Raw genomic sequence first — 89547 nt, forward strand, 5'->3', positions numbered from 1 at the left:
CTATCAGCGCAAGGGCTTGTTGCTGGAGCCTGACAAGCCCTATGGCAGCATCCGCCGCTATGGCGAGGCGGATGTAACGCGGGTGCGCTTCGTGAAATCAGCCCAGCGGCTGGGCTTCAGCCTGGATGAGATCGCCGAGCTGCTGCGGCTGGAGGATGGCACCCATTGCGAGGAAGCCAGCAGTCTGGCCGAGCACAAGCTCAAGGACGTGCGCGAGAAAATGGCTGACCTGGCGCGCATGGAGGCCGTGCTGTCTGAGTTGGTGTGCGCCTGCCATGCGCGAAGGGGGAACGTTTCCTGCCCGCTGATCGCGTCACTACAGGGTGGAGCAAGCTTGGCAGGTTCGGCTATGCCTTAGCGTGCTTTATTTTCCGTTTTCTGAGACGACCCCTGCCTCGCCGGAAGTGGCGATGCTCGAGAAAAAAAGCCGCCTCGATCTCGGGCGGCTCCAGGGGAGGGCAGGGGGGCGATCACCGCTTGCAATGCACCAGGTCGTCGTTCACCCACGCACTTTCGACCAGGCCGTTTTCGCGCAGCTCGTCGCACGCTTCGCCTACCTGCTCGCGCCACTTCTTCGGCCGGGTGGAATCCGAGCCGCACATCAGCCGGAACGTCTCCAGCTTGAGCGGGTACGGCTCCTTGTGGGTGGCGAAGTAGTCGAACATGCGCCGCGCGGTGGGCGACAGCTTGCGGTACTTCTCCCACACGAATTTCGTGTAGTGGTCGCCGGCGAACAGCACCACGATTTCGGCGTCGATCTCGACCTGGCAGCGCGACGTGCGCTTGCCGCGATCCAGGACGCGGAAGCGCCGGATCAGCGACACCGATTCGAGCCGGCCGATGCGTTGGGATGAGAACTGCATGGCCGACGCCTGGAGCCGCGTCAGGCATTCCTCGGCCCTTGTGTAGTACCGACCGTTGATTGACCAGTCCAAGTCCTGGCAAAGCTCGTAGAACGTGAAGGAAACCGGCTCTCCGAGCGCGGTGCGCTTCGCGTACTCCAGCACCTGGGCGAATACCAGCTCGTCGTCGTCGGCGCGCAGCTCGATCCCGGTGTAGGTGATCTCCACGTCTTTGTTGACGTGGTAGATCGACTGGCCTTGCAGCGCGGCGCGCGGCACCTTCTTGTTGCGGACGGTGAAGATCGCCGACCGCCCGAAGTCGTTGGGCAGTGCCCGCATGTGATCCGGCCAGGGAGCCAGGTCGAACAGCGAGAGCTGCATGTCCTTGATCTGCTGCTTCGTGTGCTTGAGCAAGGCCGTCTGCTTGGCCTCGCTGACCTTCTCGGCCAGCTCACCGCCGGCCGTTCGCTTCTTGGTCGCCATCGCACTACTCCGTTTGTCCTGGGCCAGCGCGCCGATCTGCTCGGCCATCTTGTTCACGGCGGTGCGCGGTTCGGGCGGCAGGCCCATCGTGCGCGCAAGCTCGGCCGATTCCTGCGCCATGCGCTCGGATCGCTCGACGGCGGCACTTGCCGGCGTCGGTAGCTTCGGCGGCAAAGCCGCCTCGTTGTCGCCGGCCGTGGCCGGCAGCTCGAAGAGGGAACCGGCGGGGCGGAAGGCCCCGCCGGCGCTGCCCGAGTCCCTGCGAGCGGCGGCGGTACGGGCGGCAAGGTCGGTGGCGTCGGCTTCGCTAAGCCCGCCCTCGATGAGCTTGCGCCTGTATTCCTGCTCGTTGAACTCGTTCTGCATCTAATCTCCCTCCTAGCATACTGCCCGGCCGTGGCCGGGCCTGGCCTTACTGGCCGCCGCCTGGCGCTTTGGTGTCCAGGTATTCGATTTCCTCGGCGATGAAATCGAAGCCGTATTCGGTCTTGCCGTCCTTCTCGTACTTCGTCGGCTCGATGCGGCCCTGGACGAACACCTTGGAGCCTTTGCCCAGGTACTTGCCCGCGTTCTCGGCCAGGCCGCCGAACGACTTGATGCGGAAGAAGTCCGTCTGCTCCTGCTTCGCACCGGCTGCGTTGCGCCACACGCGATTGACAGCCAGGTCGAAAACGGCGCGGGCGCTGTTTTCGCTATGGCGAACGTCGGTATCGCGGGTAAGATTACCGATAAACTGGAACAGGTTGTGGCTCATTCGTCATGCTCCTTTCGCTAATGGAGTCGTCAGTTTAGCTAAACCTGCGTCCGTGGTCAAGAACTTTAGCGGCTAAAATTTTCTGCCGCCCGCACCGAGAAGGCATACGGGCCTTGTACAACTACATCTTCTTCACGAACGTGCTCCGGCTGCTCGATGAGCGGCACATGACGAAAAAGGAGCTATCGGACAGGTCGGGGGTTTCGATCTCCTTCCTGTCCGATCTCACTACTGGCAAAGCCAACCCCTCCCTAAAGGTGATGGAGGACATTGCGCAGGCCCTTGAAACTCCCCTGCCGCTCCTGCTTGAATCGACCGACCTGGACAAAGAAGCCCTTGACACCCTGGCCGGCGGCAAGGCACCCCGAAGCCTGCCGCCAGGCTTCGAGCGCGTGGCGGCCGTGCTGCCAGAACACCAGGCGTTCATCGTCAAGAAGTGGGGCGAAGCGACAAGGAAGAAACTTAGAGGGAGTTGACGCCAGGATGTGAGAAGGGAAGGGAAGCGGCGCGGAACTGAGCCACAAGAGCCAGCCAAGTTTTAGCCGCTAAAGCCCGCCGGGGTGGCTCAACCCCCGGACAACCCATAACGCAAACGCCACGGGTTCGGCGCGAGGGCGCACGGAGCATGCGCCGCGTTGTCGCCTCTTTCGCCCCTGCAATCCGCGATGCAACGTCGCGGCCGAAGTCACCCTTGTGCGCTTCGGTGTTGCGGTCGAAATTAGTTCGGTATATCGTATGAACCTGTGTAGAATGCGCGAAACGCAACGGCATACAGGGCATACGGAATGACCGACCAGAAACCAGAACACAACAGCATCAAGGAACGGGCGAAGAAGAAGCTCGAACGCGACATGGGGCCGGAGCTGCTGGCCGCCCTCAACGATCCCAAGACCGTTGAAATCATGCTCAACGCGGACGGCAAGCTCTGGCTCGAACGCCTGGGCGAGCCGATGAAGTGCATCGGCACGCTGCGCGTCGCGCAGGCGCAAGCCATCATCGAAACCATCGCGGGCTACCACGGCAAGGAAGTCACGCGCTCCAAGCCGATCCTGGAAGGCGAGCTGCCCCTTGATGGCAGTCGCTTCGCCGGCCAGCTCCCGCCGGTTGTGCCCGCACCCACCTTCGCCATTCGGAAGAAGGCCGTCGCCATCTTCACGCTCGATCAGTACGTCGAACGCGGAATCATGACCGCGCCGCAGCGCGAGGCATTGATTGCAGCGGTGCGCGCGCACCGGAACATCCTTGTGATCGGCGGCACCGGCTCGGGCAAGACCACGCTGGTGAACGCGATCATCAACGAGATGGTGATTCAAGACCCGACCGAGCGGGTTTTCATCATCGAGGACACCGGCGAAATCCAGTGCGCCGCCGAGAACTACGTCCAGTACCACACCAGCATCGACGTGAACATGACGGCGCTGCTGAAAACCACCCTCCGCATGCGCCCCGACCGAATCCTGGTCGGCGAGGTGCGCGGCCCCGAAGCCCTTGATCTGTTGATGGCCTGGAACACCGGGCACGAAGGAGGTGCTGCAACCCTGCACGCAAACAACGCCAAAGCTGGATTGGATCGGCTCGCCATGCTCATCAGCATGCACCCCGATTCCCCGAAACCCATTGAACCGCTTATCGGCGAGGCGGTTCACGTGGTTGTTCATATCGCCCGCGTCGAAGGCTCGCGGCGCATCCAGGAAATCTTGGAGGTTTCCGGGTTCGCCAACGGCCAGTACATCACCAAAACCCTCTGACTAGGAGTTACGACCAATGCAAGCAACCTTCCCGGCATTCCGCCTCAACCGCAACGCCCTGTTCTACATGGGCCTCTTCGCCCTCCTGGCGTTCTTCCTGCTGGCCCCCCAGCACGCATTCGCCTCCGAGGGCACCGGCGGCTCTCTGCCGTATGAGAGCTGGCTGACCAACCTCCGCAACTCCGTCACCGGCCCGGTGGCCTTCGCGCTGTCGATCATCGGCATCGTGGTCGCCGGCGGCATCCTGATCTTCGGCGGCGAACTCAACGGCTTCTTCCGCACGTTGATCTTCATCGTCCTGGTCATGGCCCTGCTGGTCGGCGCGCAGAACATGATGAGCACGTTCTTCGGCCGTGGCGCGGAAATCGCCGCCCTGACCGATGGCGCGCTGCACCAGGTCAAGGTCGCCGCGCTGGACGTGGCCGGCTTCCCCGGCGAAGCCGTCATGCGCTGGGCCGAGCGCGGCCACATCGCGGGGTAAGTCATGGCTCTGCGCGCGATCCCCATCCGTAGGGCCGGCAACCGAGAAAACCTGTTCATGGGCGGGGATCGTGAGCTGGTGATGTTCTCGGGCCTGCTGGCCGGCGCGCTGATTTTCAGCGCCCAAGAAGTGAGGGCAACGGTGTTCGGCATCGCCTTGTGGTTCGGCGCGCTCTTCGCGCTGCGCCTCATGGCGAAGGCCGATCCGAAGCTGCGACACGTGTACCTGCGGCACCGCCGGTACAAGCCGTACTACCCGGCTCGCAGCACGCCCTTCCGTGACAACACGCCGAGTCAAGGGAAGCAATACAAATGATCGAAGCAATCGCAATTGCCATTGCTGTGCTCGGTGCGGTTCTGTTGCTCATCCTCTTTGCCCGCATCCGGGCTGTCGATGCCGAGCTGAAGCTCAAGAAGCATCGCGCCAAGGATGCCGGCCTGGCCGATCTGCTCAATTACGCCGCCGTGGTCGATGACGGCGTGATCGTGGGCAAGAACGGCTCCTTTATGGCCGCCTGGCTGTACAAGGGTGATGACAACGCCAGCAGCACCGAGGAACAGCGGGAAATGGTGTCGTTCCGCATCAACCAGGCCCTGGCGGGCCTGGGGAACGGCTGGATGGTGCATGTCGATGCTGTGCGTCGGCCTGCGCCGAACTACTCGGAGCGGGGCGTGTCATCGTTCCCCGACTCCGTTTCCTTCGCCATTGACGAGGAACGCCGGCGCTTGTTCGAGGGCCTGGGCGCGATGTTCGAGGGCTACTTTGTCCTGACCGTCACGTGGTTCCCGCCAGTGCTGGCCCAGCGCAAGTTTGTCGAACTCATGTTCGATGACGATGCGGTGGCTCCCGACCATACGGCGCGCACTACGGGCCTGATTGCGCAGTTCAAGCGCGAGATCACCAGCCTGGAATCGCGCCTGTCCTCGGCGGTCAAGATGACGCGCCTGCGCGGCCAAAAAGTCGTGTCGGAAGAGGGCAGGGAAGTCACGCACGATGACTTCCTGAGCTGGTTGCAGTTCTGCGTGACGGGCCTCCATCACCCGGTCATGCTGCCCAGCAATCCGATGTACCTCGATGCGGTAATCGGCGGGCAAGAGCTGTGGGGCGGCGTCGTGCCCAAGATCGGGCGCAAGTTCATCCAGGTGGTCGCCATCGAAGGCTTCCCCTTGGAGTCAACGCCTGGGGTGCTCTCGGCCCTGGCCGAGCTGCCCAGCGAATACCGCTGGTCGAGCCGCTTCATCTTCATGGATCAGCACGAGTCCTTGAAGCACCTGGACAAGTTCCGCAAGAAGTGGAAGCAGAAGATTCGCGGCTTCTTCGATCAGGTGTTCAACACGAATACCGGCTCGATCAACCAGGACGCGGCCGCGATGGTCGGCGACGCCGAGGCGGCCATCGCCGAGGTCAACAGCGGCTTGGTGGCGGCCGGCTACTACACCAGCGTAGTCGTGCTGATGGACGAGGATCGGGAGCGCCTGGCGGCCTCCGCGCTCCTGGTCGAGAAGGCCGTCAACCGCCTGGCCTTCGCGGCCCGTATCGAGACGATCAACACGCTCGATGCGTACCTGGGCAGCTTGCCCGGCCACGGCGTCGAGAACGTGCGCCGGCCGCTCATCAACACGATGAACCTGGCCGACCTGCTGCCGACAAGCTCGATCTGGACGGGCAGCGCCACGGCTCCGTGCCCGATGTACCCGCCGCTGTCGCCGGCGCTCATGCACTGCGTGACGGTGGGCGCTACGCCGTTCCGCCTGAACCTGCACGTGCGCGACCTGGGCCACACCTTCATGTTCGGCCCGACCGGCGCAGGCAAATCGACGCACCTGGGCATCATCGCCGCGCAGCTCCGTCGCTACGCCGGCATGTCGATCTACGCCTTCGACAAGGGCATGTCGATGTACCCACTCGCGGCCGGCATCCGCGCGGCCACGAAGGGCAAGAGCGGCCTGCATTTCACGGTGGCCGCCGACGATGACCGCCTGGCGTTCTGCCCGCTCCAGTTCCTCGAAACGAAGGGGGATAGGGCCTGGGCGATGGAGTGGATCGACACCATCCTGGCGTTGAACGGCGTCAACACCACGCCGGCGCAGCGCAACGAGATCGGCAACGCGATCATGAGCATGCACGCCAGCGGCGCGCGCACGCTCTCCGAGTTCTCGGTGACGATTCAGGACGAGGCGATCCGCGAGGCCATCAAGCAGTACACGGTGGACGGCTCGATGGGCCACCTGCTCGACGCCGAAGAGGACGGCCTGTCGCTGTCCGACTTCACGGTGTTCGAGATCGAAGAGCTGATGAACCTGGGCGAGAAGTTCGCGCTGCCGGTGCTGCTCTACCTGTTCCGCCGCATCGAGCGCGCACTGAAAGGCCAGCCCTCCGTCATCATCCTGGACGAAGCCTGGTTGATGCTGGGCCACCCCGCGTTCCGCGCCAAGATCAGGGAATGGCTCAAGGTGCTGCGCAAGGCCAACTGCCTTGTGCTGATGGCGACGCAAAGCCTCTCCGACGCGGCCAACTCGGGCATCTTGGACGTGATCGTGGAATCGACCGCGACCAAGATTTTCCTGCCTAACGTCTACGCCAGGGATGAGGACACATCGGCGCTCTATCGCCGTATGGGCCTCAACGCGCGTCAGATCGAAATCCTGGCGACTGCCATTCCGAAGCGTCAGTACTACTACGTCTCGGAGAACGGCCGCCGTCTCTATGACCTTGCCCTGGGGCCGATGGCCCTGGCCTTCGTCGGTGCGTCCGACAAGGAATCGGTCGCCACCATCAAGAGCCTCGAAGCCAAGTTCGGCCACGAATGGGTGCATGAGTGGCTGGCCGGCCGTGGGCTGAATCTCAACGACTACCTGGAGGCCGCATGAGCATCGCCGACACCCTCAAGGGCTTGATCTTCAAGAAGCCCGCCAACTCCGCCGAGCCGCGCGATCCGCGCCGCTCGAAGGAACCGCTCGCCGGCGGCCGCCGTGCGGGCGAGGCCGAGAACCCCTACCTGGCCGCGCGCCGCACCTGGAACGATCACGTGGGCAGCGTCGTCTCGCAGCGCCAAACCTGGCAGGTGATAGGCATCCTGTCGCTGTTGATCGCGCTGGCCGGCGTGGGTGGCGTGATCCACATCGGCAGCCAGTCGAAGTTCATCCCCTACGTGGTCGAGGTGGACAAGCTGGGCCAGACGGTGGCCGCCGGCCCGGTGCAGGCCGCAGGGAAGGCCGATCCGCGTGTCATCCACGCCGCCGTTGCGGACTGGATGAGCTGCGCGCGCATGGTGTCGCCTGACGTGGCCTTGCAGCGCAAGTGCGTGTTCAAGGCGTACTCGATGCTCGCCCCCAACGATCCGGCGACGCCAAAGATGAACGAGTGGTTGAACGGCACGCCCGATTCCAGCCCGTTCAAGCGCGCCGAGAAGGAAATGGTCAGCGTCGAGATCAAGACCGTCATCCCGCAAACGCCCGACACCTGGCAAGTCGAGTGGGTGGAAACCACGCGCGACCGCCAAGGCACGCTGAAAGGTCAGCCCGTCACCTGGCGCGCGCTCGTGACTACCTACATCGCCGAGGTCACGCCCAACACCACCGATGAGCAACTGCGGAACAACCCGTTGAGCATCTACGTGCGTGATTACTCCTGGTCCCGCATCCAATGAATTCGAGGTCATCCACCATGAAGAAAACCCTCTCCGCTTTGATCGTGGGCGCTGCTGTGGCGGTGCCCTCCCTGGCTCTGGCCGCCCCTGGCGACGACATTGCCGACAAGTATTTCAACAAGACCAACCCGACGCTGACCGCTCAAGAGCGCGCGGCGCTCGCCATCGCCAAACGGTGGGAAGCGGGGTCGGCGACCGGCATCAAGCCGGTGGCCGGCTCGGGCGGTGCCATCAAGTTCGTGTACGGCGCGCAGCAGCCGAGCATCGTTTGCGCGGTGCTCCAGGTGTGCGACGTGGCCTTGCAGCCCGGCGAACAAGTGAACTCGATCAACCTGGGCGACACGGCCAGGTGGACGGTGGAACCGGCCATCACCGGCAGCGGCGCGACCGAGGTTCAGCACCTCATCATCAAGCCGATGGACGTGGGCCTCGAAACCAGCCTGGTTGTGACCACGAACCGCCGCAGCTACCACTTCCGCCTGCGCTCGCATCGCACCGAGTACATGCCGCAAGTCTCGTTCACGTACCCCGAGGAAGCGCAAGCCAAGTGGGACGCGATCCAGCGCCGCGAGAAGCAGGAACGCACCGACAACACCCTGCCGGCGACGGGCGAGTACCTGGGCGATCTCTCGTTCGACTATGAGCTGTCCGGGTCGGCGAGCTGGAAGCCTGTGCGCGTCTACAACGATGGCCGCAAGACCATCATCGAAATGCCCGGCACGATGCAGCAGACCGAAGCGCCGACGCTCCTGGTCGTGCGCAAAGAGGGCGGCTTGTTCACCGACGACGAAACGGTGCTGGTCAATTACCGCGTGCAGGGCAATCGCTACATCGTGGACACGGTGTTTGACCGCGCGATCCTGATTGCCGGTGTTGGCAGTAGCCAAGACCGCGTGACCATCAGCCGGAGGAAGTGACCATGCGCAAGATCGTCTCTCTCGCGCTGCTCGCCCTCGCCCTGGGCCTCGGCGGCTGCGCAACCACCAGCCAGTACGGCAACTTCGTCCAGTCGGCCGCGCTCGATCAGCAGAAGCTCGCCACCGACGCGGTGCAGCAGCTCGCCACGCTGTACGCGCCGGCGCGCACGCGCCTGGAGCTGCAACAGCCGACGCCCGATCCGTTCGGCCAGGCGCTCGTCAAGTCGCTGCGCGACAAGGGCTATGCCCTCCTGGAGTACGCCCCGGCCGGCGCTTCCACGCAGGCCCCGGCCTCGGCGGCATCGCAGGCGAGCGCACCGGCCACCACGGCCGCGTCGGGCGGCCTGCCGTTGCGCTACGTGCTCGACCAGGCTGGCGACTCGAACCTGTACCGCCTGACCTTGATGGTCGGCAATCAATCCATCACCCGCCCTTACCTGGCGCAAAACGGCACGTTCGCGCCGGCCGGGTACTGGGTGCGCAAGGAGTGACGCCATGACAGAAAACGCCGATCAGATGGCACCTGACGCTTCGCCTGGCGAAGTGTCCAAGAAGGCGGGCGTCCGTCGCGTCAACAACATGCCCATGTACATCCTCGGCGGCGTCCTGCTGTCGTTCGTGCTGGTCATGGCCCTGGTCGCGGCGGATCGCGCGGCCAAGCAGAACGCGCCGGCGGACGGCCCCAAGGAGAAGGCCGGCAACACGTCGATGTTCGCCAAGGAGATCGCAGGCGACAAGACCGGCGGCTTGATCGAGCCGGCAAGCCCGCTCAAGGTGCCCGACATGCCGACCGGCCCGGCGTCGGCTCCGCTGGAGATCGCGCGGCCGTCCAACCCGGACGCGCCGCCGGCCCCGCCGGCCAACCCCGGCAACCCGGGCCAGCCGGTGAACGACGACGAGGCCCAGCGCATCCGCATGGCGAAGATGCAGATGTTCGGCGAAGCCGTGAAGGCCAAGACCACCGTGCGCGTGGATGCCCCGCGTAGCAACGGCTCCGCGCCGGGTGGCCCGAGCACCTACACCGGCACGCCGCAGACGCGCGATGAAATGCTGAACCGCATCGCAGCGGTGCAGCAGCAAATCGACGCGCAGCGCAGCAACGATCCGACCGCCGCCTATCAAGCACGCCTGGCGCAGATTCGCGGCATGGGCGTCGGTGGTGGCGGCGCGGCTCCGGCCGCCGGCGGCATGGGCGCGGGCGGTGCGCCGCAGCTCCTGCAAACCTCGACCAGCGGCGGCGGGCGCAACAGCATGGCGCAGTTCGGCCAAGGTGGGCAGGGCGACCGCTGGAAGCTGGATTCGCAGCCGGAAGCGCCGCGCACACCGTTCGAGCTGCGCGCGGGCTTCGTCGTGCCGGCCACGCTCATTTCGGGCATCAACTCCGATCTGCCGGGCCAAATCATGGCCCAGGTCGCGCAGGACGTGTACGACACACCGACCGGCAAGCACCTGTTGATCCCGCAGGGATCGCGCCTCGTCGGCTCGTATTCGAGCGACGTGGCCTACGGCCAAGCGCGCGTGCTGGTTGCGTGGCAACGCATCGTGTTCCCCGATGGCAAGGCGATGGACATTGGCGCGATGCCAGGCGCGGACAGCGCGGGATACGCGGGCTTCCACGACCAGGTGAACAACCACTATGTGCGCCTGTTCGGCTCGGCCTTCCTCATGTCCGGCGTGACAGCAGGCATCACCTACAGCCAACGCCAGAACCAGGCCACAAACACCTATGGCGCACCGAGCGCCAGCAGTGCCCTAAGCGAAGCCCTCGGCCAGCAGCTCGGCCAGGTTACGGCGCAACTCATCGCCAAGAACCTGAGCATTTCGCCGACGCTGGAAATTCGGCCGGGGTATCGCTTCAACGTCGTGGTCACGAAGGACATGACGTTTTCCAAGCCGTACCGTTCCTTCGATTACTAACGCCATAGGAGAAAAGCACCATGAAGCCGAAGTTTTTAGCCGCTAAATTGGCCCTCGTCATTGCTGTTTCGAGCACGCTGGCGGTCACACCTGTGCAGGCTGGCATCCCCGTCATCGACGGCACCAACCTGTCGCAGAACATCATGACGGCCATCGAATCGGTGGCCCAGACGCTCAAGCAAATTGAGCAGTACAGCACCCAGCTCCAGCAGTATCAAAACCAACTCCAGAACACGATGGCCCCGGCCGCGTATATCTGGGATCAGGCGCAATCGACCATCAACGGGTTGATGAACGCGGTCAACACGCTGGATTACTACAAGACCCAACTCGGCAGCCTGGACAGCTACATCGGCAAGTTCCAGGACGTGAACTACTACAAGAACTCGCCGTGCTTTACGGCGGCAGGGTGCTCCGACGCGGAACGCGCAGCACTTCGGAATGTGGCCCAGCTCGCGAGCGAGTCGCAGAAGAAGGCCAACGATGCCTTGTTCAAGGGCCTCGATAGGCAGCAAACGAATCTCACGGCCGATGCAGCGACGTTGCAGCGTCTTCAATCGGCAGCGCAGGGCGCGCAGGGCCAAATGCAGGCCATCGGCTACGCCAACCAGCTCGCCAGCCAGCAGGCCAACCAGCTCTTGCAGATTCGTGGCCTGCTGATCGCGCAGCAGAACGCGATGGCAACCAAGATGCAGGCCGACGCCGACAAGGAAGCCCAGCAGGCGGCAGCGGCCGCACAACTGCGCCAGGGCAGCTACCGGGCCAGCCCGGCGCGCACCTGGTAAGGGGGATTCATGAAAGCAATCAAGGCTCTGTCCTTGGCCTCGGCCGCCCTCGTGGCGGCCTTGGTCGCCGGCTGCGACAACAAGCCGGCCACGGCCCCCATGCCGGAAGTGAACGACGAGAACTGCAAGCCCGAGAACATCGCCAAGATCGAGGACAAGGGCGTCCAGCAGGCTTTTTCGTCGCTGTGCTTGCGTCGTGGTGGGGATTTCAAGCCCAGCCCGAAACGCGAATGGTGAGGTGCTGACGATGAGAATGCCAGCCAATCTAAAAACCCTCGCCCTGCCGCTGTTCGTCTGGCTGGCGTTCTTCGCGGTCGATGCCCACGCGGCCATCGACAACGCCGGCGTGTTCGATAGCGTGCTGGATCGCTACCAGGCCGCCGCGAGCGGCTGGGCCGGTGTCATCACCACGGCCGCAACCTGGCTCTTCTGGACGCTGGTTGTGATCTCGATGGTCTGGACGTTCGGCATGATGGCCTTGCGCAAGGCCGACATTGGCGAGTTCTTCGCGGAGTTCGTCCGCTTCACGATCTTTACCGGCTTCTTCTGGTGGGCGCTAACCAACGGCCCTAACTTCGCCTCGTCCATCTATGCGTCGTTGCGGCAGCTCGCCGGCAACGCGACGGGCCTGGGCAATGCTCTGTCGCCCTCGGGCATCGTGGACGTGGGCTTTGCGATCTTCGACAAGGTGATGGATCAGTCCTCGGTGTGGTCGCCGGTGGACAGCATGGCCGGCATCCTCATGGCCGTGGCGATCCTGGTCATCCTGGCCCTGGTCGGTGTGAATATGCTTCTGCTGCTCGCGTCGGGCTGGGTGCTCGCCTACGGCGGCGTGTTCTTCCTCGGCTTCGGTGGTTCGCGCTGGACTTCCGACATGGCGATCAACTACTACAAGGTCGTCCTGGGCGTGGCCGCGCAGCTCTTCGCAATGGTGCTCCTGGTGGGCATCGGCAAGACCTTCCTCGATGACTACTACTCGCGCATGAGCGCCGGCATCAGCCTCAAGGAAATGGGCGTGATGCTGATCGTCGTCATCATCCTCTTGGCGTTGGTCAACAAGATTCCGCCGCTCATCGCCGGGATCATCACCGGCGCGAGCGTGGGCGGTGCCGGCATCGGCCAGTTCGGTGCAGGTGCTGCGTTGGGTGCCGCAGGCATGGCAGCAGCAGCGGCCGCGACCGGCGGCGCCGCTCTGGCCGCCGGCGCAGCCTCGGCCGCCGGTGGTGCCTCTGCCGTCATGGCCGCCTTCTCGAAGGCCAATGAGAACGTGTCGGCAGGCACGGACGTTATGTCGGCCTTCTCGGGCGGCGGCAGCTCGGGCGGCGGTGCGGGCGGCGGCGGCGACGCCGGCACCGGCAGCACGCCCTTCGCTCAGGCTGCGGGCTTTAGCGGCAGCTCCGGCGGTGGCTCTTCGTCGGGTGGCGGCAGCCCCTCGACCGGCAGCAGCTCGGGCAGCTCGAAGGGCGGCGATAAGGGCGGCGGCAAAGCCGACGCCGGCGGCCAGGGCAGCAGCTCGACGGCCAGCACCGGCAGCAGTGCCGACAAGGCCGCCAAGAACGAACCCAAGCCCGCCGGCGGGGCAGGGCAAGGGCAGCAGGCCGCACCGGGCAGCACCGGCCCCGGCTTGCTCGCATCGGCCGCATCGGCCCTCGGCACGGCCGGCCGCATCGCCGCCGACGCCGGCGCGAACTTGGCGAAGGGAACCGCCGATGTTGCCAAGGCCAAAGCCGCGAGCCTGCGCGAAGCCGCAGCCGAGCGGATCGCCGACACCACTGGCGGAAAGATCGCCGCCGCGATCAAGGCGCAAGGAAGCGGCACGGCCGAGAACATCGACGTGCCCGACCAGCAGCCCGCGCCGAGCTTCGGCGACAACAGCCTGGCAGGCGGCCCTGCCGATGCCGATCCCGAGTCCGAAGTAGCTGCGTTCGCCAACCGCGAGCAAGGCCGCGACGGCACAACTGCGTAACCAAGGAGAGTCCAACCATGAAGAAGAAACTGTTTGCCCTGGCCGCCCTCGTGGCAGCCCTCGGATCGACCGCCGGCACGGCCAGCGCGCAAGACGTGCTGACCGGCGACACGCGCCTGGCCTGCGAGGCGATCCTGTGCCTGTCGTCGGGCACGCGCCCGAGCGAATGCACGCCGTCGCTGTCGCGGTACTTCAACATCACGAAGCGCAAGCTGTCGGACACGATCCGCGCCCGCCTGAACTTCCTCCAGCTTTGCCCGGTGGCGAGCCAGACGCCGGAAATGCAGTCGCTCGTGTCGGCGATCTCGCGCGGCGCTGGCCGGTGCGACGCGCAGTCGCTGAACTCGACGTTGGTGATGTGGACGGGCGGCTACGACGATGGGCGCACGTACATCAGCAACCAGTTGCCTGACTACTGCGGGGCCTACACCGGCCACGCCTACACCGACTTCGCCAGCAGCGGCACGCTGCCGCGCTATGTCGGGACGCCAGAGCGGGGCGGGTATTGGGTCGAAGCGCGCGACTATGACCGCGCCTTGGCCGAGTACAACGAACGCATCCGGCGCGAGGACGAAGAGCGCCGCCGTCAGTCCTGGCTGAACTGAGGGAGGGGAGGGCATGCCGTTCTTCGCCGATCTGCCGCCGCAGCTCCAGGAGCGCGTCGTCTGCTCGATCTCGGCCGCCGTCAAGTACGAGGTGCCGGTCAACATCGTGTTGGCCGTCGCCGAGAAAGAGGGCGGCAAGCCGGGCCAGTGGGTGCGCAACTCGAATGGCACGCATGACGTTGGCCCGATGCAGTTCAACACCGCGTACCTGGGCGACCTGGCCCGATACGGCATCACGGCGAACGATGTGGCGGCTGCCGGCTGCTACTCGTTCGACCTGGCCGCCTGGCGGCTGCGGATGCACATCCGCAACGACAAGGGCGACCTCTGGACGAAGGCGGCGAACTACCACTCGCGCACGCCGCAGTACAACGCGGTGTACCGGGCCGACTTGATGCGCAAGGCGTCGAAGTGGGCCGATTGGCTCGAAGCTCGGTTCGTCACGCTTGACGTGACGAAGGCCGGGGCCACGCCCTCGACGCCCAGCCAGCCCGCGACGGTGGCCCAGCGGGCGACGCCGGCGGCCAGGCCGGCACCAGCACCCCAGCAGGCCGCCCCAGCGGCCGCAGCAGCTCGCAGCGTGTCGGTGGCCGGCTACGTGCCCCGCACGGTGTCTTTCAACACTTCACGCGAGGGGTCGGCCGAGTAGGCCGGCTCTTCCGATTTAGCGGCTAAACATGGACAAATTCCACGCCTTCATGATGCGGTACACGCTGGGCGTCGGCCGGTTGCTTCAAGCCTATTGCAAGTGGGCGGAAGGGCAGGCCAAGAACCAGCTCGATTTGCTTCTGCTGGGCCTCGGCCCGATCTTCGCCTTGGGCCTTCTGCTGTGGGCGCTGCCGGCGTGGATCGGCAAGCCCATCGCCTTCGTGCTCTCACTGCCAGCGCTCTACATCATCTTCCTGGTGCTGCGCGCCTACGCGATTCGCGGGGGCCGGCGCTGATGAAGGCCCTGCGGATTCCTGATGGAACCGTCGAAGCGTTGAAGTGGCTCGCACTGGTTCTCATGACCGGCGATCACGTCAACAAGTACCTGTTCAACGCGACGCTGCCGGTGCTGTTCGAGGCCGGCCGCGTGGCGCTCCCCCTTTTCGTGTTCGTCCTGGCCTACAACCTGGCCCGGCCGGGCACGCTCGAACGCGGCGTGTACGGCCGCACCATGTCGCGCCTGGCGATGTTCGGCGCGCTGGCCTCCGTGCCCTTCGTGGCCCTCGGCGGCCTGTACGCCGGTTGGTGGCCGCTCAACGTGATGTTCACGCTGCTGGTCGTCACGGCCACGGCTTACCTGGTCGAACGTGGCGGCAAGCTGCACCTGGCGGCCGCCGGCGTGGTGTTCCTGGTCGGCGGCAGCTCGGTCGAATATTGGTGGCCGGCCGTGGCTTTCGGCCTGGCGGTGTGGTCGTACACGCGCCGGCCGAGCTGGGCCGCCGCGGCGGTCGCGGTGCTGGCCTGCGCGGCCCTGTGGTTCGTCAATCGCAACCTGTGGGCCTTGGCAGCCCTGCCGGTGCTCTTCCTGGCCTCGCGGGTGGATGTGCGCGTGCCGCGCCTGCGCTGGGCCTTCTACGCCTATTACCCGCTGCACCTGGCCTCGCTCTGGTTGATCCGCATCCCCATGAGCAAGGCCGGCTACCTGTTCTTCTGATTGGAGTCCTGCCCCATGCGAAAACCCGTTCTTCTGGCCCTCTCTCTGGCGTTCCTGGTCAGCGCGCAAAGCGCACTGGCCGCCGGCGACGCCGGCAACTTCGGCACGCCGATCAAGTCCGGCGTATCGGTGTCCTTCCCCGACAGCAGCGCGACATTCCAGCCGACGCCAGAGGCCCTGGAGCTGCTGGCCGACGCTAGGAATGCGGCGATCATCTACATCAGCGGGCGCACCAGCACACTACGGCCCAGCGCGGCCGATGAGGCCCTTGCACTACGCCGTGCGCTCTCGGCCAGGTCGTACTTGGTGGCGCGCGGCGTCTCGCCGCTCAAGATCATGGTGAACTTCGCATCGGCCGCCGATTTCGTGGCAGACAACTCGACGGCCGAGGGCCGGCGCGAGAACCAGCGCGTGGACATTGAGGTGGTCTACATCCCCACCTACTGAGCGATCCGGCATCGCCATTCCTGGCGGTGCTGCAGGTCGCTCCAGCAGCTTCGCATCGTCGGCTCTGACGATGCAGGCCCGGCCGGCTTCCCTTGACAGCATCGCCATTTCTGACGATGCTGGCCAAGTCCCGATTTACTCCAGGAAGAAGGCCATGAGATACCCCGGCGGCAAGGGCGGTGCCGGCGTCTACCAGACGATCATCAACAACATCCCGCCTCACGACACGTACATCGAAACGCACCTGGGCGGCGGCAACATCCTGGAGCGCAAGCGGCCCGCTGCCCGCAGCGTCGGCATCGACGTTGATCCCGAGGTGATCGAGGTCTGGCAGCAGCTCGACGTGCCCGGCCTGGAGCTGCACCACGGCGACGCCGTGGCCTGGCTGGAGTCCCACCAGTTCACCGGCTCCGAGTTCGTCTACGCCGATCCGCCCTACGTGATGGACAGCCGGCGCGGCGGCAAGCTATACCGCCACGAATACGACGACGCCGACCACGTGCGGCTGCTCGACGTGCTGGCCGGCTTGCCGTGCGCGGTGATGGTGTCGGGCTACAGCTCAACGATCTATGACAGCTCTCCCTTGGCGTCATGGAGAACCATCGACTTCAACGCGATGACGCGCGGCGGCATCGCTATCGAACGGCTGTGGATGAACTACCCCGAGCCGGCCGAGCTGCACGATCTGCGCTACCTCGGCAGCAACTTCCGCGAGCGCGAGCGCATCAAGCGGAAGAAAGCCCGCTGGCAAGCGAAGCTCGCCAAGCTCGATCCGCTGGAGCGGGCGGCGATCATGGAATGCCTGCGCGAGCTGGAGGCGGCCGAGTAGGTCACGCCTGCGCCTGGTTGTGCAGCGCCCATACGCGCTTGACCTGGCTTTCACTGCACCCGGCCAGCCTGGCCGTCTCTGGAATGCTGTGGCCTGCGCTGCGCAGCGCCACGATGCGTTCATGCACCTTTGTGTTGGCCTTGCGGCCGGTGTAGCGGCCGGCGTCCTTCGCCAGCTCGACGCCCTGCCGCTGCCGCTCGCGGCGATCCTCGTAGTCGTCGCGGGCCATCTGCAACGCCAGCTTCAAAAGCATGTCCTGGATCGACTCCAGCACCACCTTTGCCACGCCCTTCGCCTCGGCGGCCAGGTCGGATAGATCGACCACGCCAGGGACAGCCAGGCGCGCGCCCTGTGTCATTTTCAGAAGACGACTGCACCAATTGTCAGGAGTCGATAACACTACATCGGCGAGAGCGAAAACTTCCCGGCTCAGTGCGAGCTAAGTCTGCCTGCGTACCTTCTCCACTGTGCAAATCCCTGCACTCTTCTGGAGAAGCATCATGTACCGCTATACCAAACTTTCCCTTCTGGCCGTCGCCATCGCTGCAACCGGCGCGGTCGCCTACGCCGCCAATGGCGGTATGGAAAACGACGCACTGGCAATCAGCAAGGCCAAGATTCCCCTCACTCAGGCGGTCACCGTCGCCGAGCAGCACGCCAATGGCAAGGCGTCACGCGCCGAGTACGAGAACTCGAAGCAAGGCTGGGTCTACGACGTGGAAGTCGTCAGCGGGGCCAAGGTCTTCGATGTCCGGGTCGATGCCGACAAGGGCACGGTCATCTCGTCTGCCGAGGACAAGGCGGATCACGATGATGACCACGACAAGCGGGACTGACTCCCGACAGTATGGCCGGATCGTTTCCCTCGGAGGCGATCCGGCCCGGAGACCTCATGGAATCACTCAACCATACATTTTTTCTCTGGCTCAACGCACCGGAGCATCCCAGTGCTTTGGCTCTGACGTTGGCCACCTTCTTTGCCGAACAGCTCATCTGGGCGGTTCCACTCCTGATCGGCATCGGCTGGCTTCGCGGCGGCGAGCCTACCCGCAAGACGATGCTCGTTGCTAGCGCATCGGGATTGCTGGGCCTGCTCATCAACCAGATCATCGGCCTGGCTTGGTTGCATCCTCGACCTTTCATGATCGGCCTGGGTCACACCCTCATCCCTCATGTTGCCGATTCGTCTTTCCCAAGCGATCACCTGACGCTGTGGTGGGCGGTTGCCTTCAGCCTCGCGCTGCAACGAGGCCCACGAATTGCAGGCGTGACTTTGGCTTTGCTGGGCGTTCCCATTGCCTGGGCGCGCATCTACCTTGGAGTGCACTTCCCATTCGACATGCTCGGGGCCATCGCCGTTGCTGCAATCTGTGCCTGGCTGACGTTACGTGAAGCACACTGGTATCTATTGCCAAGTTATCAACTTTCCACCGGAATCCATCGGCGGCTTTTCAGCGGGTTGATCGCGCTTGGATGGGTGCGCGAGTGAGCCTATGGGCGGGCTAAGTCAGCATGTTCAAACTGCTGGCAAACCATTTCACCCCCGGCAGGAGAACACCATGAACAAATTGCCCACGAGCAGCACCACTGGCTGGCTCAATAAAGTCCCGGAAGTCGCGCTGTCGTTCTGGATCATCAAGATCATGTCCACCACGGTGGGCGAGACGGGAGCCGATTTCCTGGCGGTCAACGCAGGGTGGGGGCAAGGCGTGACTCGAACCGTCATGGCTGCCCTGTTGGCGGCCGCCTTGTTCATGCAGTTGCGCACCCGACGCTATACCCCTTGGATTTACTGGCTGACGGTGGTACTGGTCAGCGTGGTCGGCACCCAGATCACCGATCTGCTGACCGATGGCCTTGGCGTCAGCCTGTACATCAGCACCTCGGCGTTCGCCGTTGCGCTCGCCGCGATCTTCTTCGTCTGGTATCGGATCGAGCGCACCCTGTCCATTCACGACATTGTGACGCGCAGCCGGGAGCTGTTCTATTGGGCTGCCATCCTCTGCACGTTCGCGCTGGGCACGGCTGCTGGCGATTTGGCGACCGAGGCATTGGGCTTGGGCTTTACCTGGGGCGCGGTGGCGTTCGGTGTGCTGATTGGCATCACCTATACCGCCTGGCGCATGGGCGGCAACGCCGTTCTGACCTTCTGGATCGCCTACATATTGACCCGCCCCTTCGGGGCCGCACTCGGCGACTTGCTGACTCAGGCCAAGACCTATGGCGGCCTTGGCATGGGTGCCATGTGGACAAGCGCCTTGTTCCTCACGGTGATCGTCATGCTGGTGGCCGTCGCGCAGATCGGCATGAATGGACGCCGCTCGGCCCAGCTCGTCGAATAACCATCTTCGCTCTACACAAGGAGAAAAACATGCTCATAAAGCACTCAATCGCTCGCCCTGTTGCCGCCATTTCGGCCGCCGTGCTCTTGGCCCTCGCGGCTGGTTGTTCCAAATCTGCCGATCAGAACAACGCAAGCACAGCATCAACTACACCGGCCCAGACTGTCTCGGCCTCGCAAGGCAAAACTGCCTCCAAGCTGGGCGACCTGTCGGCCTTCCGCAGCATCGCCACCGATGTCGCCGCCACTGTTGACAAGGGCGATCCGTTCCACGATACCGCCGTAGTGCGGCTGCCCAAGCGGGCGATAGTCCAACCGGATGCCATGCTGCTCGCAGCCACGGCGCAGCGCCTCGCTCTTGAACTCAGCCGCGTTGTCCAAGTAGAGCAGTCTGGGCTTGCCGCTCATCGGCCAATCCATCTCTACGTTCAACCCTTCCAACCAAGGGCGCTTGTCGCAGGCGGCATGCACCAAGCACAAGCCGACCGAGACGGCGGACGGGGCTTCCAGCGTAACGACCATGCCAACCACGCAGCGGGTGAATACGTCGATGGCGAGGGTCAGGTATGGACGGCCAATCGGTTGCCGGTCGCGCTCGTCCACCACGATCAGGTCGATGACTGTGTGGTCGATCTGCACCTGCTCCAGCGGCGCGGAGACGGGTGGCGGAACACCACCAACACCTTGCAGGTCGCGGGCGGCATCTTGTCCTTCCCGGCGGTGAGTGACCTCGCGCGGATCGAGGCCGGCGATCCGCAGAGCCACCGTGTTGCGCGCCGGCACCCGCAGCTTTTGCAGCTTGCACGCCCGCACAACTTCGCGGTGGAACGCCGCCAAGCTACGCTTCTGCTTGGTCAGGAAGCGCTTTTGCAGTAACTCGCGGATGATTCGTTCGACCGACTCCGGCAAGCGGCCTTTACCTTTGCCACCGCTCGACTGCCCAAGAGCCAAGTCAGTGACCAGCCCCGATCCTAGCCGGGCACGGCGGATCAGGACGTAGACCTGCCGCCGGGACAGCCCCAATGCCTGGGCTGCCGCGTCGGCCGCTTCATGCCCAACCGTCTCCGACTGCGCCAACGGCCCAATGATCTCCGCGCGACGACGCGCACGCTCCCATGCCTGTTCTGGCAGGGTGGCCACGCCGTGCTCGGTAATCGGTGCGGTATCGGTCGCCATGCTCATCTCGCTTTGGTGCACACGAGTATTGAGCATAGACGAGTTTCGTGCAGAGGAGTCCTGATATCTGGCTGTCAGGAGCCGTATGCACAAGAGGCTTCAAACCGCGCTGAATGGTGCAGTCGTCTTCTGAAAATGACATTATCTTGGCCGGGTCGTTATTGGCGGGTCTAAATGGCCGCTCCGTGGATCTCATCGCCAGAAATGGCGATGCGAGATCCAGGGCAGGGCGGCCGCCATCGTCAGACCTGGCGATGGTCGACGCCGGCGCGCATCGTCGGATGTGGCGATGCGAGCTCGAGGTCGGTGGCCACCGCCGGCGACCTGGTGCCATCGTCGGCAATGGCGATGCTGCAGCTCGACGTGCGCGGCCTGGTCGTCTCGGCATCGTCGGATGCGGCGATGCTCGAGCGAGGCGAAAAAAAACCGCCTCGGGGTGTCCGAGGCGGCAAGTCTGCATGCGGTTCAGGGAGGAAGAAACCGCGCCGGCGATCAGGGAGGAAAACCGCGCGGCCTGATGTGCAGCTCGGCCACTTTAGCCGGATTTTTCGACTTATCCGATGCGAGCGGCCCGCCGTGGGCGCTGCTCGATCTGCTGTTGCTTTTTCTCGACGTGCTTCTGCTCCTGGTGCTGCTGCTCGTCGCGCTGCACCTGGCTGATGGCCGCGCCGATCTGCCGCTTCACGCCCTCGATGCCCAGCTCGCTCTTGTGCGCCAAGTCGTTGAAGTCGGTGTGCTGCTTCATCGTGGACAGCGCCGCGATCTGCGCGCCGCTCAACATCGACGCCTTGAGCTTGGCCGCCTCGTCGCCGGCCAGCTCGACCTTGCCGGCGGCGGCGTCGGCAAGGCGCTGCTCGGCGCGCAGGTGGGTCTTGAAGCTGTCGGGCGTGATGGCGGGCAAGTCGCGCGGGTAGGTGTTCTCGGCCGGCGCGAAGATCGGGAAGATCGCCTTGCCGCCCACGGCCTGGGCGGCCGCCTCGGCCTTCTCCCGGCCGGGGTTGTTGCCGTGGGTCATGACCAGGTGCCGGTCGTCGTCGCCGGCGATGATGATCGGCTTGTCCGGGAACTTGGCGTGCAGCGCCTTCGCCACGGCCTCAAGGTTGCCGCTGTCGAAGGCGGCGACCGTGGCGTGGCCCACGGCCTCGGCCACCTGGGCCGCCGTGGCGTAGCCCTCCGAGATCACCAGCGCCGGCGCGGCCGCCAGGGCGTCCATGCCGCCGACCGGGTGGAAGCATCCTTCCTTCTTCGAGTCCTTGGCGAACCGCTTAGTGCCGTCCTCCTGGATGTATTGCATCGTCCATTGCTTGCCCTCTGCGTCGAAGGCCGGGATGTAGGTCTTCTGGCCTTCGCGGTCGGTCATCACGCCGGCCTGCGCCTGGATGCCTTTGGCTTGCAGGTAGGGCGTCGGCTGCTCGATGGGCACGAGGTCGGCCATCTGCCGACCGACGCGCTGCGCGGTGGCCTCCTGGGCCTTGTCCTGCTCGACGGCTCGCTGTGCCAGCTTCTCGGCCGCCTCGGCCTGGAGCTTGGCCTTCTCCTGGTCGCTCAAGGCGTAGCCCTTGCTCTTCCAGGTAATGTCCGTGCCGGTCTTGTTGTTGATGATCCGCCCGGCCGGGTGCCCGTCCAGGTGGCCCACGTAGAAGCCATCGAGCGCGCCCTTCTTGCCGCCCTCGACCGGCACGCGGTGCCGCTTGCCATCCATGATCGGGTGATCGCCCTGGGCGTTGCTGCCGGTGAACAGGCCGGCGCTGCGCATGGCCTCGGCGAACTCTTCCCTTGGCGTCATCGCTGGCCCTTGCTGGGCCTGCACGTTCTCGGGCTTCCAGCGTTCGAGCTTCGCCGCGTCGGCGCGCGGGCCGACATACCAGGACTTCGCGGCCTTGTCCCAAAGCGCGCCGGCGGCCTTGGCCGCGTTGCGCTGCTCGTAGGGCACGGCCAGGTACTGGCGGGCCTGCTGGGCCTGCTGCGCGGGCTTCTGCGCCTCGCCCTGGGCTTCGGGTGCCGGCTGGGCCGAACGCGGCTCTACGGCCGCTGTAGCGGCTCCCTGCGCCCATTTGGCGAAGGGAGCGGCATCGGTGCCCGGCGGCACGTACCAGGACTGTTGCTGCCGATCCCAACGCGCCCCGAGGCTCTTGGCCTCGTCCTTCTCCTTGTACGGCACGTTGATGTACTGCCGTTCGGGCTTCTCGGCCTGCGGCTGCGCCTGCTGCCGCTCGCGTTCCTGGCGCTCCAGCTCGGCCGCGCGGCGCTGCGCGTCGCTGTCGTTGAGCATGGCCGACGCCTCGGCGGTCTTGCGTGCCTCTTTAGCGGCTGAAATGTCCTCTTCGGTCGCGTTGGGGTCGCGCCGTACACGCTCTTCCTGCACGCGGGCCAGCTTGGCGGCGCGCTCGTGCTGGTTGTCGGTGCCCAGCGCATCGACCAGGTGCAGGCGCTCGGTCAGAGCCTCGGCCTGGCCCTCGGTGCGGGTGCCGGCGACGAAGGCAAAGGCGTCCTCGCCGAACTGCGCATCGGCCTTGCGCGCGTAGACCTGGAACGCCTGCGGCTCGATGCCGGCCTGGGCGGCATCGACGGTCTGGCCGTCCTGCTCGGCCACGCCGACGATGCGCAGCTCTCCGCTCCAGTCGGGCGGCAGCTCAACGCCAAGGTGTTGACGGGTCGCGTCGGCGAACGCCTGGCCGTCGATCTCGCCGGCGGCGAGCTGCCGGCGCGCGGCGGCGGCCTGCTCGATGCCCTGCACCGCGTCGGCAGGATGGGCGGCCAGCAGGGCGGCCGCCTGGTCGTTGGTCGGTGGGGTCATGTTCGCCTCCTGGTCTGCGACGGCCGCTTGCTGCTGGGTCAGCGCCGGCAGGGCCATCAACTGGTCGGGCGCGTAGTTGTTCAGCTCGTCCAGGCTGCGAACCTGGTGGGGTTCACCGTCCTGGTCGTGGAACGCAAAGATGCGCTGGCCGTCGCTCCACCTGGCTTCGGCGTCGATGCTCGACACGATCTGTTCGCCGTGCTGCTGGAGCTGCTGCGCGAGGTGGAGCTGTTCGGCCATGTTGGCGAACTCTTGCGCCAAGCCCTTGCGCTCCAGGTAGGCGTTGTCGGTGTCGGTGTGGCTCGGGTCGATGCCGAACACCGGCGACAGCCGGTCATGCGCGACCGCGTAGAACTGCTCGGGATCGGTGCCGGTGATGCTGCCCACGGTTTCGAGGCCACGGCTGCGCAAGGCGTCTTCCAGGGTGTCGCCCTGGAATGCCTGGTAGTGGCTGAAAGACACGTCCGGGTTGTCCAGGACTTCGGCAATGTCCACGGCCAGGGCCTGGGCCACGGCTTCGTCCTGGGCCTGGCTCTGCTGCTGGTCTTGCTCCTGAACCTGCTTCTGCTCGAAGGCCAGCACGTAGTCGTGAATCTTCTCGGCATCGGCGGCCGCGCGGAACACCTCCAGCGGCTCGTCTTGCAGCGCCTTGATCCACGAACCCACATAGGCGGCGTGCTGGCCCGGATCGTGGCCGATGCCCAGCTCGTCGCCGACGATCATGGAAGCGATTTCGGCGCGCAGCTCTTCCTTGGCGTACCCCTCGCTCCCGAACGGGTGCGCCAGGTCGCGGTCAAGGCGCGAAGCGTGGCCCGTCCAGTGGCCCAGCTCGTGCAGCGCGGTCGCGTAGTAGCGGTCGGAGCTGGGGAACTGGCCGCGCTCCGGCAGGGTGATGCTGTCGGTCGAAGGGCGGTAGAACGCCCGATCACCGGCGGCGTGGGTGATCGTCGCGCCCGAGGCTTTCAGGATGTGCTCGGCGCGCTCGACGGCGTTCCAAGTCTGTTCCTTCTTCGGCTGGAGCGGCGGCAGGCCGTCGATCTGCTCGCCGTTGAACACGGTCGCAAAGAACACGCGCGGCCGCTCCAGCATGACGGTTTCCTTGACCGGCTGGCCCTTCGCATCGAGGACGGGCCGGCCGCTGTCGTCCAGCTTGTCTTGCTCTTCGCTGAACTTCCAGTATTGAACCGGCGTGCCTTTCTCGCCCTTGCGAACCTGCGCGCCCACGGCGGCGGCCTGCTTGTAGGTCATCCAGCGCGCATCGCTGCGGCCCTGGGCCATCAGGTGGATGGCGTTGATCCCTTTGTACCGCTTGCCGGTGGTCGGGTTCATCGGCAGGTAGGCGTTGGGTTCGCCCGGCTCCCACGGCTTTTGCCACGGTGCGGTGCCGGCCTTGAGCTGCTCGATCAGCTTTTCGGCCACGACTTCGTGAAACGGCTTCTTCGGCTCCATGTTCTCGTCCCTTCGGAATAGCTCGTTGAACTGAGGGAAGTTCTGCTGTGTCCGGGAACGGTCGCGCAGGCCCTGGGCGACCATGCACACGATGTTGTGCAGGTCGTCGGCCTGCATGGGCCGCACGCGGGCGATGCAGGTTTCCGTGAATGACTGTTGGCCGCGCTGCTGCACCTGGTCGGCGACCTGGTGCTGGCTCGGCTCGATGCCCTCGCAGTGCAGGGCAAACACTTCCTCGGCGCGCACGTCCAGGGACTGGCCGGCATAGCGCCGGTTCACGTCATCCCATAGCGGCTTGAGGGTGGGTTCGTTGCGGGCGGCCGCCAGGCCGTCCAGCAAGGCGCGCTTCTCGCCCGGCGCGAAGGTGTTGGCCCCGTAGTGGCCTAGCACCTCGTGCCGCAGCGTCATCAGTAGGTCGCCGGCGCTCTCGACGTTCTGCAAGGGCACGTCCACGCGGCCACGGTAGGCGCGGCCGGCGTGCAGCGTCTCCTTGGGCACGTAGCCGCCCTTCATGTCGGCCGGCACCTCGGCCGCTCGCGGCCCGTACAGCTCGGCCGCGTCCTCGCGGAACTTGTAGGCCAGCTCCAGCGCGCCGGGGTAGTCGCGGACGAAAGCCCGCGTCACCCCTTGCGCCTCGGCTTTCGTGATCGGCATGGGTCAGCCCTCCGACGCCTTGCGCGCGGCGGCCTGGGCAACCGTCTCGCCGGGCCGCAGGTCGTACAGCTCGCGGGCGTTCGTGGTGGTGATGAACGGCGGGATGTCGGCGCTCGGGCCTTCGTCGTCCAGGAATGCCGGCTCCAGCGCGCCATCGACTTCCACCAGGTCGTCGCCGCTCGCGGCGGCGTCCTGCTCGGACAGCGCGTCCTCCACGAACGCGCCCACGCGCTCGGCTTCGTCGGGGTCGAACTCGACCTGGAAGCCGGGCGTCAGCGCGTCGGCCATCTTCTCGCGCACGGCCTCGCGGCCGGCGGCGTCGTCGTCAACCGGCGGCAGGACGGCCAGCGGCTCGTCGTGGGCGGCGGTGTTGGTGGTGGTTTGCTCGTTCATGGTCGATCTCCTTCGCTGTGGTCATTCGGATGCCGGGCCGTTGCGGCCCTTGCTGTAGTCGGGCCGACCCTTGAGGTCGGGGTAGGTCTGCTTGCATGTGGGGAAGTTGCTGCAACCCCACCAGAATTGCCCCTTCTTCTTGCTCGGCCGGCGCGACAAGCCGCTGCCGCAGGCCATGCACTTGTGAAGGGATGACACCGGCGCGGCTTCCTTGCCGCCGGCGATGGTCACGGCTCCGCTGTTGGCCTTCGCCACCTGGTCGCGGATGAACGTCTCTTGCTTCGTGATGAAGGCGTCCAGGGCGGCCGTGCCCTGCTCGACGCCTTTCAGCATCCGCTCGTAGAGCGCGGTCAGCACCGGGCTTTTCACAACCTCGGGCAGCGCGTCGATGACGCTGCGGCCGAGGGTCGTGCTGATGATCTGCTTGCCTTTGACGGCCAGGAACTCGCGCCGCTTCAACTCGGAAATGATCGACGCACGGGTGGCCGACGTGCCGATGCCGTCGCCCTCGCGCAGCATCTTCTTGTGCTCGGCATCGCTGACGAACTTGTGGATGTTCTCCATCGCGCGGATCAGCGTGCCCTCGGTAAAGCGCGCTGGCGGCTTCGTCTTGGCGTCCTTGCGGGTGGCGTCCGTGCAGGTCACGGCGTCGCCCTGGGCCATCGACGGCAGGGCCTGCGTGCCGCTGTCGTCGTCCTCGTCCTTCTCGCCTTCCTCGTCGGCCTGGCTGTACACGTCACGCCAGCCGTTGCGCGTGACTACCTTGCCGCTCGCGGCGAAGTTCTCGCCCGCGATCTCGACGCCCACGGTGGTCTGCATGTACTCGTGCAGCGGGTAGAACTGCGCCAGGTAGGCGCGCACGATCAGGTCGTAGATGTTGCGCTCGCGCTCGCTGAGGGCGGCCTTGCTGCCCTTCTGCATGGTCGGCACGATGCCGTGGTGCGCGGTGATCTTCGAGTCGTCCCACGTCTTGGACTTGATACGCGGATCGGCACCATCGACCAGGCCGGCCAGTTCGGGGTTGACGTGCTTGATCGCCTCCAGCACGCGCGGCGCGTCGGCGTGCTGCGACTCCGGCAGGTAGGCGCAGTCGGTGCGCGGGTACGAGGTCAGCTTGTGCGTCTCGTAGAGCGCCTGGCAGGTGTTCAGCACGTCCTCGGCGCTGTAGCCGAACTTGGCCGAGGCCAGTGCCGTAATGTCGGACAGGGCGAAGGCCAGCGGCTGGTTCTGCTTCTTGGCCTCCTGTTTGTACGCGGCGATGGTGCCCGGCTGGCCCTTGACGGCGGCCACCAGGGCGTCGGCGACGGCGGTATCGACAAGGCGGCCTTCGCTGTCCAGACCGGCTTGATCCTCCTTCGCCTTCCATGCGGCGGCGAAGCTGCCGCCGGCGTGCTGCACCACCGCCCGGATGGTGTGGTACGGCACGGCCTTGAATGCCTCGATCTCGCGGTCGCGGGCGACCACGAGGGCCAGCGTCGGCGTCTGCACGCGGCCCACGGTCAGCAGGGCGCGCGAGCCGCCGCGCTGCGCGCGCAGCGTGTACGCGCGGCTGAGGTTCATGCCGATCAGCCAGTCGGCGCGCTGCCGCCCGCGTGCAGCGTCGGCCCAGCCTGCATAGGTGGTGTTCTCCTTCAACGCGGCCAGGCCGCGCTTGACGGAAACGGAGTCCTGCGCGCTCACCCAAAAGCGGCGCACCGGCTTGCTGTTGCGGAAGTGCTCCAGCACTTCGTCAACCAGCAACTGGCCTTCGCGGTCGGGGTCGCCGGCGTTGACGATCTCCTTGGCCTCCTTGAGCAGCTTGCCGATCACGGCGAGCTGCTTCTTCGCGTCGTCCTTGGGCTTGAGAATCCAGCTCTCGGGGATGATGGGCAGCTCATCGACGCGCCAGACCTTCTTGCCGGACTGGCCGCGCGGCACGTCATCGGGCGTGTACTCGTCGGGGTCGGCCTGTTCGAGCATGTGCCCGAAGCACCAGGTCACTTTGTCGGTGCCGCACTCGATGAAGCCGTCGCCCTTGCCGGTCGCGCCCAGCTCGCCGGCGATGGCCTTGGCGACGGACGGCTTTTCTGCGATGAAAAGGCGCATGGTGTGTCTCCCTACCAGGTGATGACCGGACGGATCACGGTCTTGATTTGCGAACGATTGATCGGGCCGAAGTAGCGGCCGTCGAAGGATGTGGCGCTCACGTCCGACATAAGCAGCACCTCGGAATTGCCGAGCGTGTAGCTGTTGGACTGATAGCGCGGCAGCGGCCGACCGGCCTTGTCGGCCTTGATCGGCGCGCTGAGGGGCAGCAGCTCGCCGTTGACGCGCACGCCGTCATCGGCGACGGCGACGGCATCGTCTTTAGCGGCTAAAACGCGCTTCATCATGTAGCCGTAGCCGCCCTGGCAGAAGCCGGCCCCGATGTAGCCCCTCTCCTTGGCGTCATCGAACACGCCGAGCTGCGGCGGGCAGAAGAGGACGTAGGCCCCCTTCTCCACCGGCGCGCTGCTCGTCCAGTACAGGCCGACCGGAATGCTCTTGGTGGTGTTCACGCGGGCACCGGCGGCATAGCCGCCGGCGGCCAGCAGCAGGGCGGCCACGCCCGCGATGACGACGCCTGCCGCGATGCGTTTCAGGATGCGGCTCATATCGTGATGCCCTCCCCTTCCGTCTCGGCCTGTGCGACGGCGCGCAGGCGGTCGCTGACCTTGGGCGCAGGGATCGCGGCGCGTGCCGAGAACACTGGGTCTTTGAAGTACAGGGGTTGCTTGCCGTAGATCGCCGGGTAGCCCGCGACGTAGATCACCATGTCGCCGGCTTCTTCGATCTCGCCCTGGGCGTTCTTCTTTGGCCCCGGCATGCGCAGGCATTCGTCGGGCGTCAGCAAGGGCCGCTGCACTTCCTGGTAAGTGCGCGACACCTGGCCCAGCATCGCCGCCGTGCGGCGGCCGCTGGTCGTGATCTGCTCCTTCACCACGGTGGTCTGCCCGGTGAGGCGGGACAGGTGTTCGGCCGTCTCGACGCGGTTGGGCGGGTAGGCGTTCTGCACGTGGCAGTTCGACGTGATGCTTTCGTCGTGGCCGTAGCCCGTCTCGCGGCTCTTGAGCTGGTTAATGTCCTGGCAGATGAGGTAGCACTTGATGCCGTAGCCGGCCACGAAGGCCAGCGACTCTTGCATGATCTCCAGCTTCCCGAGGCTCGGGAACTCGTCCAGCATCATCAAGAGCCGGTGCTTGTAGTGCGCCACCGGCCGGCCGCCCTCGAAGTCCATCTTGTCGGCCAGCAGGCGCACGATCATGTTCACCATGACGCGCACCAGCGGCCGCAGGCGGGCCTTATCGTTGGGCTGGGTGACAATGTAGAGGCTTACCGGGTCGTCCTCGTGCATCAACTGCTTGATGCGGAAGTCCGACCGGCTGACGTTGCGGGCCACCACGGGGTCGCGGTACAGGGCCAGGTACGACTTGGCCGTGGACAGCACCGATCCGGCTTCTTCCTCGGGCCGATCCATCATGTCGCGGGCCGCCGAGCCGATGGCGTGATGGTTCTGGCCGTCTACGTGCCCGTAGGTCGCCATTTCCATCCAAAGCTCGCCAATGTCCCGGTTCGGGTCGGCCAGCATCGCATCGACGGACGGCAGCGTGGCGGTGCCGCCATCGTCCTTGGCCTTGTACAGCGCGTGCAGGATCACGCCGACCAGGAGCGCGAAGGCGGTCTTCTGCCAGTGCGAGTCCAGGCCCTTGCCGTCCGGGTCAACGATCAGCGTGGCAAGGTTCTGCACGTCACCCACCTCGTATTCGGTGCCGAGGCGGATTTCGTCCAGCGGATTCCAGCAGACGCCGCCCGAGGTGCTGGCCGGCTCGAAGCGCAGCACCTTGTTCTTGGCGTGCTTCTGCCGCCAGCCGGCGGTCAAGGCCCACAACTCGCCCTTCAAGTCGGTGATGACGCTGCTCGCGCCCCACGACAGCAGCGTGGGCACCACCAGGCCGACGCCCTTGCCCGAGCGCGTGGGCGCGTAGGTCAGCACGTGCTCGGGGCCGCTGTGCCGCAGGTAGAAGAAATTGCCGTCCTTGTCCTGCCAGCCGCCCACGTACACGCCGGTAGCCGTGGGTGCGGCCTTGCCGGTGACGATCTCCAGGACGTTGCGCTCGCGTGGCAGCAGGCCGGCCGCCTGAATGTCCTTCTTCTCGGCCCAGCGGGCCGAGCCGTGCAGGTACTCGTTCGCCTTCGAGCTGTTGGACGTGACGACCTTCGCCACGGCCACGCCCAGCAGGCCCACGGTCGAAACCAGCATCCCCATGCTGCCGGCCTTCATGATCTCGTCCGGGTACTGGCTGTACCACTTGTACGTCCAGTGCAGGATCGACCAGGGCGCGTACACGTGGCCCACGTTGGGGCCGAGGGTCGCGTGATAGGCGAACGTGTGGGCGAAGAACTGCGTCGCGGCCTGGAGGCCGCCGACCATCGAGGCCGCGCCCAGCACCGGCAGCAGCTTGCTCGGCTTCGGTTTGGCGGTTCGGACTTGCGGCCCTACCGCGTTGTTCATCTTGATCTTCATCTACTCCTTCCTTTCGACGTTTTGATGGAGCCTTTCGCGGTGATCGAGACGGCATCGCCGACCGCGATGCGCGTCAAGCGCCGGGCCGTGGCCTGGTCGATGGGCATAACCATGACCTCATCACCTCGTTTCAAGAGGGCCAGCGCCTGGCCCTCGATAGTCCTGGTGCCCTGGAACGTGAGCGCACCATCACCGGCAGTATATCGGGAATGCTTCGGTATATCGAAACCTTTTAGGCGCTTTGCCTCGCGTTCGGCGATGTACTTGTCGGCGGCGGCGACGCCCGGCGGCGTCTGGCCTACTCCTGTTCCTGGCCGAGAAATTCCCCGTCGCAGTGCGTGATCTGGTTGGGTTCCTTGCTGCTCCACGTGACGAGGAACATCACGCGGCAATAGCACTTCACTTCCGCCGGCGATGCGAACCACACCGAGTTCGGACAGTGCTCGCAAACGGTGCTGGCTTTGGGGCGGCGGTTTTCTTCCAAGGCGTCCAACGTCGGGCTTCCGGTGGACGGTGGCGGCGTGAAGGCCGGCGTCGGCGCGGTCGCCTCGGCCGGCGGCTGGCCGGCCGTCGCCTGCTCGGGCGACGGCTGCGGCTCCGGTAGCGTGCTGGTCGGCAGCGGGCCGCTGTCCAGGGCCGCCAGCGCCGCGTCCAGTTCGTCCTCGATGCTCTGGTCTTTCGGTTCGCTCATGGGTGTTCTCCTTGTTCAAAAGCGCCTGCCGCCGGCTCTCAAGAGCCGGATCGGTGAAGGTGATGGGTAGCTGGGAATCGACGGCGGCGCGGATCATCTGCGCCTTGAACTCCACCGTGCCGTTGACGGTGATGCGGTTGCCGTAGCGTTGCATCGCCAGGCGCAGGGCTTCTTGCAGCCCTTCGCGCGTGGCCTCGCGGGAGACTTGCAGGCGGTCACCGTCATCGCGCACGGCGCTCATGCCGGCGCGGAAGATGATCGTCCCCTTCTTCGTGATGTTGTCCACCGCCGGCGCGTGGCCGGGCTTCGCCTGGCCCTCGCCCCGGATGGTGTTGCCCTTGAGGCCCTGGGCCGCCTCGCGGGCGCGCAGGGCGGCCAGGGCGTCGGCGCCGCCGTGCTGCGCCTCCTTCTTGAGCCAGTCGGCCCACGTGCGCCGGCTGTGCTCGGCGTAGAGGGCCGTGCGCTCCTGCTGGAACTGCTTGTTGATCGCCTGGAGTTCGCTGCGCAGGGCCTTGCTCGCCTGGGCGTACAGCAGCTTCTTGTTCGCGCGGCCCTCGCCGACCACCTTAATCGTGGCGCGGCGCAGGCGGTTCGACCTCTTGGCCGCCTCGATCAGCCGATCCTTGCGATGCCGGGCGCGCTCCAGGGCCTGGGCGCGCGCCGTGGTCAAGCTCTGCTGCTCGGCCTTGTACTTCGCGTACAGCTCCACGGTGTTGACGCGAAGGCGGATGGGGTCTTTGCGGTACTGCCGCTTCGCGGTGGTTTGCGCCTGCCGTTCGGGCGAAGCCTCGAACGGGCCAAGCCGCGCCTCCAGGCTCGGCTTGGAAAGGTCGCGGGCTACTGTGCTCGCCTTCACCATCGTTCCGTCGCCGGCCTCGAACACGAGGCCATTGGCGCGGACGCGCAGCTCCATTCCGTTGTCCCGCATGACCTGGTGCAGTTCCTGCCAGGACTGCGCGCCCTTGATCTCGTCCAGGCACTCGCGCTTGATCCAGCCGACCAGGCTTTCAACGCCGGCATGCCGCTCCATGTCGGCGGCCCGGCCCTCCGCGCCGCGCTTGCGCGGCTCGTGGTTGTCGCGCTCCAGGCCGTAGTCGCGCTCCAGGGCCGTGCAGAGTTCCGCCAGCGCCCGGTGCGGGTAGTACGGCTCGTGCATCGTGTGCCGCGTCGGGTGAATCTTGTTGATGGCGATGTGGATGTGCAGGTTGTCGGTGTCGTTGTGGACGGCACTGATTCGCTGATGCTCGCCATAACCCAGCCCGACGCAGATGCGTTCCTCAATCGCGCGCAAGGTGTCGGCGCTGGGCTGCTCGCCGGCCCGGAAGCTGACGATCAGGTGGTAGGTCTTGTCGCCCTTCGCGCGGGTGTTCGTGTGCTGGGTCGCCAGCACCTCCGTGATGGCGTCCTGGATGGAACCGGCTTCGCAGTTCGTCGCCTGCACGTGGCCCAGCCGGTGGTCTTTGCTTTGGGCGTCGGTGATGTAGTTCGCCAGGCCCGCGAAGTCGCTCTTGCCAAGCGAGCGCATCGGCACGTGCTTGGCGATCATGGCCGCCCCTCCGGCTTTTTAGCCGCTAAAGAAGTCAAGGCTCGGCCCTCGGCTGAACCACGGCCTTCATGATCCGGCTCATTTCGTCCTGGGTGGCCTCGATCCGGCCCAGCAGGGCCAGGATGGTCGCCTCGCCGAACTGGAGCGTTCGCACGTCATCGGTCAGCCAGAGCTTGAGCAGGCCGCCAAGGCGGCCAAGGTCGCCGTTGACGCGCACCAGCTCGCGCACGTGCTGGTAGTCCATGACGCCCTTGATCTGGTAGCCCTGGCCCACGTCGCGCAGATAGCGCGCCACGCTGACGCCCGCCCTCTTGGCGTTCGCCTCGATCTCGTCTTTCTCTTCGGGGAACACCGGCACCCGCAGGTGCTGCCGCCGCCGGCGGCCGTGTTCCTTTTCGTCGTTCTCCATGCCTCGCCTCGTCTCTCATGCCGGCGGTAGCCGGCTGCCTCGCAGAGCAGGATGACCCGTTGAGCGCCCCCGGCGCGAATAAGGGACAGTGAAGATAGATAACCGGCTCGCCGGTTAGCTAACTTCACACATCCTGCCCGCCTTACGGCGTTAATAACACCAAGGAAAGTCTACACCAGCCATTACGATTTATCCGCAACTATCGCGCTATCAGGCCGCAAAAGCAGCAACGGATATAGCGAAAACCGCCACAATGGCCCATAATGCCGCTATCGAAGCGTGCCAATGCACGCCGATAGCGGACTTTTTGCGTTTCCGTAGCGCCGCTTAGTAGCGTTACATTTGCGATGAGAGGATTAGATGGACGAACACGATGCCAAAGACCTACCCCGAAGAGCTGGCTGAATGGGTGAAGGGACGGGAAGCCAAGAAGCCGCGCCAGGACAAGCACGTGGTCGCGTTCCTGGCCGTCAAGAGCGACGTTCAAGCGGCGCTCGATGCGGGCTATGCGATGAAAACGATCTGGGAGCACATGAAGGAAACCGGCCGGCTGCGCTGTCGGTACGAAACCTTCACCCAGCACGTGAAGCGGTACATCAAGGCCGCGCCGGTAGCTTCCCCGCCGCCTCCCGCCACTCCCCCGGACAGCCAGCCCAAGGGCGCGAAGCCCGAGCCGAAGGCCGCCCCGCCGGCCTCGGAATCCAAGAGTGAGCCGCCCAAGATCGGCGGCTTCACGTTTGATGCGACTCCAAAGAAAGAGGATTTACTGTAATGGCGAAAATTCACATGGTTCTGCAAGGCAAGGGCGGCGTCGGCAAGTCGATGATCGCGGCCACCATCGCGCAGTACAAAGCCGGCAAGGGACAGAAGCCGCTTTGCATCGACACCGATCCGGTGAACGCGACGTTCGAGGGCTACAAAGCCCTCAACGTGCGCCGGCTCAACATCATGGACGGCGACGAGATCAACACCCGGAATTTCGACGCCCTGGTCGAGATGATCGCGTCGGCCGAGGGCGACGTCATCATCGACAACGGGGCCAGCTCGTTCGTGCCGCTGTCGCACTACCTCATCAGCAACCAGGTGCCGGCGCTGCTCCAGGACATGGGCCACGAACTCGTGGTGCATACGGTCGTCACCGGCGGCCAGGCCCTGGTGGACACGGTGAGCGGCTTCGCCCAGCTCGCCAGCCAGTTCCCGGCCGAATGCCTGTTCGTGGTCTGGCTGAACCCGTATTGGGGGCCAATCGAGCACGAGGGCAAGGGGTTCGAGCAGTTGAAGGCGTACACGACCAACAAGGGCCGTGTGTCCGCCATCATCCAGATTCCGGCGCTGAAAGAGGAAACCTACGGCCGCGACTTCGCCGAAATGCTCCAGGATCGGCGCACCTTCGATGAGGCCCTGGCCGATTCGGCGCTCACGATCATGACGCGGCAGCGGCTCAAGATCGTGAAAACCCAGCTCTTCGCCCAGCTCGAAAACGCGGCGGTGCTCTGATGGCGGCCGACGACAAGATCGAGGAGCTGATACGGGAGATCGCGGCCAAGCACGGCATCGCCGTGGGCCGCGACGATCCGATCTTGATCCTCCAGACCATCAACATGAAGCTGATGCAGGACAGCGCATCGGCCCAGCAGGAAATCTTGGACGCCTTCAAGTCGGAACTGGAGTCCATCGCCCACCGATGGGGTGATGACGCCAAGGGAAAGGCGGAAAGGACGCTCAACGCGGCGTTGGCGGCCAGCAAGGACGCCATGACGCGGGGAATGCAGGAGGGCGCGAAGGCGGCCGCCGAGGCCGTGCGGCGTGAGGTTGAGGCGGTGACGGCGCAGCTCGTCGCGCCGATCCGCGAGGCGCGGCGCGTCGCCATGATGAACATGGTCGCGGCCGGCATGGCGGTCGTGGCCGCCGGCCTGGCCCTGTGGGCCTCGCTGTAGATGGCGATGCGGGATCTCATCGTCAGAACTGGCGATGGTCGACCGCGCCGGCGGCATCGCCAGGTTCGGCGATGCTGGCCAGCTCCCGGCATCGTCGCTTGTGACGATGCTGCAGGATGATTCCACCAGGCCCTCGGCGGGCCTCCCTCGCCAGAAATGGCGATGCTCGAGAAAAAAGCCCGGCGACCGCCGGGCTTCGTTTTTATGCGGGCCTGGCTGACAGGCCCAAGGACTGCGATCTCCCTGGCCGCTCCTGGGCCTGGGATTGCTTGCGCTCCTGCTCCTGCTTGCGCATCAGCAGCTCATGCCGGCGGGCGGCCTCGCGCATGGCATCCCAATCGGAAGCCAGCTCGGGGTTCTCGGCGCGCATCTTGCGCGTCGCCAGCTCTTCGATCTTCGGCGAGTGCAGGCCCATGCCTTCCTTGATCTCGCGGACGGCCTCCAGGCGCGCGTGAAGCGTCTGCAAGCGGGCCTGCTGCTGCGCCTGCTGGTTCTGCCAGGCTCGCTTAGAGCCGGGCAAGGAAAGCCGGCCAGGCGCGGACGCCTGGGTCTGCTGCAAACGGGCCTGCTGCCGGTCGATCAGGTTTTCTAGCCTGTCCTCGATGTGCTCCACCTGGTCGTGCTTGGCCTGCACGTAGAGCGCCAGGGTTTCGGGGTAGGACTGCTCGACCGGGGCCGCCTCTAGGGTGGCCTGCTGCTCGATCTCGGCCGCCTGGGCGGCCTCCAGCAAGTCGGCTCCGGTGTCCTCGCGCGAAGCGCCGAAGGCGGCACCGCCGAGGGTGGCCGGCGCGCTGACGCGGGCCGGCTTGGTGGCGCGGCTCTCGGTGCCGCTGCCGGGGATGGTGAGTCGTTTCAAGGGCGTGCCTCCTTTTTAGCCGCTAAAGCTACATGGAGCGCCCCCGCGTCAGTTTCGGGGCCTCTGCGGCGACTGCCGCCTTGCCCTGGGCGTTGTAGCTGATGCTCTTTGCGCTCCCAATTTCAGGTACTTTATCGAAATCTGACCGAGCGTGCATGACAAAGTTCTTGCCGATCTGCTGGTACACGTTGGTGGCGTCGGCATGAACGATCACGCCGGCGTGGGTCTGCTTCTTGTCGGCCGCTTGGGCCGTGTACAGGTTGTAGATGCCGGGCTTCAACGCGCCCGCCTTGTCTACTTTCTGATTCGTCCAAGCGCCGTCCTTTTCGGCCTGAACGATGCGTTGACCGTTCATGACCAAGAGGCGTTCTTTCATCGGGCACTCCTATGGTTGCCGTAGTTCTCAAAAGGGTGATGGTGGCCCCATGCAAGCCGCGCTCCAACAAAAAAGCCTACCTCGGCAAAGCGAGGCCGGCTCTTCCCAGCGGCCGGGTTGTGCGTTTTGTCAGGGTTCCAGGGTAATTTTAAGGAAAACCAACCGATTTATCAGGTCTTTTTGCGTCCGCCGCTGGTCGGATCGGCCGCCCGGCCTTGCGCCATGACGGTTTCCAGGGCCTCCAGCCGGCCGCGAAGCCCGGCCGCTTCCTCGCGGGCCTGGGCAGCGTCGCGCTTCGCCTGGTCGCGCTCGCCCTGGGCGGCGGTCAGCCGCTCGGCCTGGCGGTGTGCCTCGGCCGCCATCGCCTTGCGCTGCTCCTGGTGGGCCTGCTCGGCCGCCTCGGCCTTGGCCTGCACCTTCACCAGCTCCGCGCGCACCTGGTCGCGCTCGGCGGCGGCCGCCTCGGTGGCCTTCCGCTGCTCGGCCTGAGCGGCGCGCGCCTGGTCGGTCGCCTGGTTCGCCCGCTCCAGGTCGGCACGCAGCTCGCCGGCGCGGCGCTCGATCTCGGCGGTACGGCTGTTCGCGGCCGCGAGGTCGGCCCGCAGGGCCTCCACCTGGTCGGCGCTGGCCGTGGCCCTCTCCTGGGCCTTGTCGCGCTCTGCGCGCGCCTGGCGGGCTTCCTGATGGGCGTGATCCAGCTCCGTGCGCAGCTCGCCGGCCCTGGCCTCGGCCGTGGCCGCGCGCTCGCTGGTCGCCGCGAGCTTGCCGCGCAGCTCGTCGGCCTCGCCCTTGGCGGCCGCCTCGACGGCCTCCAGGGCCGCGATGCGGGCCTTGGCCTCGTCCAGCTCGCCGGTGAGCTGGTCGGCCAGCTCTGCGGCTTCCTGGCGCGCTGCTTCCGTCTCCTGGCGCACGGCCTCCAGCGCCTCGCGCTCGGCGGCCAGGCGGTTGTTCGCCATTTCCAGCGCCACGGCCCACAAGTCGCCGCCCAGCTCGGCCAGCTTGTCAGTGATCGCCTGCGGTGCCGGCTCGCGGATCGGGGCGGCCTGGCTGGCCTTGCGTGCGCGCCACTCGTTCATCGCCTCGCTGATGGTGGTGAAGCTGCCGCTGCCGAGCTGCTTGCGCACGTTCGCCAGCGTGGGGTTCTGGCCGGCCGCGTCCAGTTCGTCGGCCACCGCAAATATCTGCTCCTTCGAGATCGCCATGTCGGGCCTCCTTTGGCCGGTTGTATGTTGTAGCGTGAAGCATACTACAACATACAACACTACGCAAGCGGTTTAGCTGAACTTTTTTTAGCGGCTAAAACGCGGGCAAAAAAAGCCCCGCTCGATGGCGGGGCGATGGGTGGGGGTCGGTGGTCGGCGATGCCCGGCGCTGGGCGTGTCAGCCCTCCAGCAGCGCGACAAGCTGCACGGTGCCAAGGTCGGCCTCGAACTCCTGGCCGTCATCCTCGTATTTGAGCCAGGCCCAGCCCTCGGCCGGGGGCCGGCGGTTGAGGATCAGCCGTGCCGGCCGGTCGTCGTGCTTGACCTGGATGATGGCCTTCTTGAGCTTGTCGGGGTCGGCCTCCTTCGGCTCCTTCTTCCCCTTGGCGTCATCATCCTGCGGCCCCTGCTCGCCGTCGCCGGCCTCGGCGTCGGTCTTGCCGGTCAGCGCATCGACGGTGTTGGGATCACGGTCGCCGTCCTCGTGACTGCGCTTGTCCTCCAGGAACTCGCGCAGCAGCTTCACCGAGCCGCGCGTCAGCTCCTGGCTGTCGTCGGCCAGCCAGGCGGCCACCTCGTCGGGGTTCTTCTTGTAGGCCGTCACCAGCTCGTTGATGACAGTCACGTCCTTGCCCCGGCCGCTATTGAACGCCTCGGCAATGGGTTCGGGCAAGTCCAGCAGCGTGACGTGCTGCGTGACGAAGGCCGGCGACTTGCCGATCTCCTTGGCGATCTCGCCCTTCTTCTTGCCCTTCGCCAGCTCGCGGCCGATGAAGTCGGCGATCTCACGCGCCGTCAGCTCGTTGCGTTGCAGGTTCTCGATAACCTGGTCGGCCTCGTTGTAGTCGTTGTCGATGAAGGCCGGGATCGTGGTCTTGTGCGCCCACTTCGAGCCGCGATAGCGCCGCGCGCCGTGGTTGATGAGGTAGCGCCCCGGTGCGTCCGGGTTCTCGCGCACGCTGATGGGCGACTTCACGCCGCGCGCTTTGATCGTCTCGCCGATCTCCGCGATGCTCTCCGGCGAGAAGCCGGGGTTGTCGGCCGTGCGCGGCTGGTGCGGGTCTTCGTCGATCAGGTCAAGCGGCAGCTCCTGCGGGCCTGCGCCGCCGGCGTTGGCCGCCGGCTGCTCGTTCAGCAGGCCGGCCAGGTCGCCCAGCCCGTCCAGGCCCAGCCCGGACGATTGCGGCTTGTCCTGCTCCTTCTTCTTGGCGTTGGTCTTGGCGCTCATTGCGCGATCTCCATCTTCGTGAACACGTAATCCGCCAGCGCACGCACCTCCTGGGTGGCCTTCCGCGCGGCGGTCTTCTTGATCTTCCACACCGGCATCTGCTCGCCCAGCGCCTCGGCGATGCTGTCACGCGCGCCGATGCTGAACGGCAAGATGAGCTGCGGGTATGCCTGCTGCAACGTCGCCAGGTTGTTGACGTGGCGCGGCTTCCGCGCGTCCACCTTGTTCGGCACCATGCCGAGGAAGCGCAGCTTGGGGTTCTGCTTGCGCAGGTTGCTGATGACCGCGACCATCTTCTTCATGCCCTGCAAGCTGTACGCCTCCATTTCGATGGGCGACAGCATGTAGTCGGCCGTCAGCACGGCCGCCGTCATGGCGACGCCAAGGGAGGGGGCCGTGTCGATCAGGCACACGTCGAAGAACTCGCCCAGCGCGGCCACACTGGCCCGCAGCGCGGCGGCCGCCTGGGAAAGCTCCATCTTGTCCAGGTTCGCCAGGTTGGCGTCTGCCGCGATCAGCGCCAGGCCGTCATCCTCCCGGTCAGCGAACCAGGCGCGCAGCTCGTCGCCGCCGGCGGTGAACATGCGACTGGCGGGATAGCCCGAGTCGTGGCCGGCCAGCGTCCAGCTCGCATTGCCCTGGGTGTCCAGGTCGATCACTGCAACCCGAAGGCCGCGCTCCTGGAAGTCGAACGCCAGGTGGCAGGTTGCGAACGTCTTGCCTTGACCGCCTTTCTGAATTGCCGTGACCAGTGTTTTCATGAGTTGGGTTCCTGTTTCCTCTTTCCCTTGGCGTCGGCTTCCCAACGCTTGACGATGAACGCTTGATGCTCCGGCAGTACCGCCGTCACCCGCTCGAAGCCCTGCGGGAGCACTTCCCCCGCCACTGCCCACACGCGGCTGACCGCTTGCGATACCGCCCCCTTGGTCAGCCCCAGCGAGGCCACAAACTCGGCCTGGGGCCTTCCATCGACCAGCACGCCGCGCGCTATGTCGATGGTCTGTTGCCCGATCTCCAGGCCCTTGATCGCCGCCTGGAATTGGGCTTCGGTTAGCCGTTTCTTCATGGAGAACACCCATATAAACTCCACACCCGGTTGTTGAACAAAAGGCGGTGCCAGCCGCCGACCATGTGCAGAAGTTTAGCTAAACTCGCCGCCCGCGTCAAGCGTTTTAGCGGCTAAAAATGGGCGCGTGATCTTCTTTCTTGGCGTTCAACCTGGCCGCGTCAGCGGCACTCATGAAGAACGTCATCAGCGGGCCGACCGTGCGGCTCGAACCGTTGGCAAAGCACACGTCGAACTGACCGCCGGCGGTGTGCGGATCGACGCCTTCCACCAGTCGCCAGGGGTCAAGGCCCCATTCCTCGGATTGCGCGCTGTACCAATAGGCCGGCGCATCGCCGTTCAAGTCGCTGGCCGCGTACTCGCGCACCAGGACGGCCACCCGGCCGGTGTTCGGCTCCACGAATCCCGGCGGGTAGGGTAGGGTCTGTTTTTTCATGTCAAAGCCCCTTCGGCTTGTAGATCGAAACGAAGTAGGTGATCGCGGTCAGCACCGCGAAGTACGCCAGGAACGACCAACCGGCATACACGCCAGGCGTGTTCCAGTGGTAGAGCATCCGCACGAACTGGAAGAAGGTGGCAATCGACAGCACCCACTTGAGGATCGGCCAGACCAGCACGGTCGCCACCCATACGAACTTGACCAGGCCGGCCAGCAGGCCAGCACCGGGGGCCTTGTTGGGGGCAGCAGACGCGGCGGCAGGCTCCACCGGCGCGGGCGCGGCGGGCTGCTCGATCTCCTTGGGGAACTTGATGATGTTGGACATAGCTTGACCCTCCACGCGCTTACGTGTTGAATGCTGGGTGCTCCCACTCGGAAGCATGGTTACGGTGTGCCAGCACCAGGCCAAGCGCCCCGGATCACTCCGGGGCGTTCCTCCACCTGGGGCCGCCCTTGATCTTGCCTCGGCTCACGCAATACTCCTTCTTGGCGTCCTCGATAGGCCCGGCCGTTGCCGACCGGGCCATGTGCTCTTACCAGCCGGCCCGGCGCTTGGCCTGCTCGACGGCTTCCATCGACCAATGGCCCTTGGCCTGCCCCTCCAGGGAGCATCCGGCGAAGTACGCCTTGCCGCGCAGTTCCTCGGCTTTGCACACCAGCTCGGCCGCCTCGGCCATCATGGCCGCGATCTCGTCACGGCGGGCCGGGAAGTCGGTCGCTGCCGCGCCCTCCAGCTCGTCAATCCAGGGCATAATCTTGTTGTCGCTCATCGGACTTTCTCCGGTAGTTGACCTGGGCAATGTGCCCGGCCTTCAAGTGCTATATTAGGGCAAAATGCCCTAACCTGTCAAGCACTTTAGCTAAACTTTTTTCGCTTTACCGGAATCCGAAGGCTAAACTTTAGCCGCTAAAACCTTTCCCTTGGCGTCAATCCTCTTTCCAGATCACGCCCAGCCCGGCCTGGTCGCACAGGATCGCCCATGCCGCATAGGGAATCGGGGTGTCCTCGCCGATCCAGCGGCGGATCGTGCGGTCGCCCTTCGCGCCCAGCCCCAGCGCCTTCGCGGCCTTGCTGCCGCTGAACCCGGCCAGGCGCAGCACCTCTCGGACTTCCTCGCCGGTCGGTTGCGCCCAGCGTTCGGCCGGCTTCAAGCACTCCAGCCGGATATTGGCGTCGTTCGTCATTCGTTCGTTCTCCTGGTCAAGTGATAAGCCGCAACTGGTCGAAGCCGTAGATCGACTGGATGCAGCTCGGGTCTGAATCGACCACGCGCCGGCCTGCGCGATTGGTCTTGTACGTTACCGGCCTGTCGTCGTGCGCCCACACCTGGCGGGTGTCGGGATGCACCTTCACGATGATGATGCGCTTGCCGATGTAGCGGTCGAAAACCGGGTGATGGACGCTCACGATCTCGCACCGCTGGCCGGGCTTGAACTCCACCAGGTCGGCCGGGCCTCCATCGCCATTCCTGGCGATGCTGCAGGTTGCCGCGCTCGCTCGCGGCATCGTTGTTTCCGGCGATACAGGCCCGCCCTCGCCCGGCTCGGCATCGTCGGCTTTGACGATGCTGCAGGTCATCGTCGTTTCTGGCGATGCGGGATCTCGCTCCGGGCCTGCGCCGGTGATTTTTCCCTTGGCGTCCAACCCGGCGGCCCTGGCCGCCTTGATCCTGGTCGCGGCCTCGGCCGCCCAGCGCCTGGCGATGAAGGCCCGATGCGAGGGCAGCACCACATCGACCAGGACGAACCCCGGCGGCACCAGGACGGTCGCCGGTGCGCGCCGCGCCGGCGGCTCCAAGCCGGCCAGCCAAGCGGGCAGGGGAGCATCGGCCAGGCGGTCGCGGTAGCTGGCCTCGACCATCACCGGGCGCTTCTTCTCGGCTCGCTGCGCAGCCAGGATGCCGCGCGCAACCTCGTCCACCGTCATGCAGCCCTGCGCCGTGTCGAAGTGCGAGCGGTAGCCCGTTTCGGAGATAAACGGCCTGTCCAGGTCGATGACGTGGAACTGGAAGTGGGCACCCAGCGGCCCGCCGTAGCCGGCCTCGTACTCCACCAGGGCGCGCATGTCGCCATCCGCGACCAGGAACTGGCCGCGCTGGCCCCACAAGGGCACGTCGCCAGGCACCGCCGCGCAATGGCGCTCGATGACCTGGCCGGGCGCGTCGTGGTCGGCCATGCTGCCCACGTGCGTTCCGCCGTTCATCTTCCAGATGACGGCCTCGTATCGGTCGCTGGCCGCCTCGGCGGCCGCACCGTCACCGCGCATGATCGCCGCGTCGATCTCCACCACGGCCGCCACGGCGGCGGCCAGCAGCTCGTCGCGGTCGGTGGGCAGCTCGGCCAGCAGCTCGGCCGCCGGCGCGTTCCAGTCCTGGCCCGGCTGGGCCGGCGTCTTGCGTTTCTTCGCCATCGGCCGGCCCCTCAAGTGTCAGCACGCCGCCACGCGATCACGTCGCGGGCTTCGTAGCCGTGGCGCTTGCAGTCGTCGCAGAATCCCGAGCTGAACCCCTTGTGGTTCGTGCCGATCCATGCGGCCGGCTTGCCGCATTCGTGGCCGTAGGTGCCCGGCTCGGCGTTGTGGCACTTGCCGTCCGTCGCGTAGCTGTTCGTCGGTGCCTGGGGAGCGTTGTTCCTGGTCATGGTCGCCTCCTGGAAGCCCCGGCCGAAGCCGGGGCCGCCCCTCATCAGTCAATAGCCCGGTAGATCGCGGCCGCCTCGGCGTGGCTGGCTGCGAAGCCGCGCAGGAAGTGATAGCGGTCGATCAGGGCATCGCCGGCGTCCGTGTCGGCGGCCTCGGCCGCGAGCTGACCCAGCGCGAACAGGGTTGCGACAATGCCGGCGGCGTCGGCCGACAACTCGCCTCGGAAGCCGTTGCCGTCCACCTCGATCTCCAGGCGGTCGGCCAGGTCGGGGGCCATGTAAAAACCGCCGTCCGACAAGGTGTAGTAGTGCCAATACGCGCCGCTGTAGCGTTCGCAGAGCCGGCGAAGCCAGGCATACACCAGGGCCTCGCCGCGCATCATCAGACGCGGGCCGAAGTAGGCGGGCAGGAAGTCGAGGCGCTGGGCCTCGGCGACCAGGGAAGCGGTAACGGGTTGCTCTTGGGTGTTCATCGGACTTTCTCCGGTAGTTGACCTGGGCGAAATGCCCGGCCTTCAAGTGCTATATTAGGGCAAAATGTCCTAATCGTCAAGCACTTTAGCTAAACGTTTTAGCCGCTAAACCTTGCCCTTTCCCTTGGCGTGCATTACAATGTAATTCACGAACCCAACCGGAGAACCAATCATGGCTGCAAACCAGCTCGTACAAACGCGCATCGACGGCGCGATCAAGGAAGAAGCGGCGGCCGTCCTGGCCGCGATGGGCCTTACCGTGTCCGACGCGGTGCGGCTGCTGCTCACGAAGGTGGCCCAGGACAAGGCGCTGCCCTTCGAGCCGCTGATTCCGAACGCCACCACCATCGAGGCGATGAAGGAAGCCCGCAAGGGCAAGCTGCCGCGCTTCGCCACCGTCAACGATCTGATGGCCGATCTGCATGCGGCAGATTGAGCGCACCGGCCAGTTCAAGCGCGACTACAAGCGCGAGGCGAAAGGGCAGCACCGGGCCACGCTCGACGCCGACCTGGTGCCCGTCCTGGTCGCGCTCGCCGACGACCAGCCGCTGGAACCTCGGCACCGCGACCACGCGCTGACCGGGGACTGGAAGGATCACCGGGATTGCCACGTCAAGCCCGACCTGGTGCTGATCTACCAGAAGCCCGACGCCGACACGCTGCGCCTGGTGCGCCTCGGCTCTCACTCCGAACTCGGCTTGTGATCGGCGCGGGCCTGGCCCCGCGTCTCACGTTTCATTGACACTTGAGGGGCGCTTTCCGCGCCACCGGCCGAGCTGGCCGACCCCCTTCCTTGGCGTAAAACCTGCGGCGGTGGAGCTGCTGCGATGCTTGAGGATCGCGCGGCCGGTCGAACCGCGGCGACCTGGTTGGGGAGTGTGAGGGGGCTTTGCCCCCTCGCAAGCTCTCGAACTTACTGCCTTCCGCCAGGCGCTTGCGCCTGGCTCTCCTAAGCCGTAGCGCCGAAGGCGCTCCATTGTGGGGTGAGGCCGCAAGGCGGCCGAGGGGCGTAGCCCCTGGGGGGATGGGAGGCCGCTTGCGGCCGGGTGGGATCGAGAAGGGGGGTTTCCCCCCTTCGGCGGCCGGTCATGCTGCGCGGTAGCTTGGGCCGTGTTGCCGTTTTTTTCGCCAGCCTCTGGTTAAAACTACCTGGTTATATAAAAAGGTTATAAAGACGGTTAAAAACCTGGTTAGCATGACCGAAAAACGCGCGTAAACCGTTGTCACGCCAAGGAAAAGCGCGAAGAGGCCGCCCCTCAAGTGTCAATGGATAAGCCCCCCATGTGTCAATACGCTGCCCCTCAAGTGTCAAGAACCGCGCCCCTCAAGTGTCAGTAGGGCCGCCCCTCAAGTGTCAATACCGGGGCAGGGTTCCTAACAGGGTTATCCACAACTTCGGTGGATAACTCCATGCCGATCAGGCACTTAGGCCGCCTCGGCGGCCGCCTGGACGGCTCGACCAGGCCGAAATCGGCCGCTGCCCCCCAAGTGTCAACATCGCGCCGGCCCCGCTGCCCCTCAAGTGTCAACGTCAGGGCTGCGCCGGCCGGCCTCGGCCGACTTGTCCCGAAACTGTCCACAACGGCCGCGCCGGTGGGGCAGGGCAGGGAAGGCCCCGGAAACGGGCCAGGAAGGCCCGTCAGGGCCGCAAAGCCCAGCGGCGAGGGCCACCGGCCCGGTGAGGGGTCTCCTCGTTTTCAGTGCAATAAGTGACGGTACGAAAAGCTAGCACTGGCGCGGAGGTGGTGTTGGTAGATCGTTGATTTCATTGACTTTCCTGTTCACTTTCAAATCTGCGATTCGTGGCGTCAAACCGTGGTCGGTTTCATCCATTGGTGCCAGTTATCGATGCATTTGGCCGCGAAGGCAGGATTTGGTCAGCATAGCGGTCAACCGGGAAGCGAAACACACCCCGCAAGTTGATGCTCTCCAGCCTGGTGGGCGCAATCTTCCCGATCAGTTCCGGTGGAATGACCTGGCGGCGGTTCGACCAGCGATCCAGGACCGCCTGCATCTGTGAGGTATTCCACGCCATCACGATGTTGGCCATCAGGCTCAACGCATCGGCCACAGCCTGCATTTCATCGACACGTTTGGCCTGCGCCGGGCTGATCCGGCCGGTATAAATGGCGCGCTTGAGGGCGTTAACAGCCTCGCCCCGATTGAGCACCCGGCGCAACTCGTTCCTGAAAGCGTCCTTGACAAAGTAGTCAGCCAAAAACGCCGTACGCAGCAACCGCCCCAATTGCACGCCAGCCTCATAGATTGGATCGCCCTGGGCGGCAGAACCGAACCGCGCAAGAGCTGCCACCGCACTGGCATGTCCGCTCATGACCGAGGCTGCCAGGTGCACCAGACTATCCCAATGCTTTTCGATCAAAGCGACGTCGACATTGGCTTCGCACACCGCAGCGATTTCTGCGGGCACTTTGGTGCCGCGTGGCACAAAGAGGTGGCGCTGTTTGAGTTCCTTCAACCGCGGGCAAAGATCAAAACCAAGCAAACGGGCATGTGACATGGCAAAGTCGGTGTAGCCATGGGTATCCACAGCAAGCTGGCTGGTCTCCAGCTTTTCTTGGCGGATGACACCTTCAATGGCCACGCCCGCCTGGCGCTCATTGAGCACAAAGGGCTGCGCATGGAAGATGCCCCACCGGTCTTTTACATGGGAGTAGATTCCAATGGAAGGTGTGTTGCGCCGAGGATCAAGCCGGGCTTGCCACACCCGTTTGGTGGTCTCCATGGTCATCATGTCAGAAGATGCCAAATCGGACCGCCCCCAGGTGGCGGCAATCGGGTGTCGCTGCATGAATTCCAGCACAGCCTGGCAGGCCTGGCTCAGACGCCGTTCGTCCCGCGCCCAGCGCATGGCCTGGCGAATGCTGGTGGCAGACAATTGCGGAATCATGCGCGCGCATTCGACCGCAGTCAGACTGGTGCCGTGGGCCATGATGCCGGCATAGACCATCAGCAGCTCGTCGGTAGAGCGCGGCTCACGTCCGAGCATGATCCAGCTAAAGCGCACCTGGGCGTCAACGGCCAGAATCACTTCCGGCAATTGAACCTCACCGATGCGGTGATCCAAAGCCGCGCGCAGCTTGGTCACTTCTGGGTCTTCGTCCTCTGCGGGCAATGGCGACAAATGGAGTTCATCATCCACGCGCAGTACGCCACTGCGGGCTGCAGCGGCCACCGCATCGACACCGGCAGTTACTCTGGCCAGCAAAGGCTTCAAGAAAGTGGCAGCCTTGCTGGGTAACGATAGACGGGCATAGTGTTTCTTGGACTCTGCCTGCCAACGCTCGTCCGTGAAGAACAAGCGCGCACGACCCCGAAAGCTCAGGCTGTGCTCAATCCAGACCGAGCCATTGCGCACCGCGCGGCGCAGGGCAAACAGGGTGGCCACCTCCAACGCCTGAAACGCCCGTTCCCGGTCTGGGCTGGAGATCGAAACCTGCCAGATCATTCCCAGACTTGGTGCCACCACTTCAACTGGCAGCTTTCTGGATCCTTTGAGATATAAAGCTTGCAGCTTGGCAAGGTACTCGATGGCAGGATGCTCGCCGGTGGCCTGCCAGGGCAGCTTTGCAATGGCGACGAGCAACGACCGCACGGGGCGAATTCCATCAATCAATCCCTCGCGGACCAGGGAGGCCCTGCTCGGTGGTTTGCGTTTCTGGGTTTCGGTGATCAAGGCTTCAAGACGGGCACGCAACTCAGCATCTGGCACCGCACCTTGCGCGCTCAAGGCAACAAGTTCGCCGAGCAGCGTTTTGTACATTGCGGCCCAATTGACGGTAGCGGGGACATCGGCGGCAGCCTGACGCCACAGATCGGCGATCCGGCGCTGCACCATAAGGATCAACTGGTCTGTGGTGGTGAACAGGCAATACCGAAGAAAGCATGCGACCTCCACGGTGCGCGCTGGCTCTTTGATCTTGGCTCCGGCTGAGGGCGGCCTGGAGACAAGTCGGCGCGCGTAGCGGCGCAAGATGAGATCGGGGATGTCTGCCAGGTGCTTATGAACGTCCAGCGTGTAAAGCAGGTCGATGCGCTCCAGTACCTCGCTGATTTGGCGGGTTGAGTGTTTCGCCGGTGCAGCCCATAGCCAACTCTGCTGGGTTTGTCCATCTGGGCGCAGCTCTGAAACTGAGGCTCGCCAGCGATCAAGTGTTGCTGGATCAACGCTGGCGGCGATGGCGGTGCCTGTTTCAACTTCAAGCTGGGCAAGTGCCGCCGCAATCAGTGTCCGAATTGCCCGCTCGTGCACGATCACCAGCTTGTTCTTGTACAGCCATTGACGCGCCCGCACGAGTAGCTGATCGCGGTCGGCGCAGCGCGCCACTTCGTCGCGCAGTTCACGTACCAGTGAGCGGCGCTGGTGCTCGCTCATCCACTGGAATCCAAGGACCGTGCAGGCTACTTGTTGGTGATCGAATAGCGTGCGCCCGCGTTCATACATGGCTCTCAGCGAGGCGACTTCTGGTGCTGCAATGCCAAGCTCGTTGCCAAGGTGGCGCCACAAGGCTACTGGAATTACCCGAAAGGCACCGAGCAAACGCCCACTCATGCGCAGGAAACCAATATGGAGCGCCAGACCAAGCTTGTGGGAATCACCTCGGCGTGCATTGATTGCGTCGCGCTCGGCACCATCGAAGGTGAAAAATGCCTTCATCTCGAAGTCGCTGATATCGCGGGGGAGCCCACGCATCCCCAAAAACGTTGTGTGCCAACCCTGCATCGTGAACCTCAAAAGTGGGAGGCCACCATACCCGTTTACAAAGCGAACAGGAAAGTCAATGAAATCAACGGTCTACCCAGACCACCCCCGCGCCAGTGCTAGCTTTGCGTACCGTCACTTATTGCACTGAAAACGAGGAGACCCCATTTCCGACCATGCCGCGCCGCAGGCCGGCAAGGTGGCGCCGGAGGCGATGGCGCTGCGCGCGCAACCGCGTCCGGTCACGCGCCTGAACCGGCGCACGCTGGCCATCCTCACCGGCGGCCTGTCGGTCGCCGTGCTCGGGGCCACGATCTGGTCGTTGCAGCCGCATCGGCGCGGCGCGGGCGAACAGACCGAGCTTTACAACGTGGATCGCGTGTCCAAGTCCGAAGGGTTGGACGGCCTGCCTTCGGACTACTCCAAGCTGCCGGCGAAGGTGCCGGAGCTGGGGCCGCCGCTGCCGGGCGACCTCGGCCCGGCCATCGTGAAGTCCCAGCAGCCCGTGACACCGACCTATGCGCCGCCGGGCCACGACCCGGAGGATGCGCGGCGCAAGGAGGCCGCCGCTGCGGCGGCCTCGACGGTGTTCTTCCGCTCGGGCCAGCAGGGCAAGGCCGCAGCGCCTGCCGCAGCCCAAGCCGCCACGGCTGCGCCGGGCAGCGCCTTGGCGGGCTTCGACCCGCTCGCCGCCGGGCCGGCCTCGACGGCGGCCCAAACTCAACAGTCCGCGTCCGACCCGACCGCTGTGCAAAACCGGCAAGACCAGAAAGAGGCTTTCCTGAAAGGCGGTTCTACGGAAACCCGCAATTCCGGCCATCTGCAAATGCCCGCCTCGCCGTACCAGGTGATGGCCGGAACGGTGATCGCTGGCGCGCTGGTGACGGGCATCAAGTCCGACCTGCCGGGTGACGTGATCGGCACGGTGACGGAGCCGGTCTACGACTCGGCCACGGGCAAGTTCCTGCTGATCCCGCAGGGTTCGCGCATCCTGGGCAAATACAACAGCCAGGTGAGCTACGGGCAGAGCCGCGTGCAAGTGGTGTGGAACCGCATCATCCTGCCCGACACGTCTTCGCTCACGCTCGACAACCTGGCGGGCACCGATCCGGCCGGCTATGCCGGCCTGGAGGATGGAGTCGATTGGCATTGGGATCGCGTCTTTGCCGGTGCGGCGTTGACCACGCTGCTGGGCGTGGGCGCCGAGCTGGCCGCGCCGCAGAACCGGCAGGACGGCAACCGGGTCATCATCGCCGGACAGGGCAGCTTGCAGGACAGCGTGAACCAGGTCGGTCAGGAGATGACCCGGCGCAACATGAACATCCAGCCGACGCTGACCGAACGGCCCGGCCTGCCGGTACGGATCATCGTCAACCGTGATTTGGTGCTGCGGCCATACCAGCCGCTGTTCTTCAACAGGGGGGCGATGCGATGAACACGACCAAGAAACTGCGGCTGGGGCCACTGCCCAAGACCGAGAGCGTCAAGCTGACCTTTGCTTGTCCGGCCAGCTTGAAGGCCGACCTCGACCGCTACGCCGCGCTGCACGCGCAGGCGTACGGCGAGGTTGTCGATGCCGAGAAGTTGATCCCGCACATGCTGGAGGCGTTCATGGCCGGCGATCGGGGATTCAGGAAGGGCGCAAACACTAAGACCATGCCGCTGAAGCAGTCCTGACCATATTGGCATCTTCACCATCGACCAGGAATGAAAGCGCAGCCCAAGGGCTGCGCTTTCGCATTTTGGAGGTGGAGTGCGATGGCCTGGAGGCTAGGATGGCGATGCGACTCAGCCCGCCACGATGCCCCTGCGTTTCCCACCGCAAAGCGCCTATGTGGCACCTGGCTCAAAAAACGGCCGGGACACGCAACGACGAGAATTGGGCCTAACCTATTGCCCCGTAAGCCCTTTCGCACTGCTACTCGTCCGCATCAAAGACTTGACAGCGGACATTTTTCAACATTGCGTTGAATGGAGTCTAGGAACGCCTGCTCATCTCAGCTATCCGCTGCGCGAATATGTATATGAATCAGAATCCGGATTGCGAAAATCCAAGGGATATCCCCAGAGTCCGAAACTGGTGAAAATAGAAAGACCCCAGGCGACATGCCATGCGGCCGGCCTTAGCGCGTGCGCGTACTTTCTTAATTGTTGAATTGATCGGCTGGGCGATTCCGTACCTTGGAGCGGCGCCAAGAAGGCCGTATCAGACGGATGTCAGCGATGAAGAGTGGAGCTTTGCTGCGCCGTACCTTGCTTGCCTTCATGGCCGAGGACGCTCCGCAACGCGATCCATTGCCTTAACGAACTGAGGGCTTGGCACTCCGGGGCGTCCACACACGCTCTCAGGCTGGTACTGCTAAGGTGCTGTGTTGGCTGCCTCCGCCGCCTGCGTAAGCATGGGGCATAGACCAAGGGCAGGATCAGGATCACCACGTCTGCGGCACCGAGATAAGCGATGAAGCGATGGATGGGGGAATCCGGTTCGCTAACACCAGGCAAGACGCCACAGCCCATCCGTCAGGCAACATTGACTCCAGTTGCCGTCACGCGGGTCAGCAAGGATTTGAGCCGGTCTGGAAGGACGGTGCCAAGGCCTCGAACGGTTCGGCCCCGCAACAGCGGCAGCCCATCCTGCAGATCCTGCAGCGCGCAAACCAGTCGTGCTCGCGAGAGACATACCGGCCGTCGCTACGCCGTAGCGTTCGGCATGCACTGACGCTGCGATATCGCAGTCAGGAGAGAGCGCAACACCGACGCTGCGCCGTCTGGTGCGGTGACTCTCCGAAGCGTTGCCGGTAGTAGGCGGCGAATCGGCCGAGGTGGCCGAATCCGTAGAACAGGGCTGTCTCGGTGATGTTGGCACTCGGGTGCTCGGATAGCCACGCATGGACAGCATCCAGGCGCATGTCTCGTAGCAACTCCATGGGGCTCATCTGCCGGTGACGTTGACAAGTCTGCTGGAGGACCCGGGCGCTGACGCCGGCCGCACCTGATAGGTCTGCCAGTCCGATAGGCGCCCCAAGGCGCTCACGCATATAGTCTTCCATGGCCTGAAGCCGGGCGATGGGGTCGCGCGCAACGAAGTTCCGATCGCTCGACTCGCGCGGCAAACTACAGGAACTGGCCGCGCGCAGCAGCGAAGCCAAGCCCTGCTCGATATGCTCCACCCACGCGGCGGACTCTCCCGCGCAGGTCGGTGCGGACGACGCACCCAGCAACACCTGGACTAGCAGCAGCCACTGCGCATCCAGCCCTGCTGGCAAAGTCGCAAGCGGTGCGATCGGTGCGACGTCATCTGACTCGATCATGTCGCGCGGGATTTTCAGGATAAGTTGCTCACATCCTGCCTCCCAGCGCATGCGCCAATTTCGCCGTGGCGCCATCCAGCCGGTGCGCCCTTGTGGCAATACCATATACTGGCCGTCAACGGTCAATTCTGCGGCGCCTCTGATCGAATGATGCACCACGATGAACTCCTCGCTCGGTCTTGGTGCAATTTCGACCTCTGCACCATAGCGAAAGGAGAACAGGGTTAGGCGCCGCGCGCGTGCCTTGTACAAAGCCGCATCGACGTTGCCCGAACGCCATGTCAGGCTATGGTCGGCCAACTCTCGCGCTGCCGCGTCATGCATGCGCACGGCCTGATGGGACTGGAATACACGTTGTCGGTAAAGGGCGTGGAAATTCCTCGGAGGAGAGTAGGACAGATGCGCCATCGCAACCTCGTGGTGGTGTTGTTGTGTTCACTCCGCCCGGCTGTGCGGCTGGAGTGGCCAACGCCTGGGGCGTCAACTTGTATCAAAAGAAAATTCCATGCCAACCTCCTCAAGCGGAAGGCGGGCGTCCGTGGTACGCATCGCGCAGCAATGCAAGCAATGCGTCTCGATCCAGTTCCCGCGGATTGGGATAGCGGTCCTGCAATGCCAGGTCGCCAACATGCTCAATATCCTCCTCGTGCATTCCGAGATCGCGCAAGGCCACGGGTGCGCCATTGTCGCGAGCCAATTCGTACAAGGCCGTGGGTGGATCGTCATGCCCCAGGGCAATGCGCAGCACACGCATTGCGTCTGGCACCGCGCGCGCGTTATAGGCCAGCGCGTGGGGCAGCACGACCGTATGGGTCTGGGCATGAGGGAGATCGAGCGTTCCTCCCAGCGTGTGGCACAGCTTGTGGTGCAATGCCATACTGACGTTGCCAAGCACGCTCGCGCAGAGCCAAGCGCCATAAAGCGCGTCGCCGCGAGCCTGAAGATCTCTTGGTGATTGATACAACTTGGGAATCGCGCGTACCGTCGCTGCGATTCCTTCCTGGGCCATGATGGTAAGCAGCGGCGTGGCATCTGGCGCATACAGGCCTTCAACTGCATGGGCTATTGCATTGATCGCGCTGGTCACGCTGATGCTAAGAGGTAGCTCTAGGGTCAGCCGGGGCTCGTAGATAACTGCACGGGGCATGACGCGCGCGTCGCGGCCGGTTTTCTTGACGCCACCCTCTGTGATACCGAAGATGGACGTCATCTCGCTACCTGCATATGTCGTGGGCACAGCGACGATGGGCAACTCTGTACGGAGCGCCACGATCTTAGCGAGTCCGATAGTAGATCCCCCACCAATCGCAATGACGCCATTAGCCTCACTCGTGCGCGCAATCTTGCAGGCCTCCTCAGCCACCAAAGCGGGTACATGCATGGTCGCACCATCGTAGAAGGCTGCCACGTGGCCGATGACCGGCTCGGCCACTTGCCGTCCCAGGGGCGCCTGCTCAGGCGTGGTCAACACGAGCGCCCGGTCAATGCCGAGACGTTCCAGTTCCTGCGGCAATCGGGCGAGGCTATCGGGTCCAAAAATCACCCGCGGGGAACGATAGTCGTGAATGAAATTCATGGCTTCTTGCTCTGCAAGGGCGCCAGGAAATCCAGTGTACGTTCGTTGGCCAACGCCGCGGCACTCGCCACATAGCCCGGACTGCTCGTCCTGGCGAACGAGTGTCCGGCCTCTTCGTACCAGTGCACTTGCAGCAATGGATTGGCACCGAAGCCTTCAGTAATCAGCTGGCGGCTTGGCGCGGGCACGAAGTGGTCTTGGCCGCCCATGTGAAACAACGCCGGATGCTTGACTTCCGGGACCTTGTTGAGCTGCTTCTCCAGTCCAACACCGTAGTAGCCTACGGCGCGATCCACGTATCCTTTGGCGGCCACTAGAAAGGCAAGCGCACCGCCCAGGCAATACCCCACCAATCCCACCTTGCCGTTGCTGTAGGGTTGGTGTCGCGCATAGCGGATAGCAGCCTCCAGATCGCCCACGCCGGCCTCCATGTCGAAGGCCTGCCAGAGCTTGTAGGCTTGCTCTCTCTGCGCCTCATCCTGCGGATCGAGTGCTGTACCTGGCGCCTGGCGCGCGTACAGATCAGGGCAAACTGCCGCATACCCCTGGTCGACCAGCCATGACACCGTTTCTCGCATGAACGCGTTCACACCAAATATTTCTTGAGCGATCACAATCACGGGAGCGGGCGCTTTGGCCGGCGAGCCCACGAGCGCGCCGAATGTATGCCCGTCATACGATTGAATCGATATCCCTTCAGTCAACATCTTCATCTCTCCGATTACAGTTCATTGGGTGTTGAGTCGATGGTGGACGATCAACTGGCCCCATCGGTCGATCTCGTTGTCCCATAAGACGCCCAGAGCTTGCGATGTTCCCCCCTGCGCTGAAGCGCCGATATCCGCCAGCGCCTTTTGTACCTCCGGGGTCTTCAGTGCTTCATTCATTGCTGTGTTGAGCACCTTGACGATGTCCGGCGAGGTACGTGACGGCACAAATAAGCCAAACCATGTCAGGACCTCGAACTTCGGAAGGTCGGCTGCTTGCGCCAGGGGAGGAATCCCAGGCAATGAGGGCGCGGGTTGCAAGCTGGTGACACCCAGCGCACGCACCCGTCCAGATTTGATAAACGACTGCTGTGCGGTGATCGAATCGACCATCATGGAGACTCGCCCCGCGATCAGGTCGGCGGCAGCTGGCGTGCTCCCTTTGTAGGGCACGTGGAGCAGGTCAACCCCGGCCTGAGCGGCCAGCAGAGCGGCCGCCAGATGGATCGACGTCCCCATGCCTGCAGAGGCGAATGACACCTTACCGGGGTTGGCCTTTGCGTACGCTAGTAGGCTCCTGGCATCCTTGTATGGGGAATCAGCCGGCACCACTAGAACGCTGGGGATAGTTGCCAACAGCGCCACGGGGGCAAATGCTTTCCGAGCATCGTAGGCGACGTTCGGATAAAACCACTTGTCCACTGCCAGCCCTGTCGAGTTCACCAGCAGCGTATAACCGTCAGCCGGGGAGCGCGCGACCTCCGCGCTGCCGATGATCCCGCCCGAGCCCGGACGATTCTCCACTGTCACCGGCTGCCCCAGCGTTTGCGACACGCGCTGGGCCAAGACACGAGAAACCATGTCGATTGCACCGCCCGGCGGGAATGGAACGATCCATCGAATGGGCTTGCTCGGGTAGTCTGCAGCACTCGCCGTTACTGCCAGCAAGCTCAAGCCTACGCAGCCTAGCCAGACGACCAAACGAATTGATAAACGAGACAACATGGTGATTTTCCCCTAACTGACTTCAATCAACCCGCGCGGGTGAAGTGGCGCAGCTTGTCCGGATCGATATCAACACCCAACCCAGGACCCGAGGGCAACCGAATCTCGAAGTCCTTGATCTCGAGTTGGGTCTGCGTAAGCGTGTCGGCTAACACCCAGGGCCCTAGCAGTTCACATCCGAAGGGCATCGTCGGCAATGTGGCATACACATGGAGAGCAGCAGCGGTGCCGATTGATGAATCCAACATGGTGCCCCCATAGGACGCAATGCCCGAGGCTTCCGCGATCGCAGCGACCTTGAGGGTATTTGCCACCCCGCCCATGTTGCACAGCTTCAGCGAGAAGGCGTCGACGCAATGATGGCGCGCCAGTTCGAAGGCGGACGCCAGCGAGCTCAGGCTTTCATCGGCCAGGATGGCCACCCCGTTGTCGGCCGACAGGCGCCGAAGCGCATCGAAGTTGCTGCGTGCCACCGGCTGTTCGACCAGTTCGACACCGGCCGCCTCCAGGCGCGGAATCCACACCGATGCCGTGTTCTCATCCCAGGCCTGGTTGATATCGACCCGCACCGCAGCACGGTCACCGACGCGCTCGATAATCTTCTCGATATGGCGCAAATCATCTGCCGGGGAGCGCACGCCAAGCTTGATCTTGAACCGGTTGTGCCGGCGCCGCTCGATCATTTCCTCGGCGATTGCGATGTCCCGCTGCGTGTCGCCGCTCGCCAGGGTCCAGGCAATGGGGATGCCCTGCTGGATCGCGCCGCCGATCAAATCGCTCAGCGGCAGGTTCAGAGAGCGTGCCTTCAGATCATGCAGCGCAACGTCGATGGCCGCCTTGGCCGAATAGTTTCCGGTTACGGCGCGCTCCATTAAGTGCTGGAGCTCTCGCAGATTTGTCGCGTCCTTGCCGATCAGGAGCGGCGCCAAGTACGTTTCGATGATGACCTTGATGGTTTCAGCGCATTCGGAACTCCAAGTCGGCCCACCTACGCTGCTGCCCTCGCCGATGCCGACAAGCCCGCCCGCACGGATCTGCACGATCGCATAGCTCTGCTTCTGCACCGTGGTAAACGACATCTGGATGGGACGCGAAGCTGGGACGTCCACCAGCGTCACATCGATCGCTTCGATCTTCATGCCACTGTCTCCGTAGCCGACTTGCGTTGCTCGGCCTGCTCACGCTCGATTACGAAGTCCAGGGTCATGACCCGCACCCCGTCCTCGATCGTCTCGGGCGTAATCAGGTCGGGGGTGACGCCGTGACAGCAGTCATCGTCCACCCATTTGCCCCCTTCGAAGTAGTATTGCGTGGTCAACGGTTCGAAACCGTCCTTGCGCACCTTGAAGTGCACGTGCGCCGGACGCCAGGTATGGCTGCCCAGGTGGCCCAGCAGACGCCCAGTCGGCCCCTCGGAGGGGATCTGGTATGGCACTGGCATCGTGGTGCGCACGCGAAAGTTGCCCTGGGAATCCGTCACGAGTTTTCCGCGGTAGTAGTCCACGGGGATGTTGTCGTGGATCCCGCTGTACAAGCCATCAGGCGTCGAGTGCCACACGTCGATGACAGCGCCAGCGAGCAACTCGCCCGTGTCCGAGCGCACCGTACCGCGAATGATCAGCGGTTTGTGGTCGTCGTTATCGTAGGTCTTGAGGACGCCTTCAACTACAGGAGCACCTTCCAGGAAGTACGGCCCCTGGATCGCAGGCGCAGAGGTCCGCGAGCGCTGCGCCTTGCCTTCGATGATGGTGCTGTTCAGGAAAACGTCCAGAAGCAGCGCGGTTTCCCGCGTCTGTGCGACCTCGGTGAGATAGTCGACACCCGCGCGGTATTCGGCTTCCGTGACGCGCTTGTCCAGCAAAATTTTGCGTACTGCCTCGACGATCGCGCCTGCGACCTCGGCAACTCGTTTATCCATGACTCGTCTCCTTTCAAGATTTCATGGCTGAAACACCGATGAGTTGGTGCTTCAAACATGAATGCTAAGATTCGCGTGTCATGCGGTCCAATACCTTTTTTTGGCCTTTTTGATACGGGATCGGTATGGATTGGCGGTGCTCACCCTAGGGAAAACCAGAGGTTATTAAATGGAATTTCGGCAGCTTCGCTATTTCATCGCGGTCGCAGAAGAGGGAAATATCGGTGCTGCGGCAAGACGCCTGCATATTTCTCAGCCGCCCATTACCCGACAAATACAGGCCCTGGAACAGGATCTCGGTGTGGTGCTGTTTGAACGCACGCACCGCGGCGTAGAACTGACGGCAGCGGGTACAACATTTTTAGAGGATGCCAGGCGCCTACTGCACGTTACCGAGATCTCAAGGGTGAGATCACGTGCAGCATCGCGCGGTGAAATCGGGGAATTGCGCGTCGCCTATTTCGGAACCGTCGTTTTGCATACGCTACCGCTACTGCTGCGGCAACTCTTGTCGGTTGCTCCCTCGGCAACTGTGTCCTTGACGCAGATGAGCAAGAACCGCCAGATTGAAGCGCTGGACGCTGGCACCATCGATATCGGGTTCGGGCGTTTCTACCCCTATCAGGAGGGTGTAGTTGTCCGAAACGTAACCAATGAGAGGCTATTTCTGGGTGCGCAAAAGTCGCGCGCTCGCTCGTTTGGTGAGCAAGTTCATTGCAGCGCGCTTCGTAACGAGCCCTTGATCCTGTTCCCGCGAGAAGGACGCCCCAGTTTCGCAGACGAAGTCATCGGCGTATTCAAACGCGCGCGTGTAGAGCCAAAGGTTGTCGCCATAGTTGAAGACGTCAATGCAGCCATGGCTTTGGCGTTGGCCGGTGTCGGCGTGACAATCGTTCCCGAGACAGTAGCCATGATTTCGAGAACTGACTTCGGCTTCACTGAACTCGTGGGCACCAAGGCCACCGTACCGGTCAGTTGTATATACCGTCACGATCACATTGCACCGATTCTAGAAACATTCTTGAGCTTGCTACCTACTCGAGAATCGCAATAGATGCCACGCGGATGTACCGAGGTCGTTGGCCACGGCCAATCTCTGAAGATGTGCGACAGAATGTCTGTCGGCGGGTGGATAGCGCAGGAGCGCCAGAGAGGTCTGAATTCGCCCAGGGGCCTATGGAGGCCCGTGTCGTCATCCCAGCTATAGGTAGCGGCCCGCTATGCAGAACTCGCCTTGGCAACCTGCAGCGCTCTTCGCTCGAATCGCTCCACAAACGAACTGGTCGACTCCTGGGGCCGCTGCAGGTGTGCCACGATCTCGTAGGGGCCGTCAATGAGCGGCCGCATCGTGATCCCCCATTTGTGAGCGCGCTCGATGCGCGATTGCGCGGACACCCCGACGCCGTAGCCGGCCGCGACCCACGTGGCCAACAGGCCAAACGAAGTGACGTACCGGATGTTCTGTCGACCTGTCGGCAGGGGCGTGGAAAGCCGCTCATCCAACTTGGAACAGATTTCCGCCTGCCAGCGATACAGGGCGAAGTCCAGCAGATCGGCGATCGTGAGTGTCGCCTGATCAAGCAATGGAAATCGTAGCGGCATGGCGACGGCCATGCACTCGGCCCACAACGGCTGCGCTTTAAGCGCCGCGTCGCTCGATACCTGAATTGAAACCCCCGCGTCGTAACGGCCGTCATGTAGTCCCGCATGCAGATCGCGACCTGAAACCTCAAAGAAGGCGAGAGCGACATCGGGCTCTTCCGCGCGTTGCAGCGCCAGCAGTGCCGACAACTGTGGCGACGGCGCGCCTGGCGCTATGGCGAGCCTGAGACGGGGGGACTGGCCGGTAGCGTTGTGCATAAGGGCACCGCAGAGGCGGCTAATCAGGTCAAGGAGGAGCCCATATGATAAGCAAGAGTGAACTTTAACGTCTATAAATTTAACGTGGTTAATTTCAGAGGTTTGTCCGACGCTTCTGCAAATGCAGAAGCCCACTATTCAGCCAGGCCGCCCCGCTGGCACATCGACGTATGAATCCGAACCAGCGTTGGCCTTCGGACAGGCCGTGCGCGTTGCGCGCGTCGCTCAAGGTATTGCTCAAGACGAATTTGCATCCCGGGCAGGCATCTCGCGCTCGCACATGGGCAAGATCGAGCGCGGGGAGCACGTGCCCACGCTTCCTGTCATATTGAAAATTGCCATGGCGCTCAGAATAAGCGCCGCTGACCTGATGGCTGCAACGGAGCACTACCTTGGCATCGGCGCCCGGACCGATTCTTGAAGCTGAACGTCCGTGGTTGGCTCTGTCAGCCACCTAGATTCTCACGTAGGCGGACGAGATCACGCAGACGAACGATGAAGCGCTCCAACGACGCCGGCACGTCATCGCCGCCGCCGAGTCGGAGCAGATAGGTACGGATAGGAAATTCAACCGCATGAGGCCAAGTATGGCACGAGTTTTGGGCCTCGAAACACGTTCGGCCAAGGAAGGTTGAGCGCTCGCTTGCCGCTCAATGGCAAGAGCTTGGGAGGCAGTATGCATTTGGGCCTGGCGCGCGCGCAGCTGCTTCCCCGCAGCGATGGATACCGCCGCTTCACTGGGTCACCAATTGACGCGCTGGTCTACCTCGTCGGGTTGAGCTGCCAGATCCCAATCCGGCTCGCCTTGCGCACCATCATCCACCGGCGCGTCGCAGCCCTCCCACAGCGGTGGCCCGCGTGCCGGGGTGATGTGCGGGGGGGCAGACTCCACCCCGATGTGGTTCAGGATGTGGCGGATTTCGGCGCTGTGGGTGATGAAGGCAATGATGCGCATCTGCCCACCGCACATGGGGCACAGCAGCGGAAATGCCTCGTAGATGCGGGCAATCAGCACCGCCCACAAGTAATGCGCCGCTCGCTTCGGGCGTGCTTCAGGTTCGGGTGTGGGTGTGGCCGCGTTGCCCGGCGCCGCCACCCCAGGTACGCCCGCGCCAGGTTGTGCAGTCTCCACCGTGGCTGGTTGCGACGCAGCAGGCTGAGCCAGCGCCGTTACCGCCGCTCTCAGCGGCGAGTTTGGTGCCAGCACACCAAAGTAGCGGTGCCGGTGGGTGCGTGGCGGTGGCACCAGCGCGGCGATGCGGTCGATCAGTTCCAGCGGTGTGAGGTGCAGCTCATCTGCCTTGGCACCACGCTTGTCACTGGTGGGCTCGCTGCGCTGTTTGGCACAGCGGTACACCAGTTTGCTTCCCTCTTTGCGTAGGCGCTCCATGGAAAACGGTGGACGCGCGCAATAGCGCAGCAGCCGCTCCAGCGCAGCGCGGTCGTGGGCTTCGATGCACACCCCCGCATCCACCGAGAAGCCGCTGTGTTTGTAGCCCAGCATGTCTTTGGCGTCACAGTTCTCCAGCAGGCCCCGAGCAACGAAGGCGCGCAGGATGCGTTTTTGCAGTGTGGTCTGCACTGGGGCCACGGTAGCCGCATCGATGCCGGTGGCCGCGTGAAAGATGACACCCGGCGATGAGATTCGAGGGGTCGCATCAGCATCGCCCTCGCCCTCCACTTCCTCAAACACCCCGTCCACCACACAAACGTGGAAGTGGACGTGTTCATTGAGGCTGGAGCCGAATCGGTGAATGAAGGCGATGGCACCGATGTGCAGGCCTGCCTTGTCCATATGGGCCGCACCGGGGCTGTGGGTCTGCAGAGTTTGTGCGATCACCCGCAGAAAGATGCGCAGCACCATGCTCAGCACCGCTCCGTCGCGCTGCATGAAGTAACGAAGCCGCTTGGGAACCGACAGCACCCACTGGCGCACCGGCAGGCGGGGGAATACGTGATCGTTCAGGTGCGCTGCTGTCTCCACCATGCGCCGGGTGGTGCACGAGGGGCAGACTCCCCGGCCTTTGCAGGAGAAGGCTACAAAGTAGTCGTGCCCACAGTCGCCGCAGCGGCTTCCATCACCCCCAGCCTGCCAGTGGCGAAGGAGCGCCACGCGCGCACATCCGCGACTTCGAAGCCCATATAGCCGAGTCTTTTGATGCTCATGACACGTCTCCCCTCTCAACCGAAGTGCTTGTCAAGCTGTGCGCCCAGACTGGCTTCGAACAGGCCGCGCACGCCCATGCCGCCGTCGAAGTTCAGCACACTGCCGGTAAGCGGGACCGTGTCCGCACGCGTTGCGAAGAAGACAAAGGCGCCGGCGTATTCCTCGGCCGTGGCAGCCCGCCCCGTCGGAAGGACGGATTTCAGCATGTCGTCCAGTGGAAAGGTCGAAATGCTCTTGTCCTGCAAGTCCAGGGTCTTGAGCCCGCGCAGATCGCTTCCCAGGATCCCGCCGGGGGCGATGCCGTTGACACGGATATGCGGGCCCCATTCGTGTGCGAGCTGCCGGATCAGACCGATCACGGCATGCTTGCCGGCGGTATACAGAACGCCGCCCCCGCCGGGGTAGAAACCGGCATTCGACACCGTGAAGATCGCGCTGCCCTTGCTTTGATAGAGAGCAGGTAGCGCGGCCTTCGCCGCGAGGATGTAGCCCTTGACGTTGACCGCGAACATTTCCTCGAATGCCTCCGAGATCAGGTCATCGGGGATATCGACCAGCTGGGTCAGGTAGTCCCAGACGCCGGCGTTGCCGACCAGGCAGTCGAGCTTGCCGAACGCATCGACACAGCGGGCCACGGCTTCACGATGGCTGTCGAGCGACCGGACATCCCCCTCCACCCCCACAATGGCGTCGCCATGTACTTTCTTGAGTTCTTCCAGACCCGCCGCAGATTTATCGAGTACGGCGACACGGGCGCCTTCCGCGACATAGCGATCCACGATCGCCCTCCCCAGGCCCGCGCCACCACCGGTCACCAAGGCCACTTCACCTTTGAGTTTCATGCTGTGTCTCCTGAATGCGCACGCACCAGATCGCGCATGCTGTTTGAAATATCTGCCAGCCGTGCCGGCTCGACTGCCGCATGGGCTTCCACCAGGCGGGTGGCGAGCGCGAAGTCACGGGGCGCATCGACCGCGACGACGGCTTGAAGCTTTCCTTCCTGCAGCCGGAACAGCAGGGCCGCGCCACTGCCAAGCGTGCCGCGCAAGACGAATTCGCCGGGCCCTTCGATATCGCCCGCCATCTGCATCCGATGCCCGGCGATCTCCGTCCACGACACCGGCAGCTGCGGCGCCGATACCGCCTTTCCCAGAATGGCTGCGGCCACCGCGGCGGCCTGGCGCTGTGCGTTCATATAGGTTTCGAGCGAACGCCGGCCGCCTGCGCGCAGCGGCCAGCTGGCCGCATCGCCGACTGCGAATACGCCTTCGGCTAGCGTCGCACCGCAGTGATCGACAATGACGCCCCGGTCGCAGGCCAGCCCCGCCTGGCGCGCGAGTTGATCCGCGGGTTCCGCACCAATGCAGATGAGTGCGCTGTCGGCCGCGAAGAAGCGTCCATCGCTGGCCAGTACCTGTTCAAGCCGGCCCTCGCCGGAGAAGCCTGCGACACCCGCGCCCAGTTCGACCTGTACGCCAAGTTCAGTCAGCCGGCCACGCAGCCACGCGCCGATACGGCGTCCCAGTACACGTACGAGCAGTTCATCGCCAGCCTCCAGAATCGTTACCGGCAGGCCAAGCTTGCGCGCCGTCGTCGCGACTTCGCAGCCGATCAGTCCGCCGCCCGCAATCAACAGTCGCGTCGCGGGCGTCCAGCTATCGCGCAGCGACTGCACGTCGTCGTAGGTCCGCAGCGTGACGACGCCACCCAGCTGGCTGCCGGGCAGCGCAAGCGTCCGTGCCCGGCTGCCCGTGGCAATGACGATGGCATCTGCAGACAGCGTGGTGCCATCGTCCAGGCTGATCGTCCGTGTCTCCGCGTTGATCGCGGTGACTTGCGGGCCGGTCAGCATGTCGATGTTGGCCTCGCCGTACCAGTCGGCCTCCGCCAGTACGGGCGGCCGCTCAAGGCTGCCGTCAAGCACCGCCTTGGACAAGGACGGCCGGTCATAGGGAAGATGCGGTTCGCTGCCGATCAGCGAGATGCGCCCCTCGAAGCCCTCGGCACGCAGGGCCTGCGCGGTCGTGACACCCGCCACGCCATTGCCGATGATCGCCACATGCGTCGCCATCACTTCACCTCGCCGGCGTCCAGGTCGACGTGCACCTCGCCGCCTTCCAGCTTGATCGGAAACACCTTGACCGGTTTGCAGGCGGGTAGCGCCTTCACCTTTCCGGTGCGCACGCAGAACTTGCCGAAATGCAGCGTGCATTCGACGACGTCACCGTCCAGATAGCCATCCGACAACGCCCAGTTCCCATGCGTGCACGTGTCCTGCACCGCGAAGAACTCGCCGTCGACGTTGCAGACCATGATCGGCTCCGGGCCGCCTTCATGGCGCTGCATCTCCCCGGGCGGCAGCTCTTCCTGCCGCAATATGTACGTCCAGGCCATGACATCACCCCTAGAAGAAGAAGCTGAGGTTGTTGGCCAGGATGGTGCTCTGGTCAATCAGGATGGTCCGATTGACGATCTCGAACCCGGCCTCGCTCGAGTTGCGGCGCAAGGTGTCACGACGCTCGCCGGCAAAGATGTCGAGTTGCCGCTCCAGGCGATTGCGATACACGATGAAGGCGCTGGAGATCTCGTACTCGCCTGCCACCTCCCCATCGACGATCATGACGTTGCTCACCAGATGCCGGGTCCGCGATGCGGGATTCTCCGACCAGCTCACGTCGGATGTGATCTTGCGCATCCGGCCCTTCATCATCGTGGCGTCGTCGTCGAAGTGCGCATACTCGCGGGTGCCCGAGTACTCGAGCCGGGCATCGCGCATGATCCGCGTCGTGCGAATGGGCATGAAGTAATGGATGTCTTCCGCCAGCAGCGCGAACCACTCCTCAAAGCGTCGATCGTTGAGAAGCTTGGCCTCCCAGTAGTAGAACTGCTCGATCTCGTGTTGCAGTTCGGGCGCCACGGGCGCCGGTTTGCGCAGGAAGAGGTCGGCTCTCTTGACTGAATCAAGCATGGTCAATCCTTGTAGGTTTGAAGTGGATAAAGGCCGTCGTATCCCAACCCGTATCGAAGTCAAATGCGTCTTCTGGGGGCGCCACTCCGTGGCGCCGGATGTCATGGGATTCAGCGCGTGCGCGTGACGTTCAGCGCATCCCAGTCGGGCGAGGTCATCATCCGCAGCCACTGGGCATAGAGCCCGCGGGCGGCTTCCTCGCTATAGACGTTGGTGCTGATACGCCCCGGGTAGACCGGATCGTTGTCGATGGTCTGGTTCATGCTCATCTCGGCGTTGAAGGGGCGGCTGCGTGCCATGTGCCCTTTCAGAACCTGCTGGATCTCGACCCAGTTCTCGCCGTCGTCCTGCTCGAACACGCCACCGGCGGAGAAGGTGCGCAGCGTCTGGCGCCGGAACTCTTCCTTGATATCGTCGGGCGCATCGGCGTCGACCACCGTGAACGCCCACACCTCCACCTCGTTCGGCCCGCGCGGATGCCACGTGCGGACCGTGTTGATGCCCGGGAGGAAGGAACACGTGGGAAAGACGGTCATGTGCTCGACCATGAGGTGTGAGCCGCGCTCGACGCTACCCAGCCGTTGGGCCGCCTTTTCCGATGCGGGACCTTCGGTCCAGTAGCTGGTGACCTTCGGTCCCATGATGGCAAGCATCAGATTGGGGTCGCCGATATAGAAGCCGCTGCCATGTCCGCCCCACGGCGCACGGTACTGCCTGCCAACTGTCGGCGGCGCAAGATCGGCCATTTCAAGGCCCTCCGGCAGACCGGCCAGGATCCCGGACAGATGCGAGGTCGTGCCGGCGTGGTACATGTCGCTGCAGAACTGTTCCGCGGCGAATTTCCAGTTGCAGGGAATGACCCACTTCTGCACGCCCGGGATCGCTTCAGTGCCGGCCTCGGTGCGGTCGAGCATGTGGTCCATGTAGAACTTTGCCTCGCCCAGATACGTGTCGAGGTCAACGGCGTTCTCATCCCAATTGGCGAAAATCAGTCCTTTATAGGTTGCCACCCGGGCCTTCAGCGGGCTCCATTCCTTCTTGTCCAGGCACGGGAAGGATTCGGCCTCGTAGGGCACGTTGACGAGGTTGCCAGCCGTGTCGTAGGCCCATCCGTGGTAGCTGCACGTGAACGCCTTCGCGTTGCCTGCGTCCGAGCGGCAGATGCGCATGCCGCGGTGGCGGCACTGGTTCAGGAACACGGCGATGCTGGCGTCCTTCTGCCGCACGACCAGGACGGGGTCTTCGCCCATGTAGGTCGTAAAGTAGTCGCCCGCCTTCCTGACCTGGGTTTCGTGCCCCAGCAGCAGCCAGGACCTGGCGAAGACGCGCTCCAGTTCGAGCTGGTACAGGTCTTCGTCGGTATAGATGCGCGGGTCGATACGTCCGGCACGCTCGTCAAAGAGCGCCTGTATCTCGCTGGTGTTCCAGGTCTTGCGCAGCTTGATAGGGGTTTCGCTATGGTTCATTTGTCTCCTCACTTTTCGAGGTGGTGGATGCTGAGTGGTGGGGCAATTGCCGATGACAAGTTTTCTGACCTGGTGCTCACTCCGGTTTCAAGATCAATCCTCCGTGGCAAGGAAATCGTCGACCAGGCGGATAAAGCCCTGGTTTTGCTCGATCTGCGCCCAGTGACCACACAGCCTACGCAGCCTAGCCAGACGACCAAACGAATTGATAAACGAGACAACATGGTGATTTTCCCCTAACTGACTTCAATCAACCCGCGCGGGTGAAGTGGCGCAGCTTGTCCGGATCGATATCAACACCCAACCCAGGACCCGAGGGCAACCGAATCTCGAAGTCCTTGATCTCGAGTTGGGTCTGCGTAAGCGTGTCGGCTAACACCCAGGGCCCTAGCAGTTCACATCCGAAGGGCATCGTCGGCAATGTGGCATACACATGGAGAGCAGCAGCGGTGCCGATTGATGAATCCAACATGGTGCCCCCATAGGACGCAATGCCCGAGGCTTCCGCGATCGCAGCGACCTTGAGGGTATTTGCCACCCCGCCCATGTTGCACAGCTTCAGCGAGAAGGCGTCGACGCAATGATGGCGCGCCAGTTCGAAGGCGGACGCCAGCGAGCTCAGGCTTTCATCGGCCAGGATGGCCACCCCGTTGTCGGCCGACAGGCGCCGAAGCGCATCGAAGTTGCTGCGTGCCACCGGCTGTTCGACCAGTTCGACACCGGCCGCCTCCAGGCGCGGAATCCACACCGATGCCGTGTTCTCATCCCAGGCCTGGTTGATATCGACCCGCACCGCAGCACGGTCACCGACGCGCTCGATAATCTTCTCGATATGGCGCAAATCATCTGCCGGGGAGCGCACGCCAAGCTTGATCTTGAACCGGTTGTGCCGGCGCCGCTCGATCATTTCCTCGGCGATTGCGATGTCCCGCTGCGTGTCGCCGCTCGCCAGGGTCCAGGCAATGGGGATGCCCTGCTGGATCGCGCCGCCGATCAAATCGCTCAGCGGCAGGTTCAGAGAGCGTGCCTTCAGATCATGCAGCGCAACGTCGATGGCCGCCTTGGCCGAATAGTTTCCGGTTACGGCGCGCTCCATTAAGTGCTGGAGCTCTCGCAGATTTGTCGCGTCCTTGCCGATCAGGAGCGGCGCCAAGTACGTTTCGATGATGACCTTGATGGTTTCAGCGCATTCGGAACTCCAAGTCGGCCCACCTACGCTGCTGCCCTCGCCGATGCCGACAAGCCCGCCCGCACGGATCTGCACGATCGCATAGCTCTGCTTCTGCACCGTGGTAAACGACATCTGGATGGGACGCGAAGCTGGGACGTCCACCAGCGTCACATCGATCGCTTCGATCTTCATGCCACTGTCTCCGTAGCCGACTTGCGTTGCTCGGCCTGCTCACGCTCGATTACGAAGTCCAGGGTCATGACCCGCACCCCGTCCTCGATCGTCTCGGGCGTAATCAGGTCGGGGGTGACGCCGTGACAGCAGTCATCGTCCACCCATTTGCCCCCTTCGAAGTAGTATTGCGTGGTCAACGGTTCGAAACCGTCCTTGCGCACCTTGAAGTGCACGTGCGCCGGACGCCAGGTATGGCTGCCCAGGTGGCCCAGCAGACGCCCAGTCGGCCCCTCGGAGGGGATCTGGTATGGCACTGGCATCGTGGTGCGCACGCGAAAGTTGCCCTGGGAATCCGTCACGAGTTTTCCGCGGTAGTAGTCCACGGGGATGTTGTCGTGGATCCCGCTGTACAAGCCATCAGGCGTCGAGTGCCACACGTCGATGACAGCGCCAGCGAGCAACTCGCCCGTGTCCGAGCGCACCGTACCGCGAATGATCAGCGGTTTGTGGTCGTCGTTATCGTAGGTCTTGAGGACGCCTTCAACTACAGGAGCACCTTCCAGGAAGTACGGCCCCTGGATCGCAGGCGCAGAGGTCCGCGAGCGCTGCGCCTTGCCTTCGATGATGGTGCTGTTCAGGAAAACGTCCAGAAGCAGCGCGGTTTCCCGCGTCTGTGCGACCTCGGTGAGATAGTCGACACCCGCGCGGTATTCGGCTTCCGTGACGCGCTTGTCCAGCAAAATTTTGCGTACTGCCTCGACGATCGCGCCTGCGACCTCGGCAACTCGTTTATCCATGACTCGTCTCCTTTCAAGATTTCATGGCTGAAACACCGATGAGTTGGTGCTTCAAACATGAATGCTAAGATTCGCGTGTCATGCGGTCCAATACCTTTTTTTGGCCTTTTTGATACGGGATCGGTATGGATTGGCGGTGCTCACCCTAGGGAAAACCAGAGGTTATTAAATGGAATTTCGGCAGCTTCGCTATTTCATCGCGGTCGCAGAAGAGGGAAATATCGGTGCTGCGGCAAGACGCCTGCATATTTCTCAGCCGCCCATTACCCGACAAATACAGGCCCTGGAACAGGATCTCGGTGTGGTGCTGTTTGAACGCACGCACCGCGGCGTAGAACTGACGGCAGCGGGTACAACATTTTTAGAGGATGCCAGGCGCCTACTGCACGTTACCGAGATCTCAAGGGTGAGATCACGTGCAGCATCGCGCGGTGAAATCGGGGAATTGCGCGTCGCCTATTTCGGAACCGTCGTTTTGCATACGCTACCGCTACTGCTGCGGCAACTCTTGTCGGTTGCTCCCTCGGCAACTGTGTCCTTGACGCAGATGAGCAAGAACCGCCAGATTGAAGCGCTGGACGCTGGCACCATCGATATCGGGTTCGGGCGTTTCTACCCCTATCAGGAGGGTGTAGTTGTCCGAAACGTAACCAATGAGAGGCTATTTCTGGGTGCGCAAAAGTCGCGCGCTCGCTCGTTTGGTGAGCAAGTTCATTGCAGCGCGCTTCGTAACGAGCCCTTGATCCTGTTCCCGCGAGAAGGACGCCCCAGTTTCGCAGACGAAGTCATCGGCGTATTCAAAAACGCGCGAGTGGAGCCAAAGGTTGTCGCCATAGTTGAAGACGTCAATGCAGCCATGGCTCTGGCGTTGGCCGGCGTCGGCGTGACAATTGTTCCCGAGACAGTAGCCATGATTTCGTGGCCTGACTTCGGCTTCACTGAACTCGTGGGCTCCAAGGCCACTGTACCGGTCAGTTGTATCTACCGTCACGATCACATTGCGCCGATTCTGAAAACATTCTTGAACTTGCTACCTATTCGAGAATCGCAATACTCGTGCGGGCGCGTCAATGGCTGTACAAGAACAAGCTGGTGATCGTGCACGAGCGGGCAATTCGGACACTGATTGCGGCGGCACTTGCCCAGCTTGAAGTTGAAACAGGCACCGCCATCGCCGCCAGCGTTGATCCAGCAACACTTGATCGCTGGCGAGCCTCAGTTTCAGAGCTGCGCCCAGATGGACAAACCCAGCAGAGTTGGCTATGGGCTGCACCGGCGAAACACTCAACCCGCCAAATCAGCGAGGTACTGGAGCGCATCGACCTGCTTTACACGCTGGACGTTCATAAGCACCTGGCAGACATCCCCGATCTCATCTTGCGCCGCTACGCGCGCCGACTTGTCTCCAGGCCGCCCTCAGCCGGAGCCAAGATCAAAGAGCCAGCGCGCACCGTGGAGGTCGCATGCTTTCTTCGGTATTGCCTGTTCACCACCACAGACCAGTTGATCCTTATGGTGCAGCGCCGGATCGCCGATCTGTGGCGTCAGGCTGCCGCCGATGTCCCCGCTACCGTCAATTGGGCCGCAATGTACAAAACGCTGCTCGGCGAACTTGTTGCCTTGAGCGCGCAAGGTGCGGTGCCAGATGCTGAGTTGCGTGCCCGTCTTGAAGCCTTGATCACCGAAACCCAGAAACGCAAACCACCGAGCAGGGCCTCCCTGGTCCGCGAGGGATTGATTGATGGAATTCGCCCCGTGCGGTCGTTGCTCGTCGCCATTGCAAAGCTGCCCTGGCAGGCCACCGGCGAGCATCCTGCCATCGAGTACCTTGCCAAGCTGCAAGCTTTATATCTCAAAGGATCCAGAAAGCTGCCAGTTGAAGTGGTGGCACCAAGTCTGGGAATGATCTGGCAGGTTTCGATCTCCAGCCCAGACCGGGAACGGGCGTTTCAGGCGTTGGAGGTGGCCACCCTGTTTGCCCTGCGCCGCGCGGTGCGCAATGGCTCGGTCTGGATTGAGCACAGCCTGAGCTTTCGGGGTCGTGCGCGCTTGTTCTTCACGGACGAGCGTTGGCAGGCAGAGTCCAAGAAACACTATGCCCGTCTATCGTTACCCAGCAAGGCTGCCACTTTCTTGAAGCCTTTGCTGGCCAGAGTAACTGCCGGTGTCGATGCGGTGGCCGCTGCAGCCCGCAGTGGCGTACTGCGCGTGGATGATGAACTCCATTTGTCGCCATTGCCCGCAGAGGACGAAGACCCAGAAGTGACCAAGCTGCGCGCGGCTTTGGATCACCGCATCGGTGAGGTTCAATTGCCGGAAGTGATTCTGGCCGTTGACGCCCAGGTGCGCTTTAGCTGGATCATGCTCGGACGTGAGCCGCGCTCTACCGACGAGCTGCTGATGGTCTATGCCGGCATCATGGCCCACGGCACCAGTCTGACTGCGGTCGAATGCGCGCGCATGATTCCGCAATTGTCTGCCACCAGCATTCGCCAGGCCATGCGCTGGGCGCGGGACGAACGGCGTCTGAGCCAGGCCTGCCAGGCTGTGCTGGAATTCATGCAGCGACACCCGATTGCCGCCACCTGGGGGCGGTCCGATTTGGCATCTTCTGACATGATGACCATGGAGACCACCAAACGGGTGTGGCAAGCCCGGCTTGATCCTCGGCGCAACACACCTTCCATTGGAATCTACTCCCATGTAAAAGACCGGTGGGGCATCTTCCATGCGCAGCCCTTTGTGCTCAATGAGCGCCAGGCGGGCGTGGCCATTGAAGGTGTCATCCGCCAAGAAAAGCTGGAGACCAGCCAGCTTGCTGTGGATACCCATGGCTACACCGACTTTGCCATGTCACATGCCCGTTTGCTTGGTTTTGATCTTTGCCCGCGGTTGAAGGAACTCAAACAGCGCCACCTCTTTGTGCCACGCGGCACCAAAGTGCCCGCAGAAATCGCTGCGGTGTGCGAAGCCAATGTCGACGTCGCTTTGATCGAAAAGCATTGGGATAGTCTGGTGCACCTGGCAGCCTCGGTCATGAGCGGACATGCCAGTGCGGTGGCAGCTCTTGCGCGGTTCGGTTCTGCCGCCCAGGGCGATCCAATCTATGAGGCTGGCGTGCAATTGGGGCGGTTGCTGCGTACGGCGTTTTTGGCTGACTACTTTGTCAAGGACGCTTTCAGGAACGAGTTGCGCCGGGTGCTCAATCGGGGCGAGGCTGTTAACGCCCTCAAGCGCGCCATTTATACCGGCCGGATCAGCCCGGCGCAGGCCAAACGTGTCGATGAAATGCAGGCTGTGGCCGATGCGTTGAGCCTGATGGCCAACATCGTGATGGCGTGGAATACCTCACAGATGCAGGCGGTCCTGGATCGCTGGTCGAACCGCCGCCAGGTCATTCCACCGGAACTGATCGGGAAGATTGCGCCCACCAGGCTGGAGAGCATCAACTTGCGGGGTGTGTTTCGCTTCCCGGTTGACCGCTATGCTGACCAAATCCTGCCTTCGCGGCCAAATGCATCGATAACTGGCACCAATGGATGAAACCGACCACGGTTTGACGCCACGAATCGCAGATTTGAAAGTGAACAGGAAAGTCAATGAAATCAACGATCTACCAACACCACCTCCGCGCCAGTGCTAGCTTTTCGTACCGTCACTTATTGCACTGAAAACGAGGAGACCCCGAGGTGCAGCTCATCTGCCTTGGCACCACGCTTGTCACTGGTGGGCTCGCTGCGCTGTTTGGCACAGCGGTACACCAGTTTGCTTCCCTCTTTGCGTAGGCGCTCCATGGAAAACGGTGGACGCGCGCAATAGCGCAGCAGCCGCTCCAGCGCAGCGCGGTCGTGGGCTTCGATGCAGACACCGGCGTCCACCGAGAAGCCGCTGTGTTTGTAGCCCAGCATGTCTTTGGCGTCACAGTTCTCCAGCAGGCCCCGAGCAACGAAGGCGCGCAGGATGCGTTTTTGCAGTGTGGTCTGCACTGGGGCCACGGTAGCCGCATCGATGCCGGTGGCCGCGTGAAAGATGACACCCGGCGATGAGATTCGAGGGGTCGCATCAGCATCGCCCTCGCCCTCCACTTCCTCAAACACCCCGCCCACCACACAGACGTGGAAGTGGACGTGTTCGTTCAGGCTGGAGCCGAACCTGTGGATGAAGGCCACTGCGCCGATGTGCAGGCTTTCCTTGTCTGCATTGGCCGCGCCAATGCAGTGCGCCTGCAGGCTTTGCGCAATCACCCGCTTCGAAGATGCGCAGCACCATATTGAGCACTGGCCCGTCGCGCTGCATGAAGTAACGAAGCCGCTTGGGAACCGACAGCACCCACTGGCGCACCGGCAGGCGGGGGAAAACGTGGTCGCTCAGGTGTGCCGCCGTCTCCACCATCCGCCGCGTGGTGCACGAGGGGCAGACTCCCCGGCCTTTGCAGGAGAAGGCTACAAAGTAGTCGTGCCCACAGTCGCCGCAGCGAGCGCGGGCAAAGCCATGGGCAAAGATGCCGCACTCAAGATACTTGGCAAACGCTTTGCGCACGAAGGGCTTGGGGGTGTGGTGGTCGCCCTGGCCGTCGAACTGACCCGCGCTGGCCAACTCTAGCCAGGTCTCGTAGTGCTCGGCTACCGTTTGGTACAGCAGCGTGCGTTCGGGGTGGCGTGGGTTGTAGAGTTTGGGTTTTGCAGTGATTGGCATGAATGCTGTACAAATGCACAGTATTCTGCGGCGATTGTTTGGGTACGCAAAGCACAAGGCCCGAACCGTCGCCAGTTCGGGCCTTGGCAGGGTAGCTTGGCTGCGGACTTACTTGCGCGCAGGCGGCACATCCGTGCAGCTGCCATGCGCCACTTCCGCCGCCATGCCGATGCTCTCGCCCAGCGTCGGATGCGGGTGGATGGTCTTGCCGATGTCCACTGCGTCCGCACCCATCTCGATAGCCAGCGCGATCTCTCCGATCATGTCGCCCGCGTGGGTGCCGACCATGCCACCGCCCAAGATCTTGCCGTGGCCCCGGCCAGCATGGCCGTCTCCTGATCCTGCTTCGGGGCTGTCGTCGAACAGCAGCTTGGTGACGCCTTCATCGCGGCCGTTGGCAATGGCGCGGCCCGAGGCACTCCACGGGAACAGGCCCTTCTTGACCTTGATGCCCTGGGCCTTGGCCTGGTCTTCGGTGAGGCCGACCCACGCCACTTCGGGGTCGGTGTAGGCCACGCTGGGGATCACGCGGGCATTGAAGGCGGCGCTGGCCAGCTCCTTGTTGCCTTGCAGTTCACCGGCAATCACTTCCGCCGCCACATGCGCCTCGTGCACCGCCTTGTGCGCCAGCATGGGCTGGCCGACGATGTCGCCGATGGCGAAGATGTGCGGCACGTTGGTGCGCATCTGGATGTCGACGTTGATGAAGCCGCGGTCTGTGACGGCCACGCCGGCCTTTTCAGCGGCAATCTTCTTGCCGTTGGGCGTGCGGCCCACGGCCTGCAGCACGAGGTCGTACATCTGGGGCGCGGGGGCGGTCCCACCCTCTTCCGCTGCGGCAAACGTCACCTCAATGCCTTCGGGTGTGGCCTTGGCGCCCACCGTCTTGGTCTTGAGCATGATGTTGTCGAAGCGCTTGGCGTTCATCTTTTGCCAGATTTTGACCAGGTCGCGGTCGGCGCCCTGCATCAGGCCGTCCATCATCTCGACCACGTCCAGGCGCGCGCCCAGCGTGCTGTACACCGTGCCCATTTCCAGGCCGATGATGCCGCCGCCCAGGATCAGCATGCGTTTGGGCACTTCCTTGAGCGCCAGGGCGCCGGTGGAGTCGACCACGCGCGGATCGTCGGGCATGAAGGGCAGGCGCACGGCCTGGCTGCCGGCGGCGATGATGGCTTTTTTGAAAGCGATGACCTTCTTGGTGCCGGTTTTGTCCTGGCCGGTGCCGGTGGTTTCTTCCACTTCAAGGTGGTTGGCACCGACGAAAGCGCCGTAGCCGCGCACCGTGGTCACCTTGCGCATCTTGGCCATCTGGGCCAGGCCGCCGGTGAGTTTGCCGATGACCTTTTCCTTGTGGCCGCGCAGCTTGTCGATGTTGACCACCGGTGCGCCAAAGTCCACGCCCAGGTCGGCCATGTGGCTGACCTCGTCCATGACGGCCGCCACATGCAGCAGCGCTTTACGTGACGGGCCGCACCGCTGCGCACGTCCTCGGCAAGCACTTTCACACCCACTTCCATCGACGAGCGGCCGGTATGGTTGATGCTGGCCAGAAAGGTCACGAGCTCGCCGACATGAATGGGTTCGCGAAACACCACCTGATCGACGCTGCGCGTCACCACATACTGACCCGACCAGCGGCTGGCGCAGGCGTAAGCTACCTGATCGAGCAGCTTAAGAATCGTGCCGCCATGAACATTGCCTGCGAAGTTGACTGTGTCTGGTGTCATCAGCACGGTCATCGCGGTCTGGTGGCGCGGCAGGTCCATCGGCTTGAGTCGGGCCGCTCACCCGTGGCGACGCGTCGGTGCGCGCAGCGTCACGATTTCTTCGGCCGCGGTCGGGTGTACCGGAAGCACGGCGTCGAACTGTGCTTTTGTCGCACCCATTTGCAGCGCTATGCCCGCCAACTGAATCATCTCGGCGGCCTCCGGGCCGACGATGTGGACGCCGAGCACGCGATCGCTAGCGCGATCCACGATCACCTTGATGAGCATGTGTCCGGGTTGGGCGGACATTGCGTGCTTCATCGGCTTGAAGCGCGCCTCGTAGACGTCGATCGCACCGAAGCGGGCCGCCGCGCCCTCTTCGCCGAGGCCGACCGTGGCCGCCTCGGGCGTGGTGAACACGGCGGTAGGAATCAGATCGTGGGCGACCGGCACCTTGCGGCCACCGAACAGGGTATCGGCCAGCGCGTGGCCTTCGCGCACGGCGGCCGGGGTCAGCAAAGCCCGTGCAGTGACGTCGCCGATAGCGTAAACGCCCGCCACCGAGGTCTGCGACCACTCGTCGACGACGATCGCGCCGCTCGCGGTGGTGGCCACACCGACTTGTTCCAGATTCAGCTCGCGTGTGTTGGGCTGGCGACCCGTGGCGCGCAGGACCGCATCGAAGGCGGCTGAACTGCCGTCAGACAACTTGGCCTGAATGCTGCCATCGGCGTGGCGAGTGAGCCCCGTCACCGTGCAGCGTGGCACGATTGCCATGCCCGTTTCGAACAGGGCCTGCTGGAGATGTTCGCGCAGACCGTTGTCGAAGCCACGCAGCACGGTCGTGCCGCGCATCACCAGCGTGACCTGCGAGCCTAGGCGCTGCAAGAGACACCCCAGCTCAAGTGCGATGTATCCTGCCCCCTGAACCAGAACGCGTGCTGGTTGCAAATGCCACTCGAAGAACGCGTCAGAGTCGCTCGCGAGTTCCGCGCCCGGCAGTTCCTCCGCGGTCGACGGCCGTGCTCCGGTCGCGATCAGGATGCGGCGGGCGCGGATAGCCTCACCGCTGCCTGCAAGGCGAACCACGCCACGGTCCTCGAGGGTCGCGCGGTCGTACAGAACGGATACACCCGCCTGCAACAGCCCATTGGTGTAGGCGGCCTCCAGGCGGCTAACCTCGGCAGCAATGTTGCTGCGCAAGCGCTCCCAATCAAATCGGCGCTCACCGACGGTCCAACCGAAGGCGGTGGCCACGTCGATCTCCTGCGAACAGCGCGAAGCCAGCACCATCAACTTCTTGGGCACGCAGCCACGGATGACACAGGTGCCGCCGATGCGTGACGACTCGGCCAATGCAACCCTTGCTCCGTGGCCCGCAGCAATGCGCGCCGCGCGCACACCCCCCGAACCACCGCCAATGACAAAGAGGTCGACCTCCTTCATGACAGGCCGACCATGACATGGGTGAGGAACCCAGGCCGTTTCGCCATGCGCTCGTACCACGCCTGCAGGTGCGGCTGCTTGGGCCGCTCGACATGTAGCTCGAACCATCTATAGACCGAGGGACCAAGCGCAAGATCGGCCAACGAAAGTGTCGGCCCGGCAACGAACTCGCGTTGAGCCAACGCCGCGTCGAGTAGCGACATCCAGCGTGCCGTTGCCGCACGGTGTTGTTCGACGACTTCCGGCTGGCGTTGATCTACAGGCGTGCGGACAATTGATTGAAACAAGGGCGTGATGCCGTTGTTCAGCGTCCCGAGCTGCCAGTCCATCCAGCAGTCCACCTCGCTTCGACGCGCAGGTTGCGGTGGGTACAAGGACTCGCCCCGCGTGTTGCCAAGGTAGCGAAGGATCGTATTCGACTCCCAAACCACGTGATTGCCATCGATCAGCGTGGGGACCACTCCGTTCGGGTTCAGTCGCAAATAGGTCTCCTCGCGGTTGCCGCCAAAGGCGCCACCGAAGTCCACCCGCTCACTCGGCAGAGCCAACTCAGCCAAGCACCACATGACCTTTTGAACATTGGATGAACTTGCCCGTCCCAGTACTTTCAGCATATCGTTACCTTTCCATGCGCTCAAATCTTTGGGACTGCCATGCCGCGCCGCACTGCGGCACGCTCGCCCACCGTGTCGAACCAGCGCTTGACGTGTGGCACCTGATTCCACGGCAATGCGTGCAGCTCGAAGCGGGCAATCCACGGATACGTGGCAATATCGGCGATCGTGTACTCGTCACCCGCGAGGTAGGTCGAGTGTGCGAGGTGGCCGTCGAGCACCCGGTAAAGGCGGTGTGTCTCTTTCGAGTAGCGCTGCAAACCGTAAGTCTGCTCGGGGGCGTAGCGTCGAAAATGGTGCGTCTGCCCGAAAGTTGGACCGACTCCGCCCATCTGGAACATCAGCCACTGGATCGCTTGCAGCCGCGCGACAGGATCGGCAGGCAGCAGTCGACCGGACTTCTCGGCCAGGTAGAGCAGGATCGCGCCGCTCTCAAACAACACCAGGCGCTGCCCGCAGGGACCGTCGCTGTCTTCGATTACCGGAATCTTGTTGTTGGGGTTGAGCGCCAGAAATTCGGGCGCGAACTGCTGGTCACGGCCGATGTCCACGGCGCGCAGCTCGTAGGGTAGGCCTAGCTCTTCGAGCGCAATGGAAATCTTGCGCCCGTTCGGCGTGGCCCAGGTGTGCAGCGTGATCATGTGAATGCCAGCCTTAAAGAATGAGGCACGCTTCCGCGAAAGACAGGCGCGGCTGGCGCGCCATCAGCTTGGTGGCGTCGCCGTAGCCTAGGCCGCACAGGAAGTTGGATTTCCAGCGGCCATCGGGGAAGAACTCTGCGTCCACCTTGTCGGTGGCAAAGCCGCTCATCGGGCCACAATCGAGCCCAAGCCCGCGCGCCGCCAGCATCATGTAGCCGCCCTGCAGCGAGCCGTTGCGAAACGCGGTGCTCGCGGCCAGTGCCGAATTGCCGCCAAACATGTCGCGTGCGGCGGGGTTGTGCCAGATGCGAGGCATCTCCTCATAGAAGCAGCTGTCGTAGGCCACGATGACCACGACCGGCGCGCTGCGGGTCTTCTCTACATTGCCGGGCATCAGGGCCGGCAGGAGCCTGGCCTTGGCTGATTCGGTGGTCAAGAAGACGAATCGCGCAGGCTGGCAATTCATCGATGTAGGCGCCATGCGCGTGATCTCGTACAACTCCTGCAATAGCGATTCGCCGACCGGCTTGTCGAGCCAGCCGTTCTGGCTGCGTGCTTCGGTAAACAGGGCGGCCCAGGCGGTGGGATCGATTCGGTGACTCATGGGGCTTGGTTCCTTTAGTTGATGGCGTAGTCGACTTGATGGCGCTGGACGCGCAGATCGCTCATCTCGCGCCGTACTCGTTGATGCTCCGGGTGATCGGCGTAGGCGGCCAGCGCAGCGCTCGACTCGAACTCGCTGTAGAGCACGACATCGAATGCGTAGTCGACATCACTCTGGTCGAGCCCCACCTCCAGGCGCAAAAGCCCGGGCACCTTGCCCCGGAGGCTCTCTAGGGCGTGCTTTACGATATGGCGATTCAGCTTTCGCTCAGCGGGCGTGCTGCCTTTGAGCTTCCACATCACAATGTGCTTGATCATGGTGGGCTTGGTTCAGGGTTGGGGTGGAAATCCGGCCTTCTGCGGCCAGAGATTCTCGAAGGGGTGAACGAGGGTCTGTGCGTACAGGCCGGCGCGGGTAAAGGGCTCTGCGTCGAGCCAAACTTGCGCTGCCGCCGCGTTGGCGAATTCGATCACGAGCAGGCTGCCGACCCCGTGCTGGCCACCTGCCGACAGCAGCGGCCCGGCGAACGCGATGCGATCGGCCACCTGGGCCAGGTAGGCCTTGTGCCTGGGGCGCACCTCGGCCCGCAGCGCCTCGGTGCCAGGCCTGTCGAGCAGGTGCAGAACGTAGATCATGCTACGGATAGGAAATTCAACCGCATGAGGCCAAGTATGGCACGAGTTTTGGGCCTCGAAACACGTTCGGCCAAGGAAGGTTGAGCGCTCGCTTGCCGCTCAATGGCAAGAGCTTGGGAGGCAGTATGCATTTGGGCCTGGCGCGCGCGCAGCTGCTTCCCCGCAGCGATGGATACCGCCGCTTCACTGGGTCACCAATTGACGCGCTGGTCTACCTCGTCGGGTTGAGCTGCCAGATCCCAATCCGGCTCGCCTTGCGCACCATCATCCACCGGCGCGTCGCAGCCCTCCCACAGCGGTGGCCCGCGTGCCGGGGTGATGTGCGGGGGGGCAGACTCCACCCCGATGTGGTTCAGGATGTGGCGGATTTCGGCGCTGTGGGTGATGAAGGCAATGATGCGCATCTGCCCACCGCACATGGGGCACAGCAGCGGAAATGCCTCGTAGATGCGGGCAATCAGCACCGCCCACAAGTAATGCGCCGCTCGCTTCGGGCGTGCTTCAGGTTCGGGTGTGGGTGTGGCCGCGTTGCCCGGCGCCGCCACCCCAGGTACGCCCGCGCCAGGTTGTGCAGTCTCCACCGTGGCTGGTTGCGACGCAGCAGGCTGAGCCAGCGCCGTTACCGCCGCTCTCAGCGGCGAGTTTGGTGCCAGCACACCAAAGTAGCGGTGCCGGTGGGTGCGTGGCGGTGGCACCAGCGCGGCGATGCGGTCGATCAGTTCCAGCGGTGTGAGGTGCAGCTCATCTGCCTTGGCACCACGCTTGTCACTGGTGGGCTCGCTGCGCTGTTTGGCACAGCGGTACACCAGTTTGCTTCCCTCTTTGCGTAGGCGCTCCATGGAAAACGGTGGACGCGCGCAATAGCGCAGCAGCCGCTCCAGCGCAGCGCGGTCGTGGGCTTCGATGCAGACACCGGCGTCCACCGAGAAGCCGCTGTGTTTGTAGCCCAGCATGTCTTTGGCGTCACAGTTCTCCAGCAGGCCCCGAGCAACGAAGGCGCGCAGGATGCGTTTTTGCAGTGTGGTCTGCACTGGGGCCACGGTAGCCGCATCGATGCCGGTGGCCGCGTGAAAGATGACACCCGGCGATGAGATTCGAGGGGTCGCATCAGCATCGCCCTCGCCCTCCACTTCCTCAAACACCCCGCCCACCACACAGACGTGGAAGTGGACGTGTTCATTGAGGCTGGAGCCGAATCGGTGAATGAAGGCGATGGCACCGATGTGCAGGCCTGCCTTGTCCATATGGGCCGCACCGGGGCTGTGGGTCTGCAGAGTTTGTGCGATCACCCGCAGAAAGATGCGCAGCACCATGCTCAGCACCGCTCCGTCGCGTTGCATGAAGTACCGCAACCTCTTGGGCACGGAGAGCACCCACTGGCGCACCGGCAGGCGGGGGAAAACGTGGTCGCTCAGGTGTGCCGCCGTCTCCACCATCCGCCGCGTGGTGCACGAGGGGCAGACTCCCCGGCCTTTGCAGGAGAAGGCTACAAAGTAGTCGTGCCCACAGTCGCCGCAGCGAGCGCGGGCAAAGCCATGGGCAAAGATGCCGCACTCAAGATACTTGGCAAACGCTTTGCGCACGAAGGGCTTGGGGGTGTGGTGGTCGCCCTGGCCGTCGAACTGACCCGCGCTGGCCAACTCTAGCCAGGTCTCGTAGTGCTCGGCTACCGTTTGGTAGAGCAGCGTGCGTTCGGGGTGGCGTGGGTTGTAGAGCTTGGGCTTGGAAGTGGCTGACATGAATACTGTACAAATGCAAGGGGTATCTATTTAGCTCCAGTGACGTGAGAATAGCTGGATGGAAACCCAGATGCTAACGCCAACTCCTGGAGGGGACTACCCCCGCACCTGGAACGAATTTCTTGACTGGTTTGCCACCGAAGAGGCTTGCCAGGCGTTCCTGGAGAAGCTTCGGTGGCCCCAAGGCTTCGTCTGCCCGCGTTGCGGCAACGCTGGCGATGTGTACCGCGCCAGCCGCACCCGCCTGATGTGCCGCTCATGCCAGTACCAAGGCACAGTGACATCTGGAACCATCTTTGACAAGACGCGCACACCGCTGCGTGTCTGGCTGGCTGCAGCTTGGTACCTGACCAATCAGAAACAAGGCGTGAGCGCCCTGGGGCTGCAGCGCGTATTGGGTTTGGGGAGCTACCAGACCGCCTGGACCATGCTGCACCGGTTTCGACGTGCCATGGTCCGCCCGGGCCGGGACAAGCTCAAGGGGCTTGTGGAGGTGGATGAAACGTACCTGTCCATCACGGATCGCAAGAATCCCGCCACCCCTGCAGGGCGCAAGAGCAGCACCACCAAAGTGTTGATGGTCATGGCGGTGGAGATCGTGGAGCCCAAGGGGTTTGGGCGCATCCGGTTACGCCGCATTGACCGAGACGCCGCCACCCACGTAATCCCCTTTGTGCAGGAGGTGGTCGAGCCTGGAGCCCAGGTACGCACGGATGGTTCGGCGGCATACCGCGCTCTGGGAGAACTGGGTTACACCCACCAGCGCACCGTCATGCTCGGCTCAGGCGTACCTGCCCATGTCTCCATGGCGGGAGTGCACCGGGTCGCCTCACTGGTACAGCGCTGGGTGCTGGGAACACATCATGGCTCTGTACAGCCAGACCACCTGGACGCCTATCTCGATGAATTCGTGTTCCGTTTCAACCGGCGCACATCCAGCTCACGCGGGATGCTGTTTTACCGCTTGCTGCAGCAAGCGGTGGTTACGCCGCCAGTGACGTATGGGGATGTCGTGAGCAAGAACACCGGGGAGAGCCAATCGGATACCATTGCTGGATGAAATCACAGTATCAATGGGGCTGCTGGAGCTAAATAAGAAGCTCCATGTGAGCAAGCCCACGCTGTACTACTACGTCAAGAGCAAGGACGACATCCTGCTCGAATGCGTGCGCGCGGCGCTGGCCATGATGCAGGAGGGCATTGCCGAGGTGCGCCAGCAGGGCGGCCGCGCGCTGGACCAGCTGCAGGCCTGCATGCGCAGCTACGCGGCCATCGTGATGGACGACTTCGGCCAGTGCGTGATCCGCATCGGCGAAGACCCGCTGCCGCCGCCGCTGCGCAAGGAGCTGCGCCGGCTCAAGGCCGGCATCGACCACGAGTTCCGCCGGCTGGTCGAAGAGGGCATTGCCGAAGGCTCGCTGCAGCCCTGCGATCCCAAGCTGGCGGCCTTCATGCTGGCCGGCGCGCTGAGCTGGATCGGCCGCTGGTACCGGCCCGACGGCGCCATGGCGCCCAAGCAGATCGCCGAGCAGGGCATTGCGCTGCTGCTGGGCGGCGTGCTCGCCCCCGTTCCCGCCGTTCCCCCTGTTCCCCCAGCTGCCGCCACCCGCCAACCGGGCCGGCGCGCACCACGAAAGAGCCCCGCATGACGCAAGACGACGCCCCCCTGCAGATCGGCCGCGAAGGCGCGGTCGCCACGCTGCGCTTCAACCGCCCGGCCACGCTCAATGCGCTGGACGTGCCCATGGCCGAGGGCTTTCTCGCGGCCGTGCGCGACATCGCCGCCGACAGCAGCGTGCGCGCCGTGCTGCTGTCGGGCAGCGGCAAGGGCTTCATGGCCGGCGGCGACCTGGCGGTGCTGCAGGCCGATCCGCAGGGCGGCGCCAAGGCGCTGATCGGCCCGCTGCACGAGGCGCTGGTGGTGCTGGCCGGCATCGATGCGCCCGTGGTGGCCCAGGTGCACGGCGTGGCGGCCGGCGCCGGCCTGTCGCTCATGCTGCAGGCCGACTTCGTGCTCGCGGCCGAGGGCACGCGCTTCAACCTGGCCTACGTGAACATCGGCACGAGCTGCGACGTGGGTGCCTCCTGGGCGCTGCCGCGCTGGGTCGGCCTGCGCCGTGCGCTGGAGATCGCCATGCTGGGCGACATGCTCGACGCGGCGGCGGCCGAGCGCATGGGCCTGGTCAACCGCGTGGTGCCGGCCGATGCGCTGGCGGGCGAAGCCATGGCGCTGGCGCAGCGGCTGGCCAATGGCCCGACGGTGGCGCTGGGCCAGCTGCGCCGGCTCATGCGCGCGAGCTTTGACCGCGCGCTGCCCGAGCAGCTTGATGCGGAGTCGGCGGCGTTCCAGGTGTGCGCCGCGACGGACGATTTCCGCACCGGCGTGGACGCGTTCTTCGCGCGCCAAAAGCCTGACTTTCTGGGGCGCTGATGCGGGCCGGCTGGGGTGTTCTCCGCATGGAACAGCGATGGTGGGGCATGCCACCTTGGCGTCAGGGCCCGCCAGAGATGCACAACCTCTCAGTCCAGCCCGTCGAGCCGCACCAGGTTCGAGGCCGTGGGCGTGGAGCCCCCGTACCAGTGGAAGCCGATGAAGCCGCCATCGTTGATGGCGTAGGCGCTGTGTTCGCCGCTGCGCCAGACCATGGCAGTGCTGCCCACCAGTTCGGGTCCGATGCCTGGCACCTCCGAGACGCGTCCCTCAAGGGTGACGCGCAGGATTTCGCGCCGGTGCGTGGTGACATACAGGTTGCCGCTCGGCGAGAAAGCGAAGTCGTCCGCGCGCAGCGGTTCCACGAAGACCTGCACGGCGCCGGGCCGCAAGTCGGCACCGAGCGGAATGCGCAACATGGCCACGCGCGCCGTGTTGGAAACGTACAGGTGCCCGGCGTGGATCTTCAGGCCGTTCGCGGCCGGTGTGGGCAGCGCGAAGCCGGGTGGCACATCCAGTAGCGCGTCGCGCACGAAGGGGCTGGCGCTGCGGGCGGCGACATCGAGCAGCCATACCGTGCCGCCGCGGCCGTCGGCGATCAGGATGCGGCCTGGCGCGAGCAGGGTCATGCCGTTCAGCGCGCGTGCCTGCTCGATCTTCAGAAAGGGTTGCGGTGCCTCGCCGCGGCGTTGGCGCCAGACCCACTGCGTGGGCGGCGAGGTCTTGTCCACGATGCCGCGCTCGGCCGCACCGAAGTACAGCGTGCCATCGCTGTCGAACACCATGCCCCATGGATGGACGTCGAGCCGGGCGTGCACGCTGAATCCCTTGTCGTCCACGTAGCGCAACAGCTGGCGGTTGTGGAAGTCGGTGACATACAAGGCGCGGTCCGGGCCCTCGGCGATGCTTTCGAGGAAGGAGGGGCCAGACTGCTGGGCGACGACGCGCGCCTGCACAGTGCGCTCTGGCGGCGTGCCGGGGCCGCTGGCGCAGGCGACCAGTGCGGCGCAACTGGCTGCGGCGATGCAGGTTTGTAGACGTGTCATGGGGTCGTCTCCGTCGTTTGTTGTGTCGGTGTTGTCGAGGGGTTTGGCGGCCGCGGCGCCGCACCTTCGAACGCCTCTTGCAGCAAGTTCCGCAGCGGCGCGGCCTCGATCGGCCGCGGATTGGGGTAGGCGTCGCGCAGGGCCAGCGCGCACGCCTTGTCCAGGTCTTCTTCCCGCATGCCGATGTCGCGTAGCGCGGTGGGTGCGCCCAGTCGCCGCGCCAGCGTGTGCACGCCCAGCGCGGCATCGGCGGTTCCCAGCGCGGCGGCGATGCGCTGCATGGCGTGCGGCGCCGCCTTGGCGTTGTAGGCCAGCACGTGCGGCAGCACCACGGTGTGCAGCTCGGCGTGCGGCAGGTTGAAGCTGCCGCCCAGCGTGTGGCACAGCTTGTGGTGCAGGGCCATGGACACGCTGCCCAGCACCAGGCCGCACAGCCAGGCGCCGTACAGCGCATCGCTGCGCGCGTGCAGGTCGTGCGGCGCGGCGTGCAGCGCGGGCAGCGCGCGGCCCAGCGCGGCGATGCCCTCGGTCGCCATCAGGCCCATGACCGGGTTGCCGTCGGCCGCGTACAGGCCCTCGGCCGCGTGCGCGATGGCGTTGATGCCGCTCACCACCGACAGGCCCACCGGCAGTGCCAACGTGAGTTCGGGGTCGTACAGCACGCTGCGCGGCAGCACGCGCACGTCGCGACCGGTGCGCTTGAGGCCGTTCTCGGTCAGCCCGTAGATGGGCGTCATCTCCGAGCCCGCGTAGGTGGTGGGGATGGCCAGCACCGGCAACGGCGAGACCAGCGCAATCGCCTTGGCCAGGCCTACGGTGGAGCCGCCGCCCACGGCCACCAGCGCATTGGCGCCGGCCTGTGCTGCCGCAGCGCGCGCGGCCTCGGCGCTGGCCATGGGCACGTGCATCACCGCCCCGTCGAAGATGCCGGCGGCGCGCGGCCCGAGCAGGGCCGCCACGGCTTCGGCCTGGGCACGCTGCGGCGCGGTGCACAGCACCAGGGCCTTGTGCGCGCCCATCCGCTCCAGCTCGGCCGGCGCCTGCGCCAGCGTGCCGGCACCGAACAGCACACGCTGCGCCCGGCTCTCGTAGGTGAAGGGCTGGTTCTGCACGGCGCTCACTCCACGCTGATCTTGCGCTTGGCGATGAGCTGGCCCCAGCGCTGGCTCTCGCGCTGCACCAGCTGGTCCATGGCGGCGCGGTCGCCGGCCACCACCTCGAAGCCGTTGTCGGCCATGCGGCGCGCCAGCGCCGGGTCGCGCAGCGTGGCCGCCATCGCCACCGACAGCTTGTCCAGCACCGGCGCGGGCGTCTTGGCCGGCGCCACCATGCCGACCCAGGAGTAGATCTCGAAGCCCTTGTGCGCCTCGGCCACGGCCGGCACCTGGGGCAGTGCGGCGCTGCGCGCCTGCGAGGTCACGGCCAGCGCACGCAGCTTGCCGGCCTGCACGTGCGGCAGCACCAGTGGCAGGCTGGCGATCATCGAATCGACATGGCCGCCCAGCAGGTCGGCGATGGCCGGGCCGCCGCCTTTGTAGGGCACGTGCAGGCCGCGGCTGCCGGCGGTCTCGTGGAACAGCTCGGCCGCCAGGTGGTTAGAGCTGCCAGCGCCCACCGACGCGTAGGTCACTTCGCGCTGGCGCGCGGCGGCCACGTAGTCCTGCACGGTCTTGTAGGGAGAAGCCGCGGGCACCACCAGCACCATGGGCGAGCGCACGGCATAGGAGACGCCAGCGAAGTCGCGCAGCGTCTCGTAGGGCAGCTTGCGGTGGATGTGCTGCTCGGTCGCGTAGGAGTCGAACACCATGGCCACCGTGTAGCCGTCGGGCGCGCTTTTGGCCAGCTGGGCCATGCCGATGGTGCCGCCGGCGCCGCCGCGGTTGTCCACCACCACCTGTTGGCCCAGCCGCTCGCGCAGCGGCTCCTGCAGCATGCGGGCCACCTTGTCCACGGTGCCGCCAGCAGCGAAGGGCACGATCAGCGTGAGCATGCGGCTGGGGTAGTCGTCGGCACGCGCCGGTCCTGGGCCGGCCAGCAGCAGCGCCGCGGCCGCACCCAGCAGCGCCTGGCGTCGGCGCAGGGTTGTTGCGGGAATGCACCCGTGGGCGCGTGGTGTCTCGTGTGTGTGCATGGCGTGAAGGCTCGGTCGGATGAGGCGGTCGATGCTATTCTTTGCGCCACGCGAGCGGAATGCCGCCCGCGGGTCAAACGCCTTTGCGTGAGGTGCACAGATGAATCCCCTGGGTTTTGCCGAAAGCCTTTCCCTGTTCGTCGACGTGGTGCAGGACAAGAGCTTTTCCGCCGCCGCGCGGCGCCGCGGCCTAGCGGCCTCGTCCGTGGCCCGGCAGATCGACGCGCTGGAGCGCGAGATGCAGGTGCCGCTGCTCACGCGATCGACCCGCGCGCTGGCGCTGACCGAGGCCGGTGCGCTGTTGTACGAGCGCGCGCTGAAGATCCTGCACGAGCTCATGGACACGCGCAGCGAGGTGGTGGCGCTGGACGGCAGCGTGCAGGGCCTGCTGCGCGTGAGCTGTGTGCCCGCGTTCGGCCGCCGCCATGTGGCCCCGCACCTGCCCACGCTGTTCGACCGCTATCCAGCCTTGAATGTCGAGCTGGAGCTGACCGAGCGCGTGGTCGATCCGGTGGCCGAGCGCTTCGACCTCGTGATCCGCATCGGCGACCAGCCCGACAGCGCGCTGGTCAGCCGGCGCATCGGCAGCCAGCGCTATGTGATGGGCGCCTCGCCGGCCTACCTGCGCCGCCACGGCACGCCGCGCTGCATGGCCGATCTGGCGCAGCACCGGCTGATCGACCGCCAGCACAGCACCAGCGTGCGTGGCTGGCGCGAGCTGGCCGGCATCGACTGGCGCCAGCCGCCGCAGGTGGCGCTGGAGAGCAACGACTGCGACACGCGGCGCCTGTGCGCGGCGCGCGGCCTGGGCATCGCACTGATGCCCAACTGGGCCATCGGCGAAGACCTGGCGGCCGGGCGCATCGTGGCGCTGCAGCTGGAAGACGCGCCGCCGGCCGAGGTCAGCGGCATCCACCTGCTGCGGCCCAGCGGCAAGGCGAATGCCAAGGTGCGTGCCTTCACGGAGCACCTGCTGCACAGCATCGGCGCGGCGGCCGGTTGGGTGGGGGCGGTGGAGCCGCAGGCCCGCGGGCCGGTGCCGCAGGCGGACGCCGTGCCGGCATGACGTCGCCCAGGCCTGAGCGCGCCGCCCGGCGGGCAGGGCGCCCGCCACCGCCACGAACAGGAGACTCCATGCCACAGCCCCCATCCGACAGCGACCGCGGTGGCCTCGCGTACTTCGCCGAAGACAGCTCGGCCGAGGTCGTCAACGCCCGCATGGGCGAGGACGCCTCGCCGCGCCTCCAGCAGGGCATGGCCGCGCTAGTGCGGCACCTGCATGCGGCCGTCAAGGAGGTCGAGCCCACGCACCAGGAGTGGCTGGCCGCGATCCGTTTCCTGATTTCCGGAAGGTGGACAATCCCGAAGAGGCCCGCCGCCACAGCATGCAAGCGCCGTTCTGGCGCGTGGACTGGGACTTCGTGCTGGCGCCCGCGGCGGGCGCGGCCTCGCGCGAGGAGCTGATCGGGCGCATCACTGCAGGGTGATCCAGCGGCGGGCCCTCAGACCGACTTCACTCGGCCTTGATGTTCGCCGCCTCGATGATCTGCGCCCACTTCTTCGTCTCCGCGGTGATGAAGCTGCTGAACGCCGCGGCCGTGCCGCCGCGCAGCTGCAGGCCTGCGGCCTCGGCCTTGCGGCGCACCTCGGGGTCGGCGATGGCCGCGTTGACCGCGACGTTGAGCCGCTCCACGACATCGGCCGGCGTGCCGGCCGGCGCCATCATTCCGTACCAGCCGTAGCCGGGGTCTCCTCGTTTTCAGTGCAATAAGTGACGGTACGCAAAGCTAGCACTGGCGCGGGGGTGGTCTGGGTAGACCGTTGATTTCATTGACTTTCCTGTTCGCTTTGTAAACGGGTATGGTGGCCTCCCACTTTTGAGGTTCACGATGCAGGGTTGGCACACAACGTTTTTGGGGATGCGTGGGCTCCCCCGCGATATCAGCGACTTCGAGATGAAGGCATTTTTCACCTTCGATGGTGCCGAGCGCGACGCAATCAATGCACGCCGAGGTGATTCCCACAAGCTTGGTCTGGCGCTCCATATTGGTTTCCTGCGCATGAGTGGGCGTTTGCTCGGTGCCTTTCGGGTAATTCCAGTACTCGTGCGGGCGCGTCAATGGCTGTACAAGAACAAGCTGGTGATCGTGCACGAGCGGGCAATTCGGACACTGATTGCGGCGGCACTTGCCCAGCTTGAAGTTGAAACAGGCACCGCCATCGCCGCCAGCGTTGATCCAGCAACACTTGATCGCTGGCGAGCCTCAGTTTCAGAGCTGCGCCCAGATGGACAAACCCAGCAGAGTTGGCTATGGGCTGCACCGGCGAAACACTCAACCCGCCAAATCAGCGAGGTACTGGAGCGCATCGACCTGCTTTACACGCTGGACGTTCATAAGCACCTGGCAGACATCCCCGATCTCATCTTGCGCCGCTACGCGCGCCGACTTGTCTCCAGGCCGCCCTCAGCCGGAGCCAAGATCAAAGAGCCAGCGCGCACCGTGGAGGTCGCATGCTTTCTTCGGTATTGCCTGTTCACCACCACAGACCAGTTGATCCTTATGGTGCAGCGCCGGATCGCCGATCTGTGGCGTCAGGCTGCCGCCGATGTCCCCGCTACCGTCAATTGGGCCGCAATGTACAAAACGCTGCTCGGCGAACTTGTTGCCTTGAGCGCGCAAGGTGCGGTGCCAGATGCTGAGTTGCGTGCCCGTCTTGAAGCCTTGATCACCGAAACCCAGAAACGCAAACCACCGAGCAGGGCCTCCCTGGTCCGCGAGGGATTGATTGATGGAATTCGCCCCGTGCGGTCGTTGCTCGTCGCCATTGCAAAGCTGCCCTGGCAGGCCACCGGCGAGCATCCTGCCATCGAGTACCTTGCCAAGCTGCAAGCTTTATATCTCAAAGGATCCAGAAAGCTGCCAGTTGAAGTGGTGGCACCAAGTCTGGGAATGATCTGGCAGGTTTCGATCTCCAGCCCAGACCGGGAACGGGCGTTTCAGGCGTTGGAGGTGGCCACCCTGTTTGCCCTGCGCCGCGCGGTGCGCAATGGCTCGGTCTGGATTGAGCACAGCCTGAGCTTTCGGGGTCGTGCGCGCTTGTTCTTCACGGACGAGCGTTGGCAGGCAGAGTCCAAGAAACACTATGCCCGTCTATCGTTACCCAGCAAGGCTGCCACTTTCTTGAAGCCTTTGCTGGCCAGAGTAACTGCCGGTGTCGATGCGGTGGCCGCTGCAGCCCGCAGTGGCGTACTGCGCGTGGATGATGAACTCCATTTGTCGCCATTGCCCGCAGAGGACGAAGACCCAGAAGTGACCAAGCTGCGCGCGGCTTTGGATCACCGCATCGGTGAGGTTCAATTGCCGGAAGTGATTCTGGCCGTTGACGCCCAGGTGCGCTTTAGCTGGATCATGCTCGGACGTGAGCCGCGCTCTACCGACGAGCTGCTGATGGTCTATGCCGGCATCATGGCCCACGGCACCAGTCTGACTGCGGTCGAATGCGCGCGCATGATTCCGCAATTGTCTGCCACCAGCATTCGCCAGGCCATGCGCTGGGCGCGGGACGAACGGCGTCTGAGCCAGGCCTGCCAGGCTGTGCTGGAATTCATGCAGCGACACCCGATTGCCGCCACCTGGGGGCGGTCCGATTTGGCATCTTCTGACATGATGACCATGGAGACCACCAAACGGGTGTGGCAAGCCCGGCTTGATCCTCGGCGCAACACACCTTCCATTGGAATCTACTCCCATGTAAAAGACCGGTGGGGCATCTTCCATGCGCAGCCCTTTGTGCTCAATGAGCGCCAGGCGGGCGTGGCCATTGAAGGTGTCATCCGCCAAGAAAAGCTGGAGACCAGCCAGCTTGCTGTGGATACCCATGGCTACACCGACTTTGCCATGTCACATGCCCGTTTGCTTGGTTTTGATCTTTGCCCGCGGTTGAAGGAACTCAAACAGCGCCACCTCTTTGTGCCACGCGGCACCAAAGTGCCCGCAGAAATCGCTGCGGTGTGCGAAGCCAATGTCGACGTCGCTTTGATCGAAAAGCATTGGGATAGTCTGGTGCACCTGGCAGCCTCGGTCATGAGCGGACATGCCAGTGCGGTGGCAGCTCTTGCGCGGTTCGGTTCTGCCGCCCAGGGCGATCCAATCTATGAGGCTGGCGTGCAATTGGGGCGGTTGCTGCGTACGGCGTTTTTGGCTGACTACTTTGTCAAGGACGCTTTCAGGAACGAGTTGCGCCGGGTGCTCAATCGGGGCGAGGCTGTTAACGCCCTCAAGCGCGCCATTTATACCGGCCGGATCAGCCCGGCGCAGGCCAAACGTGTCGATGAAATGCAGGCTGTGGCCGATGCGTTGAGCCTGATGGCCAACATCGTGATGGCGTGGAATACCTCACAGATGCAGGCGGTCCTGGATCGCTGGTCGAACCGCCGCCAGGTCATTCCACCGGAACTGATCGGGAAGATTGCGCCCACCAGGCTGGAGAGCATCAACTTGCGGGGTGTGTTTCGCTTCCCGGTTGACCGCTATGCTGACCAAATCCTGCCTTCGCGGCCAAATGCATCGATAACTGGCACCAATGGATGAAACCGACCACGGTTTGACGCCACGAATCGCAGATTTGAAAGTGAACAGGAAAGTCAATGAAATCAACGATCTACCAACACCACCTCCGCGCCAGTGCTAGCTTTTCGTACCGTCACTTATTGCACTGAAAACGAGGAGACCCC

The 89547-nt window shown here is 64.2% G+C and carries 87 protein-coding genes and 10 pseudogenes; 42 read left to right on the forward strand and 55 right to left on the reverse strand.

The annotated features are described in order from the left end of the window. Window position 1: 1 nt before the first annotated feature. Window positions 2-358: pseudogene (locus ABNX08_RS42555) on the forward strand (MerR family DNA-binding protein); the annotation flags it as partial. Between the two features lie 112 nt (window positions 359-470). On the opposite strand, the gene trfA reads toward ABNX08_RS42555, so the two are convergent. After that, on the reverse strand, window positions 471-1691 hold the full coding sequence (gene trfA / locus ABNX08_RS42560; protein ID WP_011114072.1) for a plasmid replication initiator TrfA: 1221 nt from the start codon (window positions 1689-1691) through the stop codon (window positions 471-473). Window positions 1692-1737: 46 nt separating this feature from the next. Further along, entirely contained in the window at window positions 1738-2079 is a 342-nt protein-coding gene (locus tag ABNX08_RS42565) for a single-stranded DNA-binding protein (protein ID WP_000019167.1), read from the reverse strand. A 113-nt stretch (window positions 2080-2192) separates the two neighbouring features. Between ABNX08_RS42565 and ABNX08_RS42570 the strand changes: the two genes are divergently transcribed. The 18 genes from ABNX08_RS42570 (at window position 2193) to ABNX08_RS42655 (ending at window position 17065) form a co-directional block, all read left to right on the forward strand. Next, on the forward strand, window positions 2193-2555 hold the full coding sequence (locus ABNX08_RS42570; protein WP_011114045.1) for a transcriptional regulator: 363 nt from the start codon (window positions 2193-2195) through the stop codon (window positions 2553-2555). Between the two features lie 309 nt (window positions 2556-2864). Further along, the gene (gene trbB, locus ABNX08_RS42575) at window positions 2865-3827 is read left to right on the forward strand and encodes a P-type conjugative transfer ATPase TrbB (RefSeq protein ID WP_000132020.1); all 963 of its coding nucleotides are present in this window, start codon (window positions 2865-2867) and stop codon (window positions 3825-3827) included. Window positions 3828-3843: 16 nt separating this feature from the next. Beyond that, on the forward strand, window positions 3844-4308 hold the full coding sequence (gene trbC, locus ABNX08_RS42580) for a conjugal transfer system pilin TrbC (protein ID WP_011114046.1): 465 nt from the start codon (window positions 3844-3846) through the stop codon (window positions 4306-4308). Between the two features lie 3 nt (window positions 4309-4311). Next, complete coding sequence (locus ABNX08_RS42585; RefSeq protein WP_001207961.1) at window positions 4312-4623, forward strand: conjugal transfer protein TrbD; 312 nt, start codon at window positions 4312-4314, stop codon at window positions 4621-4623. Further along, on the forward strand, window positions 4620-7178 hold the full coding sequence (locus ABNX08_RS42590) for a VirB4 family type IV secretion/conjugal transfer ATPase (protein WP_011114047.1): 2559 nt from the start codon (window positions 4620-4622) through the stop codon (window positions 7176-7178). The genes ABNX08_RS42585 and ABNX08_RS42590 overlap by 4 nt, the downstream gene beginning before the upstream one ends. After that, a complete protein-coding gene (locus ABNX08_RS42595) occupies window positions 7175-7957 on the forward strand; it encodes a conjugal transfer protein TrbF (RefSeq protein ID WP_011114048.1) in 783 nt (260 codons plus the stop codon). Before ABNX08_RS42590 ends, ABNX08_RS42595 begins: the two co-directional genes overlap by 4 nt. A 17-nt stretch (window positions 7958-7974) precedes the next feature. Further along, window positions 7975-8874 carry a P-type conjugative transfer protein TrbG gene (gene trbG, locus ABNX08_RS42600; RefSeq protein ID WP_006122480.1) on the forward strand — a complete coding sequence of 300 codons (900 nt, stop codon included), beginning with the start codon at window positions 7975-7977 and terminating at the stop codon, window positions 8872-8874. A gap of 2 nt (window positions 8875-8876) precedes the next feature. Then, a complete protein-coding gene (locus ABNX08_RS42605; RefSeq protein WP_006122479.1) occupies window positions 8877-9365 on the forward strand; it encodes a conjugal transfer protein TrbH in 489 nt (162 codons plus the stop codon). A 4-nt stretch (window positions 9366-9369) separates the two neighbouring features. Next, window positions 9370-10791 (forward strand): TrbI/VirB10 family protein, encoded by a 1422-nt coding sequence (locus tag ABNX08_RS42610; RefSeq protein ID WP_011114050.1) that lies wholly within the window; start codon window positions 9370-9372, stop codon window positions 10789-10791. A 20-nt stretch (window positions 10792-10811) separates the two neighbouring features. Beyond that, complete coding sequence (trbJ, locus tag ABNX08_RS42615) at window positions 10812-11576, forward strand: P-type conjugative transfer protein TrbJ (protein ID WP_010890135.1); 765 nt, start codon at window positions 10812-10814, stop codon at window positions 11574-11576. Window positions 11577-11585: 9 nt separating this feature from the next. Then, window positions 11586-11813, forward strand: coding sequence for an entry exclusion lipoprotein TrbK (gene trbK, locus ABNX08_RS42620; protein WP_000644148.1), 228 nt, complete (start codon window positions 11586-11588; stop codon window positions 11811-11813). A 10-nt stretch (window positions 11814-11823) separates the two neighbouring features. Beyond that, entirely contained in the window at window positions 11824-13542 is a 1719-nt protein-coding gene (gene trbL, locus ABNX08_RS42625; RefSeq protein WP_011114051.1) for a P-type conjugative transfer protein TrbL, read from the forward strand. 17 nt (window positions 13543-13559) lie between these two features. Next, window positions 13560-14147 (forward strand): TrbM/KikA/MpfK family conjugal transfer protein, encoded by a 588-nt coding sequence (locus ABNX08_RS42630; protein WP_010890138.1) that lies wholly within the window; start codon window positions 13560-13562, stop codon window positions 14145-14147. A 13-nt stretch (window positions 14148-14160) separates the two neighbouring features. Next, window positions 14161-14796 carry a transglycosylase SLT domain-containing protein gene (locus tag ABNX08_RS42635; protein ID WP_011114052.1) on the forward strand — a complete coding sequence of 212 codons (636 nt, stop codon included), beginning with the start codon at window positions 14161-14163 and terminating at the stop codon, window positions 14794-14796. A gap of 28 nt (window positions 14797-14824) precedes the next feature. Next, window positions 14825-15091 (forward strand): hypothetical protein, encoded by a 267-nt coding sequence (locus ABNX08_RS42640; protein ID WP_010890140.1) that lies wholly within the window; start codon window positions 14825-14827, stop codon window positions 15089-15091. Continuing rightward, entirely contained in the window at window positions 15091-15789 is a 699-nt protein-coding gene (locus ABNX08_RS42645; RefSeq protein ID WP_011114053.1) for a TraX family protein, read from the forward strand. Before ABNX08_RS42640 ends, ABNX08_RS42645 begins: the two co-directional genes overlap by 1 nt. A 15-nt stretch (window positions 15790-15804) precedes the next feature. After that, window positions 15805-16236 carry an OmpA family protein gene (locus ABNX08_RS42650; RefSeq protein WP_001665065.1) on the forward strand — a complete coding sequence of 144 codons (432 nt, stop codon included), beginning with the start codon at window positions 15805-15807 and terminating at the stop codon, window positions 16234-16236. Between the two features lie 154 nt (window positions 16237-16390). After that, window positions 16391-17065, forward strand: a complete 675-nt coding sequence (locus ABNX08_RS42655; protein ID WP_011178411.1) for a DNA methylase — start codon at window positions 16391-16393, stop codon at window positions 17063-17065. Window position 17066: 1 nt separating this feature from the next. Here the strand turns inward: ABNX08_RS42655 and ABNX08_RS42660 are convergent, their stop codons facing one another. After that, window positions 17067-17423 (reverse strand): helix-turn-helix domain-containing protein, encoded by a 357-nt coding sequence (locus ABNX08_RS42660; protein WP_374063837.1) that lies wholly within the window; start codon window positions 17421-17423, stop codon window positions 17067-17069. A 142-nt stretch (window positions 17424-17565) separates the two neighbouring features. Here ABNX08_RS42660 and ABNX08_RS42665 point away from each other — a divergent pair, with 142 nt between their 5' ends. From ABNX08_RS42665 to ABNX08_RS42680, 4 genes and pseudogenes are all read left to right on the forward strand, one after another. Next, the gene (locus ABNX08_RS42665; protein WP_005797945.1) at window positions 17566-17901 is read left to right on the forward strand and encodes a PepSY domain-containing protein; all 336 of its coding nucleotides are present in this window, start codon (window positions 17566-17568) and stop codon (window positions 17899-17901) included. 56 nt (window positions 17902-17957) lie between these two features. Beyond that, a complete protein-coding gene (locus tag ABNX08_RS42670; protein WP_011517526.1) occupies window positions 17958-18554 on the forward strand; it encodes an undecaprenyl-diphosphatase in 597 nt (198 codons plus the stop codon). Window positions 18555-18624: 70 nt separating this feature from the next. After that, a complete protein-coding gene (locus ABNX08_RS42675) occupies window positions 18625-19407 on the forward strand; it encodes a membrane protein (RefSeq protein WP_005797951.1) in 783 nt (260 codons plus the stop codon). A 29-nt stretch (window positions 19408-19436) separates the two neighbouring features. After that, window positions 19437-19670, forward strand: a pseudogene (locus ABNX08_RS42680) (hypothetical protein); the annotation flags it as partial. Here the strand turns inward: ABNX08_RS42680 and ABNX08_RS42685 are convergent. The 8 genes and pseudogenes from ABNX08_RS42685 to traJ form a co-directional block, all read right to left on the reverse strand. Further along, window positions 19668-20582, reverse strand: a pseudogene (locus tag ABNX08_RS42685) (transposase family protein); the annotation flags it as partial. The pseudogenes ABNX08_RS42680 and ABNX08_RS42685 sit on opposite strands and share 3 nt — an antisense overlap. Window positions 20583-21135: 553 nt before the next feature. After that, a complete protein-coding gene (locus ABNX08_RS42690) occupies window positions 21136-25482 on the reverse strand; it encodes a zincin-like metallopeptidase domain-containing protein (protein WP_011114055.1) in 4347 nt (1448 codons plus the stop codon). Between the two features lie 3 nt (window positions 25483-25485). Continuing rightward, the gene (locus tag ABNX08_RS42695) at window positions 25486-25875 is read right to left on the reverse strand and encodes a protein TraD (RefSeq protein ID WP_006122510.1); all 390 of its coding nucleotides are present in this window, start codon (window positions 25873-25875) and stop codon (window positions 25486-25488) included. 21 nt (window positions 25876-25896) lie between these two features. Then, complete coding sequence (locus ABNX08_RS42700; protein WP_011114056.1) at window positions 25897-27960, reverse strand: DNA topoisomerase III; 2064 nt, start codon at window positions 27958-27960, stop codon at window positions 25897-25899. An 11-nt stretch (window positions 27961-27971) separates the two neighbouring features. Next, window positions 27972-28508: a conjugative transfer signal peptidase TraF gene (gene traF / locus ABNX08_RS42705; RefSeq protein WP_006122512.1), complete on the reverse strand. Its 537-nt coding sequence runs from the start codon at window positions 28506-28508 to the stop codon at window positions 27972-27974. Beyond that, the gene (locus ABNX08_RS42710) at window positions 28505-30418 is read right to left on the reverse strand and encodes a type IV secretory system conjugative DNA transfer family protein (RefSeq protein WP_000694765.1); all 1914 of its coding nucleotides are present in this window, start codon (window positions 30416-30418) and stop codon (window positions 28505-28507) included. Before ABNX08_RS42710 ends, traF begins: the two co-directional genes overlap by 4 nt. Beyond that, window positions 30415-32655, reverse strand: coding sequence for a TraI/MobA(P) family conjugative relaxase (gene traI / locus ABNX08_RS42715; RefSeq protein ID WP_011114057.1), 2241 nt, complete (start codon window positions 32653-32655; stop codon window positions 30415-30417). The genes ABNX08_RS42710 and traI overlap by 4 nt, the downstream gene beginning before the upstream one ends. A 34-nt stretch (window positions 32656-32689) precedes the next feature. Next, entirely contained in the window at window positions 32690-33064 is a 375-nt protein-coding gene (gene traJ, locus ABNX08_RS42720) for a conjugal transfer transcriptional regulator TraJ (RefSeq protein WP_000426567.1), read from the reverse strand. Between the two features lie 373 nt (window positions 33065-33437). Here traJ and ABNX08_RS42725 point away from each other — a divergent pair, with 373 nt between their 5' ends. The 3 genes from ABNX08_RS42725 to ABNX08_RS42735 are packed head-to-tail and all read left to right on the forward strand — an operon-like array spanning window position 33438 to window position 35001. Then, complete coding sequence (locus ABNX08_RS42725) at window positions 33438-33836, forward strand: TraK family protein (RefSeq protein ID WP_001127128.1); 399 nt, start codon at window positions 33438-33440, stop codon at window positions 33834-33836. Beyond that, a complete protein-coding gene (locus ABNX08_RS42730; RefSeq protein ID WP_011114058.1) occupies window positions 33836-34561 on the forward strand; it encodes an ArsA-related P-loop ATPase in 726 nt (241 codons plus the stop codon). Before ABNX08_RS42725 ends, ABNX08_RS42730 begins: the two co-directional genes overlap by 1 nt. Then, entirely contained in the window at window positions 34561-35001 is a 441-nt protein-coding gene (locus tag ABNX08_RS42735) for a conjugal transfer protein TraM (protein ID WP_000718516.1), read from the forward strand. The genes ABNX08_RS42730 and ABNX08_RS42735 overlap by 1 nt, the downstream gene beginning before the upstream one ends. Window positions 35002-35203: 202 nt before the next feature. Here ABNX08_RS42735 and kfrC read toward each other — a convergent pair whose 3' ends face one another. The 13 genes from kfrC to ABNX08_RS42800 all read right to left on the reverse strand — a co-directional run bounded on the left by kfrC (window position 35204) and on the right by ABNX08_RS42800 (window position 43281). Further along, the gene (gene kfrC / locus ABNX08_RS42740; protein ID WP_000826922.1) at window positions 35204-35857 is read right to left on the reverse strand and encodes an IncP plasmid survival protein KfrC; all 654 of its coding nucleotides are present in this window, start codon (window positions 35855-35857) and stop codon (window positions 35204-35206) included. A gap of 28 nt (window positions 35858-35885) precedes the next feature. Beyond that, entirely contained in the window at window positions 35886-36233 is a 348-nt protein-coding gene (gene kfrB, locus ABNX08_RS42745; protein WP_000664557.1) for an IncP plasmid survival protein KfrB, read from the reverse strand. A 170-nt stretch (window positions 36234-36403) separates the two neighbouring features. Then, window positions 36404-37435 (reverse strand): DNA-binding protein, encoded by a 1032-nt coding sequence (locus ABNX08_RS42750; protein WP_011114059.1) that lies wholly within the window; start codon window positions 37433-37435, stop codon window positions 36404-36406. Between the two features lie 178 nt (window positions 37436-37613). Further along, a complete protein-coding gene (locus ABNX08_RS42755; protein WP_011114060.1) occupies window positions 37614-38663 on the reverse strand; it encodes a ParB/RepB/Spo0J family partition protein in 1050 nt (349 codons plus the stop codon). Further along, the gene (locus ABNX08_RS42760; RefSeq protein WP_011114061.1) at window positions 38660-39424 is read right to left on the reverse strand and encodes a ParA family protein; all 765 of its coding nucleotides are present in this window, start codon (window positions 39422-39424) and stop codon (window positions 38660-38662) included. The genes ABNX08_RS42755 and ABNX08_RS42760 overlap by 4 nt, the downstream gene beginning before the upstream one ends. Continuing rightward, window positions 39421-39729 (reverse strand): transcriptional regulator KorA, encoded by a 309-nt coding sequence (locus ABNX08_RS42765; RefSeq protein ID WP_011114062.1) that lies wholly within the window; start codon window positions 39727-39729, stop codon window positions 39421-39423. The genes ABNX08_RS42760 and ABNX08_RS42765 overlap by 4 nt, the downstream gene beginning before the upstream one ends. 106 nt (window positions 39730-39835) lie before the next feature. Continuing rightward, window positions 39836-40165 carry a DUF2761 domain-containing protein gene (locus ABNX08_RS42770; protein ID WP_011114064.1) on the reverse strand — a complete coding sequence of 110 codons (330 nt, stop codon included), beginning with the start codon at window positions 40163-40165 and terminating at the stop codon, window positions 39836-39838. A gap of 1 nt (window position 40166) precedes the next feature. Beyond that, on the reverse strand, window positions 40167-40493 hold the full coding sequence (gene kleE, locus ABNX08_RS42775; RefSeq protein WP_011114065.1) for a KleE stable inheritance protein: 327 nt from the start codon (window positions 40491-40493) through the stop codon (window positions 40167-40169). A 208-nt stretch (window positions 40494-40701) separates the two neighbouring features. Next, complete coding sequence (gene kleA / locus ABNX08_RS42780) at window positions 40702-40938, reverse strand: stable inheritance protein KleA (protein WP_011114066.1); 237 nt, start codon at window positions 40936-40938, stop codon at window positions 40702-40704. A gap of 157 nt (window positions 40939-41095) precedes the next feature. After that, window positions 41096-41353, reverse strand: coding sequence for a transcriptional repressor KorC (korC, locus tag ABNX08_RS42785; protein WP_011114067.1), 258 nt, complete (start codon window positions 41351-41353; stop codon window positions 41096-41098). Window positions 41354-41369: 16 nt separating this feature from the next. Beyond that, the gene (locus tag ABNX08_RS42790) at window positions 41370-42578 is read right to left on the reverse strand and encodes a hypothetical protein (RefSeq protein WP_011114068.1); all 1209 of its coding nucleotides are present in this window, start codon (window positions 42576-42578) and stop codon (window positions 41370-41372) included. Window positions 42579-42589: 11 nt separating this feature from the next. Beyond that, on the reverse strand, window positions 42590-42808 hold the full coding sequence (locus ABNX08_RS42795) for a hypothetical protein (RefSeq protein WP_012478187.1): 219 nt from the start codon (window positions 42806-42808) through the stop codon (window positions 42590-42592). Window positions 42809-42852: 44 nt separating this feature from the next. Beyond that, window positions 42853-43281, reverse strand: a complete 429-nt coding sequence (locus ABNX08_RS42800) for an antirestriction protein (RefSeq protein WP_011114069.1) — start codon at window positions 43279-43281, stop codon at window positions 42853-42855. Between the two features lie 172 nt (window positions 43282-43453). Here ABNX08_RS42800 and ABNX08_RS42805 point away from each other — a divergent pair, with 172 nt between their 5' ends. After that, window positions 43454-43717, forward strand: a complete 264-nt coding sequence (locus ABNX08_RS42805) for a type II toxin-antitoxin system RelB/DinJ family antitoxin (RefSeq protein ID WP_011114070.1) — start codon at window positions 43454-43456, stop codon at window positions 43715-43717. After that, on the forward strand, window positions 43704-43985 hold the full coding sequence (locus ABNX08_RS42810; RefSeq protein ID WP_011114071.1) for a type II toxin-antitoxin system YafQ family toxin: 282 nt from the start codon (window positions 43704-43706) through the stop codon (window positions 43983-43985). The genes ABNX08_RS42805 and ABNX08_RS42810 overlap by 14 nt, the downstream gene beginning before the upstream one ends. 1121 nt (window positions 43986-45106) lie before the next feature. Here ABNX08_RS42810 and ABNX08_RS42815 read toward each other — a convergent pair. After that, entirely contained in the window at window positions 45107-48022 is a 2916-nt protein-coding gene (locus tag ABNX08_RS42815) for a Tn3-like element IS1071 family transposase (RefSeq protein ID WP_003158660.1), read from the reverse strand. Window positions 48023-48215: 193 nt separating this feature from the next. On the opposite strand from ABNX08_RS42815, the gene ABNX08_RS42820 reads away from it, so the two are divergent. Beyond that, the gene (locus ABNX08_RS42820; protein ID WP_349609823.1) at window positions 48216-49436 is read left to right on the forward strand and encodes a TrbI/VirB10 family protein; all 1221 of its coding nucleotides are present in this window, start codon (window positions 48216-48218) and stop codon (window positions 49434-49436) included. Next, the gene (locus tag ABNX08_RS42825) at window positions 49433-49678 is read left to right on the forward strand and encodes a DUF2274 domain-containing protein (RefSeq protein WP_046196295.1); all 246 of its coding nucleotides are present in this window, start codon (window positions 49433-49435) and stop codon (window positions 49676-49678) included. Before ABNX08_RS42820 ends, ABNX08_RS42825 begins: the two co-directional genes overlap by 4 nt. Window positions 49679-50736: 1058 nt before the next feature. On the opposite strand, the gene ABNX08_RS42830 is transcribed toward ABNX08_RS42825, so the two are convergent. The 6 genes from ABNX08_RS42830 to ABNX08_RS42855 form a co-directional block, all read right to left on the reverse strand. After that, the gene (locus ABNX08_RS42830; RefSeq protein WP_063599756.1) at window positions 50737-51720 is read right to left on the reverse strand and encodes an AraC family transcriptional regulator; all 984 of its coding nucleotides are present in this window, start codon (window positions 51718-51720) and stop codon (window positions 50737-50739) included. Window positions 51721-51829: 109 nt separating this feature from the next. Beyond that, window positions 51830-52888, reverse strand: a complete 1059-nt coding sequence (locus ABNX08_RS42835; protein ID WP_063599757.1) for a maleylacetate reductase — start codon at window positions 52886-52888, stop codon at window positions 51830-51832. Continuing rightward, window positions 52885-53601 carry a dienelactone hydrolase family protein gene (locus ABNX08_RS42840; protein ID WP_256943243.1) on the reverse strand — a complete coding sequence of 239 codons (717 nt, stop codon included), beginning with the start codon at window positions 53599-53601 and terminating at the stop codon, window positions 52885-52887. Before ABNX08_RS42840 ends, ABNX08_RS42835 begins: the two co-directional genes overlap by 4 nt. Window positions 53602-53616: 15 nt before the next feature. Further along, on the reverse strand, window positions 53617-54600 hold the full coding sequence (locus tag ABNX08_RS42845) for a tripartite tricarboxylate transporter substrate binding protein (RefSeq protein WP_349609938.1): 984 nt from the start codon (window positions 54598-54600) through the stop codon (window positions 53617-53619). A 26-nt stretch (window positions 54601-54626) separates the two neighbouring features. Further along, window positions 54627-55739, reverse strand: coding sequence for a muconate cycloisomerase family protein (locus ABNX08_RS42850; RefSeq protein ID WP_011489354.1), 1113 nt, complete (start codon window positions 55737-55739; stop codon window positions 54627-54629). Then, window positions 55736-56518: a chlorocatechol 1,2-dioxygenase gene (locus ABNX08_RS42855; protein ID WP_374063828.1), complete on the reverse strand. Its 783-nt coding sequence runs from the start codon at window positions 56516-56518 to the stop codon at window positions 55736-55738. The genes ABNX08_RS42850 and ABNX08_RS42855 overlap by 4 nt, the downstream gene beginning before the upstream one ends. A 169-nt stretch (window positions 56519-56687) precedes the next feature. Here ABNX08_RS42855 and ABNX08_RS42860 point away from each other — a divergent pair, with 169 nt between their 5' ends. Next, window positions 56688-57572: a LysR substrate-binding domain-containing protein gene (locus ABNX08_RS42860; RefSeq protein ID WP_374063829.1), complete on the forward strand. Its 885-nt coding sequence runs from the start codon at window positions 56688-56690 to the stop codon at window positions 57570-57572. A gap of 164 nt (window positions 57573-57736) precedes the next feature. Here ABNX08_RS42860 and ABNX08_RS42865 read toward each other — a convergent pair whose 3' ends face one another. Continuing rightward, a complete protein-coding gene (locus tag ABNX08_RS42865; protein WP_349609900.1) occupies window positions 57737-58378 on the reverse strand; it encodes a substrate-binding domain-containing protein in 642 nt (213 codons plus the stop codon). Between the two features lie 121 nt (window positions 58379-58499). Between ABNX08_RS42865 and ABNX08_RS42870 the strand changes: the two genes are divergently transcribed. Beyond that, window positions 58500-58799: a helix-turn-helix domain-containing protein gene (locus tag ABNX08_RS42870; protein WP_011489350.1), complete on the forward strand. Its 300-nt coding sequence runs from the start codon at window positions 58500-58502 to the stop codon at window positions 58797-58799. Window positions 58800-59120: 321 nt separating this feature from the next. Here ABNX08_RS42870 and ABNX08_RS42875 read toward each other — a convergent pair whose 3' ends face one another. From ABNX08_RS42875 to ABNX08_RS42905, 7 genes and pseudogenes are all read right to left on the reverse strand, one after another. Then, window positions 59121-60491 (reverse strand): IS91 family transposase, encoded by a 1371-nt coding sequence (locus ABNX08_RS42875; protein WP_374063830.1) that lies wholly within the window; start codon window positions 60489-60491, stop codon window positions 59121-59123. Continuing rightward, window positions 60476-60544, reverse strand: a pseudogene (locus tag ABNX08_RS42880) (hypothetical protein); the annotation flags it as partial. The gene ABNX08_RS42875 and the pseudogene ABNX08_RS42880, both read right to left, overlap by 16 nt. Window positions 60545-60559: 15 nt before the next feature. Next, window positions 60560-61387, reverse strand: a complete 828-nt coding sequence (bphB, locus tag ABNX08_RS42885) for a cis-2,3-dihydrobiphenyl-2,3-diol dehydrogenase (RefSeq protein ID WP_374063831.1) — start codon at window positions 61385-61387, stop codon at window positions 60560-60562. Continuing rightward, window positions 61384-62616, reverse strand: a complete 1233-nt coding sequence (locus ABNX08_RS42890) for an FAD-dependent oxidoreductase (RefSeq protein WP_349609837.1) — start codon at window positions 62614-62616, stop codon at window positions 61384-61386. Before ABNX08_RS42890 ends, bphB begins: the two co-directional genes overlap by 4 nt. Continuing rightward, window positions 62616-62939: a non-heme iron oxygenase ferredoxin subunit gene (locus ABNX08_RS42895; RefSeq protein ID WP_349609835.1), complete on the reverse strand. Its 324-nt coding sequence runs from the start codon at window positions 62937-62939 to the stop codon at window positions 62616-62618. The genes ABNX08_RS42890 and ABNX08_RS42895 overlap by 1 nt, the downstream gene beginning before the upstream one ends. A 10-nt stretch (window positions 62940-62949) precedes the next feature. Further along, window positions 62950-63513: an aromatic-ring-hydroxylating dioxygenase subunit beta gene (locus ABNX08_RS42900; protein WP_349609841.1), complete on the reverse strand. Its 564-nt coding sequence runs from the start codon at window positions 63511-63513 to the stop codon at window positions 62950-62952. Between the two features lie 110 nt (window positions 63514-63623). Beyond that, window positions 63624-64979: an aromatic ring-hydroxylating dioxygenase subunit alpha gene (locus ABNX08_RS42905; protein WP_374063832.1), complete on the reverse strand. Its 1356-nt coding sequence runs from the start codon at window positions 64977-64979 to the stop codon at window positions 63624-63626. 27 nt (window positions 64980-65006) lie between these two features. Here ABNX08_RS42905 and ABNX08_RS42910 point away from each other — a divergent pair, with 27 nt between their 5' ends. After that, window positions 65007-65219, forward strand: a complete 213-nt coding sequence (locus ABNX08_RS42910) for a hypothetical protein (protein WP_374063833.1) — start codon at window positions 65007-65009, stop codon at window positions 65217-65219. A 10-nt stretch (window positions 65220-65229) separates the two neighbouring features. Here ABNX08_RS42910 and ABNX08_RS42915 read toward each other — a convergent pair whose 3' ends face one another. Both ABNX08_RS42915 and ABNX08_RS42920 read right to left on the reverse strand, forming a co-directional pair. After that, window positions 65230-66342, reverse strand: a complete 1113-nt coding sequence (locus tag ABNX08_RS42915; RefSeq protein WP_011489354.1) for a muconate cycloisomerase family protein — start codon at window positions 66340-66342, stop codon at window positions 65230-65232. After that, window positions 66339-67121: a chlorocatechol 1,2-dioxygenase gene (locus ABNX08_RS42920; protein ID WP_374063828.1), complete on the reverse strand. Its 783-nt coding sequence runs from the start codon at window positions 67119-67121 to the stop codon at window positions 66339-66341. Before ABNX08_RS42920 ends, ABNX08_RS42915 begins: the two co-directional genes overlap by 4 nt. A gap of 169 nt (window positions 67122-67290) precedes the next feature. Here ABNX08_RS42920 and ABNX08_RS42925 point away from each other — a divergent pair, with 169 nt between their 5' ends. After that, window positions 67291-68217 carry a LysR substrate-binding domain-containing protein gene (locus ABNX08_RS42925; RefSeq protein WP_374063834.1) on the forward strand — a complete coding sequence of 309 codons (927 nt, stop codon included), beginning with the start codon at window positions 67291-67293 and terminating at the stop codon, window positions 68215-68217. Further along, a pseudogene (locus tag ABNX08_RS42930) lies at window positions 68169-70664 on the forward strand (Tn3-like element IS1071 family transposase); the annotation flags it as partial. The gene ABNX08_RS42925 and the pseudogene ABNX08_RS42930, both read left to right, overlap by 49 nt. Window positions 70665-70807: 143 nt before the next feature. Here the strand turns inward: ABNX08_RS42930 and ABNX08_RS42935 are convergent. The 10 genes and pseudogenes from ABNX08_RS42935 to ABNX08_RS42980 form a co-directional block, all read right to left on the reverse strand. Then, window positions 70808-71816, reverse strand: a pseudogene (locus ABNX08_RS42935) (IS91 family transposase); the annotation flags it as partial. Window positions 71817-71924: 108 nt separating this feature from the next. Next, window positions 71925-73292 (reverse strand): annotated as a pseudogene (locus ABNX08_RS42940) (NAD(P)/FAD-dependent oxidoreductase); the annotation flags it as partial. After that, a pseudogene (locus tag ABNX08_RS42945) lies at window positions 73268-73585 on the reverse strand (acyl-CoA thioesterase); the annotation flags it as partial. The pseudogenes ABNX08_RS42940 and ABNX08_RS42945, both read right to left, overlap by 25 nt. An 18-nt stretch (window positions 73586-73603) precedes the next feature. Beyond that, window positions 73604-74971, reverse strand: a complete 1368-nt coding sequence (gene gorA / locus ABNX08_RS42950; RefSeq protein ID WP_041862790.1) for a glutathione-disulfide reductase — start codon at window positions 74969-74971, stop codon at window positions 73604-73606. Beyond that, entirely contained in the window at window positions 74968-75585 is a 618-nt protein-coding gene (locus ABNX08_RS42955) for a glutathione S-transferase family protein (RefSeq protein ID WP_041862791.1), read from the reverse strand. The genes gorA and ABNX08_RS42955 overlap by 4 nt, the downstream gene beginning before the upstream one ends. 20 nt (window positions 75586-75605) lie before the next feature. Further along, a complete protein-coding gene (locus ABNX08_RS42960; protein ID WP_012248448.1) occupies window positions 75606-76226 on the reverse strand; it encodes a glutathione S-transferase family protein in 621 nt (206 codons plus the stop codon). A 13-nt stretch (window positions 76227-76239) separates the two neighbouring features. Then, the gene (locus ABNX08_RS42965; protein ID WP_012248449.1) at window positions 76240-76830 is read right to left on the reverse strand and encodes a malonic semialdehyde reductase; all 591 of its coding nucleotides are present in this window, start codon (window positions 76828-76830) and stop codon (window positions 76240-76242) included. A 14-nt stretch (window positions 76831-76844) separates the two neighbouring features. Further along, on the reverse strand, window positions 76845-77147 hold the full coding sequence (locus ABNX08_RS42970) for a Dabb family protein (RefSeq protein ID WP_012248450.1): 303 nt from the start codon (window positions 77145-77147) through the stop codon (window positions 76845-76847). Between the two features lie 12 nt (window positions 77148-77159). Further along, the gene (locus ABNX08_RS42975; protein WP_012248451.1) at window positions 77160-77465 is read right to left on the reverse strand and encodes a YciI family protein; all 306 of its coding nucleotides are present in this window, start codon (window positions 77463-77465) and stop codon (window positions 77160-77162) included. A gap of 191 nt (window positions 77466-77656) precedes the next feature. Beyond that, complete coding sequence (locus tag ABNX08_RS42980; protein WP_374063835.1) at window positions 77657-79204, reverse strand: IS91-like element ISPps1 family transposase; 1548 nt, start codon at window positions 79202-79204, stop codon at window positions 77657-77659. A gap of 58 nt (window positions 79205-79262) precedes the next feature. On the opposite strand from ABNX08_RS42980, the gene ABNX08_RS42985 reads away from it, so the two are divergent. The 3 genes from ABNX08_RS42985 to ABNX08_RS42995 are packed head-to-tail and all read left to right on the forward strand — an operon-like array spanning window position 79263 to window position 81635. Beyond that, entirely contained in the window at window positions 79263-80264 is a 1002-nt protein-coding gene (locus ABNX08_RS42985; protein WP_011805635.1) for an IS1595-like element ISCsp2 family transposase, read from the forward strand. Window positions 80265-80310: 46 nt separating this feature from the next. Beyond that, window positions 80311-80853, forward strand: coding sequence for a TetR/AcrR family transcriptional regulator (locus ABNX08_RS42990; protein WP_349609946.1), 543 nt, complete (start codon window positions 80311-80313; stop codon window positions 80851-80853). After that, on the forward strand, window positions 80850-81635 hold the full coding sequence (locus ABNX08_RS42995; protein WP_031942787.1) for an enoyl-CoA hydratase/isomerase family protein: 786 nt from the start codon (window positions 80850-80852) through the stop codon (window positions 81633-81635). Before ABNX08_RS42990 ends, ABNX08_RS42995 begins: the two co-directional genes overlap by 4 nt. 89 nt (window positions 81636-81724) lie before the next feature. Here ABNX08_RS42995 and ABNX08_RS43000 read toward each other — a convergent pair whose 3' ends face one another. Genes ABNX08_RS43000 through ABNX08_RS43010 form a run of 3 tightly spaced genes read right to left on the reverse strand, consistent with a single transcriptional unit; the run spans window position 81725 to window position 84812 of the window. After that, window positions 81725-82681 (reverse strand): hypothetical protein, encoded by a 957-nt coding sequence (locus tag ABNX08_RS43000; protein WP_349609948.1) that lies wholly within the window; start codon window positions 82679-82681, stop codon window positions 81725-81727. After that, complete coding sequence (locus ABNX08_RS43005) at window positions 82678-83793, reverse strand: maleylacetate reductase (RefSeq protein ID WP_349609950.1); 1116 nt, start codon at window positions 83791-83793, stop codon at window positions 82678-82680. Before ABNX08_RS43005 ends, ABNX08_RS43000 begins: the two co-directional genes overlap by 4 nt. 5 nt (window positions 83794-83798) lie before the next feature. Then, the gene (locus ABNX08_RS43010; RefSeq protein ID WP_182121130.1) at window positions 83799-84812 is read right to left on the reverse strand and encodes a tripartite tricarboxylate transporter substrate binding protein; all 1014 of its coding nucleotides are present in this window, start codon (window positions 84810-84812) and stop codon (window positions 83799-83801) included. 100 nt (window positions 84813-84912) lie between these two features. Here ABNX08_RS43010 and ABNX08_RS43015 point away from each other — a divergent pair, with 100 nt between their 5' ends. The 3 genes and pseudogenes from ABNX08_RS43015 (at window position 84913) to ABNX08_RS43025 (ending at window position 86299) form a co-directional block, all read left to right on the forward strand. Then, a complete protein-coding gene (locus ABNX08_RS43015; RefSeq protein ID WP_374063836.1) occupies window positions 84913-85878 on the forward strand; it encodes a LysR family transcriptional regulator in 966 nt (321 codons plus the stop codon). A 68-nt stretch (window positions 85879-85946) separates the two neighbouring features. Continuing rightward, window positions 85947-86153, forward strand: a pseudogene (locus ABNX08_RS43020) (dioxygenase); the annotation flags it as partial. An 11-nt stretch (window positions 86154-86164) separates the two neighbouring features. Further along, window positions 86165-86299, forward strand: coding sequence for a hypothetical protein (locus ABNX08_RS43025; protein WP_349609827.1), 135 nt, complete (start codon window positions 86165-86167; stop codon window positions 86297-86299). A 26-nt stretch (window positions 86300-86325) separates the two neighbouring features. Here the strand turns inward: ABNX08_RS43025 and ABNX08_RS43030 are convergent. Further along, a pseudogene (locus ABNX08_RS43030) lies at window positions 86326-86541 on the reverse strand (tripartite tricarboxylate transporter substrate-binding protein); the annotation flags it as partial. Between the two features lie 160 nt (window positions 86542-86701). Here ABNX08_RS43030 and ABNX08_RS43035 point away from each other — a divergent pair. Continuing rightward, entirely contained in the window at window positions 86702-89404 is a 2703-nt protein-coding gene (locus ABNX08_RS43035) for a Tn3 family transposase (RefSeq protein WP_008344252.1), read from the forward strand. Window positions 89405-89547 lie beyond the last annotated feature (143 nt).

Origin of the sequence: Cupriavidus sp. DF5525 (assembly GCF_040149425.2) — a bacterium.
Classification (GTDB): Bacteria; Pseudomonadota; Gammaproteobacteria; order Burkholderiales; family Burkholderiaceae; genus Cupriavidus; species Cupriavidus pickettii_A.

Excerpts from the sequence above, each read along its gene's own strand:
- ABNX08_RS42650 (WP_001665065.1), top strand. The coding sequence starts at position 15,805 with ATGCGAAAACCCGTTCTTCTGGCCCTCTCTCTGGCGTTCCTGGTCAGC.
- ABNX08_RS42635 (WP_011114052.1), top strand. The coding sequence starts at position 14,161 with ATGCCGTTCTTCGCCGATCTGCCGCCGCAGCTCCAGGAGCGCGTCGTC.
- ABNX08_RS42590 (WP_011114047.1), top strand. The coding sequence starts at position 4,620 with ATGATCGAAGCAATCGCAATTGCCATTGCTGTGCTCGGTGCGGTTCTG.
- trbG (WP_006122480.1), top strand. The coding sequence starts at position 7,975 with ATGAAGAAAACCCTCTCCGCTTTGATCGTGGGCGCTGCTGTGGCGGTG.
- ABNX08_RS42985 (WP_011805635.1), top strand. The coding sequence starts at position 79,263 with ATGGAAACCCAGATGCTAACGCCAACTCCTGGAGGGGACTACCCCCGC.
- ABNX08_RS42695 (WP_006122510.1), bottom strand. The coding sequence starts at position 25,875 with ATGAACGAGCAAACCACCACCAACACCGCCGCCCACGACGAGCCGCTG.
- ABNX08_RS42610 (WP_011114050.1), top strand. The coding sequence starts at position 9,370 with ATGACAGAAAACGCCGATCAGATGGCACCTGACGCTTCGCCTGGCGAA.
- ABNX08_RS42975 (WP_012248451.1), bottom strand. The coding sequence starts at position 77,465 with ATGATCTACGTTCTGCACCTGCTCGACAGGCCTGGCACCGAGGCGCTG.
- ABNX08_RS42765 (WP_011114062.1), bottom strand. The coding sequence starts at position 39,729 with ATGAAGAAACGGCTAACCGAAGCCCAATTCCAGGCGGCGATCAAGGGC.
- ABNX08_RS42640 (WP_010890140.1), top strand. The coding sequence starts at position 14,825 with ATGGACAAATTCCACGCCTTCATGATGCGGTACACGCTGGGCGTCGGC.
- ABNX08_RS42970 (WP_012248450.1), bottom strand. The coding sequence starts at position 77,147 with ATGATCAAGCACATTGTGATGTGGAAGCTCAAAGGCAGCACGCCCGCT.
- ABNX08_RS42860 (WP_374063829.1), top strand. The coding sequence starts at position 56,688 with ATGGAATTTCGGCAGCTTCGCTATTTCATCGCGGTCGCAGAAGAGGGA.
- ABNX08_RS42630 (WP_010890138.1), top strand. The coding sequence starts at position 13,560 with ATGAAGAAGAAACTGTTTGCCCTGGCCGCCCTCGTGGCAGCCCTCGGA.
- ABNX08_RS42810 (WP_011114071.1), top strand. The coding sequence starts at position 43,704 with ATGCGGCAGATTGAGCGCACCGGCCAGTTCAAGCGCGACTACAAGCGC.
- ABNX08_RS42805 (WP_011114070.1), top strand. The coding sequence starts at position 43,454 with ATGGCTGCAAACCAGCTCGTACAAACGCGCATCGACGGCGCGATCAAG.
- ABNX08_RS42995 (WP_031942787.1), top strand. The coding sequence starts at position 80,850 with ATGACGCAAGACGACGCCCCCCTGCAGATCGGCCGCGAAGGCGCGGTC.
- kleE (WP_011114065.1), bottom strand. The coding sequence starts at position 40,493 with ATGTCCAACATCATCAAGTTCCCCAAGGAGATCGAGCAGCCCGCCGCG.
- ABNX08_RS42675 (WP_005797951.1), top strand. The coding sequence starts at position 18,625 with ATGAACAAATTGCCCACGAGCAGCACCACTGGCTGGCTCAATAAAGTC.
- ABNX08_RS42820 (WP_349609823.1), top strand. The coding sequence starts at position 48,216 with ATGGCGCTGCGCGCGCAACCGCGTCCGGTCACGCGCCTGAACCGGCGC.
- trbC (WP_011114046.1), top strand. The coding sequence starts at position 3,844 with ATGCAAGCAACCTTCCCGGCATTCCGCCTCAACCGCAACGCCCTGTTC.
- trbL (WP_011114051.1), top strand. The coding sequence starts at position 11,824 with ATGAGAATGCCAGCCAATCTAAAAACCCTCGCCCTGCCGCTGTTCGTC.
- ABNX08_RS42665 (WP_005797945.1), top strand. The coding sequence starts at position 17,566 with ATGTACCGCTATACCAAACTTTCCCTTCTGGCCGTCGCCATCGCTGCA.
- ABNX08_RS42905 (WP_374063832.1), bottom strand. The coding sequence starts at position 64,979 with ATGAACCATAGCGAAACCCCTATCAAGCTGCGCAAGACCTGGAACACC.
- ABNX08_RS42660 (WP_374063837.1), bottom strand. The coding sequence starts at position 17,423 with ATGACACAGGGCGCGCGCCTGGCTGTCCCTGGCGTGGTCGATCTATCC.
- ABNX08_RS42980 (WP_374063835.1), bottom strand. The coding sequence starts at position 79,204 with ATGTCAGCCACTTCCAAGCCCAAGCTCTACAACCCACGCCACCCCGAA.
- ABNX08_RS42830 (WP_063599756.1), bottom strand. The coding sequence starts at position 51,720 with ATGGCGCATCTGTCCTACTCTCCTCCGAGGAATTTCCACGCCCTTTAC.
- ABNX08_RS42870 (WP_011489350.1), top strand. The coding sequence starts at position 58,500 with ATGCAGAAGCCCACTATTCAGCCAGGCCGCCCCGCTGGCACATCGACG.
- trbJ (WP_010890135.1), top strand. The coding sequence starts at position 10,812 with ATGAAGCCGAAGTTTTTAGCCGCTAAATTGGCCCTCGTCATTGCTGTT.
- ABNX08_RS42900 (WP_349609841.1), bottom strand. The coding sequence starts at position 63,513 with ATGCTTGATTCAGTCAAGAGAGCCGACCTCTTCCTGCGCAAACCGGCG.
- ABNX08_RS42800 (WP_011114069.1), bottom strand. The coding sequence starts at position 43,281 with ATGAACACCCAAGAGCAACCCGTTACCGCTTCCCTGGTCGCCGAGGCC.
- ABNX08_RS42850 (WP_011489354.1), bottom strand. The coding sequence starts at position 55,739 with ATGAAGATCGAAGCGATCGATGTGACGCTGGTGGACGTCCCAGCTTCG.
- ABNX08_RS42955 (WP_041862791.1), bottom strand. The coding sequence starts at position 75,585 with ATGCTGAAAGTACTGGGACGGGCAAGTTCATCCAATGTTCAAAAGGTC.
- ABNX08_RS42815 (WP_003158660.1), bottom strand. The coding sequence starts at position 48,022 with ATGCAGGGTTGGCACACAACGTTTTTGGGGATGCGTGGGCTCCCCCGC.
- ABNX08_RS42605 (WP_006122479.1), top strand. The coding sequence starts at position 8,877 with ATGCGCAAGATCGTCTCTCTCGCGCTGCTCGCCCTCGCCCTGGGCCTC.
- gorA (WP_041862790.1), bottom strand. The coding sequence starts at position 74,971 with ATGAAGGAGGTCGACCTCTTTGTCATTGGCGGTGGTTCGGGGGGTGTG.
- ABNX08_RS42965 (WP_012248449.1), bottom strand. The coding sequence starts at position 76,830 with ATGAGTCACCGAATCGATCCCACCGCCTGGGCCGCCCTGTTTACCGAA.
- ABNX08_RS42760 (WP_011114061.1), bottom strand. The coding sequence starts at position 39,424 with ATGAAAACACTGGTCACGGCAATTCAGAAAGGCGGTCAAGGCAAGACG.
- ABNX08_RS42565 (WP_000019167.1), bottom strand. The coding sequence starts at position 2,079 with ATGAGCCACAACCTGTTCCAGTTTATCGGTAATCTTACCCGCGATACC.
- ABNX08_RS42840 (WP_256943243.1), bottom strand. The coding sequence starts at position 53,601 with ATGAAGATGTTGACTGAAGGGATATCGATTCAATCGTATGACGGGCAT.
- ABNX08_RS42700 (WP_011114056.1), bottom strand. The coding sequence starts at position 27,960 with ATGCGCCTTTTCATCGCAGAAAAGCCGTCCGTCGCCAAGGCCATCGCC.
- ABNX08_RS42925 (WP_374063834.1), top strand. The coding sequence starts at position 67,291 with ATGGAATTTCGGCAGCTTCGCTATTTCATCGCGGTCGCAGAAGAGGGA.
- kleA (WP_011114066.1), bottom strand. The coding sequence starts at position 40,938 with ATGAGCGACAACAAGATTATGCCCTGGATTGACGAGCTGGAGGGCGCG.
- ABNX08_RS43000 (WP_349609948.1), bottom strand. The coding sequence starts at position 82,681 with ATGACACGTCTACAAACCTGCATCGCCGCAGCCAGTTGCGCCGCACTG.
- ABNX08_RS42750 (WP_011114059.1), bottom strand. The coding sequence starts at position 37,435 with ATGGCGATCTCGAAGGAGCAGATATTTGCGGTGGCCGACGAACTGGAC.
- ABNX08_RS43035 (WP_008344252.1), top strand. The coding sequence starts at position 86,702 with ATGCAGGGTTGGCACACAACGTTTTTGGGGATGCGTGGGCTCCCCCGC.
- ABNX08_RS42855 (WP_374063828.1), bottom strand. The coding sequence starts at position 56,518 with ATGGATAAACGAGTTGCCGAGGTCGCAGGCGCGATCGTCGAGGCAGTA.
- trbK (WP_000644148.1), top strand. The coding sequence starts at position 11,586 with ATGAAAGCAATCAAGGCTCTGTCCTTGGCCTCGGCCGCCCTCGTGGCG.
- ABNX08_RS42755 (WP_011114060.1), bottom strand. The coding sequence starts at position 38,663 with ATGAGCGCCAAGACCAACGCCAAGAAGAAGGAGCAGGACAAGCCGCAA.
- ABNX08_RS42825 (WP_046196295.1), top strand. The coding sequence starts at position 49,433 with ATGAACACGACCAAGAAACTGCGGCTGGGGCCACTGCCCAAGACCGAG.
- ABNX08_RS42725 (WP_001127128.1), top strand. The coding sequence starts at position 33,438 with ATGCCAAAGACCTACCCCGAAGAGCTGGCTGAATGGGTGAAGGGACGG.
- ABNX08_RS42595 (WP_011114048.1), top strand. The coding sequence starts at position 7,175 with ATGAGCATCGCCGACACCCTCAAGGGCTTGATCTTCAAGAAGCCCGCC.
- korC (WP_011114067.1), bottom strand. The coding sequence starts at position 41,353 with ATGACGAACGACGCCAATATCCGGCTGGAGTGCTTGAAGCCGGCCGAA.
- ABNX08_RS42910 (WP_374063833.1), top strand. The coding sequence starts at position 65,007 with ATGCTGAGTGGTGGGGCAATTGCCGATGACAAGTTTTCTGACCTGGTG.
- traJ (WP_000426567.1), bottom strand. The coding sequence starts at position 33,064 with ATGGAGAACGACGAAAAGGAACACGGCCGCCGGCGGCGGCAGCACCTG.
- ABNX08_RS42670 (WP_011517526.1), top strand. The coding sequence starts at position 17,958 with ATGGAATCACTCAACCATACATTTTTTCTCTGGCTCAACGCACCGGAG.
- ABNX08_RS42845 (WP_349609938.1), bottom strand. The coding sequence starts at position 54,600 with ATGTTGTCTCGTTTATCAATTCGTTTGGTCGTCTGGCTAGGCTGCGTA.
- ABNX08_RS42895 (WP_349609835.1), bottom strand. The coding sequence starts at position 62,939 with ATGGCCTGGACGTACATATTGCGGCAGGAAGAGCTGCCGCCCGGGGAG.
- ABNX08_RS42920 (WP_374063828.1), bottom strand. The coding sequence starts at position 67,121 with ATGGATAAACGAGTTGCCGAGGTCGCAGGCGCGATCGTCGAGGCAGTA.
- ABNX08_RS42690 (WP_011114055.1), bottom strand. The coding sequence starts at position 25,482 with ATGCCGATCACGAAAGCCGAGGCGCAAGGGGTGACGCGGGCTTTCGTC.
- ABNX08_RS42960 (WP_012248448.1), bottom strand. The coding sequence starts at position 76,226 with ATGATCACGCTGCACACCTGGGCCACGCCGAACGGGCGCAAGATTTCC.
- ABNX08_RS42915 (WP_011489354.1), bottom strand. The coding sequence starts at position 66,342 with ATGAAGATCGAAGCGATCGATGTGACGCTGGTGGACGTCCCAGCTTCG.
- traI (WP_011114057.1), bottom strand. The coding sequence starts at position 32,655 with ATGATCGCCAAGCACGTGCCGATGCGCTCGCTTGGCAAGAGCGACTTC.
- ABNX08_RS42835 (WP_063599757.1), bottom strand. The coding sequence starts at position 52,888 with ATGAATTTCATTCACGACTATCGTTCCCCGCGGGTGATTTTTGGACCC.
- ABNX08_RS42790 (WP_011114068.1), bottom strand. The coding sequence starts at position 42,578 with ATGGCGAAGAAACGCAAGACGCCGGCCCAGCCGGGCCAGGACTGGAAC.
- ABNX08_RS43015 (WP_374063836.1), top strand. The coding sequence starts at position 84,913 with ATGAATCCCCTGGGTTTTGCCGAAAGCCTTTCCCTGTTCGTCGACGTG.
- kfrB (WP_000664557.1), bottom strand. The coding sequence starts at position 36,233 with ATGAAAGAACGCCTCTTGGTCATGAACGGTCAACGCATCGTTCAGGCC.
- ABNX08_RS42730 (WP_011114058.1), top strand. The coding sequence starts at position 33,836 with ATGGCGAAAATTCACATGGTTCTGCAAGGCAAGGGCGGCGTCGGCAAG.
- ABNX08_RS42770 (WP_011114064.1), bottom strand. The coding sequence starts at position 40,165 with ATGAAAAAACAGACCCTACCCTACCCGCCGGGATTCGTGGAGCCGAAC.
- bphB (WP_374063831.1), bottom strand. The coding sequence starts at position 61,387 with ATGAAACTCAAAGGTGAAGTGGCCTTGGTGACCGGTGGTGGCGCGGGC.
- ABNX08_RS42795 (WP_012478187.1), bottom strand. The coding sequence starts at position 42,808 with ATGACCAGGAACAACGCTCCCCAGGCACCGACGAACAGCTACGCGACG.
- ABNX08_RS42645 (WP_011114053.1), top strand. The coding sequence starts at position 15,091 with ATGAAGGCCCTGCGGATTCCTGATGGAACCGTCGAAGCGTTGAAGTGG.
- trfA (WP_011114072.1), bottom strand. The coding sequence starts at position 1,691 with ATGCAGAACGAGTTCAACGAGCAGGAATACAGGCGCAAGCTCATCGAG.
- ABNX08_RS42655 (WP_011178411.1), top strand. The coding sequence starts at position 16,391 with ATGAGATACCCCGGCGGCAAGGGCGGTGCCGGCGTCTACCAGACGATC.
- ABNX08_RS42585 (WP_001207961.1), top strand. The coding sequence starts at position 4,312 with ATGGCTCTGCGCGCGATCCCCATCCGTAGGGCCGGCAACCGAGAAAAC.
- ABNX08_RS43010 (WP_182121130.1), bottom strand. The coding sequence starts at position 84,812 with ATGCACACACACGAGACACCACGCGCCCACGGGTGCATTCCCGCAACA.
- ABNX08_RS42865 (WP_349609900.1), bottom strand. The coding sequence starts at position 58,378 with ATGCACAACGCTACCGGCCAGTCCCCCCGTCTCAGGCTCGCCATAGCG.
- ABNX08_RS42890 (WP_349609837.1), bottom strand. The coding sequence starts at position 62,616 with ATGGCGACGCATGTGGCGATCATCGGCAATGGCGTGGCGGGTGTCACG.
- ABNX08_RS42735 (WP_000718516.1), top strand. The coding sequence starts at position 34,561 with ATGGCGGCCGACGACAAGATCGAGGAGCTGATACGGGAGATCGCGGCC.
- ABNX08_RS42710 (WP_000694765.1), bottom strand. The coding sequence starts at position 30,418 with ATGAAGATCAAGATGAACAACGCGGTAGGGCCGCAAGTCCGAACCGCC.
- trbB (WP_000132020.1), top strand. The coding sequence starts at position 2,865 with ATGACCGACCAGAAACCAGAACACAACAGCATCAAGGAACGGGCGAAG.
- traF (WP_006122512.1), bottom strand. The coding sequence starts at position 28,508 with ATGAGCCGCATCCTGAAACGCATCGCGGCAGGCGTCGTCATCGCGGGC.